This window comes from Micrococcus sp. EYE_212 (assembly GCF_023147585.1).
Taxonomy (GTDB): Bacteria; Actinomycetota; Actinomycetes; order Actinomycetales; family Micrococcaceae; genus Micrococcus.
The window spans coordinates 1-113,913 of sequence record NZ_JAHXOZ010000007.1 but is presented as its reverse complement, the minus strand read 5'-3'; the positions used below and the strand labels follow the sequence as shown (position 1 = coordinate 113,913).

At 73.2% G+C, this 113,913-nt stretch carries 96 protein-coding genes, 1 tRNA gene, 1 other RNA gene and 1 pseudogene (1 of these 99 only partly in view); 52 read left to right on the top strand and 47 right to left on the bottom strand.

Annotated elements, in window-relative coordinates:
- On the bottom strand, positions 1-1,012 hold the 5' portion of the coding sequence (locus tag KZX60_RS06380) for an acyl-CoA dehydrogenase family protein (RefSeq protein WP_248116584.1). Its footprint begins 170 nt before the window's first position; only the first 1,012 of its 1,182 coding nucleotides appear in the window; its start codon is at positions 1,010-1,012; the stop codon falls past the left edge of the window.
- A gap of 175 nt (positions 1,013-1,187) precedes the next feature.
- Here KZX60_RS06380 and KZX60_RS06375 point away from each other — a divergent pair, with 175 nt between their 5' ends.
- From KZX60_RS06375 to KZX60_RS06365, 3 genes are read left to right on the top strand one after another with little or no spacing between them, the layout of a single operon-like run.
- Positions 1,188-2,984, top strand: a complete 1,797-nt coding sequence (locus KZX60_RS06375; protein ID WP_248116582.1) for an AMP-binding protein — start codon at positions 1,188-1,190, stop codon at positions 2,982-2,984.
- Between the two features lie 14 nt (positions 2,985-2,998).
- Positions 2,999-3,550: a MarR family transcriptional regulator gene (locus tag KZX60_RS06370; RefSeq protein WP_248116581.1), complete on the top strand. Its 552-nt coding sequence runs from the start codon at positions 2,999-3,001 to the stop codon at positions 3,548-3,550.
- Positions 3,547-3,981 (top strand): GNAT family N-acetyltransferase, encoded by a 435-nt coding sequence (locus KZX60_RS06365; RefSeq protein ID WP_248116578.1) that lies wholly within the window; start codon positions 3,547-3,549, stop codon positions 3,979-3,981. Before KZX60_RS06370 ends, KZX60_RS06365 begins: the two co-directional genes overlap by 4 nt.
- A 49-nt stretch (positions 3,982-4,030) precedes the next feature.
- Here the strand turns inward: KZX60_RS06365 and KZX60_RS06360 are convergent, their stop codons facing one another.
- Positions 4,031-4,804 (bottom strand): SDR family NAD(P)-dependent oxidoreductase, encoded by a 774-nt coding sequence (locus KZX60_RS06360; RefSeq protein ID WP_248116576.1) that lies wholly within the window; start codon positions 4,802-4,804, stop codon positions 4,031-4,033.
- A gap of 182 nt (positions 4,805-4,986) precedes the next feature.
- Here KZX60_RS06360 and KZX60_RS06355 point away from each other — a divergent pair, with 182 nt between their 5' ends.
- Genes KZX60_RS06355 through KZX60_RS06340 form a run of 4 tightly spaced genes read left to right on the top strand, consistent with a single transcriptional unit; the run spans position 4,987 to position 9,436 of the window.
- On the top strand, positions 4,987-6,501 hold the full coding sequence (locus tag KZX60_RS06355; RefSeq protein ID WP_248116574.1) for a CoA-acylating methylmalonate-semialdehyde dehydrogenase: 1,515 nt from the start codon (positions 4,987-4,989) through the stop codon (positions 6,499-6,501).
- 39 nt (positions 6,502-6,540) lie between these two features.
- On the top strand, positions 6,541-7,458 hold the full coding sequence (mmsB, locus tag KZX60_RS06350) for a 3-hydroxyisobutyrate dehydrogenase (RefSeq protein ID WP_248116571.1): 918 nt from the start codon (positions 6,541-6,543) through the stop codon (positions 7,456-7,458).
- A complete protein-coding gene (locus KZX60_RS06345) occupies positions 7,455-8,252 on the top strand; it encodes an enoyl-CoA hydratase-related protein (protein ID WP_248116569.1) in 798 nt (265 codons plus the stop codon). Before mmsB ends, KZX60_RS06345 begins: the two co-directional genes overlap by 4 nt.
- On the top strand, positions 8,249-9,436 hold the full coding sequence (locus tag KZX60_RS06340) for an enoyl-CoA hydratase/isomerase family protein (RefSeq protein ID WP_248116568.1): 1,188 nt from the start codon (positions 8,249-8,251) through the stop codon (positions 9,434-9,436). Before KZX60_RS06345 ends, KZX60_RS06340 begins: the two co-directional genes overlap by 4 nt.
- Positions 9,437-9,538: 102 nt before the next feature.
- On the opposite strand, the gene KZX60_RS06335 is transcribed toward KZX60_RS06340, so the two are convergent.
- Positions 9,539-10,672: an acyl-CoA dehydrogenase family protein gene (locus KZX60_RS06335; protein ID WP_248116566.1), complete on the bottom strand. Its 1,134-nt coding sequence runs from the start codon at positions 10,670-10,672 to the stop codon at positions 9,539-9,541.
- Positions 10,673-10,835: 163 nt separating this feature from the next.
- Here KZX60_RS06335 and KZX60_RS06330 point away from each other — a divergent pair, with 163 nt between their 5' ends.
- On the top strand, positions 10,836-11,783 hold the full coding sequence (locus tag KZX60_RS06330; RefSeq protein WP_248116564.1) for an acyl-CoA thioesterase domain-containing protein: 948 nt from the start codon (positions 10,836-10,838) through the stop codon (positions 11,781-11,783).
- 61 nt (positions 11,784-11,844) lie between these two features.
- On the opposite strand, the gene KZX60_RS06325 is transcribed toward KZX60_RS06330, so the two are convergent.
- The 4 genes from KZX60_RS06325 to KZX60_RS06310 all read right to left on the bottom strand — a co-directional run bounded on the left by KZX60_RS06325 (position 11,845) and on the right by KZX60_RS06310 (position 17,054).
- Complete coding sequence (locus KZX60_RS06325; RefSeq protein ID WP_248116562.1) at positions 11,845-13,242, bottom strand: MFS transporter; 1,398 nt, start codon at positions 13,240-13,242, stop codon at positions 11,845-11,847.
- A gap of 176 nt (positions 13,243-13,418) precedes the next feature.
- Complete coding sequence (locus KZX60_RS06320; RefSeq protein ID WP_248116560.1) at positions 13,419-15,185, bottom strand: cytochrome b/b6 domain-containing protein; 1,767 nt, start codon at positions 15,183-15,185, stop codon at positions 13,419-13,421.
- 52 nt (positions 15,186-15,237) lie between these two features.
- On the bottom strand, positions 15,238-16,248 hold the full coding sequence (locus tag KZX60_RS06315; RefSeq protein ID WP_248116557.1) for an electron transfer flavoprotein subunit alpha/FixB family protein: 1,011 nt from the start codon (positions 16,246-16,248) through the stop codon (positions 15,238-15,240).
- A gap of 23 nt (positions 16,249-16,271) precedes the next feature.
- The gene (locus tag KZX60_RS06310; RefSeq protein ID WP_248116555.1) at positions 16,272-17,054 is read right to left on the bottom strand and encodes an electron transfer flavoprotein subunit beta/FixA family protein; all 783 of its coding nucleotides are present in this window, start codon (positions 17,052-17,054) and stop codon (positions 16,272-16,274) included.
- Positions 17,055-17,178: 124 nt separating this feature from the next.
- Here KZX60_RS06310 and KZX60_RS06305 point away from each other — a divergent pair, with 124 nt between their 5' ends.
- The 3 genes from KZX60_RS06305 to KZX60_RS06295 all read left to right on the top strand — a co-directional run bounded on the left by KZX60_RS06305 (position 17,179) and on the right by KZX60_RS06295 (position 20,886).
- On the top strand, positions 17,179-18,102 hold the full coding sequence (locus KZX60_RS06305) for an NUDIX hydrolase (protein ID WP_248116553.1): 924 nt from the start codon (positions 17,179-17,181) through the stop codon (positions 18,100-18,102).
- Between the two features lie 144 nt (positions 18,103-18,246).
- The gene (locus KZX60_RS06300) at positions 18,247-19,668 is read left to right on the top strand and encodes an L-serine ammonia-lyase (protein WP_248116551.1); all 1,422 of its coding nucleotides are present in this window, start codon (positions 18,247-18,249) and stop codon (positions 19,666-19,668) included.
- 81 nt (positions 19,669-19,749) lie between these two features.
- A complete protein-coding gene (locus tag KZX60_RS06295) occupies positions 19,750-20,886 on the top strand; it encodes a YihY/virulence factor BrkB family protein (protein WP_248116549.1) in 1,137 nt (378 codons plus the stop codon).
- 110 nt (positions 20,887-20,996) lie between these two features.
- Here KZX60_RS06295 and KZX60_RS06290 read toward each other — a convergent pair whose 3' ends face one another.
- Both KZX60_RS06290 and KZX60_RS06285 read right to left on the bottom strand, forming a co-directional pair.
- Entirely contained in the window at positions 20,997-22,448 is a 1,452-nt protein-coding gene (locus tag KZX60_RS06290; RefSeq protein WP_248116547.1) for a thermonuclease family protein, read from the bottom strand.
- A gap of 135 nt (positions 22,449-22,583) precedes the next feature.
- Positions 22,584-23,501, bottom strand: coding sequence for a tryptophan-rich sensory protein (locus KZX60_RS06285; protein WP_248116545.1), 918 nt, complete (start codon positions 23,499-23,501; stop codon positions 22,584-22,586).
- Between the two features lie 144 nt (positions 23,502-23,645).
- Here KZX60_RS06285 and KZX60_RS06280 point away from each other — a divergent pair, with 144 nt between their 5' ends.
- From KZX60_RS06280 to poxB, 3 genes are all read left to right on the top strand, one after another.
- Positions 23,646-24,542 (top strand): haloacid dehalogenase, encoded by an 897-nt coding sequence (locus KZX60_RS06280; protein ID WP_248116543.1) that lies wholly within the window; start codon positions 23,646-23,648, stop codon positions 24,540-24,542.
- Positions 24,543-24,628: 86 nt separating this feature from the next.
- Complete coding sequence (locus tag KZX60_RS06275; protein WP_248116541.1) at positions 24,629-25,699, top strand: 2-oxoglutarate and iron-dependent oxygenase domain-containing protein; 1,071 nt, start codon at positions 24,629-24,631, stop codon at positions 25,697-25,699.
- A 154-nt stretch (positions 25,700-25,853) separates the two neighbouring features.
- On the top strand, positions 25,854-27,569 hold the full coding sequence (gene poxB, locus KZX60_RS06270; protein WP_248116539.1) for a ubiquinone-dependent pyruvate dehydrogenase: 1,716 nt from the start codon (positions 25,854-25,856) through the stop codon (positions 27,567-27,569).
- A gap of 178 nt (positions 27,570-27,747) precedes the next feature.
- Here poxB and KZX60_RS06265 read toward each other — a convergent pair whose 3' ends face one another.
- Complete coding sequence (locus KZX60_RS06265) at positions 27,748-29,355, bottom strand: alanine/glycine:cation symporter family protein (RefSeq protein ID WP_248116537.1); 1,608 nt, start codon at positions 29,353-29,355, stop codon at positions 27,748-27,750.
- Positions 29,356-29,618: 263 nt separating this feature from the next.
- Positions 29,619-29,703, bottom strand: a tRNA-Ser gene (locus tag KZX60_RS06260).
- Positions 29,704-29,820: 117 nt separating this feature from the next.
- Between KZX60_RS06260 and ffs the strand changes: the two genes are divergently transcribed.
- Both ffs and gluQRS read left to right on the top strand, forming a co-directional pair.
- An RNA gene (gene ffs, locus KZX60_RS06255) (signal recognition particle sRNA small type) lies at positions 29,821-29,917 on the top strand.
- Between the two features lie 16 nt (positions 29,918-29,933).
- Entirely contained in the window at positions 29,934-30,956 is a 1,023-nt protein-coding gene (gluQRS, locus tag KZX60_RS06250; RefSeq protein ID WP_248116535.1) for a tRNA glutamyl-Q(34) synthetase GluQRS, read from the top strand.
- A gap of 53 nt (positions 30,957-31,009) precedes the next feature.
- Here gluQRS and KZX60_RS06245 read toward each other — a convergent pair whose 3' ends face one another.
- Positions 31,010-31,612 carry a malonic semialdehyde reductase gene (locus KZX60_RS06245; protein ID WP_248116533.1) on the bottom strand — a complete coding sequence of 201 codons (603 nt, stop codon included), beginning with the start codon at positions 31,610-31,612 and terminating at the stop codon, positions 31,010-31,012.
- A gap of 132 nt (positions 31,613-31,744) precedes the next feature.
- On the opposite strand from KZX60_RS06245, the gene KZX60_RS06240 reads away from it, so the two are divergent.
- Positions 31,745-35,368, top strand: coding sequence for a DNA polymerase III subunit gamma and tau (locus KZX60_RS06240; protein ID WP_248116531.1), 3,624 nt, complete (start codon positions 31,745-31,747; stop codon positions 35,366-35,368).
- A 123-nt stretch (positions 35,369-35,491) separates the two neighbouring features.
- On the top strand, positions 35,492-36,091 hold the full coding sequence (gene recR / locus KZX60_RS06235; protein ID WP_248116529.1) for a recombination mediator RecR: 600 nt from the start codon (positions 35,492-35,494) through the stop codon (positions 36,089-36,091).
- Positions 36,092-36,172: 81 nt separating this feature from the next.
- Here recR and KZX60_RS06230 read toward each other — a convergent pair whose 3' ends face one another.
- On the bottom strand, positions 36,173-37,399 hold the full coding sequence (locus KZX60_RS06230) for an ABC transporter permease (RefSeq protein ID WP_248116527.1): 1,227 nt from the start codon (positions 37,397-37,399) through the stop codon (positions 36,173-36,175).
- The gene (locus KZX60_RS06225) at positions 37,396-38,397 is read right to left on the bottom strand and encodes an ABC transporter ATP-binding protein (protein WP_248116525.1); all 1,002 of its coding nucleotides are present in this window, start codon (positions 38,395-38,397) and stop codon (positions 37,396-37,398) included. The genes KZX60_RS06230 and KZX60_RS06225 overlap by 4 nt, the downstream gene beginning before the upstream one ends.
- Positions 38,398-38,655: 258 nt before the next feature.
- On the opposite strand from KZX60_RS06225, the gene KZX60_RS06220 reads away from it, so the two are divergent.
- Positions 38,656-39,942 (top strand): aspartate kinase, encoded by a 1,287-nt coding sequence (locus KZX60_RS06220; protein WP_248116522.1) that lies wholly within the window; start codon positions 38,656-38,658, stop codon positions 39,940-39,942.
- A gap of 237 nt (positions 39,943-40,179) precedes the next feature.
- On the opposite strand, the gene KZX60_RS06215 is transcribed toward KZX60_RS06220, so the two are convergent.
- Positions 40,180-43,182 (bottom strand): S8 family serine peptidase, encoded by a 3,003-nt coding sequence (locus tag KZX60_RS06215; protein WP_248116520.1) that lies wholly within the window; start codon positions 43,180-43,182, stop codon positions 40,180-40,182.
- A gap of 272 nt (positions 43,183-43,454) precedes the next feature.
- Here KZX60_RS06215 and KZX60_RS06210 point away from each other — a divergent pair, with 272 nt between their 5' ends.
- Both KZX60_RS06210 and KZX60_RS06205 read left to right on the top strand, forming a co-directional pair.
- Positions 43,455-44,567: a 3-methyladenine DNA glycosylase gene (locus KZX60_RS06210; protein ID WP_248116518.1), complete on the top strand. Its 1,113-nt coding sequence runs from the start codon at positions 43,455-43,457 to the stop codon at positions 44,565-44,567.
- A 5-nt stretch (positions 44,568-44,572) separates the two neighbouring features.
- A complete protein-coding gene (locus KZX60_RS06205; protein WP_248116516.1) occupies positions 44,573-44,722 on the top strand; it encodes a hypothetical protein in 150 nt (49 codons plus the stop codon).
- Between the two features lie 100 nt (positions 44,723-44,822).
- Here the strand turns inward: KZX60_RS06205 and KZX60_RS06200 are convergent, their stop codons facing one another.
- Positions 44,823-45,515, bottom strand: a complete 693-nt coding sequence (locus KZX60_RS06200; protein ID WP_248116514.1) for a DsbA family oxidoreductase — start codon at positions 45,513-45,515, stop codon at positions 44,823-44,825.
- 132 nt (positions 45,516-45,647) lie between these two features.
- Between KZX60_RS06200 and KZX60_RS06195 the strand changes: the two genes are divergently transcribed.
- The 4 genes from KZX60_RS06195 (at position 45,648) to KZX60_RS06180 (ending at position 47,724) form a co-directional block, all read left to right on the top strand.
- The gene (locus tag KZX60_RS06195) at positions 45,648-46,619 is read left to right on the top strand and encodes a DUF952 domain-containing protein (RefSeq protein ID WP_248116512.1); all 972 of its coding nucleotides are present in this window, start codon (positions 45,648-45,650) and stop codon (positions 46,617-46,619) included.
- A gap of 159 nt (positions 46,620-46,778) precedes the next feature.
- Complete coding sequence (locus KZX60_RS06190; RefSeq protein ID WP_248116510.1) at positions 46,779-47,324, top strand: hypothetical protein; 546 nt, start codon at positions 46,779-46,781, stop codon at positions 47,322-47,324.
- A 3-nt stretch (positions 47,325-47,327) separates the two neighbouring features.
- Entirely contained in the window at positions 47,328-47,525 is a 198-nt protein-coding gene (locus tag KZX60_RS06185; RefSeq protein ID WP_248116508.1) for a helix-turn-helix transcriptional regulator, read from the top strand.
- Between the two features lie 49 nt (positions 47,526-47,574).
- Positions 47,575-47,724, top strand: coding sequence for a hypothetical protein (locus KZX60_RS06180; protein WP_248116506.1), 150 nt, complete (start codon positions 47,575-47,577; stop codon positions 47,722-47,724).
- 37 nt (positions 47,725-47,761) lie between these two features.
- On the opposite strand, the gene KZX60_RS06175 is transcribed toward KZX60_RS06180, so the two are convergent.
- A complete protein-coding gene (locus tag KZX60_RS06175) occupies positions 47,762-47,926 on the bottom strand; it encodes a YchJ family metal-binding protein (RefSeq protein ID WP_248116504.1) in 165 nt (54 codons plus the stop codon).
- A gap of 317 nt (positions 47,927-48,243) precedes the next feature.
- Positions 48,244-48,477: a hypothetical protein gene (locus KZX60_RS06170; protein WP_248116502.1), complete on the bottom strand. Its 234-nt coding sequence runs from the start codon at positions 48,475-48,477 to the stop codon at positions 48,244-48,246.
- A gap of 125 nt (positions 48,478-48,602) precedes the next feature.
- Between KZX60_RS06170 and KZX60_RS06165 the strand changes: the two genes are divergently transcribed.
- The 7 genes and pseudogenes from KZX60_RS06165 (at position 48,603) to KZX60_RS06140 (ending at position 56,532) form a co-directional block, all read left to right on the top strand.
- Positions 48,603-49,649, top strand: a complete 1,047-nt coding sequence (locus KZX60_RS06165; protein ID WP_248116500.1) for a hypothetical protein — start codon at positions 48,603-48,605, stop codon at positions 49,647-49,649.
- Between the two features lie 297 nt (positions 49,650-49,946).
- The gene (purS, locus tag KZX60_RS06160; protein ID WP_248116498.1) at positions 49,947-50,225 is read left to right on the top strand and encodes a phosphoribosylformylglycinamidine synthase subunit PurS; all 279 of its coding nucleotides are present in this window, start codon (positions 49,947-49,949) and stop codon (positions 50,223-50,225) included.
- Positions 50,225-51,022, top strand: a complete 798-nt coding sequence (gene purQ / locus KZX60_RS06155; RefSeq protein WP_248116496.1) for a phosphoribosylformylglycinamidine synthase subunit PurQ — start codon at positions 50,225-50,227, stop codon at positions 51,020-51,022. The genes purS and purQ overlap by 1 nt, the downstream gene beginning before the upstream one ends.
- The gene (gene purL / locus KZX60_RS06150; protein WP_248116494.1) at positions 51,019-53,325 is read left to right on the top strand and encodes a phosphoribosylformylglycinamidine synthase subunit PurL; all 2,307 of its coding nucleotides are present in this window, start codon (positions 51,019-51,021) and stop codon (positions 53,323-53,325) included. Before purQ ends, purL begins: the two co-directional genes overlap by 4 nt.
- Before the next feature lie 194 nt (positions 53,326-53,519).
- A pseudogene (locus KZX60_RS11985) lies at positions 53,520-54,461 on the top strand (cation-translocating P-type ATPase); the annotation flags it as partial.
- A 490-nt stretch (positions 54,462-54,951) separates the two neighbouring features.
- Positions 54,952-56,010, top strand: coding sequence for an HAD-IC family P-type ATPase (locus tag KZX60_RS11980; protein ID WP_348983741.1), 1,059 nt, complete (start codon positions 54,952-54,954; stop codon positions 56,008-56,010).
- Between the two features lie 117 nt (positions 56,011-56,127).
- Positions 56,128-56,532 carry a YtxH domain-containing protein gene (locus KZX60_RS06140; protein WP_248116492.1) on the top strand — a complete coding sequence of 135 codons (405 nt, stop codon included), beginning with the start codon at positions 56,128-56,130 and terminating at the stop codon, positions 56,530-56,532.
- A 74-nt stretch (positions 56,533-56,606) separates the two neighbouring features.
- Here the strand turns inward: KZX60_RS06140 and KZX60_RS06135 are convergent, their stop codons facing one another.
- The 6 genes from KZX60_RS06135 to KZX60_RS06110 all read right to left on the bottom strand — a co-directional run bounded on the left by KZX60_RS06135 (position 56,607) and on the right by KZX60_RS06110 (position 62,549).
- Positions 56,607-57,374 carry a hypothetical protein gene (locus KZX60_RS06135; protein WP_248116489.1) on the bottom strand — a complete coding sequence of 256 codons (768 nt, stop codon included), beginning with the start codon at positions 57,372-57,374 and terminating at the stop codon, positions 56,607-56,609.
- On the bottom strand, positions 57,374-58,099 hold the full coding sequence (locus KZX60_RS06130) for a Tat (twin-arginine translocation) pathway signal sequence (protein ID WP_248116487.1): 726 nt from the start codon (positions 58,097-58,099) through the stop codon (positions 57,374-57,376). The genes KZX60_RS06135 and KZX60_RS06130 overlap by 1 nt, the downstream gene beginning before the upstream one ends.
- Positions 58,100-58,152: 53 nt before the next feature.
- Positions 58,153-59,586 carry an LLM class flavin-dependent oxidoreductase gene (locus tag KZX60_RS06125; protein ID WP_282442644.1) on the bottom strand — a complete coding sequence of 478 codons (1,434 nt, stop codon included), beginning with the start codon at positions 59,584-59,586 and terminating at the stop codon, positions 58,153-58,155.
- Between the two features lie 181 nt (positions 59,587-59,767).
- Positions 59,768-60,697 (bottom strand): MetQ/NlpA family ABC transporter substrate-binding protein, encoded by a 930-nt coding sequence (locus KZX60_RS06120; RefSeq protein ID WP_248116485.1) that lies wholly within the window; start codon positions 60,695-60,697, stop codon positions 59,768-59,770.
- Positions 60,698-60,786: 89 nt separating this feature from the next.
- Positions 60,787-61,488 (bottom strand): methionine ABC transporter permease, encoded by a 702-nt coding sequence (locus tag KZX60_RS06115; protein WP_135030714.1) that lies wholly within the window; start codon positions 61,486-61,488, stop codon positions 60,787-60,789.
- Entirely contained in the window at positions 61,485-62,549 is a 1,065-nt protein-coding gene (locus tag KZX60_RS06110; protein ID WP_248116483.1) for a methionine ABC transporter ATP-binding protein, read from the bottom strand. The genes KZX60_RS06115 and KZX60_RS06110 overlap by 4 nt, the downstream gene beginning before the upstream one ends.
- Positions 62,550-63,025: 476 nt before the next feature.
- On the opposite strand from KZX60_RS06110, the gene KZX60_RS06105 reads away from it, so the two are divergent.
- From KZX60_RS06105 to KZX60_RS06095, 3 genes are all read left to right on the top strand, one after another.
- Positions 63,026-63,910, top strand: coding sequence for an ABC transporter ATP-binding protein (locus KZX60_RS06105; RefSeq protein ID WP_248116481.1), 885 nt, complete (start codon positions 63,026-63,028; stop codon positions 63,908-63,910).
- Between the two features lie 31 nt (positions 63,911-63,941).
- Positions 63,942-64,976, top strand: a complete 1,035-nt coding sequence (locus KZX60_RS06100; RefSeq protein WP_248116479.1) for an aliphatic sulfonate ABC transporter substrate-binding protein — start codon at positions 63,942-63,944, stop codon at positions 64,974-64,976.
- Between the two features lie 62 nt (positions 64,977-65,038).
- Positions 65,039-65,827, top strand: a complete 789-nt coding sequence (locus tag KZX60_RS06095) for an ABC transporter permease (protein WP_248116626.1) — start codon at positions 65,039-65,041, stop codon at positions 65,825-65,827.
- A gap of 7 nt (positions 65,828-65,834) precedes the next feature.
- On the opposite strand, the gene KZX60_RS06090 is transcribed toward KZX60_RS06095, so the two are convergent.
- The gene (locus KZX60_RS06090; protein WP_248116478.1) at positions 65,835-67,082 is read right to left on the bottom strand and encodes an acyl-CoA dehydrogenase; all 1,248 of its coding nucleotides are present in this window, start codon (positions 67,080-67,082) and stop codon (positions 65,835-65,837) included.
- 151 nt (positions 67,083-67,233) lie between these two features.
- Here KZX60_RS06090 and acs point away from each other — a divergent pair, with 151 nt between their 5' ends.
- Positions 67,234-69,384 carry an acetate--CoA ligase gene (gene acs / locus KZX60_RS06085; protein ID WP_248116476.1) on the top strand — a complete coding sequence of 717 codons (2,151 nt, stop codon included), beginning with the start codon at positions 67,234-67,236 and terminating at the stop codon, positions 69,382-69,384.
- 42 nt (positions 69,385-69,426) lie between these two features.
- Here the strand turns inward: acs and KZX60_RS06080 are convergent, their stop codons facing one another.
- Complete coding sequence (locus KZX60_RS06080) at positions 69,427-70,185, bottom strand: hypothetical protein (protein WP_248116475.1); 759 nt, start codon at positions 70,183-70,185, stop codon at positions 69,427-69,429.
- 165 nt (positions 70,186-70,350) lie between these two features.
- Between KZX60_RS06080 and KZX60_RS06075 the strand changes: the two genes are divergently transcribed.
- Positions 70,351-71,823: an MDR family MFS transporter gene (locus tag KZX60_RS06075; protein WP_248116473.1), complete on the top strand. Its 1,473-nt coding sequence runs from the start codon at positions 70,351-70,353 to the stop codon at positions 71,821-71,823.
- A gap of 93 nt (positions 71,824-71,916) precedes the next feature.
- Here the strand turns inward: KZX60_RS06075 and KZX60_RS06070 are convergent, their stop codons facing one another.
- The 4 genes from KZX60_RS06070 to KZX60_RS06055 form a co-directional block, all read right to left on the bottom strand.
- Positions 71,917-72,783 (bottom strand): siderophore-interacting protein, encoded by an 867-nt coding sequence (locus KZX60_RS06070; protein ID WP_248116471.1) that lies wholly within the window; start codon positions 72,781-72,783, stop codon positions 71,917-71,919.
- A 100-nt stretch (positions 72,784-72,883) separates the two neighbouring features.
- Positions 72,884-74,269 (bottom strand): LLM class flavin-dependent oxidoreductase, encoded by a 1,386-nt coding sequence (locus KZX60_RS06065; RefSeq protein WP_248116469.1) that lies wholly within the window; start codon positions 74,267-74,269, stop codon positions 72,884-72,886.
- On the bottom strand, positions 74,266-75,684 hold the full coding sequence (locus KZX60_RS06060) for an MFS transporter (protein WP_248116467.1): 1,419 nt from the start codon (positions 75,682-75,684) through the stop codon (positions 74,266-74,268). Before KZX60_RS06060 ends, KZX60_RS06065 begins: the two co-directional genes overlap by 4 nt.
- Positions 75,681-77,120 (bottom strand): acyl-CoA dehydrogenase family protein, encoded by a 1,440-nt coding sequence (locus tag KZX60_RS06055; RefSeq protein ID WP_248116466.1) that lies wholly within the window; start codon positions 77,118-77,120, stop codon positions 75,681-75,683. The genes KZX60_RS06060 and KZX60_RS06055 overlap by 4 nt, the downstream gene beginning before the upstream one ends.
- Positions 77,121-77,305: 185 nt before the next feature.
- On the opposite strand from KZX60_RS06055, the gene KZX60_RS06050 reads away from it, so the two are divergent.
- The 5 genes from KZX60_RS06050 to hutG all read left to right on the top strand — a co-directional run bounded on the left by KZX60_RS06050 (position 77,306) and on the right by hutG (position 82,310).
- Entirely contained in the window at positions 77,306-78,202 is an 897-nt protein-coding gene (locus KZX60_RS06050) for an EamA family transporter (protein ID WP_248116464.1), read from the top strand.
- A 46-nt stretch (positions 78,203-78,248) separates the two neighbouring features.
- The gene (locus tag KZX60_RS06045) at positions 78,249-79,067 is read left to right on the top strand and encodes a DUF1648 domain-containing protein (RefSeq protein WP_248116462.1); all 819 of its coding nucleotides are present in this window, start codon (positions 78,249-78,251) and stop codon (positions 79,065-79,067) included.
- Between the two features lie 245 nt (positions 79,068-79,312).
- Positions 79,313-80,644 (top strand): O-acetylhomoserine aminocarboxypropyltransferase/cysteine synthase family protein, encoded by a 1,332-nt coding sequence (locus KZX60_RS06040; protein ID WP_248116460.1) that lies wholly within the window; start codon positions 79,313-79,315, stop codon positions 80,642-80,644.
- 3 nt (positions 80,645-80,647) lie between these two features.
- On the top strand, positions 80,648-81,163 hold the full coding sequence (locus tag KZX60_RS06035) for a CoA-binding protein (protein WP_248116458.1): 516 nt from the start codon (positions 80,648-80,650) through the stop codon (positions 81,161-81,163).
- Positions 81,164-81,263: 100 nt separating this feature from the next.
- Positions 81,264-82,310, top strand: a complete 1,047-nt coding sequence (gene hutG / locus KZX60_RS06030; protein WP_248116456.1) for a formimidoylglutamase — start codon at positions 81,264-81,266, stop codon at positions 82,308-82,310.
- A gap of 36 nt (positions 82,311-82,346) precedes the next feature.
- Here hutG and KZX60_RS06025 read toward each other — a convergent pair whose 3' ends face one another.
- The gene (locus KZX60_RS06025; RefSeq protein WP_248116454.1) at positions 82,347-83,024 is read right to left on the bottom strand and encodes a GntR family transcriptional regulator; all 678 of its coding nucleotides are present in this window, start codon (positions 83,022-83,024) and stop codon (positions 82,347-82,349) included.
- 102 nt (positions 83,025-83,126) lie between these two features.
- Between KZX60_RS06025 and KZX60_RS06020 the strand changes: the two genes are divergently transcribed.
- Both KZX60_RS06020 and KZX60_RS06015 read left to right on the top strand, forming a co-directional pair.
- Positions 83,127-83,789: a flavin reductase family protein gene (locus KZX60_RS06020; protein ID WP_248116452.1), complete on the top strand. Its 663-nt coding sequence runs from the start codon at positions 83,127-83,129 to the stop codon at positions 83,787-83,789.
- Positions 83,786-85,096: an MFS transporter gene (locus KZX60_RS06015; protein ID WP_248116450.1), complete on the top strand. Its 1,311-nt coding sequence runs from the start codon at positions 83,786-83,788 to the stop codon at positions 85,094-85,096. Before KZX60_RS06020 ends, KZX60_RS06015 begins: the two co-directional genes overlap by 4 nt.
- A gap of 143 nt (positions 85,097-85,239) precedes the next feature.
- On the opposite strand, the gene hutH is transcribed toward KZX60_RS06015, so the two are convergent.
- The 4 genes from hutH to hutU all read right to left on the bottom strand — a co-directional run bounded on the left by hutH (position 85,240) and on the right by hutU (position 91,403).
- Positions 85,240-86,853, bottom strand: coding sequence for a histidine ammonia-lyase (gene hutH / locus KZX60_RS06010; RefSeq protein WP_248116448.1), 1,614 nt, complete (start codon positions 86,851-86,853; stop codon positions 85,240-85,242).
- Between the two features lie 116 nt (positions 86,854-86,969).
- Positions 86,970-88,175 carry an imidazolonepropionase gene (hutI, locus tag KZX60_RS06005; RefSeq protein ID WP_248116446.1) on the bottom strand — a complete coding sequence of 402 codons (1,206 nt, stop codon included), beginning with the start codon at positions 88,173-88,175 and terminating at the stop codon, positions 86,970-86,972.
- A gap of 56 nt (positions 88,176-88,231) precedes the next feature.
- Positions 88,232-89,608: a YjiH family protein gene (locus KZX60_RS06000; protein ID WP_248116444.1), complete on the bottom strand. Its 1,377-nt coding sequence runs from the start codon at positions 89,606-89,608 to the stop codon at positions 88,232-88,234.
- 97 nt (positions 89,609-89,705) lie between these two features.
- Positions 89,706-91,403 carry a urocanate hydratase gene (gene hutU / locus KZX60_RS05995; protein ID WP_248116624.1) on the bottom strand — a complete coding sequence of 566 codons (1,698 nt, stop codon included), beginning with the start codon at positions 91,401-91,403 and terminating at the stop codon, positions 89,706-89,708.
- Between the two features lie 149 nt (positions 91,404-91,552).
- On the opposite strand from hutU, the gene KZX60_RS05990 reads away from it, so the two are divergent.
- Positions 91,553-92,203, top strand: a complete 651-nt coding sequence (locus tag KZX60_RS05990) for a helix-turn-helix domain-containing protein (RefSeq protein WP_248116442.1) — start codon at positions 91,553-91,555, stop codon at positions 92,201-92,203.
- 216 nt (positions 92,204-92,419) lie between these two features.
- Here KZX60_RS05990 and KZX60_RS05985 read toward each other — a convergent pair whose 3' ends face one another.
- The gene (locus KZX60_RS05985; RefSeq protein ID WP_248116440.1) at positions 92,420-92,995 is read right to left on the bottom strand and encodes a hypothetical protein; all 576 of its coding nucleotides are present in this window, start codon (positions 92,993-92,995) and stop codon (positions 92,420-92,422) included.
- A 122-nt stretch (positions 92,996-93,117) separates the two neighbouring features.
- Entirely contained in the window at positions 93,118-93,924 is an 807-nt protein-coding gene (locus tag KZX60_RS05980) for a carbon-nitrogen hydrolase family protein (protein WP_248116438.1), read from the bottom strand.
- 110 nt (positions 93,925-94,034) lie between these two features.
- Here KZX60_RS05980 and KZX60_RS05975 point away from each other — a divergent pair, with 110 nt between their 5' ends.
- The gene (locus tag KZX60_RS05975) at positions 94,035-96,260 is read left to right on the top strand and encodes a catalase (protein WP_248116436.1); all 2,226 of its coding nucleotides are present in this window, start codon (positions 94,035-94,037) and stop codon (positions 96,258-96,260) included.
- 152 nt (positions 96,261-96,412) lie between these two features.
- The gene (locus tag KZX60_RS05970; protein ID WP_248116434.1) at positions 96,413-96,946 is read left to right on the top strand and encodes a hypothetical protein; all 534 of its coding nucleotides are present in this window, start codon (positions 96,413-96,415) and stop codon (positions 96,944-96,946) included.
- Between the two features lie 103 nt (positions 96,947-97,049).
- Here KZX60_RS05970 and KZX60_RS05965 read toward each other — a convergent pair whose 3' ends face one another.
- The 3 genes from KZX60_RS05965 to KZX60_RS05955 all read right to left on the bottom strand — a co-directional run bounded on the left by KZX60_RS05965 (position 97,050) and on the right by KZX60_RS05955 (position 100,159).
- The gene (locus tag KZX60_RS05965; RefSeq protein WP_248116432.1) at positions 97,050-98,339 is read right to left on the bottom strand and encodes an adenylosuccinate synthase; all 1,290 of its coding nucleotides are present in this window, start codon (positions 98,337-98,339) and stop codon (positions 97,050-97,052) included.
- Positions 98,340-98,476: 137 nt separating this feature from the next.
- Complete coding sequence (gene bioB / locus KZX60_RS05960) at positions 98,477-99,769, bottom strand: biotin synthase BioB (RefSeq protein ID WP_248116430.1); 1,293 nt, start codon at positions 99,767-99,769, stop codon at positions 98,477-98,479.
- Between the two features lie 186 nt (positions 99,770-99,955).
- On the bottom strand, positions 99,956-100,159 hold the full coding sequence (locus KZX60_RS05955) for a hypothetical protein (protein WP_248116428.1): 204 nt from the start codon (positions 100,157-100,159) through the stop codon (positions 99,956-99,958).
- A gap of 280 nt (positions 100,160-100,439) precedes the next feature.
- Between KZX60_RS05955 and KZX60_RS05950 the strand changes: the two genes are divergently transcribed.
- A complete protein-coding gene (locus KZX60_RS05950; protein ID WP_248116426.1) occupies positions 100,440-101,879 on the top strand; it encodes an alpha/beta-hydrolase family protein in 1,440 nt (479 codons plus the stop codon).
- A 30-nt stretch (positions 101,880-101,909) separates the two neighbouring features.
- On the opposite strand, the gene KZX60_RS05945 is transcribed toward KZX60_RS05950, so the two are convergent.
- Together KZX60_RS05945 and KZX60_RS05940 are read right to left on the bottom strand one after the other, a co-directional pair.
- Positions 101,910-102,551 (bottom strand): thymidine kinase, encoded by a 642-nt coding sequence (locus tag KZX60_RS05945; RefSeq protein ID WP_248116424.1) that lies wholly within the window; start codon positions 102,549-102,551, stop codon positions 101,910-101,912.
- Between the two features lie 37 nt (positions 102,552-102,588).
- Positions 102,589-103,038 (bottom strand): DUF3151 domain-containing protein, encoded by a 450-nt coding sequence (locus tag KZX60_RS05940; RefSeq protein WP_248116422.1) that lies wholly within the window; start codon positions 103,036-103,038, stop codon positions 102,589-102,591.
- Positions 103,039-103,205: 167 nt separating this feature from the next.
- Here KZX60_RS05940 and KZX60_RS05935 point away from each other — a divergent pair, with 167 nt between their 5' ends.
- Positions 103,206-104,426, top strand: coding sequence for a hypothetical protein (locus KZX60_RS05935; protein WP_248116420.1), 1,221 nt, complete (start codon positions 103,206-103,208; stop codon positions 104,424-104,426).
- 65 nt (positions 104,427-104,491) lie between these two features.
- On the opposite strand, the gene aceB is transcribed toward KZX60_RS05935, so the two are convergent.
- Positions 104,492-106,255 carry a malate synthase A gene (gene aceB / locus KZX60_RS05930; RefSeq protein ID WP_248116418.1) on the bottom strand — a complete coding sequence of 588 codons (1,764 nt, stop codon included), beginning with the start codon at positions 106,253-106,255 and terminating at the stop codon, positions 104,492-104,494.
- A gap of 33 nt (positions 106,256-106,288) precedes the next feature.
- Positions 106,289-107,596 (bottom strand): isocitrate lyase, encoded by a 1,308-nt coding sequence (aceA, locus tag KZX60_RS05925; RefSeq protein WP_248116417.1) that lies wholly within the window; start codon positions 107,594-107,596, stop codon positions 106,289-106,291.
- Positions 107,597-107,866: 270 nt separating this feature from the next.
- Here aceA and KZX60_RS05920 point away from each other — a divergent pair, with 270 nt between their 5' ends.
- Complete coding sequence (locus KZX60_RS05920) at positions 107,867-109,333, top strand: helix-turn-helix domain-containing protein (RefSeq protein ID WP_248116415.1); 1,467 nt, start codon at positions 107,867-107,869, stop codon at positions 109,331-109,333.
- 58 nt (positions 109,334-109,391) lie between these two features.
- On the opposite strand, the gene fbaA is transcribed toward KZX60_RS05920, so the two are convergent.
- A complete protein-coding gene (fbaA, locus tag KZX60_RS05915) occupies positions 109,392-110,414 on the bottom strand; it encodes a class II fructose-bisphosphate aldolase (RefSeq protein ID WP_248116413.1) in 1,023 nt (340 codons plus the stop codon).
- 157 nt (positions 110,415-110,571) lie between these two features.
- Between fbaA and KZX60_RS05910 the strand changes: the two genes are divergently transcribed.
- Positions 110,572-111,468 carry an SMP-30/gluconolactonase/LRE family protein gene (locus KZX60_RS05910; RefSeq protein ID WP_248116411.1) on the top strand — a complete coding sequence of 299 codons (897 nt, stop codon included), beginning with the start codon at positions 110,572-110,574 and terminating at the stop codon, positions 111,466-111,468.
- Positions 111,469-111,546: 78 nt separating this feature from the next.
- Here the strand turns inward: KZX60_RS05910 and KZX60_RS05905 are convergent, their stop codons facing one another.
- The gene (locus KZX60_RS05905) at positions 111,547-112,152 is read right to left on the bottom strand and encodes an RNA methyltransferase (protein ID WP_248116409.1); all 606 of its coding nucleotides are present in this window, start codon (positions 112,150-112,152) and stop codon (positions 111,547-111,549) included.
- Positions 112,153-112,280: 128 nt separating this feature from the next.
- A complete protein-coding gene (locus tag KZX60_RS05900) occupies positions 112,281-112,646 on the bottom strand; it encodes a hypothetical protein (RefSeq protein ID WP_248116408.1) in 366 nt (121 codons plus the stop codon).
- 49 nt (positions 112,647-112,695) lie between these two features.
- Between KZX60_RS05900 and KZX60_RS05895 the strand changes: the two genes are divergently transcribed.
- Positions 112,696-113,736 (top strand): magnesium and cobalt transport protein CorA, encoded by a 1,041-nt coding sequence (locus KZX60_RS05895; RefSeq protein ID WP_248116406.1) that lies wholly within the window; start codon positions 112,696-112,698, stop codon positions 113,734-113,736.
- Positions 113,737-113,913: the final 177 nt, after the last annotated feature.

The window sequence follows — 113,913 nt, the reverse complement described above, 5'->3', positions numbered from 1 at the left end:
AGCGCGCCAGGCGCGTGGACGTGGCCTTGCCCATGGCCGCGTGCATCATGTCCATCGTCCCGGCCTCGTTGAGCCGGTGCACCTGCATCATCATCCCGGAGGCCGCCGCCAGGTTGCCGGCCACCTCGGCGATCTGGGACTGGATCATCTGGAACTTGGCGAGCGGGCGGCCGAACTGCCGGCGCTCCAGCGCATACGCCCGCAGCACGTCGAGCAGGCCCATCTGCACGCCCACCCCCTGCCAGCCCACCCACATGCGCGAGTCCCGCAGGAGGTCGCGCGTGGCGTCGAAGGTGGCCGCGCCGGGCAGCTGAGCGTCCAGCGGCAGGCGCACGTCCAGCGTGATGTCCGCGTTCTGCATGATGCGCAGGCCCATCTTCCCGGCGATCTTCGTGGCCTCGTAGCCGGGGGTGTCCGTGGGGACCACGAAGCCCTTGATCTCGCCGTCGGCCGTGTCACGCGCCCACACGAGCGCCACCTGCGCGATGGTCCCCGCGCCGATCCAGCGCTTGGCGCCGCGGATGACCCACTCGTCCCCCTCCCGCGTCGCGGTCGTCTCCAGCCCGCCCGCGATGTCCGAGCCGTGCTCCGGCTCGGTCAGGCAGAAGGCGCCGATCGCCTCGAACCGCTGGAGCGGCCCCTGCCAGCGGGCCTTCTGCTCGTCCGAGCCCAGCTGCACGATCATCCCGAGGTTCAGCTCGTTGTGGATGCCCACGAGCGCGGAGAGGGAGAGGTCCACGCGCGCGATCTCCGCGTGCACGAGGTGCTGGAAGAGCGCCGACGAGCCGTCCGTGAGCAGCCGCCCCAGGCCGAGCCCGGCCAGCCCGGGCAGGAGGTCGAAGGGGAACTCCTCGGCATCCCAGTACGGGGCCAGGCGCGGGCGGACCTGCGTCTGCAGGTGCTCCTCGATCGCCTCGAGTCGCGCGCGCTCGGCCTCGTCGAGGCCGTCCCGCAGACGGAGCAGGTCCACGTGCGGCAGGGCGGAGGGCGAGGGGGTGGCGGGGCTGGTCAACGGTGTCTCCTTCGGGCGCGGCGGACGCACGAGCCGGCGGCCGCCGACGTCTTCGCGTCAGTCCGACTGTAGGACTTCCGACTATCCATGTCTGTGAGTAGTGTTGCAGATCACAACGGACATCGGCCACGGGCGGCCCGCGCCCCTGCCGCCCGCCCCGACGAGGAGGACTCCCTTGACCACCCCGGACACCACTCCCCAGGCCCCCGCCACCACAGACCAGAGCGAGGTCACCGCGGCGTTCCGCGCCGCCCGCGACCTCCTCGTCGAGTGCCAGACCGACTACGACCGGGCCCGCGCCGAGTTCGCGTGGCCCCGCTTCGAGCACTTCAACTTCGGATTCGACTGGTTCGACCAGCTGGCGAAGGACCCCGCCCGCGCGGACGTGCCCGCGCTGATCATCGCGGAGGACGACGGGCGCAGCACCGAGCGGACCTTCGCGGAGCTCTCCGCCGCCTCGAACCGCGTGGCCACCTGGCTCACCGAGCAGGGCCTGCGCCGTGGCGAGCGCCTGATCCTCATGCTGAACAACCAGGTGGAGCTGTGGGAGTTCATGCTCGCGTGCATCAAGCTGCGCGTCGTCATGATCCCCACCACCACGCAGATGACGTCGGCCGACCTCGAGGACCGCGTCGAGCGCGCCGAGGCCTCGTGGGCCGTGGCCGGCGCCGAGGACCTCGCCAAGTTCGCGGGGGTGGGCGAGGGCCTGCGCCTCGTGCACGTCCCCGGCGTCTTCGCCGAGGGTGCGGACCGCACGGCCCCTCGAGTCGCCGGCCACACGGTGCTCTCCTACGACGACGCCGCCGCCTCCTCCTCGGAGCTGACCCCGGACGAGCCGACACCGGCCGAGGAGACGCTGCTGTTCTACTTCACGTCCGGCACCACCTCGAAGCCCAAGCTCGTGGAGCACACCCACACCTCCTACCCCGTGGGCCACCTGACCACGGTGTACTGGATCGGCCTCGAGCCCGGCGACGTGCACCTGAACGTGGCCTCGCCAGGGTGGGCCAAGCACGCGTGGTCCACCTTCTTCGCCCCGTGGATCGCGGAGGCCACGATCTTCGTGCACAACGCCCGCAAGTTCGACCCCGCCTCCCTCATGGCGAACATGGCCCGCTACGGGGTCACGAGCTTCTGCGCCCCGCCCACCGTGTGGCGCATGCTGATCAAGGCGGACATGACCCAGCTGGCCACCCCGCCGACGAAGGCGATCTCCGCCGGCGAGCCCCTGAACGCCGAGGTCATCGACCAGGTCCAGAAGGCCTGGGGCGCCACGATCCGCGACGGGTTCGGGATGACCGAGACCACCCTCCAGGTGGCCAACACGCCGGGGCAGAAGGTCGTCATCGGTTCCATGGGCCGCCCCCTGCCCGGCATGGACGTGGTCCTCATCGACCCGCTGACCGGCGCGGAGGCCGCGGAGGGCGAGATCTGCCTCCGCCTGGACCCGCGCCCCGTGGGCCTGCTGAAGTCCTACTACGGCAACCAGGAGAAGACCGACGACGTCTTCCGCGACGGCGTCTTCCACACCGGCGACATCGCCTCCCGCGACGAGAACGGCGTGCTGACCTATGTGGGCCGCGCCGACGACGTGTTCAAGTCCTCCGACTACAAGGTCTCCCCGTTCGAGCTCGAGTCCGTGCTCGTGCAGCACGCGGCCGTCATGGAGGCGGCCATCGTGCCGACCCCGGACGAGGTGCGCCTGGCCGTGCCCAAGGCGTTCGTGACCCTCGCCCCCGGCCACGAGCCCACGGCGGAGACGGCCCGGGCGATCCTGCAGTACACGCTCACGCAGCTGCCCCCGTACAAGCGGATCCGCCGCATCGAGTTCCTCGAGCTGCCCAAGACCATCTCGGGCAAGATCCGCCGCGTGGAGCTGCGCAAGGCGGAGGTCTCCCGGTCCGAGACCGGCGAGGCCCCCGAGGGCTACGGCGCCGAGTACCGCGAGGAGGACCTGGACCTGCAGCGCTGACTAGGCTGGAATCCATGACCGCCAACAGCACGCCCCTGACCAAGGACCCCATCGCGGAGGCCGCCCTGAACTGGGAGCGCCACGGATGGGGCGAGGTCGCGGCCCCGATGGCGGCGGTCACCTCGATCATGCGCGCCCAGCAGATCCTCCTGGCGCGCACGCAGACGGTGCTCAAGCCGTTCGGCCTGACGTTCGCCCGCTACGAGCTGCTCGCCCTCCTGAACTTCTCCCGGGAGAAGCGGCTGCTCATGTCCAAGGCGAGCGCGCTCCTGCAGGTGCACCCCACGTCCGTGACCAACGCGGTGGACCGCCTCGAGGCCGCGGGCCTCGTGGAGCGCCGGCCGCACGAGTCCGACCGTCGGGCCCTCGTGCTGGTGCTCACGGACGAGGGCACGAGGGTGGCCGCGGAGGCCACGGAGGCGCTCAACGCGGAGGTGTTCGGGCAGACGGGCTTCGAGGACGGCGACGTCGCGCAGCTCAACGAGATCCTCGCCCGCTTCCGGGCCCAGGCGGGGGACTTCGAGGCCGGGGACGGCGCGGAGAGCCCGGCCGGGCGGGACCGATGAGCGGGACGCCCGCGGACATCCGCTGCTCCGCCGGCAGGATCCCCGGCGCGAAGGACGTGCGGGCGCTCTACGACTCCGTCGGCTGGTCCGCCTACACCGACGACCTCGACTCCCTGATGCGCGGGCTCGCCGGCTCGGCGCACGTGGTGACGGCGTGGAGGGACGAGCGCCTCGTGGGCCTGGCCCGCGTGATCTCGGACGGCCACACCATCGCGTACCTGCAGGACGTGCTGGTCGATCCGGAGCACCAGCGCCGCGGGATCGCCTCCGAGCTGGTCGGCAGGGCGTTCGCGCCGTTCGCGTCCGTCCGTCAGCACGTCCTCATGACGGACGCCGAGGAGAGGCAGCGCGCCTTCTACGAGTCCCTGGGGTTCCGGGAGATCCGAGACTTCCCGCACGGCGGCATGCGCGGCTTCGTCCGCTTCTCGTGAACGAGCCCGCCCCGTTGTCCGCCCGGGCAGCCAAGCCCCGCCGGACGGCTCAGCGGGGCTCGAGGCGCACGGCGCCGTCGAGGCGGATGACCTCGCCGTTGAGGAACGGGTTGGCCACGATCTGCTCCACGAGCAGGGCGTAGTCGTCCGGGCGGCCCAGGCGGGCGGGATGCGGGGTCTTCGTGGCGAGCGCCTCGCGCGCGGCCTCGGGCAGGCCGGCCATCATCGGAGTCTCCATCAGGCCCGGCGCGACCGTCACCACGCGGATCGCGCTCTGGGCGAGCTCGCGCGCGGCCGGGAGGGTCATCGCGACCACGGCGCCCTTCGACGCGGCGTAGGCGATCTGCCCGATCTGGCCGTCGTAGGCGGCCACGGAGGCGGTGTTGACGATCACGCCGCGGTCCTCGCCCCACAGCTCCTGCCCCTGCATCGCCTGCGCGGCACGGGCCATGAAGTTCACGGTGCCCACGGTGTTGATCGCGAGGACGCGCGCCAGCGTCTCGGCCGGCAGCGGGCCCCCGCGGCCCACGAGCTTGCCGGGGGTGGCCACGCCGGCGCAGTTGACCAGGACGCGCAGGGGCGCGAGCTCGGCGGCCGCGGCGACGGCGGCCTCCGCCGCCGCCTCCTGGGTGACGTCGCCGGGGACGAACCGCGCCCGCTCGCCCAGGGAGGCCACGGCGTCGGCGCGGAGGGTCTCCCCCTCACGGTCCGGCAGGTCCACCACCACGACGGCGGCGCCCGCCTTCGCGAGCCGGCGCGCCGTGGCGCGGCCGAGGCCGGAGGCGCCTCCCGTGACGATGGCGCTGGCGTTCTTCAGGTCCATGAGGGCTCCTCACCTCGGGGCGGGGATTACTCCCGGCGTTCGATAGTTGCATGTCCTACGTTCTCGCCATAGATTAGCGGCAACGTCATCCAGATCACACCGCACGGCCCCGCGGCAGCGCCAGCTCCGGGCTCCCGGGACCGACCTCCACCGCCTCGACCATCGCTTCAGGAGCCGCCACCATGTCCCTCGAGACCTCCACCCCCGTGATCCCCCACTTCGTGCACGGACGCCGCACCGACGGCGAGTCCGGCCGCTTCGGCGACGTGTACCACCCGGCCCTCGGGCAGGTGGCCGGACGCGTGCCGCTGGCCACGAAGGAGGAGGTGGAGGCCGCCGTCGCCTCCGCGGAGCAGGGGTTCCAGGCCTGGTCCCGCCTCAACCCGCAGCGCCGCGCCCGCATCCTGCTGCGCTGGGTGGACCTGATCAACGCGCACGCGGACGAGCTGGCCCGGACCCTGGCCCAGGAGCACGGCAAGACCGTCCCGGACGCTCGCGGCGACATCCAGCGCGGCGTCGAGGTGGTCGAGTTCGCCGCCGGCGCGCCGCACCTGCTCAAGGGCGAGTTCTCCTCCGAGGTCGGCCGCGGCGTGGACGTGCACTCCATCCGCCAGCCCCTCGGCGTGGTCGTGGGCATCACCCCCTTCAACTTCCCCGCGATGATCCCCCTGTGGAAGGCCGGCATCGCGCTGGCCGCGGGCAACGCGTTCATCCTCAAGCCCTCCGAGCGCGACCCCTCCGTGCCGGTGCGCCTGGCCGAGCTGGCCCTCGAGGCCGGCATGCCCGAGGGCACCCTCAACGTGGTGCACGGGGACAAGCTCGCGGTGGACACCCTCATCGAGGACCCGCGCGTGAAGGCCGTGGGCTTCGTGGGCTCCACCCCGATCGCCCAGTCCATCTACGAGCACGCCGCCCGCATGGGCAAGCGCGCCCAGTGCTTCGGCGGGGCCAAGAACCACGCCGTGATCATGCCGGACGCGGACCTCGAGATGGCCGCGGACGCCCTGATCGGCGCCGCGTTCGGCTCCGCCGGCGAGCGCTGCATGGCCCTGTCCGTGGCCGTCCCCGTCGGGGAGGAGACCGCCGACCGCCTCGTGGCCCTGCTCCGCGAGCGCATGGAGGGCCTGAGGGTCGGTCCGTCGCTGGAGGAGTCCTCGGACTTCGGGCCCGTCGTCTCGAAGGACGCGCAGCGCCGTATCGAGGAGTGCATCGCCTCGGGCGTCGAGGAGGGCGCCGAGCTGGTCGAGGACGGCCGCGGCGTCGTCGTCGAGGGCCACGAGGACGGCTTCTACGTGGGCGCCACCCTGTTCGACCGCGTGAGCCCGGACATGCGGATCTACCGCGAGGAGATCTTCGGCCCCGTGCTCTGCGTGGTCCGCGCGAAGGACTACGAGGACGCCCTCGCCCTGCCGAACGAGCACGAGTACGGCAACGGCGTGGCCATCTTCACCCGCGACGGAGACACGGCCCGCGACTTCACCACCCGCGTGGAGGTCGGCATGGTCGGCGTGAACGTGCCGATCCCCGTGCCGATCGCGTACTACACGTTCGGCGGCTGGAAGGCGTCCGGCTTCGGCGACCTCAACCAGCACGGCACGGACGGGCTGAAGTTCTACACCAAGACCAAGACGATCACCACGCGCTGGCCCTCGGGCAACCGCGAGGGCGCCAGCTTCGTGATGCCCGCCGGGTCCTGACCCGCCCCCCACGCACCCACCCCGACTCGGAGGATCCCCATGACCACCGTCCTGTTCCTCGGCCTCGGCCACATGGGCGGCCCCATGGCCGCCAACCTCGCCGCCGCGGGCCACCGCGTGCTCGGCTTCGACCTCGTCCCCGCAGCGCTCGAGAAGGCCCGTGCGGCCGGGATCGAGACCGTCTCGGACACGGCGGCGGCGGCCGCGGAGGCCGACGTCGTGCTGACCATGCTGCCCCACGGGCGCCTGGTGCTGGACGTCTACCGGGGTGCGGACGGCGACGGCGGCCTGCTCGGCGCCGCCCGCCCGGGCACCGTGTTCCTGGACTGCTCCACGATCGACGTGGCGGAGGCCCGCGAGGCCGCCGAGGCGGCCGTGGCCGCGGGCATGCGGGCCGCCGACGCGCCCGTCTCGGGCGGCCAGGTGGGCGCCGAGGCCGGGACGCTCGCGTTCATGGTGGGCGCCGACGACGACGTGTACGCCGAGGTGCTGCCGCTGCTCGAGGTGATGGGCGGGCGGATCGTGCACTGCGGCGGGTCCGGGCTGGGCCAGGCGGCGAAGATCTGCAACAACATGGTCCTGGGCGTCACGCAGATCGCCGTGGCCGAGGCCTTCGTGCTCGGCGAGCGCCTCGGCCTGGACCACCAGGCCCTCTACGACGTGATGAGCCAGGCCTCCGGGCAGTGCTGGGCGCTCACCACCAACTGCCCCGTGCCCGGCCCGGTGCCGGGCTCCCCCGCGAACCGCGACTACCGGCCGGGCTTTGCCGGCGCCCTCATGTCCAAGGACCTCGGCCTCGCCCTGCAGGCCCTGGACCAGCAGGGCGTGGCGGCGGACATGGGCCGCCTCGCGCAGGCCAAGTACGCCGAGTACGCGGCCGGGGATGGAGCCGGGCGGGACTTCTCCGGCATCATCGAGGACATCCGGGCAGCACACACCGAGGAGGATCAGGCATGACCGAGCAGACCACCCCCGACAGCGCCGCGTCGCCGATCGTCGTCGAGCGCGAGGGCCGCGTGGCGCATGTGCGCCTCAACCGGCCGAAGGCGCTCAACGCGTTGGACGAGGCCACCATGAAGGCCGTCGTCGCGGCCGTGCAGGAGGCCGACGTCGACCCCGCGGTGGGCGCGATCGTCCTCTCCGGATCGCCCAAGGCCTTCGCGGCCGGCGCGGACATCAAGGAGATGGCCGCCAAGGACTTCTCTGAGATGTACGCGGCCGACTGGTTCGCCGGGTGGGAGGGCCTGACCCGGGCGCGCACGCCGATCGTCGCGGCCGTGACCGGCTACGCGCTCGGCGGCGGCTGCGAGCTCGCGATGATGGCGGACGTGCTGATCGCCGGCGAGGGCGCGAAGTTCGGCCAGCCGGAGATCAACCTCGGCGTCATCCCCGGCATGGGCGGCTCGCAGCGCCTGACCCGCGCCGTCGGGAAGGCCAAGGCGATGGACATGATCCTCACCGGCCGCATGGTCGGGGCGGAGGAGGCGGAACGGATCGGCCTCGTCAGCCGCGTGGTGGCCGACGACGCGGTCGTCGCCGAGGCCCTCGAGGTCGCCGCGACCATCGCGTCCAAGTCCAAGCCCACCGCGCAGATGGCCAAGGAGGCCGTCAACGCGGCCTTCGAGACCACGCTCGCCCAGGGCATCGCGTTCGAGCGTCGCGTGTTCCACGCCGGCTTCTCCACCGCGGACCAGAAGGAGGGCATGGACGCGTTCGCGAGCAAGCGCGAGGCGGGGTGGCAGCACCGATGAGCGAGGCGCAGACCACCACGACGACGGCCCCCGCGGCCGGGCAGGACGGTGCGGCGGACGAGGTGCTCCTCGAGGTCCGCGACGGTCTCGGCCGCATCACGCTGAACCGTCCGCGCGCCCTGAACGCGCTGACGCAGGACATGGTCCGGGCGATCGACGCGGCCCTGACCGACTGGGCCGCGGACCCCGCCGTGCGCGGCGTGCTGATCCGCGGCGCCGGGGAGAAGGGGCTGTGCGCCGGCGGCGACGTCGTCTCCCTGCGCGCCTCCCTCCTGGCCGGGCGGTTCGCGGAGGCCGAGCAGTTCTTCCGCGACGAGTACGCGATGAACGAGCGCATCGCCACCTACCCCAAGCCGTACGTGGCCTTCATGGACGGCATCGTCCTGGGCGGCGGCATGGGCGTGTCCGTGCACGGCTCCCACCGCGTGGCCACCGAGCGCACCCGCGCCGGCATGCCCGAGACGGCGATCGGGTTCACCCCCGACGTCGGCGGCTCGTTCCACCTGGCCCGCGCCCCCTTCCAGGCCGGCCGGCACCTGGCCGCGACCTCGGCGCACGCCTCCGGGTCCGACGCGGTGGCCCTGGGCCTGGCGGACGTCTTCGTGGAGTCCGCCCGGCTGGACGAGCTCGAGCAGGCGCTCGCCGGGGCACTCGGTGCCCTCGCCCCGGCCGAGGGCGCGGGCACGCGCGATGAGGCCGCCTTCGCCGCCGCCCATGAGGTGCTCGCTCGCTTCGCCGTGGCCGAGGGCGAGCGGCCCGCCTCCGCCCTCGTGGCCGGCCGCGAGTGGATCGAGGACGCCTACGGCCGGGAGACGGCCGCCGAGGTCCTCGCCACCCTGGACGAGCGCGCCGCCGCGGGCGGGGAGCACGCCGGGGCCGCGGGGAAGGCCGCCGAGGCCATCCGCACCAAGTCGCCGACCGCCGTCGCCGTGGCCCATGAGGCCCAGCGCCGGTTGGCCGCGCGCGGGGCGGACCTGACCGTGGCCGACGCGCTGCGCCAGGAGTTCACGATCGGCACCCACCTGATGCGCGAGCCGGACATGGCCGAGGGCATCCGCGCGCTGCTCGTGGACAAGGACAAGGAACCGACGTGGAGTCCGGCCCGGCTCGAGGACGTCTCGGCCGAGGACGTGGCCAGGCACTTCGAGCCCGTGTCCGGGGTGGACCCGCTGCAGCTCGGCTGAGCCCGCCCCGACGGACGGCGCCCCGTGGTCACGTGTGGTGACCGCGGGGCGCCGTGCTGTGTGTGTGGGGGCCGGGCGGGGCGACCGGGCGGGCCCCCGGTCTCAGCCGATCAGGCCGCGGCCCACGATCATGCGCATGATCTCGTTCGAGCCCTCGAGGATCCGGTGCACGCGCAGGTCCCGGACGAGCTTCTCCACGCCGTACTCGTGCAGGTAGCCGTAGCCGCCGTGCAGCTGCAGGGCGGTGTCGGCGGCCTCGTAGCCGGACTCGGTGGCCACGAGCTTGGCCATGGCGCACAGGCGCACGGTGTCCGGATCGTTGCGATCCAGGGCGTCCGCGGCGCGCATGAGCATCGTGTGGGCGGTCTCCAGCTTCACGGACATGTCCGCAAGCTCGAAGACGAGGGCCTGCTTGGTGGCGAGCGGCTCGCCGAACGCGCTGCGCTCCTTGAGGTAGCGGGTGGCCTTGTCCAGCGCGGCCAGGCCGCCGCCGATCGAGCAGGCGCCGATGTTCAGGCGGCCGCCGTTGAGGCCCTTCATGGCGATGCGGAAGCCGTCGTCCTCCTCGCCGAGGCGGTCGGCCACGGGCACGCGGACGTCCTCGAAGATCACCTGGCGCGTGGGCTGGGTGTGCCAGCCCATCTTCGTCTCGTTGGGGCCGAAGGAGAGGCCGGGGGTGTCCCTGTGGACCACGACGGCGGAGATCCCCCGGGCGCCCGTGTCCGCGGTGCGGCACATCACCACGTAGCAGTCGGACGCGCCGGCGCCGGAGATGAACTGCTTGACGCCGTTGAGGACGTAGTGGTCGCCGTCGCGGACGGCGCGGGTCTTCAGCGCGGCCGCGTCCGAGCCGGCACCGGGTTCGGTGAGGCAGTAGCTGGCCAGGTGCTCCATGCTCGCGAGCTCGGGGATCCAGCGTGCGCGCTGTTCGTCGCTGCCGAAGGAGTCGATCATCCAGGCCACCATGTTGTGGATGGAGATGTAGGCGGCGAAGGCCGGGTCCGCCTTGGCGAGCTCCTCGAAGATCAGGATCGCGTCCGTGCGCTCCAGGCCGGTGCCGCCGTACTCCTCCCCCACGTAGATGCCGCCCAGGCCGAGCTCGCCGGCCTCGGCGAGCACGTCCACCGGGAAGTGCTTCTCGGTGTCCCAGTCGAGAGCGTGCGGGGTGACGCGCTGCTCGGCGAAGTCGCGGACGGCGTCGACCAGGGCCTTCTGGTCGTCGGTGAGGGGGAACATGGGTTCGTCCTCCTGGGGCTCGGTCCGGCCGCGCGGGCGGTCCACGACGGGGTGGGGCGGGTGACGGCGTGGGCGGCGCCATGGTGTGACTGTCGTCACCACGATAATAGGACATCCAACGATTCTCCGCCTCACCACCGGGCCGTGGGCTAGCGTTCTGCCCGTGCAGACCACCACCAGCCCCACCGCGGACTCGCCCACCGGCCCCCGCTCCCACGCCTCCGGACGAACGGAGCAGCTGTTCGGCATCCGTCGTCATGCCCTGATGAGCGCGCGGGACGGCGCCCTCAACCCGGCAGCGTTCGAGGTCGGCCCCTGGTGCCTCGACCTGGACGGACGGCCCACCGGCGCGGCCGCCACCGTGATCATGGACAACGCCACCGCAGTGGCCGTGCACCACGCGGCCCGGGACATCGAGGCCGTGGTCACCACCGAGCTGCAGGTCAACGTGCTCGGCCCGCTGCCCGCCTTCGACGCCGCGGCCGTCGCCGCCGGGGACGACGACGGCCCGCTGCTGGAGTGCTGGACCCGCCCGCTGAGCTGGGATGCGGGGGGTGGCGTGGCCCGGGCCTGGCTCGAGGACGCGGGCGGACGCCGCGTGGTCGAGGCGACCGGCTGGTTCCAGTCGGTGCCCGCCGGAGCACCGGAGCGGATGGCCGAGTTCGTCGCCGCCGGACGGCTGCCTCGCGGAGCCGAGACCCGCGTGCCCATGCCGGTGCTGCTGGCCGCCCGCCCGGCGTCGTTGGCTCCGGCCGAGCGGGACGTGCGCCCCGGGGTCGCCGCCGCGGCGACCCCGGGCGCCCGCTTCGCCCCCAAGCCCGAGCTGGCCAACCCCTCCGGTGCGGTGCATGGCGGGGCCATGACCCTGCGGGCGGTCACGGCCGCGCAGGCGGCCATGCCGGACCGCGAGCGCTACGACGTCCAGGGCGTGCGCGTGGTGTTCGTGCGCCCGGGCCACGGCGAGATGGTCGCCCTCACGCGGGTGCGGCACGCCGGCCGGTCGTTGCGCCTCGTGGACGTGGACCTCGTGCCGGTCGGCGCCGACGGCGACCCCGTGGCGGACAAGCCGATGGTCCAGGTGCAGGTCACCTTCCGCGCGGCCCGGGGCTGACGCCCCGCACGCCCGAGCGCTTTCGAACGTGAGATAGGGCCTATCTCACGTTCGAAAGCGCTCATTTCCCCGAAGTCACGTTCGAAAGTACCGGGAGTACGGGGGCGCCCACCGCGTCCGGCGAGCCGATCACCGGCACGTCCTCGTGGCCGAGCAGGTCGGCCGGGCGCAGCATCGCCACGCCGAGCAGGGACACGGCCGCAGTGGCGAGGAAGAAGTACATCGGGGAGGCGACGTCGCCGGTCTGGCTGATGAGCCAGGTCGCGATGAACGGGGCCGAGCCGCCGAACAGGGCCACCGGCACGTTGTAGCCCAGGGCGACGCCGGTGGAGCGGACGTGCGCCGGCATGAGCTCGGTCATGGTGGCGTACGGGACGCCGCAGTACAGGCCGGTGGTGACGCCGAGGGCCAGCAGCGAGGGGACGAGGGGCAGGGAGCCCTCTGTGCCGGGCGCGGTGAGGAAGAACCAGACCACGGCGCCGGAGACCAGCAGGGCGCCGATCGCGAGCATGGGGCGGCGGTCGCCCATGCGGTCCGAGATCGCACCGCCGACCGGCATGAACGCCGCGGCGGTGACGCCCGTCAGCAGGACCAGCCAGAAGATGGCGCCCGGCTCGACCTCCAGGATGGTCTTCATGTAGGTGGTCAGGTAGGTCAGCACGAGGTAGAACGTGGAGCCCAGCAGTGTGATGACCGCGCCCATGAGGAAGAGCTGCCGCTGGTGACGCAGGGTCTCGCGCAGCGGGGCCTTCGAGGTGCGGCCCTCGGTGTGCAGGCGCTGGAACTCAGGGCTGTCCTCGAGCTTCATGCGGATGAACACCGCCACCGCGCCCAGCACGCCGGCCAGCAGGAACGGCAGGCGCCAGCCCCACGCGGCCATGGCCTCGGTGCCGATGATCGCGCCCAGGCCGTTGGCGACGACGCCGCCCAGCAGCAGGCCCACGGCGGCGGTGACCATGAGGAAGGAGGTCGCGAAGCCGCGCCGGCCCTTGACGGCGTACTCGGCCACGAACGCGGAGATGGTGGACACCTCGCCGCCGGCGGAGAAGCCCTGGACCAGGCGCATGAGCACGAGCAGGGCCGGGGCCGCGACGCCGATGGTCGCGTAGGTGGGCAGCATGCCGATCACGGCCGTGGCGCTGCACATCAGCCCGAGCACGAGCATGAGGGTCTTGCGGCGGCCGATCCGGTCCGCGAGGGGCCCGAAGAACAGGCCGCCGAGCGGACGGACGAAGAAGCTGAGCGCGAAGACGGCGAAGGCGGCCAGGATGCCGACCATCGGGTCCTCACTCTTGAAGAAGTTGGCGGCCACGTAGACGGCGAGGAAGCCGTAGACGCCGTAGTCGTACCACTCGATGAGGTGGCCGGCGATGGCGCCGACGAACGCGCGCCGACGCTGCACGGGGGTGACGGGGGCTTCGGCGACGAAGGCCGCGGGCGGGGCGAGGGACTCGGCCATGGGGGACGCTCCTAGGGTGCGGGGGGCACCGCGACGGTCGACGTCGCTGTGTTCTGAATCACACTAGGGGGCGAAAGTCGGACGTGCAACGATTTTCATCGGCACGTCCACCTGACGGACCACACGACGACGGCGCGCCCTCCAACGGGAGGACGCGCCGTCATCGTGGGGCCGACTCAGCGGCCCACGGTGCCGAACCGGGAGGCCACGGGGGCCGTGAAGGCGGGCTTCAGGAAGAACCACGCGGCGGCGGTGACCGCCACGCTCACGAGGAACACCACCAGGCCCCACGCGTCTGTGGCCCCGCCCCGGGAGGTGTACATGTGGTTCAGATTCGTCAGCAGGCCCGTGAAGGCCACGAGGAACACGTGCACCAGGATGAACGCCACGAAGAAGACCATCACCGGGAAGTGCACCTTGCGGGCCGCCTCCATGGGGAATGCCTTGTTCAGCCCCTTGGCCTCCGTGGGGAACCACGAGGACATGCGCCAGCCCGTGAGGGCGGCGAGCGGGGCAGCCACGAACACCACCAGCGCGTAGGAGAGCATCTGCAGCGCGTTGTAGTGCACCCAGCCGTTCTCCGTGGGCCAGTCCAGGGACAGGTACTGAATGCCGGCGGACAGGGCGTGCTGGAACACGTGCGGGTCCGTGGGCACGATCCGCGCCCAGTGGCCGGTGACGATCAGCAGCACCACGAAGATCACGCCGTTGAGCAGCCACAGCGCGTCGAGTGCCTGGTGCATCCAGATGGTGAGCGAGAACTTCTTCGGGGTGTTGCCCCGTGCGGAGAACAGGCCGTCCTTCGTCGGCGTGAAGTTGGCCGGAGGCCGCGTCTCGTGGCGGATCTGCAGGCCCGTCCGGATGATCAGCACCATCAGGAACATGTTCAGGAAGTGCTGCCAGCCCATCCACCAGGGCATCCCCTCGGGGGTGCCCTCGGGCAGCACGGGGTGCCCGTCGTAGGCGGCGATGAAGTCCGCCACCGGGTCCAGGCTCCGCAGCCAGCGCCCGGCCAGGACCGCGAGCAGCGCCAGCACCACGACGCCGGCCACCGCCGGCAGCGCCTTGCGCAGACGGGACGGGGCGGCAGCGTCAGCGGCGCGGGCGGGCGTGCCGGTGGCGGCACCGGGGGCGGCCTGGGGCGGCTGCGCGGCGGAGGCCGGCGGGGCCGAACGGGTGTCCGGCGCGGTGGGGGTTGGCTCCGCGGCCGGCGCCGCGGCCACGGGGGCGGCGAGGGCCGGTTCCGCATCGGCCGGCTCGGCGACGACCGGCCGGGCCGGCGCCGCGGCGGCGGGCTCGGCGGTGGCCGGCTCCGGTGCGACGACCTCCTGCGCCACCGTCTCCGGCGCGGCGGGGGCGCCCACGGCGGCCAGCTCGGTGAACCACTCCCCCTCCCGGGCGAACGGCACGTACCCGGCCATGCGCCGCCGCTCCGCGAGTGGCACGAGGTCGGACTCCACGGGCGTGCCCGCCCCGGCGGCGGCCGACGCACCGGACGAGGAGGCGGCGACGGCGGCCGCCACGTCCGGCACGACGGGCTCGGTCACCACGGGTGCGGGGGCCTGCGTCGGAGACACCGAGGCGGCGTTCGGCTCGGGGGCGGCAGACCGCGCCGAAGCCGCGGCCGGGGTCGAGCCGGCGGCCGGGGCGGGGGCCCCGCCGAGCCACTCGGCCTCGCGGGCGAACGGGACGTATCCGGCCATGCGGCGTCGCGTGGACAGGGGGGTCAGAGCCGACGCCGGTGCGGTCGGCGCCACCGGGGCGGCGGCCGCGGCCACCGGTGCGGTCGGCGCCACCGGTGCGGTCGGCGCCACCGGTGCGGCGGGCGCCACCACCGGGGCCGGGGCCGCCGTCGTGGTGTCCTGCTCCAGGGCGGGGGCGGGCTCGGTCTCGGCCGGGGCGCCCTTCAGGGGGACGTATCCGGCCATTCGCTGCTTGGGCATGCTTCTCCTCGTCCGAGGGGCGCGGTCCGAGGCAGACCGCGCCCGCACCGGTTCAGCCGCGGCGGGTGCGCAGCTGCTCGATGACCTGCGGGACCACCTGGAAGATGTCCCCGACCACTCCGAAGTCGGCGTGCTCGAAGATCTCGGCGTCCTCGTTCTTGTCGATCGCCACGATGGTCTTGGCGGTCTTCATGCCGGCCAGGTGCTGGATGGCACCGGAGATGCCGAGGGCGATGTACAGGTTCGGGGACACGATCACGCCGGTCTGGCCCACCTGGCGGTCGGCCGCGGTGTAGCCCGAGTCGACGGCGGCACGCGAGGCGCCCACGGCGGCGCCGAGCTCGTCGGCGAGCTGCTCGACGATCGCGAAGCCCTCCTCGGAGCCCACGCCACGACCGCCGGAGACGACGGTCTTCGCGCCGCGCAGAGGCGGGCGGGCGGAGTTCTGCGTGCGGGCGTTCACCTCGAGCACCCGGGCGCCGGCGGTCACCGGGCCCAGCTCGGCGGCGGCCAGCTCCACGACCTCGGGCGCCTCGACGGCCGGGGCCCGGTCCGCGATGGCGCCGGGGCGCATGGTGATGATCCGGGGGCCGCCCTCGCCGGTGGACTCGCTGAGGTAGTCGCCGCCGAACACGGAGTGGCGGGCGATGACCTCGTTGTCGGCCCAGCGCAGCCCCACGGCATCCGCGCACACGGGGCCGCGGGCCCGAACGGACAGACGACCGGCCACCGCGCGGGACTCCGGACTGCCGGAGAGCAGCACAGCCACGGGAGCGGTGCGGGCTGTCACGGCCGTCAGGGCCTGCACGGCCGCGTCACCCAGGGTGGTGGCGGCGTCGTCGGCCACAAGGACGTGGACGCGCGTGGCGCCGTACTCCCCCAGACGGGCGACGGCGGCGCCCCTGCCCTCCGCGCCGGTCACGAGGACGGCCTCGGGCACGCCCACGGTGGCGGCGGCGCCGAGCAGCTCGGCCACGACCGGGCGGAGCGCGCCGTCCGCGCCGATCTCGGCGTGCACCAGCACGGTCTGACCGCTGTTCGCGGCATCGGTCTGCGTCGTCATCTCGGTCTCCTCCACGTTCGCGCTCACACGAGCCCCCGACCCGCGAGGAACTCCACCAGCCGCTCGGCCGCGGTGCCGTCGTCGGTGATCTTCTCGCCCGCGGCACGCTCGGGGCGCGTGTCCGCCGAGACCATCACGGAGCGGTAGGCGGCCTGGGCCGGGCCCGCGGCGATGCCGAGGTCGGCCAGGGACAGCACGGTGAGCGGCTTCTTCTTGGCCGCCATGATGTTCTTGAAGTTCGGGAACCGCGGCTCCGCGGTCTTCTCCGTCAGGCTCGCCACGGCGGGCAGGGCGACGGCGGCGCGCACGTCCGCGTCCGAGGTCGCCACGGTGCCGGTCAGCTCGCCGTCGACCAACTCGGGGGCCTCAGCATGCGGCAGGTAGGGCCGGTCCAGGAGCTCGGCGACCATGGCCGGCACCACGCCGGTGCCGCCGTCCGTGGACAGCGTGCCGGCGAGCACGAGGTCGGCGCCTTCCTTCTCGACGGCCGCGGCGATCACGCGGGCCGTCTCCACGGCGTCCGAGCCGACGAGGGCGTCGTCGGTGATCTGCACGGCGGAGTCCGCCCCCATGGCCAGCATCTTGCGCAGCGTCTTCGAGGAGTCCTCGGGGCCCACCGTCAAGGCCACGATCTCGACGTCAGCTCCGGCGTCCCGCCAGCCCAGGGCGACCTCCATGACGCGCTCGCTGATCTCGTCCGGCACGGGCTCGGCCGCGCCGTCGCGCACCACCCAACCGGTCTCCAGGCTCAGCTCACGCTCCTGCCACGTGTCCGGCACCTGCTTGACCAGCACCACGATCTTCACGGGTGACTCCTCCTCGAATCTCCGCTCGGGGCCGCGCGGCGCCGAGCGGGATGAGGCCCTGCTCGTGGCGCGCACGGCATGCAGGGCTCACGCTACACAACCCCGGTTGACTAGTGTGACGGTGGTGACAGCCTCCCACCCGCCCCGCGCCCCCCACGAGGGCACTCCGCCCCTCGATGCGCCCGCCCGCCCGGCGTCCTCCCTCCTCCTGGTGCGCCCGGGCGAGGAGGACGGCCTCGAGGTGTTCGCCCTCCAGCGCGCCGCCACCATGGCCTTCAGCGCGCACGCCACGGCCTTCCCCGGCGGACGGGTGGACCCGGCCGACGAGCTGCCGCCCGCCCTGTGGGACGGGGTCGACCTCGCGGGGTGGGCGGACAGGCTTGGCCTGCCCGGGGAGCCGGAGGGCGCGCGGAGCACCCTCGGGGACCTCGCCCCGGAGCGCGCCGCCGGGCGCCTGCTGGCCGCCGTCGTGCGGGAGACCTTCGAGGAGGTGGGCGTGCTCCTGGCCCGGGACGCGGCCACCGGCGTCCCGGTGGACGCGCAGCGCGTGGCCGCGCTCCCTGCTGAGCTGCCCGCGCAGGTGGAGCGCCACGAGGTGGACTTCGGCGCGTTCCTGGCGCACGAGGGCCTCGCCCCCGACGTCGGGGCGCTCGTCCCGTGGTCGCGCTGGATCACGCCGCCCGGCGGCGCGCGGCGCTACGACACCTTCTTCTTCGTGGTCCGCCTGCCCGCGGGCCAGTCCCCCGAGCGGGTCTCGACCGAGGCCGCCCAGCACGGCTGGGCCACCCCCGCGGCGCTGCTCGAGCGCTTCCGGGCGGGAGCGGTGAACCTCATGGCCCCGACGTGGTGGCAGCTGCGCGCCCTCGCCGACGCCGAGGGGTGCGAGGACGTGGTGCCCCTGAGCTGGAGCCTCGAGCCGCTGCAGGCCGTCATGCTGAGGGCGAACGCCCCCCGCCCCGACTTCACGGGCGCCGCCGACTACCTGCGCGACCTGGCCGCCTTCCGGGCTGCCGCCACCGTGGAGGAGAGCCCCGACAACGTGCTCTGAGGCCCGGTCTGCCCCTACGCTGGACAGCACGGGAGGGTCGACCACGGCGCCCGTCGTCCGGTGAGCCCGGACCGACGCGCCGGACGCCTCCCGCGGAGCGCCCCACATCCCGGGCCCCGTCCCGGCAACCAAGGAGTCCCCGGCATGTCGCTGAGCGTCCTCGACCTGTTCTCGATCGGCATCGGCCCGTCGTCGTCCCACACCGTGGGTCCCATGCGCGCCGCGCGCCGCTTCACCTCCAGCCTGCAGCAGAACGACGTGCTCGACTCCACCCACCGCGTGAAGGCGGAGCTGTACGGCTCCCTCGCCGCCACGGGCATCGGCCACGGCTCCGACACCGCCGTCCTCCTGGGCCTCGCGGGCCAGGACCCGGAGACCATCGACCCCGACGCCTGCGTGGGGCTCGTCAAGGACATCGTGGACAGCAGCCGCATGCCGCTCGACGGCCGCCGGGAGATCCACTTCGACCGCAGGAAGGACATGGTCCTGCACATGCGGCAGAACCTGCCCGGCCACCCCAACGGCATGCGCCTGACCGCCTTCGACGAGGCCGGCGAGGAGCTGCACACGCGCGACTACTACTCCGTGGGCGGCGGATTCGTGGTCACCTCGGACGAGCTCGAGGCCGAGCTGGACGAGGCCCGGGACGTGAACCGGAAGGACGAGGCCACCGAGGGCGCTGAGCCCTACCCGTTCTCCTCGGGCGCCGAGCTGGTGGCCCACTGCCGCGCCAACGGCATCTCGATCGCCGAGCTGATGCTGGCCAACGAGGCGCTCAAGCACGACCTCGGGGAGCTGCGCGGCAAGCTCCTGGCCATCTGGGCCGTCATGGAGGAGTGCGTCGAGAACGGCACCACCCGCACCGAGCCGATCCTGCCCGGCGGGCTGAAGGTCCGCCGTCGCGCCCCCGCCCTGCGTGCGCACCTCGAGGCCCAGACCGGGGAGAAGGACCCGATGTGGGCCATGGAGTGGGTGAACCTCTTCGCCCTGGCGGTGAACGAGGAGAACGCCTCCGGCGGACGCATCGTCACGGCCCCCACCAACGGCGCCGCCGGCATCATCCCCGCGGTGATGCACTACTTCAAGCGGTTCGAGATGCCGGAGGACGCCACGGACGCCGAGCGCGAGGACAAGGTGGTGGACTTCCTCCTCACCGCCGCGGCCATCGGCATCCTGTACAAGCGCAACGCGTCCATCTCCGGCGCCGAGGTCGGCTGTCAGGGCGAGGTCGGCTCGGCCTGCTCCATGGCGGCCGGCGCGCTGTGCGCGGTGCTCGGCGGCACCCCCGAGCAGGTGGAGAACGCGGCGGAGATCGGAATCGAGCACAACCTCGGCCTGACCTGCGACCCCGTGGGCGGCCTCGTCCAGGTGCCCTGCATCGAGCGCAACGCCATCGCGTCCGTGAAGGCCATCAACGCCGCCCGCCTCGCCCTCCTCGGCGACGGCACGCACCGCGTGAGCCTGGACCAGGCGATCAAGACGATGCGTGACACCGGTGCGGACATGAAGTCCAAGTACAAGGAGACCTCGCGCGGCGGGCTCGCCGTCAACGTCCCCGAGTGCTGACGGGTCCCCGGCCCGGGCCCTGACGGCCCGGGTCGGCTACTGTGGGCGCGACCCCCGACCTGTCATGCGGAAGGACCCACCGTGGCCATTCACCCCGTCGACGCGACCCTCGAGGGCGCGAGGATCGACCCGGAGGAGCGCACGGAGCGCCTGAAGGACGTCAAGCTGGACGGCAAGGGCTGGAAGTACGCCCTCACCCGTGCCCTCAAGGAGTTCGGCAACGACGGCGGCACAGACCTCGCCGCGAAGCTCACCTACTTCATGGTGCTCTCGCTGGCCCCGTCCCTGCTCGCGATCTTCTCCATCCTCAGCCTCGTCCTCTCCAACAACCGCCAGTCCGTGGACGACCTGATCAACCAGATCGCCGGCGCGGTGCCCGTCGAGTACGAGCCCATGGTGACGGACATGATCACCACCATGAGCAACCAGGCGACCGGCGGCATCATCGCCCTGGTGATCGGCATCCTGACCGCCCTGTGGTCCGCCTCCGCGTACGTGAAGGCGTTCAACCGCAGCATGAACCAGGTCTACAACTACGAGGAGGGGCGCGGCTTCGTCAAGCTGACCCTCACCAACCTCCTCACCACGCTCATCCTGATCGTGGGCATCGTGCTCGTGCTGATCTCCCTGGCCCTCAACAAGTCGCTCGTCGAGGGCTTCCTCGCCCCGATCGCCCAGCCGCTCGGCCTGGGCGGCGTGGTGGACTTCCTGCTCGACACCTTCCTGCCGATCTGGGCCTGGGTGAAGTGGCCCGTGGTCATCGTGCTGCTGCTCCTGCTCATCGCGACCCTGTACTACACCACCCCGAACGTGAAGAAGCCGAGCTTCCACATGTTCGGCCCGGGCAACGTCTTCGCGCTCGTCGGCCTGGCCCTCGCCGCCGTCGCGCTGTCCGTGTACCTCACGCAGTTCGCCGGCTACAGCGCCTACGGCGCGATCGGCGGCATCATGGCCCTGCTCTTCGCGCTGTGGATCTTCAACATCGTGCTGCTGCTCGGCGCGGAGATCGACACCGAGGTGGAGCGCGCCAAGCAGCTGACCGCCGGCATGCCCGCCGAGAAGGCCGTGCGCCTGCCCCCCAAGGACACCGACGCCCTGGTGAAGAAGGTGGAGAAGCAGGAGGAGCTGGAGGAGAAGGGCTACGAGCTGCGGGCCGCCCACGAGGACGCCCCGGACACCTCTGACGGCGGCTCCGGCCCCCGCCACGCCACGTCCTGAGCCTCACGTCCCCGGCACGACGAACGGGCGCCCACCTCATCGAGGTGGGCGCCCGTTCGTCTCCTCGCGGCCGAGGCCGGGGGGCCTCCTCTGCGAGGAGGCTCACGGCCTCAGCGCTGGGAGGCGATGAAGCCGGCCGCCGCTGCGGCCGAGGTCGACGCGTAGCAGTTCTTCGCGCTCGTCTGGTCGTAGTGCTCTCCGCCGGGCACGTGGTACTTGCCCGAGCTGCTCACCTTGACCGGGTAGCCGTCCGGGCAGACGCCGCCGTTGCCGGCCACCGGACCGCCGGCGCCCGCTGCGGAGCCCGACGACCCCGACCCCGATCCCGAGCCGCCTGAACCGCCTGAACCGCCTGAACCCGAGGACCCCTCCTCGTCGCAGTAGACGAAGGTCTCGCCGCCCGGGGCGTAGCAGCGGTTCGGCGCCTTGCTGGACGTCCCGCCGGAGGGCCGGCCGGAGGACGAGGACCCCGAGCCGGATCCGCCGGACGTGCCCGCGACGTTCCGGGGCGCGGTCTCGGCCGCCTTCTCCTCTGCGGCGCGACGCGCGGCAGCGGCCCTCTCCTCGGCCTCAGCAGCCCGGGCCGACGCTGCGGCCGCCTCGCGCTTCCGGGCAGCCTCCCGCTGCTCGGCCTCGCGCTCCTGTGCCGCCCGCTGCTCGGTTGCCCGCTCCTCCTCGGCCCGCTGCTCGGCGGCACGGCCCTCCGCGGCACGCTGACCCTCGGCCCGCTGCTCCGGTGCCGCGCTCGCCGTCGGCGCCTCGTCCCGGCCGGCGCCCTCCCCAGCGCTCGACGTGTCTGTGGAGACGAGGTGCTTCACACGGGAGAGCACGTCCGGGTAGAGGGCGCTCATCCAGGCCTGCTCACCGGACGCGGCGCCCGCGTACGCCAGTGCGAGCTCCTCGAGCACGCCCTCCGCGGGTTCCGCTCCCGCCGGTGCCTGCTCGGCCATGACCGGCAGGGAGCAGTCCAGGCCCGGCTGGTTCAGCCCGGCGCCGTCCTCCTCCGCCTCGTTCCAGGCGGCGAGCACCTCGTCGTAGAAGCGACGGTTCGGCTCGAACACCACGGGCACGCCCAGGCCGGCTCGCGCGATCTCCGCGTTCACGAGCGTGGCGCCCTCGAACACGCCGGCCAGCGTGCGGTGGAACCTGTCGTAGCGCTCCTCGTCGTACTGGAGGGTGACGTGGTCCCCCTCCTCCAGGAGGGACTCGAGGAGCGCGGCGGCCTCCGGGCCCCTGCACTGCACCGCCTTGCTCGGGTGCTTCGTCTCGGGGGTGTCGATGTTCAGGAGGCGGACCCGGGTGACGGCGGCCTCGCCGTCCTTGCGCACGTCGACGGTGTCGCCGTCGACCACCCGGACGACCACCGCCGCGTCGCCCTCCACGGCATCGGAGGGCGCGGTGGAGGGCGACACCTCCGCCGCAGGATGGACGGCGGCGCCGCTGGTGCCCGCGGCGGACGGCGGACCGCTCGCGGGCGACGGATCGGAGGCGGTGCAGCCGACGAGGGCGAGGGCTGCGGACGCGGCGGCGAGTCCGGTGCGCAGAGGACGGAGAGGGGTCACGGGGGCTCCTGACGGTGGTGGGGACGGGCGAGGGCCCCGCCGTGCGGCGGGGCCCTCCGTCGGAGTCATCCTCCCACGGTCAGTGCACCGGACTCTCGTGTGGCACGCCCCTGCCGTCTCCGGTCAGGTCCAGAGTCAGCGGCGGCCGTCGATCGGGTCGTCGCCGCCGTCGATGGCGTCGAGGACGAGGTCGCGCGCCTCACCCGTCGCGGACACGTGGGACAGCAGGAGGGAGGCGACCCACCCGAGCAGGACGATCACGGCCGCGCCCCACGCCGTCACCGCCACCGCGCCGGAGAACAGGCCGGCGCCGTCCGAGCGGCCCACGCCCACCCAGAGGAGCCCCCAGGCGAGGGCGAGCGCCGGGGCCAGCCGGCCGCCGTCGTACACGGCGGTGAAGAGGCCCACGATCGCGGCGACCACGATCAGGGTCTGCGCCCACGTGGTGGGCATGAGCTCCGCGGCCCAGCCGGCGGAGGTGAGCCACGCCGCGAGGCTCGCGACGAGGAGGAACGTGGCCCAGCCGAGGTGCAGCCCCTGCACGCCGTCCACGAGGACGCGCTCGGCCACGGTGCGAGGATGGCCCGACTCCAGGAGCGTGAGGATCCGGAACAGCACGGCCACGAGGAGCAGCGCGACGACGACGCTCACCAGGAGCCAGGCGGCGTGGATCGTCCAGATCCACGCGGCGCCGAGCACGGCGCTCGCCATGATCCACGGGCGCAGGCGGTCGTGGCGCACGGTCTGCGCGGCGGGCAGGAACTGCCACAGCGCAGAGGCGAGCAGCCCCAGTCCCACCAGGGCCCACAGCCACAGGGCGGGGCGGGACGGGGAGAGCCAGGAGCCGTCGTCGGTGAACCAGCCGCCGGTCGCGTCGCGGAGGAACGCCCCGGAGCCGAGGAAGGCGGCCACGAGGGAGGCGAGGACGACCAGCAGCATGACCGCATGACGGCCGCGGGAGGTCCGGCCCAGGTCGACGCTCCGGTCGGCGCGGGCGGTGGCCGCGTGGGCGGAGTGCGGGGCGGGGGGCTGGCCGGGGGCGGCGGTGCTCATGGTCTCTCCCAGGTCGGGGTCGGATGGCGCCCGCGCATGCGGATGCCGTTCGTGGTCAGCGTAGCCAACCCGGAGCGGCCTCCGTCAGGTGCCTCTCCCACACCGTCTGGCCTCCCACCCCCGCGCCCCGCCTAGGCTGGGGGCATGAGCGCCCCCTCCCCCCTTGGACTCCTGCTGGACGTGGACGGTCCCCTGGCCTCCACCGAGACCCGCACCGTGCCGGAGGGGATCATCACCACCCTCGCCCGGCTCGCCCAGCGGCGCGTGCCGATCGGCTTCAACACGGGCCGCTCCGCCGACTTCCTCCTGCACAGCGTGATCGCCCCGCTGCGGGCGGCGGGGCTTCCGGACGACGCGCCGTTCTACGCCGTCTGCGAGAAGGGCGCCGTGTGGTTCCCCTTCTCCGCCGTCCCCGAGGGCGAGCTGCCCGAGGTGAGCGTCGACGTCCCCGTCCCGAACTGGGTCCGCACCGATCCGGACATGGCGATCGACCCCGAGCTGCGCGAGGCGATGTGGGCCGTGAACGAGGAGCGGGACGAGGACGTCATGTTCGCCGACCGGACGAAGCTGGTCATGGTCTCCCTCGAGGAGGAGGTGGGCGCGGACGACGCCGAGTTCACCCGGGTGCGCGACGAGGTCGTCGCGGCGATCGAGGACCTGCTGGAGAGGCGGGGCCTCGCCGAGGAGTTCGATGTGGACCCCACCATCATCTCGATCGACGTGGAGCACGCCTCCTCCGGCAAGGACCTCGGCGTCGAGCGGTGCCTGGGCTTGATGGCCGACGACGGCGTCGCCGTCCCCGAGCGCTGGATCACCGCGGGCGACTCCCGCTCCGACTACGCCATGGCGGACGCCCTGCACGCCATGGGCGCGCGCGTGGAGCACATGGACGTCCGCCCGGAGGACGGGATCCCGGAGAAGGCGTACGGCGTCCTCACCGCCGCCGACCTCGCGGAGCGCGGCGTCGGCCAGGCGGAGGACGTGCACGAGCGCGCCGGCGAGTCCCTCCTGCGGTGGGCGGAGCGGGACCTCCTCGGCTGAGCGGGTCCGCGTCACGGGGCGTCACCGGCGTCAACACGGCGACACCGGAAGTGGCGGCCGGCCGGCATCGAGAGTGCACTGGGCCCATGACCGTGCACGCAACCGACACCCCCTCCCCCGCCGATGCGCGGGTCACCGCCCCGCTCGAAGTTCCCGTCCTCGACCTGTCGACCATGCGTCGGGCCGACGGCTCCTTCGACCCCGCGTTCCTGGAGCGCCTGCGCTTCGCGGCGCACAACGTGGGCTTCTTCCAGATCGTGGGCTACGGCGCGGAGCCCGGCCAGGTGGACGCGCTGTTCCGCGTGACCGCCGAGTTCTTCGCCCGCCCCGAGGCGGAGAAGCTGGCGCTGCACAACCAGGAGTCCCCGCACTACCGGGGCTACTCGGCGATCGCCGCCGAGCGGACGCAGGGCCGCCCCGACTCCCGCGAGCAGCTGGACTTCTCCGCCGACCGCGAGCCGATCCCGGCCGAGCGGATCGGCGAGGGGGAGGAGTTCTGGCACCTGCAGGGCCGCAACCAGTGGCCCGCCGGCATGCCGGAGCTCGAGCGCACCGCCATGGCGTGGACGGCGCTGATGGACCGCGTGGGCGAGGACCTCCTCAAGGCGCTCTGCGTGGCCATCGGCCTGGACGAGGACCACTTCTCCGCGGCGTTCGACGGCGACCGCGCGTGGATGGCCAAGCTGGCGCACTACGTCGGCGGCGTGGCCGAGGCCGGGACGCAGGGGGTGGGGCTGCACGCCGACTACGGGTTCATCACCCTTCTGCTGCAGGACGAGGTCGGCGGCCTCGAGGTGCGCCCCTACGGCCAGGACGCGTGGCTGCCGGTGGAGCCGATCCCGGGCGCGCTCGTGGTGAACCTCGGCGAGATGCTCGAGGTGGCCACGGACGGCTACCTCATGGCCACGATCCACCGCGTGCAGTCCCCGCCGCCGGGCGTGGACCGCTACTCCGTGCCGTTCTTCTACTCCCCCCGCCTGGACGCCGTGATCGAGAAGGTGGAGCTCCCGGCCGAGCTGGCCGCGGACGCCCGCGGGGTCTCCGACGACCCGACCAACCCGATGCTCGCCTCCTTCGGCTCCAACATGCTCAAGGGCTTCGCGCGCGCCCATCCGCGGGTGACCGAGCGGTTCCACCCGGGGCTGCTGAACCGCTGAGCCACCCCGCGGGAGCGGAGGTGTGAGCAGGAGGACAGGGCCCGAGTGGACCCCGGGCCCTGTCCTTCCGCACGGCTGCGTCCTAGCGTGGACCGGGAAGCGGCGCCTCCCCTCCCGAGCGGGGCGCCTCCCCCGACCCAGAGAGGTGCGCACCATGGCCACCGTCGCCCGCAACATTGTCGGGAGCCTCCACGCATCCGGGGTCCGCCGGATGTACGGCGTCTCCGGAGACTCCCTCAACGGCCTCACGGACGCGCTGCGCGACCACGGGGGCGTGGAGTGGGTGCCGGTCCGGCATGAGGAGTCGGCGGCGTTCGCGGCCTCGGCCGAGTCCCAGCTGACCGGCGAGCTCGCGGTGTGCGCCGGCTCGTGCGGCCCGGGCAACCTGCACCTCGTCAACGGCCTGTTCGACGCGCAGCGCACCCGCACGCCCGTCCTGGCGATCGCCGCGCACATCCCCTCCGAGGAGATCGGCTCCGGCTACTTCCAGGAGACCCACCCGCAGGAGCTCTTCCGCGAGTGCTCCGTGTACGTGGAGCACGTCTCCTCCGCGGACCAGATGCCCCGCCTGCTGCGCACGGCGATGCGCGCCGCCGTCGAGCAGCGCGGTGTGGCCGTGCTGGTGATCTCCGGCGACGTGGCGCTGACGGAGCTCGACGCCCCCGCCGAGGCCGTCCGGCACACGCCCTCCACCGTGGTCCCCGCGGACACGCTGCTCGCGGAGGCGGCCCAGGCGCTCAACGCCGCCCAGCGGATCACGATCCTCGCCGGCGCCGGCGCGGCGGGCGCCCACCGCGAGGTGGTGGCCCTCGCCGAGCGGCTCCAGGCGCCCATCGTCCACGCGATGCGCGGCAAGGAGCACCTGGAGTACGACAACCCGTACGACGTCGGCCTCACCGGGCTGCTCGGCTTCTCCTCCGGCTACAAGGCGCTCAAGGGAGCGGAGACGCTGCTCATCCTCGGCTCCTCGCTCCCCTACCGCCAGTTCTACCCCGAGGACGCGACGGTCATCCAGGTGGACATCCGGGGCGAGCAGATCGGCCGGCGCATCGCGGTGGACGTGCCCCTCGTGGGCGGGGTGAAGGAGACCGCGGAGGCCCTGCTGCTGCGGCTGCGCGGCAACGCGTCGTCGGCGTTCCTCGAGGAGATCCTGAAGGAGTACCGCACGACGCGGAAGGACCTGGACGAGCTGGCCACGCCGTCCCGCTCCACGATCCATCCGCAGTACCTGGCCCGTCTGATCGACGAGCGCGCCGCCGACGACGCCGTCTTCATCCCGGACGTGGGCTCGCCCGTGATCTGGGCAGCGCGCTACCTCACCATGAACGGGCGCCGCCGGCTCATCGGGTCCATGAACCACGGCTCCATGGCCAACGCCATCATGCAGTCGATCGGCGCACAGGCCGCGTACCCCGGGCGGCAGGTGATCGCGCTCGCCGGCGACGGCGGCCTCTCCATGATGCTCGGCGAGCTGCTCACCCTCGTGCAGAACGGCCTGCCCGTCAAGGTGGTGGTGTTCAACAACTCCTCGCTGAACTTCGTGGAGCTCGAGATGAAGGCGGCGGGCTTCGTCACGTTCGCCACGGACCTGAAGAGCCCGGACTTCTCCGTGGTGGGCGAGGCGGTGGGCCTGCGCGGCTTCCACGCGGAGACGTCGAAGGAGCTGCCGGACGCCGTGGACGCCTTCCTGGCCCACGAGGGCCCCGCGATCCTCGACGTCACGACCGAGCGCCAGGAGCTGACGATCCCGCCGAGCGTGGAGGCCGAGCAGGCCAAGGGCTTCGCCCTCTACGCGATCCGCACCGTGCTGGACGGCAAGGGCACCGAGCTCATCGACCTCGCCAAGGCGAACATCCGCCAGCTGTTCTGAGCGGACCCTGGCGGCCGACGGCGGCGGCCCGTCATCACCGGAGCCGGACAGCCCGCCCCCCCGGTCGGACCGTCCCTCCGGTCGGACCTGCGAAAAGGGACAGGATCTGCGTCGAGGACGCAGATCCTGCCCCTTTCTGCCGACCGGGCCGGCGCCCGTCGTGTCGGCGGACGACGCGTCAGGCGCGGTGCGAGCCGGCCTCGTCCACGCCGCCGTCGCGCACGGACGTGGCACCCGGGGTGCCGGCCGCGTGGCGCTCGAGCTCCTCGCCGGTCATGCCCTCGCGGACGAGCCCGTCCGAGCGCAGCTCCCAGAAGTCGGCGTTGCGGATGCCGAGCGGGCGCGGGTCGAACTGCGGGTCCAGGCCCTGCTTCTTCTGGGCGTGGTAGTCCTTGAGGGCCTTCAGGGCGGGGCCCTGCAGGAACAGGATGCCGATGATGTTCATCCACGCCATGGAACCCACGCCGATGTCGCCGAGGCCCCAGGCCGCACCGGTGGTGGTGACGGCGCCGTAGGCCACGGACACGAGGATCAGGCCCTGCAGCAGGCGGATGACCACGCGGCGGACGGTCGAGTTCTTGGCGCCGCGGAACAGGTACGCGACGTTGACCTCCGCCATGTAGTAGTACGCCACGATCGTGGTGAACGCGAAGAACGCGAGGGCCACCGCCACGAAGGAGGGGCCGAAGCCGGTGAAGACGGTGTCGAAGCCGTTCTGCACGAAGGCGGGGCCGACCTTGGAGTCGGCGGGGAGGTTCCCCTCGAAGAGGACCGGGGTGGTCACGGCCTCGCCCTGGTACACGCGGTACATGCCGGTGGACAGGATGATGAACGCCGTGGCCGTGCAGACGAACAGGGTGTCGATGTAGACGGCGAAGGCCTGCGCATAGCCCTGCTTGGCCGGGTGCGAGACCTCCGCAGCGGCGGCCGCGTGGGGGCCGGTGCCCTGACCGGCCTCGTTCGAGTAGACGCCGCGCTTGACGCCCCACTGCACGGCGAGGCCGAGGATGGAGCCGAAGATCGCGTGCGCGCCGAAGGCGCTGGAGAAGATCGCTCCGAACACGGCGGGGATCTGGGAGAAGTTCAGGAAGAAGACGATCAGCGCCAGGATGATGTACAGGACCGCCATCACCGGGACGACGTACACGGCGAACGTCGCGATGCGCTTCACGCCGCCCACCACGATGAACGCGAGGATGATGACGATGCCGATGGCCACGGCCCACGCGGGCGCACCCCAGGCCTCGTTGATGGACGACGCCATGCCGTTGGCCTGCACGCCCGGGAGGAAGAAGCTGGTGGCGAAGACCGTCACGATCGCGAAGATCACGGCGTAGACCTTCAGGACCGGGCCGAACGCCGTGTGCTTGTAGGCCTTGTCGAAGTAGTACGCCGGACCGCCGCGGTACTCGCCGGTGTCCTTGTCCTTCTCCTTGTAGATCTGGCCGAGCGTGCACTCGATGAAGGAGGTGGCGGCGCCCAGGAAGGCGACCGCCCACATCCAGAAGACAGCGCCCGGACCGCCGAAGGCGATGGCCGTGGCCACGCCGCCGATGTTGCCCATGCCGACACGGCCGGCGAGGGACATCATGAGGGACTGGAAGGACGAGGTGCCGTCCGCGGACTTCTCGCCGTTCCTGAGCTGGGCGAGCATGTCGGGGATGCCCCGGACCTGGAGGAAGGCCGTGCGGAGCGAGAAGTAGACGCCTGCGAGGAGGCAGAGACCGATCAGGGGCAACGACCAGATGTAGCCGTTGGCCTCATCGATGAACTCGGCGAAGGTCATGGTAAGTCTCCGAAGTCGGGGTGCGAGCACCGAGACGGAGCGGGATCAGGGAAGGCGCCCCGCGGCAGGAAGGGAATCTGCTGAGGGGTACAGTACGCCACTCTGTGATGCCCGTCTCATCAGTGTTCGACGCGTGACTCCCTGAGCCCGTGCGCCCGCCGCCGCACCCACACCCGCGGTCGCCCAGATCCTCCGGACGGGTCGCCCAGATCCTCCGGCCATGCGAAAAGCCCCGTCACCACTGGGGTGACGGGGCTTACCCGCGGAGGATGGGGGATTTGAACCCCCGAGGGCGTTAACCCAACACGCGTTCCAGGCGTGCGCCATAGGCCGCTAGGCGAATCCTCCTTGGCTGCCCCGATGCGGAAGACCGCACAAGGGCAGGCTCCATCATAACCAGGTGGCGCGCCGGGACGCCAATCGCCCGCCCGACTGGCCCTGCGTCCGAGCGCTGGTAGACTCGTGGACGGCCCCTCACGTGGTGTCATCTCGCTGAACTCCCCCAGGACCGGAAGGTAGCAAGGGTAGGTGGGCTCTGGCAGGTGCGTGAGGGGTCTTTCACGTCGTCAGGAGGTCCCATGTCCGCTGGCCGCTATGCACCCTCGCCCACGGGGACCCTGCACCTGGGCAACCTGCGCACCGCACTGGTCGCGTGGCTGGCGGCCCGCGCGTCGGGCCGGCCCTTCCTGCTGCGCGTCGAGGACCTGGACCGCGTCCGCTCCGGGGCCGAGGCCGAACAGCTCGCCGACCTCGCCGCCGTCGGGATCACGTGGGACGCCCCGCCCGTGCGCCAGTCCGAGCGCACCTCCCGCTACGACGCGTCCGTCGCCGCCTTGCGCGCCGCCCACGGCACGGACGTGGCGTACGAGTGCTTCTGCTCCCGCAAGGACATCGCGGAGGCCACGTCCGCACCGCACCCCACCGCGGAGCCCAGGGGCGACGACGGCGGCGCGGCACCCGACGCCTCCCTCGCCTCGGGCGCCGCACGGCGGCCTCCGGGCTTCTACCCGGGCACGTGCCGCGGCCTGACGGAGGACGAGCGGGCCGAGCGTCGTCGGACGCGGCCGGCGGCGCTGCGGATCGACGCGGCACGGGCGGCCGGCCTGCCGGCGGGCACCGTGCCGCGGGCCCACGCCCGCGACGTCCTCCACGGCGAGGTCACGGGCCTCGTGGACGACCTCGTCCTGCGCCGCAACGACGGTGCCTACGCGTACAACCTGTCCGTCGTCGTCGACGACCTGGCCCAGGGCGTGGACCAGGTGGTGCGCGGCGACGACCTGCTCGACTCCACGCCACGCCAGCGCTGGCTGGCTGAGCTGCTCAGCGCGGCGCGCGGCGAGACGGCGCCGCCCACCGAGTACCTGCACGTTCCCCTCGTGCTCAACGCTGGGGGGAGGCGACTGGCCAAGCGGGACGGCGCCGTCACCCTCGCCGACCTCGCGGCGCAGGACCCCCGCTGGACGCCGGAGCGCGTCCGGGACCGCCTCCTGGAGTCGCTCGGCCTGCCGGCCGGCCCCCTCGAGGGCGCGGTGGCGGCGTTCGACCCGCGGGGGCTGCCACGCGAGCCGTGGGTGTTCGACCCGGCGGGCTTCGTGGTCTGACCCGGCTGGCGGCGGCCGGCACCCGAGGCGCCGACCGCGACCGCGACCGCGGCTCAGAGGACCTGCGCGGCCTGGTCGAACTCGAGGCGGCCCTGGCGCGGGCTGACGGCCTTCTCGTGGTCGGAGGCCGCGTGGCCCACGTTGATCACCACGAGCGAGCGCCAGCCGCTCTCGGCATGGAAAGCGGCGTCGACGCCGTCGGTGCTGAAGCCGGCCATGGGGCCCACCTCGAGGCCGAGGGCGCGCAGGGCCACGGTGAGGTAGCCGATCTGGAGGAGCGCGTTGGTGCGGCCCATGCCGTCGCGCAGCTCGGCTTTGTTCTCCCACTGCTCCCGGAAGCCCTCGCGGAAGGGGGCGAGGTGGGGCATGTGCTCGTGCCAGCGCGGGTCGTAGGCGGCGATCAGGGTGAGCGGCGCCGCGAGGGTCTTGTCCGCGTTGAACCCGGCCATGTGCGGGGCCAGCCGCTCGCGGGACTCGCGCGACTCGACCACGGTCAGGCGCAGCGGCTGGCTGTTCATGGCGGTCGGCGCCCAGCGCACGTGCTCGTAGGCCTCGCGGACGAGGGCGGTGTCCACGGGCTGGTCCGTGAAGTGGTTCGTGGTGTGGCGGTCCTCGAAGAGGGCGGGCAGGACGGAGGCGTGGTCGATCCGGGTCATGACGGCCTCAACGCCCGCGCGGACGCACGCCATTCCCGCCGCTCCTGCACAGGCGTCGCAGCGGGCGGCAGGGGCCGACGACGGCGGCCGGCGGGCCGTACGGCGTCCGGGTGAGCCGCTAGGGTGAGCCAGGTGAGCACCGCCCTGTATCGACGCTATCGCCCGGACCGGTTCGAGGAGGTCATCGGGCAGGATCACGTCACGGTCCCGCTGCGCACCGCGCTGTCCAAGGACCGGGTGAGCCACGCCTACCTCTTCTCGGGCCCGCGCGGCTGCGGCAAGACCACCTCCGCCCGCATCCTCGCGCGCTGCCTGAACTGTGCGAAGGGCCCCACGCCCACGCCGTGCGGCGAGTGCGACTCGTGCCGCGACCTGGCCACGGGCGGGCCCGGCTCTCTGGACGTCATGGAGATCGACGCCGCCTCCCACGGCGGCGTGGAGGACGCCCGCGGCCTGCGGGAGCGGGCCACCTTCGCCCCGGTGCGGGACCGGTACAAGATCCTGATCATCGACGAGGCCCACATGGTCACGGCGGCAGGCTTCAACGCGCTGCTGAAGATTGTGGAGGAGCCGCCGGAGCACCTCAAGTTCATCTTCGCCACGACGGAGCCGGAGAAGGTCATCGGGACCATCCGCTCCCGCACCCACCACTACCCGTTCCGCCTCGTGCCGCCGGAGCCGCTCATCGCGTACCTCGAGCAGCTGTGCGCCGAGGAGCAGGTGCGCGTGGAGCCCGGCGTCCTTCCCCTCGTGGTGCGGGCCGGCACGGGCTCGGTGCGCGACACCCTCTCCGTGCTGGACCAGCTCATCGCCGGCGCCGAGCAGGGTGCGGTGTCCTACGACCTCGCGGTGAGCCTGCTCGGCTTCACGCCGGAGGCCCTGCTGGACGACGTGATCGACGCCGTGGCCGCGGACGACACCCCCACCGTGTTCCGCGTGGTGGACCGCGTGGTGCAGTCCGGCCAGGACCCACGCCGATTCGTGGAGGACCTGCTGGACCGGTTCCGCGACCTCGTGATCGCGCGCGCGCTGCCGGAGGAGGCCGGTGCCATCCTGCACGGCATGCCGGAGGACCAGGTGCGGCGCCTGTCCGCGCAGGCCGCCCAGCTCTCCCGTGCGGAGCTCTCCCGGCTGGCGGACGTCACCAACCTCGCGCTGACGGACATGGTGGGCGCCACGAGCCCCCGCCTGCACCTCGAGCTGCTGATGGCGCGCCTCGTGCTGCCCGCCACGGACGACACGCACCGCGGCCTCTCCGCCCGCCTCGAGGCGCTCGAGCGGCGGCTCGAGTACGGGGGCTCGCCCGCGGCCTCTGCACCGGCCCAGGCCGCCGAGGCCGCCGAGGGCACCCCGCACACGGGGGCCGTCGGGGAGGCGGCCGGCCTCTCCGGTGCCGCCCTGGCCCGCGCAGCCATGCGCCGACCCGAGACCGAGGAGACCACCCCCAGCGCCCGGCAGCAGGACGCGCCGGCCCGCCAGGAGCAGCGCCCGGCCGCCCCCACGCAGGCGCCCGCCGCGCCCGAGACCCCGCCGTCGTCGGCCGCCCTCGCAGCGCCGACCGCGCCGACGCCGCCGAGCGCCCCCGAGCAGTGGTCCCCGCCGCAGCAGGACGGATCCCCCACGCCGGACGAGGCCGCCGGCAGGGCGGACGCGGAGGGCAAGGGCCCGGAGAAGCCGGTCCCGGAGAACACGGGCGCGGGGCCGACCTCCGCGGCCCCGTCGTCCCAGCGCTCCGGCGAGGCCGAGGGCCGGGCCGCGGCCCCGAGCACCTCCGGCACGGGCCCCTCCTCCGCGAACCCCGTGGAGATGGTGCGCCGCGCCTGGCCGGACATCCTGGCCGCCCTCGAGGACTCCTCGCGGCTGGTGTGGATGCTGGTGAAGGACAACGCGTCGGTCACCGGATACGACGGCTCACTGCTCACGATCGGATTCCAGCAGGACGGCCCGCGGCAGTCGCTGCTGGGCCGCGGCGGTGACCGGGTGCTGGCCGAGGCCGTCCACCGTGTGCTCGGCATCCGCCCGGAGCTCGACCTCATCCTCGGCGGGGATGCTCCCCGCCCCGAGCACCGCGCGCCCGCCGACGCCCGCCAGGCCTCCGGTCGGCCCGCATCGGGGTCGCCGCGCCCCCAGCAGCAGCCCCCGCCGGACGCATCGGACACCCGCGGCCTCCCGCGCCCTCCGGCCCCGTCGGGCGGTCAGCCCCGGAACGATTCGCTGCGCGCCACGCAGAGCCAGACAGCCACGGAGACCCCGGCCGGCGCCGCCTCGGGTGGGCAGGAGCGCGCTCCGCACCGTCCGGCCCAGCCAGCGACCGCATGGCCCGCGCCCGCCGACACACGGACCTCTCCCGAGCCAGGGCGCCCCACGTCCGCCGCGTCCGCGCCACCTGCGGCCGCGCCCGCTCCTCCGTCCGCGCCCGCGTCTGCTTCCCCCGCTCCCTCGGCTCCGACCGCGGACAGCTGGGGCCATGCTGGCGAGGCGCCCCCCGCGTGGGAGGACGCCCCGCCGAGCGAGGAGGACCCGTGGGACTCCCTCCCCGAGTTCGACCCGGACTCGGACATGGAGGACTCCCCCGGTCCCGAGGGATGGGTGCCGCCGCACGGCGCCCAGGAGGGCGGCGGACCGCAGGAGAACGCCTCGAGCGGCACGCCCGGGTGGGACGGGCCGGTGCCCAGCCCGTCGGACTGGGGCACGCCGCCGCAGGCCGACCAGCCCGCACCGGCCCCCCGGCCGGACGAGGCGGCCTCGCCCGGGGCCGAGCCCTGGGCCCCCGCCGGGCCCGCCCCGACCGCGGACGCCGCGCAGCGGCTCCAGGACGTGACCCCTGACGCGGCGGAGCGTGCCTACGATCCCGGACCCCTCGTCCGCGAGCCCGCCCCCACCATTCCCGTGTTCGCCCGGCCCGAGGCGGAGCTGCGTGCCGAGTTCGAGGCCCGCTTCGGCACCACGCGGCCCGCCGGCTTCGACGGCGGCTCCCGCGGCGGCGCCTCCGACGCACGCGGGGCGGAGCACACGGCACCGCCGGCCGCCTCGGACCAGACGCGCACGGGACGGGCCGACGGCGACGGCGTCCCCCCGGGCCAGGGCGATGACCCCGCCGCCTCGGAACGAGAGGACCCCCACCCGGCCGCTTCGACGGCCGCGGTCTCGAGCGACGCCCACCCCGATGCCACCGGCGAGCCCTCCTCGGACGGGACGCCGGCCCCCGGCGTGCCCGCGCTCGACGGGGGTGGACCCCCTGCAGCGGGGACCGCGCCGCGCGGTTCGGGGCATCCCGCCAGCATGTTCCCGCGCCTCATGGAGCGTCTCGAGGCGGGCGGGCCCCTGGAGCCGCCCGTCAACGCCCGCGACGCCGGCGGAGACGGGACGGTCGGGCCCTCCTCGAACGGCCCCTCCGCCTCCTCCGGACCGTCGGGGAGCACCGCTCCGCCGTCGGGTCGGCCGAGCCCCACCGCCCTGGGCGCCCGCCCAACGGGAGACAGCCGTGCCGCCGCCGGTGGGGAGCCTCCCGCTCCTCCCGCGATGGACCCGCGTGCCGCCGCGATCCGGGCGGCCCGCGAGGCCGCACAGGGCCGCGCGCCGGCTCTGCCCGCCGCGCCGGCCACCGCGTCCTCCCCCGCCGTCGCGTGGACGGACGAGGTGGCCAGCGACGACGATGTGGCGCTGGAAGACTCCGGGCTCGTGGGCCGGGCCGTCGTCGAACGCGTGCTCGGCGGCCGGCTCCTCGAGGAGCGGCCGCACGAGCCCGTGCGCTGACCCACACGGCCGACCCGCGCCCTTGTCATGTCCGGTGGTCGTGGCAGACTCGCGTCAGCGCGGTGACCCCGCGCGGACGGACCGGACGGAGCCGGCCGGGCCCACGCGAGACGAAGGGACGACGTGTACGAGGGAGCGGTTCAGGACCTGATCGACGAGCTCGGGCGGCTGCCGGGCATCGGGCCGAAGTCCGCCCAGCGGATCGCGTTCCACGTCTTGGAGGCGGACGCGCAGGACATGACGCGCCTCGCGGACGCGATCCGCACCGTCAAGGACAAGGTGCGGCTCTGCTCGGTGTGCTTCAACGTCTCCGAGCAGGACGTGTGCGCGCTGTGCCGCGACGCTCGCCGGGACGCCGCCCAGATCTGCGTGGTGGAGGAGTCCCAGGACGTGATGGCCATGGAGCGCACCCGCGCGTTCCAGGGCAAGTACCACGTGCTCGGCGGCTCCATCAATCCGATCGCGGGCATCGGCCCGGAGCAGCTGCACGTGCGCGAGCTGCTCACCCGTCTGCAGGACGAGACCGTGCAGGAGGTCATCCTCGCCACGGATCCCAACCTCGAGGGGGAGGCCACGGCCACCTACCTCGGGCGTCTGCTCGGCGCCACCGGCATCCGCGTCACCCGCCTCGCCTCCGGCCTTCCCGTGGGCGGCGACCTCGAGTACGCGGACGAGGTCACCCTCGGCCGCGCCTTCGAGGGCCGCCGCCTCATCAGCGGCTGACCGGGCACCCACGGCGACGGCGGCACCGGAGGTCGGTGCCGCCGTCGCCGTCAGCGGGGGAGGGAGCCTCCGGGGGACCGCTCAGGCCACGCGCGTGCCCGCGGCCAGCTTCCCGGCCGGCGTGTCGAGGCGGCGGTGTCCCCACCACAGCAGGCCCGCCGTGAGCGCGCCCTGCATGGCGAGGCCGAGCGGCCACACGGGCCATGTGCCCTCGCGGTTCGGCTCACCCGCCTGGTCGATCCCGCGCAGCTCCCCGTTGAGGCACTCCACGGACTGCAGCGGGTCCCTCTGGGTCCACCGCACCCCGCCCGAGATGAGGTTCAGCGCGCCGATCTGGCCCATGTACGGCTCCGACTGGGGCACCGGCGACCACGGCGTGGCGTCCGCGAGCACCACGAACGGGTTCGGCGCGAGCATCCACCCCGTCCGACGCGGGTCCGGGACCACCTGGTCCGTCACAGGGCCCCCGCACTGGTCGGCGACGAGGTCCCAGGCTGCCGGGTCCTCGGCCGCCTGCGCGTCCATCTCCTCCGGCGTGGTGGCCTCGTCCATCGTGGCCGTCTCGTAGCCGTACCGGGGCTGGCTGGCCTGCACGGTGATGTTGATGACGGAGAGGGAGAGCAGGAAGCTGATCAGGGTGCCCAGCGTCAGCAGCGCCACGAGCAGATAGGTGACGACGACGGCGAACAGGGTGCGCCCCGTGATGGCCGAGACCGCCACGCCGATCCCCGTGATCACGGCGAACTCCACCAGGATCATCGCGAGGCCCACGAGGACGAACAGCGGAGAGACCCGTCCCACCAGCGCGGCCACCACGAGCCACGGCAGGGCCGCCACGAGGAAGGCCGCCGAGGCCACCCATGCCGCGAGCCACTTGCCCGCCATGAGGTGCCACGTCTTCAGCAGGGTCACCTGCGTGATGGCCAGCGTCCCGCCCGCCCGGTCGCCGGAGATCGCGTTGGCCGCGAGCGCCGGGGACACCAGCAGCGAGAGGGTCAGGACGAACATCAGGACGCCGTCGAACAGCCACTGGCCGGCCATGCGCAGGGAGGTCTCACGCTGAGCGTCGGACACCCCCTGCATCTCGCCGAGGGTGGAGGCGTGCAGGCCGAGAGCGCCGAGCGTCACGGCGCCGACCACGAGGAAGAACACGCCGAGCAGCGCGAACCAGCCGCGGGATCGCAGCCGCTGGCGCAGCTCCATCCCGACGACGGTGCGCACCGCCGCCCCCGCGCCCAGGCGCGGGGGGACGATGCCGGGAGTCGGCGCGTCCGGCGTCGCGCTCGAGGGGGCGAGGACGTGGCTCACGGGCGTTCTCCTTCGGTGTGACGGCGGTGGTCCAGGTCGAGGTCCAGGTAGGCGTTCTCCAGGCGGGAGCCCTCCGGAGCGAAGTGGCTCACGGGCACGCCGTCGCGCACGAGGTCCGCGAGCAGCTCGGCGGCGGCCTGCTCGCCGCGCACCTGCACCACGACGCCGCCCCGGCGGTTCCCGGCATCGGCGCCGGGGACCAGACCGTGCGCGGCCAGGGCGTGGACCAGCTCGTCCCGACGCGCGGGGTCCGGCCCTGCGATCCGGTAGGGACGGGTCTGCGCGCCGGCCGCGGCGAAGTCCTGCGTGGAGACGGTGGCGCCCTCGCGCACGAACACCGCGCGGTCGGACATCTCCTCGAGCTCGGCGAGCACGTGGGAGGACACGAGCACGGCGGTCCCCGCGGCGGCCATGGCGCGCAGGTCGTCCCGCAGGCGGATGCGGGAGGTGGGATCGAGCCCGTTGGCCGGCTCGTCCAGCAGGAGCACGGCGGGGCGGTGCACGGTGGCGCGGGCCAGGGAGAGGCGCTGCTGCTGGCCGCGGGAGAGGACGCGCGCGGGGCGGCGGGCGAACTCGGTGAGCTCCACCCACTCCAGCTGCTCGTCCGCCCTTGCGGCGGCGGCGACGCGGCCCATCCCGTAGAGCCGTCCCAGGCTCGTGAGGATGTCGTGGCAGGTCAGCGACTCCCACACGCCGAGGGTGTCCGGCATCCAGCCCAGATGCCGGCGGGCCTCCTGCGGGTCGGCCGTCGCGTCCACGCCGGCCACGGCGACGGAGCCGGCGTCGGGACGCAGGAGCGTGGCGAGCAGGAGCATGAGCGTGGTCTTGCCGGAGCCGTTGGGCCCCACGAGGGCGGTCACGGTCCCGGCGGGCGCGGTGAGGGAGACGTCCCGCACGGCGTGGACGGGACCGAAGGAGCGGGCCAGGCCGTGGGCCACGATCCCGCTGCCCGCGGCGGGCGGAGGTGGGGAGACGTCGAGCACCGAGGAGAGGGTCATGCCTCCATGCTGACCGGGGCGGGGCGACGACGTCGTCCGCCCAGAGGATGATCCCGCGCGGCGCGGGGTCATCCTCACGGGTGGTTCGGGCGGTTCCGGGCGGTTCCGGGTGGCCCGGACCGACCCCACGGTCCCCGCAGCCCCGGCAGCTCACGATGCGGACGTCCCGGATCATACTGCGGGACCGGAGGCGGTGCGCCCCTACACTGGAGCGGTCCGTGGGGACACCTCGTCTCGACCCCGCCCGAAGGGAGCTCCATGAGCCTGATCGTGCAGAAGTTCGGCGGCTCCTCGGTGGCCGACGCCGCCGGCATCCAGCGCGTCGCCCGCCGCGTCACCGCCACCGTCGCCGCGGGCCACCGTGTGTGCGTGGTCGTCTCGGCCATGGGCGACACGACGGACGAGCTGCTCGACCTCGCCGCCGAGCTCACCGACGCCGCCCCCGCCCGCGAGATGGACATCCTCCTCTCCGCGGGCGAGCGCATCTCCATGTCCCTGCTGGCCATGGCCATCCATGCCGAGGGCGTGCAGGCCCGCTCCTTCACGGGATCGCAGGCCGGCATGATGACGGACACGTCGTACGGCCGCGCCCGGATCGTGAAGGTCAGCCCGCACCGCGTGCAGGGCGCTCTCGACGACGGCGCCGTCGCCATCGTGGCCGGCTTCCAGGGCATGAGCCCCGAGTCCCAGGACATCACCACGATGGGCCGCGGCGGCTCGGACACCACCGCCGTCGCCCTCGCCGCGGCGCTCAAGGCGGACGTGTGCGAGATCTACACGGACGTGGACGGCGTGTACTCGGCCGACCCGCGCGTCGTGCCCACCGCCCGCAAGATCGGCGAGCTCTCCTCCGAGGAGACCCTCGAGCTGGCCGCCTCCGGCGCCAAGGTGCTCCACCTGCGCTCCGTCGAGTACGCGCGCCGCTTCGGCGTGTCGATCCACGTGCGCTCCTCCTTCTCCGACCACGAGGGCACGTGGATCATGCCCGACCCGAACGACACCATCACCCTGCAGGAAGGCGCTCCCATGGAACAGCCCATCGTCGCCGGCGTGGCGCACGACCGCTCCGAGGGCAAGGTCACGATCGTCGGCGTCCCGGACGTCCCCGGCAAGGCCGCCGAGATCTTCCGCGTGATCGCCGAGTCCAACGTGAACATCGACATGATCGTGCAGAACGTCTCGCGCGCGGGCTCCGGCCGCACGGACATCTCCTTCACCCTCCCGATCGTGGAGGGCAAGGACGCCCTGGCCGCCCTGCGCGCAGCGCAGGAGCGCATCGGCTTCGAGGACATCGAGTCGGACAAGGAGATCGGCAAGCTCTCTCTCGTGGGCGCGGGCATGCGCTCCAATCCGGGCGTCTCGGCCACCTTCTTCAAGGCCCTCTCGGACGCCGGCGTGAACGTGGACATGATCTCCACCTCGGAGATCCGCATCTCCGTGGTCACCGCGGAGGACAAGCTCGACGACGCCGTGCGCGCCATCCACACCGCGTTCGACCTGGACGCCGACGAGCAGGCCACCGTCTACGGGGGCACCGGGCGCTGAGCCCGGACGCCGACCCCGGGGGCCCGGGCGCCCTGCTCGAGCCCGACGCCGGATGGCCCGGCTTCGCAGCGCTGCTCTCCCCGCGCCTGGACCAGGAGGACTGAGCGGCGCACGCGCCGCCGTCGCCCTCCCTCGCGCACATGGACGACGCCGCCCCCGCACCGTCACGGAGAAGGTGCGGGGGCGGCGTCGTGAGCGCCCGTCTCGTCAACGAGGACGATGGGGGTCAGGCTCCGGTCACGGGACCGTGACGGTCACGTCGGTCGCAGCGCCGTCGGCCCAGATGACCTGTCCGCGCCACGTGCCGTCGGTGAGGCCGGACCAGGACAGCTCAGCCTCGGTGAGCTCACCGGTGGTGACGGGCACGGGGTTCGGGGTCACGGTGAGGTTGCCCGCGTCCTCGCGCAGCTCGAGCGTGTCCAGGGATGCGTCGTCCGCGCCGCCGTCGGCGGTGGCGTAGAGGTTGGCGATCACGAGGTACTCACCGGCCACCGGGTTGTCGAGGGTGATGGTCTCGCTCGTCGACTCGGTCGCCATCTGCACGACCTTGCCCTCGGGGGTGACCACGGCGAGATCCCAGTCGGCGTCCGAGGCGCCGGCGTTGATGCTGGCCACGAAGGACTTGGCACCCTCGCCCACGGTCACGGACTTCACCGCGGTGGAGGTGTTCTCGTCGACGGAGATGGACTCGCCCGGGGTCTTGGTCACGGGGGTGGCGTCCACCTTGCCGAGGCCCAGGATCTGCGGGGTCAGCTCACCGGTCATGCCGGGGCTGATCTCCACCGTGGCGGAGCCGGAGGCGCCGGAGCCGGTGACCGACGACGTCGCGGTGGCCGCCAGGGCCTTGAGGGTGACCGGGGAGGTGACCTCCGGGACGGCCTTGCCCTTGGCGGTGCTCCAGGTGAAGGAGCCGTGGGTCCACTCGTTCGTCGGGGCGTCCGTGCGGGTGAAGGTCAGGGTGACCTCGGCGGACTGGCCCTTCTTGAGGTCCAGGGACGACGGCGAGGCGGTCACCTCGAAGCCGGGCACCGAGCCGGAGAACTGCCAGCGGCCGTTCTCGAGGGCGGTCACGGTGCGCGTCACGGAGGTGGAGCCCACCACATCGGGGATGGCCACGGAGGGGATGTTGACCTCGCGCCCGGCGATGTCACCCATGATCAGGGCGTCCCACTGGGTGGCGTCGGACTCGTAGACCAGACCCGGGCGGTCGGCGGCCTTCGGGTCCGCGGAGCCGGCACCGGTGGCGAAGTTGTCCTCGTTGACGGAGCCGTCCGCGGTGAACACGTCGCCGGCGGTGGTCATGAGCGCCGACTTGACCGCCATGGGCGACCACTCCGGGTGCTTGCCGATCAGCAGGGACGCCATGCCGGCGAGGTTCGGGGCCGCCATGGACGTGCCGGACATGAGCCCGAACTCGTTGCCCTCGTAGGACGGGTCCAGGGGGGAGACGCCGGCGATCACGTTCACGCCGGGGGCGGCGACGTCGGGCTTGAGGAACTCCTGGTTCACGGCGTTGGACGGGCCGCGCGAGGAGAATCCGGCGATCTGGGGCAGCGGGTCCTCGGGCAGGCCCGTGGTGTCCTGCGGCACGAGCGTGGCGGTGAGGCCGCCGGCCTTGACCTTCTCGATGATCGAGGCGTCGTTCGTGTGCACGGTGGGGACCGAGTGGATGTCCGCGTCCAGGGAGCTGGGCGTGACGTTCACGAGGATCATGCCGACGCCGCCGGCCTCGGCGACCACCTGGGACTTCTCGACGCGGGCGTTCTGGCCGCGCTCGCAGAGCACGATCTTGCCGGCGGTCTTGGCCGGGTCCAGGGAGCCGGGCAGGCACAGGCGGGCCTGGTCGGCGGTGGCGCCGGCGGCGGCCACCTGGGACGCGTGCACGACCTCCGCCGGGCCGACGCCGGTGCGGGACGAGGAGGCGCCGCGGACCTTGGTGCCGTCCGAGAACTCCACGGTGCCGGTGAGCTCGTTGGAGAAGGTCTCCGCGGCCACGGTGGTGACCCACGGGGAGGAGTGGTTCACGGTGTTGGCGGTGGGGCCGGAGTTGCCGCCGGAGGCGGAGACGAAGATGCCGGCCTCGGCGGCGGAGCGGAAGGCCATGGCCACCGGGTCCACGACGGACGTGTTGTTGCCGGAGATCGAGTAGTTGAGCACGTCCACGTTGTTCTCGATGGCCTGCTCGACGGCGGCCACGGAGGCGGAGGTGTAGCAGCCGCCGGTGTCCGGATCGGTGTCCTCCCAGCAGATCTTGTAGGAGATCAGCTTCGCGGCGGGGGCCACGCCGGCGCCCTCGCCGAACGAGTCGCCGTTGATGTCCTGCGCCACGCCGGTGTTGCCCAGGATCGTGGTGGCCACGTGGGTGCCGTGGGAGGCGACACCGAGAGGGGAGATGCGCTCGTTGGGGTCGCGCTCGTCGATCGGGACGAAGCGCTCGAAGTCCTCGGAGAAGGCGTAGGCGCCCAGCAGCTTGCTGTCGCACGAGGAGGCCGGGAAGTCGGGGCCGGTCTCACACTCGGCGACGGCGGTGGTGCCGTCCGCCTTGAGCATGGCGATCTGGCCGTCCGCGGTGCGGTACGGCTCGCCCACCTTCGGCTTGCCCTTGAGCGGGCCGACCGGCTCGCCGTCGATGAACGGGTTGTCCGGGTGGATGCCGGAGTCGATGACGCCGACCACGACGCCCTTGCCGGCGTTCTTCTCGGAGCCGTACGTGGTCTTCCAGGTGCCGTTGCTGCCGGGAAGGCCGAGGAACTCGGTGGAGGTGTAGTCGGGGGCGACCTGCTCGTCCGGAGTCACAGCGAGGACGCTGCGGTCCTTGCTCAGCTGGAGCGCCTCCTCCGCGGTGAGCTCGGCGACGAACGCGTTCACGGCGCGCTGGAAGGTCATGGCCGGTGCGACGCCGTGGTCCTTCGCGACCTTCTCCTGCTGGCGCTTGAGCTTGGCCTCGTAGTTCTTCACGCGGGGGTGCGACGGATCGAACTTCTCCTTGGGCGCGGCGCCCGGGGCCGGGGCTCCGGCCTCCTCGGCGGTCACCGAGGGCTGATCCGCGAGGATCACGAAGTAGCGGCCGTCCTCGAACTGCTGGTCCACGCTGAGCTTGCCCTGGGGGCTGGAGGCGGCGGCGCCGGAAGGCGGCTGGACAGCCGAGGCCGGAGCGGCGAGCGCGGGAGCGCCGAGCAGGCTGGCGCCGAGGACGGCGGCGGCGAGACGACGCCGGGCAGGGGTGTGGGAACGGGGCATGGCCTCCGCCTTTCTCATCAAGGACAGGTCCGGGTGCCGCTTCGTCGCTGAGGCGGTGGGAGCGGGGGCGGTCGAGGCCGGAGGGCCTGTGTGACTCGCACCACAGTCGGATGGATGCAATGTAGCTCACAGCGTCCGGTTTGGCCAGACGATCGTCACCCCCCCAGGAGCGACACAGAGGGCCTGCCGGGCGCGGGGCACGGTCCGGCCGGCGGCCGCGTGGACGTCGTCGGGACCGGGAGGGAGGCGCGGCGCGGGAGAATGGATGCGCCATGCTCCAGATCCAGACCGACCCGCCCACTCCTGTCGCCGCGCCGTCCGGGGACGCGCGCCCCGCCGTCGTCGTGCTCCCCGCCGAGGAGTGGCGGGGGCGCGCCCGCGCGCACCGGGAGCGGATCTCCGCGCGGACCGCGCCGCTGGTGGCGCTGCACATGCGCGGCGAGAAGCATCCCGTGCAGGACTTCCTGTTCGGCTACTACGCCCACTCCCCCGCGGCGCTGGCGCGCTGGCATCCCGGGGCGGGCATGCTCCTCGCCGACGACGACGCCGGGTCGAACGCCGCCGCTGAGGCCGAGGAGTCCGGCGCCCCGGCCCGAGGGACGTGGAAGCACGTGCGCCGCGTGCGCGCGGGAGAGGCCCTCACGCCGGGCGGGCCGCCGTCGCCGGCCGCGGGCTGGACCGTGGACGAGACGGCCTTCGCGCGCGACCGGGCGACCGGCGTCGCCTTCACGCGCGACCTTCTCGCCCGGACCTCCGCTCGAGCGCCCCGGCTGGGGTGCTTCGGACTGCACGAGTGGGCCATGGCGTACCGCGCGGACGTGCACGGCGTGCGCCACTCCCAGCTGCCTCTGCGCCTGGGCGCGGCGGGGACGGACGCGGTGGTCGAGTCCCAGAGGATCCGGTGCACGCACTTCGACGCCTTCCGCTTCTTCGCGCCCGAGGCGCGAGGGCTCAACGAGGGCGACGACGGTGCGCTCCCCACGCGGGAGGGCATGCGGGACATGGAGCAGCCGGGATGCCTGCACGCGGGCATGGACCTCTACAAGTGGGCGTACAAGCTCGTGCCGTGGGTGAGCTCGGAGATCGTGGCGGACTGCTTCGACCTCGCGTGGGACATCCGGGCCCTGGACATGCGGGCCTCGCCGTACGACCTCACCGGCGTGACCGACCTGGCCGGCGGCGACTACCCGCCCGTGCGGATCGAGACGCCCGAGGGCCGGGCCGAGTACGCGCGGGCGCAGCGCGGGTTCGCGGAGCGGGGGCAGGCGCTGCGGAGGCGGCTGCTGGAGGCGCTGGAGGCGCTGGAGGGGCACGGTGGGTCGGAAGGCCTGGAGGCGTCAGCAGGCATCGGGGTGCCGCAGACGCGCCGTGGCCTGGGAGGATGAGCGGCATGAGTGAGCTGCCCCCGGAACTGCGCGGCGTGCGCTTCGACGACGACGACGCGCCCCGCCGCCCGCGCCCGATCGTGCTGATCGTGACGTGGCTGTGCATCATCGGCCTCGTGATGAGTGTGGCGGCGGGGATCTTCAGCTCGTTCTGAGGGCGCGCCGGAGGCCCGGGAGGGGCGCCTCGATTCCCCCTCACGCCCGCCGGCCGGCCCCGGGGCTGAGGGTCCGCGGACCCGCGGTGGCGGCGCCTCCTCAGGCCGAGGGGAACTCGCACACCCCGTCGTGGCAGACGGCGCCGCCGTCGGACGGCGGGGCCTGGACCCGGGCGGCCTCGTCGCGCAGGACTGCCGCGAAGTGCTCCACGCTCTGGGCCCCGGAGACCGTGGCGGAGTCGTTCACCACGAAGAACGGGACGCCGCGCACCCCGAGGTCCGCGGCACGCTGCTCGTCCGCGCGCACCTCGCGCGCATAGCGGTCGCCCGCGAGGACCTCGTCCACCTCGGCCGCCTCGAGGCCGACGTCCAGGGCGAGCCTCCGGACGACGTCGGCCGAGCCGATCTCCTCCCCCTCGGAGAAGTAGCCGCGGAAGAAGCGCTCCTCCGCCTCGGCGCCGAGCCCGCGGGACGCGGCGAGCTGCAGCACGCGGTGGGCGGTGAACGTGTTCCCCGGCTTCGCGGTGCGCCACTGGAAGTCCAGGCCCACGCTCCGGGCCTGCTCCTCCTCGTGGGAGAGGACCGCGAGCGCCTGGGGCCTGCTCGCGCCGTAGGCCGTGCTCATGACCTCGGGCAGCGTCATGCCGTACGACGCCGGCGCCTGCGGGTTGAGCTCGAAGCTGTGCCACACGATCTCGGCGTCCACGCCGGTCTGCTCGAGGGCGAGCTCGAGGCGGCGCTTGCCGATGTAGCAGAACGGGCAGATGACATCCGACCACACGTCGATCTTCATGGGGATCCGACCTCTCTGGGGACGCAGCCGTCGCGGGTCGGCGGCATGTCGTCTCCGGGGCCCAACGCCCCGCCGGGACGGAACATTCCAGGTCAGCGGGGACAGGGACGGTCGGGCCGATACGGTGACGCCATGATCCTGCACATCACCCTGCCCGAGGACTGGGCCGGGGCCCGCCGCACGGGCCGCTACACGGCGTCCACGCGGGGCGCCACCTTCTTCGAGGTCGGCTTCCTGCACGCCTCCGAGGACGCCCGACAGGCAGCCGCGGTGGCTGCGGCGTTCTACGCGGACCGGCCGGACGCGTTCCTCGTCGCCCTGGACGAGGAGGCGCTCGCCGGGTCCGGCTTCGCGGTGCGCCGCGAGCCCGACGACCCGGCCGACCCCGCCTCCGAGCGCTTTCCACACGTCTACCCGGGCACGCAGGCCCGGCACCACATCCCCGTGCCGCTGATGACGCCCGTCGCCATGCCCGGCGCTGAGGCCCGCGTCCTCCGGCAGGACACCGCCGAGGCCGCCGCACTGCAGGACGCCGGGTGGACGGTGCGCTCGCGGTCCTGGGGCGCACGCCTGCACCTGGCCGACGACGCCGACCTCGCCCCGTACCGAGACCTGGTGGCCGCGGCGGAGGCGCAGGGGGTGGAGGTGCGGGTGCTGGAGGCTGCGGACTCGCTCGCCCTGCGCGCACTCGACGCCGAGGCCGCCCCCCGCTTCCCGCGCACCGACGGCTCGTTCCACACGCCCCTGTCCGGCGATCTCGAGGCGCGGCTGGACGGCGAGGACGGGGTCGCCGTCGGGGCGTTCGCGGGCGCGGAGCTGATCGGTGTCACCCTGCTGTTCCGCACGCACGGAGCGGACGGGGACGTCCGGTGGGACGTCGACCGGACGGCGGTGCGGCAGGGGCACGAGGGGCGGGGCCTGGGGAAGGCGGTGAAGGCGGCGTCGGTGCTGGCCACGCACGCCCGGGGCGGGCGGATCTGGGGCACGGGCGGCGCCGAGGTGAACGCGGCGTCCCTGCGGATGAACGAGGCGCTCGGGTTCGCGCTCGAGCCGCTGTGGCTGGCCCTCGTGCCGCCGACCCCCGCCCCCACCAACGCCGGTTGAGTTCTCGGGCGTGTTCCCGCCCGGCACCCCCGAGAACTCAACCGATGTTCAAGCAGGGGGGCGAAAGGGTCAAGCTCCCTTGACGTCCAGCGTCCTTGACTGTCAAGCTTGCTTCACACCGCCGGGGACGGGCCCCGGCACCGCGCGAAGGAGCAGGCCATGACCTCCGACCACGGCACCGACGACGTCACCGCCCCCACCGCCGAGGCGCCCCGCGCCACCACCGACCCCCGCCGGGACACGCGATCGTTCTGGGGCCGGTCCGTCCGGCTGGGCGGTGGCACGGGCCGGCTCCTCGCGGTCTCCCTGGTGCTGGGCGCCCTCATGGCAGGACTGCTCGGCGTCATCGCCTATGGTCTGGCCGCCCTCGCCCCCGACGTCGACCCCCGACGCGCCCCGCTGATCGGCCTCGTCCTCGCCGTGATCGTCCTGCCCATGGCCGCCGCCGTCGGCTGGGTCCTCCTCGTGGACCGGGACACCGTGCGCGGCGCCGTCCGGAACACCGAGGACACCGTCGAGGGCCGCTGGTACGAGAAGGCCACGTCCGGCGCGTTCCACGACCTCCTGGTGGTGGTCGGCCTGGGCACCTTCGCGGTGAGCCTCGCCGGGTGGGACCCGGAGGTGGGTACCGTCGGCGCGGCGTTGATCCTCGCCATGGCGCTCTCCGCCGCCGTCCGGTACCTCCTGCTGAAGCGGCGGAGCTGAGCCGTGGAGAACTCCCTGCCGGCCGAGCGCGCACGCCTCGGGTGGTCGCAGCAGCGCCTCGCCGACGAGCTCGGCGTCTCGCGCCAGACGGTCATCTCCCTCGAGAAGGGCCGATACGACCCCTCCCTCCCCCTCGCCTTCCGCCTGGCCGCCGTGTTCGGCCGGCGCATCGAGGACCTGTTCACCCCAGACGCAGACTGAACGCCCGTAGACTGGCGCGACCCCCGACCGGCCCCACCCCAGGGGCACCATGACCGGCCTTCCCCCCGAGCTGCGCGACGCCGACCTCGCCCCGGACGACTCCCCGCGCCACACCCGGCCGGTGGTCACGATCGTGGCACTGCTGTGCAACGCGGGTCTGATCCTCAGCGTGGCCGCCGCGTTCCTCTCCGCCTTCTGACCCCTCCCTCCGGCCCCGACGGCGCCGCGCGGCCGGCTCAGCCGGCGACGTCCCCGTCCACGTAGCGCCAGATGCCGTCCTCGCGGCGGAACCGGCTGTGCTCGGTCAGGCGCACGCGCGCCCCGGAGGCGTCCCGGCCGAGCGCCGTGAACGTCACGGTCCCGACCGTGTCGAAGGGGCCGCCGCCGGTCGTGTCCGTCACCGCCAGGCGGGTGAACGCGGTGGGCGTCCCCCCCCGGCCCCGGGGTCAGGTCCGCCGCGGCGGGACGCGTCTCGGCCGCCCAGGTGGCGCGCAGGTAGGCGACCATCGCGGCCGCGGTGCGGGCGGCGTCGTCGTGATCCGTGGCGACCAGGAGGGCGAACGCCGTGTACCGCGAGCGCATGAGGTCCTCGGCCGTGGGCGCGGCGAGGGTCTCGTCCGCGGCGTGGCGCGCGTGCCAGCGGCCGCAGCAGTCGGGGTACGGCAGGCCCCGGCCGCACGGGCAGGGCTCGGCTCCCGGCTGGTCGGCTGTCACCGGCTCAGGCGCGATCGGTGCCGGCCGCGCGTCGTCGCCCGGCGCGGGCGCGCATGCGGCGGACGGCGGACAGCGCGACGCCGCCGAGGGCCAGCACCATGGCCGGGCCCAGCGGGCTGACGGGACGGACACGCCCGGAGTCGGGGGCGACGGCGGCGCGTCGGCCCGCGGCCAGGCGGACGGGACGAGGGGCGGCGGCGCGGTCGTCGCGACGGCGGGGGATGCGGGCCAGGATCATGCGCCCAGGCTAGTCGCCGACGCGCGGCCCCGCCGCTCCTGCACAGGCCTCCACAGAACCCTCGCCCTCCCCAGGCGGCCGCCCTCCCCGCGCCCAGCCTCTCCCGCGCGGCCGATCCTGAGCGCATGGACCCCGCACCCCTGCCCGAGGACCCCGGTCTCCGCACCGGCCGCGGCCCGTTGCTGCGAGTGACCGCCCGCACGGACGCGACCACGCGCCGCCGGGTGGCGCGGGCCTGGGATGCCGGGAAGCTGCTGCGCCTCGTGCGCGGCGTCTACTGCCCCGTGGCCGACTGGCTCGGGGCCGCACCCTGGGACCGGTTCACCCTGGCGGCGTCGGCGGTGGTGCTCGCCCGCCCGGACGCGGTGTTCACTGGCGCGACCGCCGCCCACCTCCACGGGCTGCCCCTGATCGAGACGCCCCGGACGCTGCACGTGCGCGCCACGACGCCGCACCACCACGGTCGGTCGACCCTCGTCCGCCAGGCTCTCGCCCCCGGCGCCGCCCCGCTCCCTCCGCTGCCGACCCTCTCCCCCGTGTGGAACCCGGTCTCCGCGCCCGGCCACGAGCCCGTGGAGATCCTGCTGCGGACGGCGGGCGGAGTCCTCCTCGGCACGGCCCGGGCGGAGTCGCTCTCCACCGTGCACCTGCAGCTGGCGGCCGGCCTGCCCCTGCGGGAGAGCGTGGCCCCGCTGGACCGTCTGCTGCGCGACCGGCCCCGGGAGTGCGCCGCATGGGCCGCCGCCCACGCCGAGCTCCCCGCCTCCCGGGCGGCCCGCGAGCGGTTCTCCCGGGCCTGCGCATTCGCCGACGGCGCGTCCGAGTCGCCCGGGGAGTCGCTGAGCCGCGTCCTCGTCCATGAGCTGGGGTTCGCCCCTCCCGTGCTGCAGCACCGCGTCCGCACCCCGGGCGCCGCGCACGAGGACCGGGTGGACTTCTGGTGGCCGCAGCTCCGTGTGGGCGGCGAGTTCGACGGGATCACCAAGTACGACGTCGGGCTGCACGCCTCCGAGGCGGACCGACGCCGGGCGATCCGGGCGGAGAAGGAGCGGGAGGTCCGCCTGCGCCGGCTGCTGTCCGGTCTCGCCCGCTGGACGTGGGAGGACCTGCGTTCCCCCGCCCGACTGGAGGCCGAGCTGGCGCGCCACGGCGTGCCCCGGCGTCGCGGGTGAGGGGTCGGGGCCGGCGGGTCGGTGCGTGCTCCGACTCAGGACCTCCGGCTGTGCTCAGGACCTCGTCATGAGGACGCGGTCCTGAGCACAGCCGGAGGTCGGGGCGGGCGGGGCGGGGCGGAGACGGAGCGGGGAGCAGGCAGGACGGCCCCGGACTGGGCCGCGCGCCCCCTCGGTAGACTGGCCGGGCAAGCTCGCGGAGCGTCCGGCGGCCCCGGCGTGAGACGGCACCACCGCTCTCCTCTGGCCGCCCCGGAGCGCCACCCGCACGGCCCCCTCAGACACCAGGAGCGTTGGATGCCCATCATCGTCGTCGACGTCATGCCCAAGCCCGAGATCCTCGACCCGCAGGGCAAGGCCATCAACGGGGCCCTGCCCCGCCTCGGGTTCACCCAGTTCAGCCAGGTCCGCCAGGGCAAGCGCTTCGAGCTCACCGTGGACGGCGAGGTCACGGACGAGATCCTGACCGCCGCCCGCAAGGCCGCCGAGGAGATGCTCTCCAACCCGGTGATCGAGGACGTCGTGAACGTCGAGCTCGTCGACGAGGCGGAGACCGACGACGAGGCCCACGCCTGATGGCCGCGGACCTCCCCCTCATCGGCGACTACTCGACGCCCGCCACTCCCCTGTCCGGCGCCCGCATCGGCGTCGTCACCTTCCCGGGCACCCTCGACGACGTCGACGCCGCCCGCGCGATCCGCCTCGCCGGCGCGGAGGCCGTGGCCCTGTGGCACGCCGACGCGGACCCGCAGGCCGCGCTGTCCGGCCTGGACGCCGTCGTCGTCCCCGGCGGCTTCTCCTACGGCGACTACCTGCGCGCCGGCGCGATCTCCCGCTTCGCCCCCATGATGGACGCCATCGCGGAGGCGGCCGGCGGCCCGCAGGGCGGCGCGGATGCGCTCCCGGTGCTCGGCATCTGCAACGGCTTCCAGATCCTCACGGAGTCCCACCTGCTGCCGGGCTCGATGATCAAGAACGACCACCTGCACTTCATCTGCCGCGACCAGGAGCTCACGGTCGAGTCCACGGACACCGCGTGGACCCGCGACTTCGCGCCGGGCCAGACCATCACCGTGCCCCTGAAGAACCAGGACGGCCAGTATGTGGCCGACGACGCCACCCTCGACGCCCTCGAGGCCGAGGGCCGCGTGGTGTTCCGCTACAAGGGCTGGAACCCCAACGGCTCGCGCCGCGACATCGCGGGCGTGGCCAACCCGGCGGGCAACGTGGTGGGCCTCATGCCGCACCCGGAGCACGCCGTCGAGGCCGGCTTCGGCCCGGACACCGCGGACGGCGTGCGCGCCGGCACCGACGGCCTGGGCTTCTTCACCTCCGTCCTGACCACCCTCGCGAGCCGGGGAGGCGCCGCATGAGCCAGCAGTTCACCATCGAGACCGTGGAGCACGCCGCGGCGAACCCGGACGTCGCCCAGCCGTGGGCGGAGCTCGGCCTCAAGGAGGACGAGTACGCGCGGATCCGCGAGATCCTGGGCCGCCGCCCCACCGCGGCGGAGCTCGCGATGTACTCCGTGATGTGGTCGGAGCACTGCTCCTACAAGTCCTCGAAGGTGCACCTGCGCCAGTTCGGGGACAAGCTCACCGAGGAGATGAAGAAGAACCTCATGGTGGGGATCGGCGAGAACGCCGGCGTCACCGACCTCGGCGACGGCTGGGCCGTGACCTTCAAGGTGGAGTCGCACAACCACCCCTCCTTCGTGGAGCCCTACCAGGGCGCGGCCACCGGCATCGGCGGCATCGTGCGCGACATCATCTCGATGGGCGCCCGCCCCGTGGCCGTCATGGACCCGCTGCGCTTCGGCGCGATCGACCACCCGGACACCGCCCGCGTGGTGCACGGCGTCGTCTCCGGCATCGGCGGCTACGGCAACTGCCTCGGCCTGCCGAACATCGGCGGCGAGGTCTCCTTCGACGCCTCCTACCAGGGCAACCCGCTCGTGAACGCGCTCGCCGTGGGCGTGCTCAAGCACGAGGACCTGCGCCTGGCGAACGCGTCCGGCGTCGGCAACAAGGTGGTGCTCTTCGGCGCCCGCACCGGCGGCGACGGCATCGGCGGCGCGTCCGTGCTGGCCTCGGAGTCCTTCGACGACGGCGGCAAGCCCGCCAAGCGCCCCTCCGTCCAGGTGGGCGATCCGTTCGTGGAGAAGGTGCTCATCGAGTGCTGTCTCGAGCTGTTCCACGGCTCCCTCGTGGAGGGCATCCAGGACCTCGGTGCCGCGGGCATCTCCTGCGCCACCTCCGAGCTCGCCTCCAACGGCGAAGGCGGCATGCGCGTCGAGCTGACCGACGTGCTGCTGCGCGACTCCACGCTGACCCCGGGCGAGATCCTCATGTCCGAGTCGCAGGAGCGCATGATGGCCGTCGTGACGCCGGAGAACGTCGCGGCGTTCGAGGCCGTCATGGCCAAGTGGGACGTGGAGTACTCGTGGCTCGGCGAGGTCACCGGCGACGGCCGCCTCGTCATCACGTGGGACGGCGAGGTCATCGTCGACGTCGACCCGCGCACCGTGGCCCATGACGGCCCCGTGTACGAGCGCCCGTACCACCGCCCCTCCTTCCAGGATGCGCTCCAGGCGGACACGTTCCGTGCCTCCGCGGCCGGCCAGGACCTGCCGCAGGACGGCGACGCGCTCAAGGCCGCCGTCGTCGAGCTGATGGCCTCCCCCAACATGGCGGACGTCTCCTGGATCACCCGGCAGTACGACCGGTACGTGCGCGGCAACACCGCGCTCGCCTCCCCCGACGACGCCGGCGTGGTCCGCGTGGACGAGGAGACGGGCATGGGCGTGGCCCTGGCCACGGACTGCAACGACCGCTACGCGTACCTCGACCCGTATGCGGGCGCGCAGCTGTCCCTCGCGGAGGCCTACCGCAACGTGGCCACCGTGGGCGCCGTGCCGCTCGCCGTCACCGACTGCCTCAACTTCGGCTCCCCCGAGGACCCCGAGGTGATGTGGCAGTTCGCCGAGGCCGTCCGCGGCCTCGCCGATGCGTGCCAGGTGCTCGGCGTGCCCGTCACCGGCGGCAACGTCTCGCTCTACAACCAGACCGGCGGCGTCGCCATCCATCCCACCCCCACCGTGGGCGTGCTGGGCCAGCTCGACGACGTCGCGCGCCGCACGCCCTCGGGCTTCGGCCGGGACGCGGACGGGCAGGCGGTCTACCTGCTCGGCGTCACCCGCGATGAGCTGGACGGCTCCGAGTTCGCGAACCTGCGCGGCCACCTGGGCGGCACGCCCCCGAAGGTGGACCTCGAGCAGGAGCGCCTGCTCGGCGAGCTGCTGGTCAACGCCTCGCGCGACGGCATGATCGACGCCGCGCACGACGTCTCCAAGGGCGGCCTCGCGGCGACCCTGGCGGACATGGTGCTGCGCTTCGGCGTCGGCGCGCGGATCGTGCTGGACGAGGTCCTCCGCCGCGACGGCGTGGACCTGTTCACCGCGCTGTTCTCCGAGACGCAGGGCCGCGCCGTCGTGTCCGTGCCGCGCACCGAGGAGGTCCGCTTCAATGACATGACCACCGCGCGCGGCTACACCGTGACCCGGATCGGCGTCGTGGACGTGGAGTCCGGCGCCCTCGAGGTGCAGGGCGGGTTCGAGCTGCCGATCGCCGAGCTGCGCGAGGCCTGGGAGGCCACCCTGCCGAAGCACTTCGGCTGAGCGGGCGCCCCACCCCTGTGACGAGCCCTGCGTCGTCGCCGTCATCCGCCCCGGATGGCAGCGACGACGCAGGGCTCGTCGCGTGGGGGGGCTGAGCGAGGCGGCGGCGCGGGGGACTCAGGGTGGGGTGGGCAGGGGCCGAGATCCACCCTGGGGCGGATGTGCCCCCCGGCCCGTCCCCCTAGTTTCATGGGGTGACCGATGCGAGCGTGCGCCTGCGGGCCGATCCGATCTGTGGGCTGACCCACGCCGAGGTGGCCGAGCGGGAGGCGGCCGGTCTCACGAACGCGCAGCCGCGGGACACCTCCCGCAGCCTCGCCACCATCCTGCGCGTGCACGTGCTCACGCTGTTCAACCTGGCCATCGGCCTGTGCGCGCTCGTGGTGGTCCTGCTGGGCCGCTGGTTCGACCTCCTCTTCAGCCTCGCGGCCGTGGCCAACGTGGTCATCGGCGTGGTGCAGGAGTACTCCGCCAAGCGCACCCTGGACCGGATCGCCCTGCTGAACCAGGACGACGCCCTCGTCGTCCGCGACGGGGAGCGCGTCCCCGTGCGGATCGTCCAGATCGTGCTCGACGACGTCGTGGTGCTGCGCCGCGGCGACCAGGTGCCCGTGGACGCCGAGGTGCTCGCCTCGGAGGGCCTGGACCTCGACGAGGCCCTCCTCACCGGGGAGAACGACCCCGTCCCCAAGCGCCCCGGCGACGCCGTGCTCTCCGGCTCCTCCGTGGTCGCGGGCACCGGGCTGGTCCGCGCGACCGCCGTGGGCCCCGACTCGCACGCCGCCCGCCTCGGCGCCGAGGCCAGGAAGTACCGGGCGATCCACTCGGAGCTGCGCGAGGGCCTCGAGAAGGTGGCCCGCTGGCTCACGATCGCCCTGGTGCCGATCATCGCCGTGATCGTGAACGGCCAGGTCACCGCGGCCGGCGGCTGGGGACGCGCGCTCTCCGCCCCGCGCGAGGAGACGCTCGAGCCCGCGCTGATCGCGTCCGTGGCCGCCGTGACCAGCATGATCCCGCAGGGCCTGGCGCTCATGACCACCATCTCGTTCGCCGTGGCCGCCCTGAAGCTGGCCCGGCGCGAGGTCCTCATCCAGGAGCAGCCCGCCGTGGAGGTCCTGGCCCGCGTGGACACCGTGTGCCTGGACAAGACCGGCACGCTCACGGAGGGCGGCGTGAGCTTCCACGGCGCCAGCCCGCCGCACGCCGGGGACGCCGGTGCCGCGCCTGGCATCAGGGCTGAGATCTCCCCGGCCACCCGGGCGGCGCTGGCCTGGTTCGGTGCGGACCCGGACGCCAACCCGACGGCGGCCGCCCTCCGAGAGCCGTTCGCCGCCGCGCCCGTGTCCATCCCGATCGCCGCGGTCCCGTTCTCCAGTGCCCGGCGCTGGTCCGCCGTCGTCTTCGGTCCAGACGCCGACGCCCACGCCCCAGGCCTCGCCGGGACGTGGCTGCTGGGCGCCCCCGAGGCGCTGCTGGACGCCGCGCACCTGGGCCCGGAGCGCACCGACGCCGTCGGGGCGGGCTGCGCTCACAGCGCGGACCGCGGGCTGCGCACCATGCTGCTGTGCCGCGCGGACGCCGCGCCCGTCGGCGAGGAGCTCCCCCGCGGGCCGGGATCCGGCCGCCGTGCTCACGTTCCAGGAGAACGTGCGCCCGGACGCCGCGCAGACCCTGGGGTACTTCCGGGATCAGGGGGTGCGGATCGCCGTGATCTCGGGGGACAGTCCGCGCACGGTGGCCGCCGTCGCCCGCACCGTGGGTGTGGACGTGCCCGGCGGCGCCGTGGACGGGCGCACCCTGCCCTCGGATCCGGAGGAGCTCGCGGAGGTCATGCAGGCCCACAGCGTGTTCGGCCGCGTCGCCCCGGAGCAGAAGCGGGCCATGGTCGCGGCCCTGCAGAGCCGCGGCCACGTGGTGGCCATGACGGGCGACGGCGTCAACGACGCCCTCGCGCTGAAGACCGCCGACCTCGGGATCGCGATGGGCAACGCCGCATCCGCCACCAAGGCCGTCTCCCGGATGGTGCTGCTCGACGGGCGCTTCGACCGCCTGCCGGCTGTGCTCGCGGAGGGGCGCCAGGTGATCGCCAACATGGAGCGCCTGGCGCACATCTACCTCACGAAGACCACGTATGCGCTGCTGCTCGGCGTGGTGTTCTCCCTCCTGGCCTGGCCGTTCCCGCTGCTGCCCCGGCAGGCCTCCACGGTGGACCTCATCATGATCGGCGCGCCCACGTTCTTCCTCGCGCTGCTGCCCAACGCCCGGCGCTACGTGCCGGGGTTCCTCGGGCGTGCGCTGCGGTTCGCCCTGCCCAGCGGCGCGGTGATCCTCGCGGCCATGCTGGCCCTGGGCTGGTACGTGCGGAACCGGGCCGCGGGCGAGGTGGGCACGGCGCAGCTGCAGACCGCCGCCATGATCACCCTGACGCTCGCGGGCCTCTGGGTCCTCAGCACCATGGCGCGGCCGCTCACCCGCGGCACGGCGGTGCTGATCGCCGCGATGTACGCGGTGCTCGCCCTCGTGGTGCTCGTGCCGGCCTCCCGCTGGTACCACGTCCTCGAGGTCCCTGCCCCGGACGTGCTCACCGCGTCCCTGGTGATCGCCGGGCTCGCGTGCGCAGGCATCGAGGCGATCCACCGGGTGCACCGGCGTCATGGGGAGCGCACGGTGCCCCTGAGACGTTGACGCTGTGCCCTCGGCGGGGCGAGAGTAGGGCGTGATTCCACTGTGGAACGGCGCCTCCTCCGGGTGGGCCCTCCGCAGCGGGGCAGATCTGACCGTCAGACACAGAAGGAGAACACCATGCGTTGGCTCACTCTCGGCCTCGGTGCCGCCCTCGGCTACTTCCTCGCCTCCGGCGAGGGCCGCCAGAACCTCGACAAGATGTCCCAGAACGCGCAGAAGCTCTGGAACGACCCCAAGACCCAGGAGAAGGTGGGACACGTGCAGGAGACCGCTCAGCAGAAGTTCGCCGAGGTGAAGAACTCGGACAAGGTCCAGGACCTCGCCGCCAAGGTCGGCGCGGGTGAGAAGGACGCGCTCAAGGGCGATGACCGCGCGAGCCGCTCGGAGGACTCCTTCGCCGACCAGCGCGTGACCGAGTCCAACAACGACAACGTGCAGGCGGCCAACGCGACCGGCGCCGATCCGGACTTCATCTCGGATCCCTCCACCCCGCTCGGCGACGAGGGCCCCACGGCCCGCTGACCCGCGCACCCCGGACCGACGACGCGGCCCGCCTCCCCCTCCGGGGCGGCGGGCCGCGTCGCGTCCGTCGAGGGTCAGGCCGCGGGTGCCGCGGCGGGCTCGGCGATCGCATCCTCGGCCGGCGCCTCGATGGGCGGCACGGCGTTCCACTCGGAGAACGTGGTGACGGCCCCGGTGCCCGCGGACTCGGTCTCCACGGTCAGCAGCTCGCCGTCGTCCTGGGCCACGGTGAAGGCCCGCAGCGCGACGCCGCCGCCCTCCCCGCTCGCCGGCACGTCGAGCACGTAGCGCATGGCGTCCTGGCCGCTGCGGCGCAGGGTGTCCGCGTCCGCCTCCTTGCCGTCCAGGCCGTCGCCGGCGGGCAGCGCCGCCAGCAGCGAGTCCACCATGGCCCCCATGCCCTGTGCGGACGGGTCGCCCGTGGCCTTGGCCGCGGTCCACTTCTCGGCGTACTCGGGGTCCTCCCCGGCCACGCCGCCGCGCTCCTCGAGCGTGAAGCGGGAGAAGGTGCGCCCGTCCACGGTGCGGCTCTCGTCGCGCGTGGTGTACGCGCCGTCGCGGAACTCGCTCACGTAGCGGAAGGCCTCTCCCGACGTCGGCCCGGAGATGTCCGTGGAGTCCGGCACGGTGGCGCCGGCGGACGTCTGCGCGCCGGCGCGCAGCTCGGTGACCATGCGGACCGAGTCGGCCTGCTCGAGCTGGGTGCGGGCCTTCGCCCACGCCTCGGGGGCGGCGCCGCCGTCAGCCCCGCACCCCGAGAGCACCAGGGCCGCCCCCGTCCCCAGGACGGCCAGCGGGAGGGCCCGGCGCGCGCCGCGCCGCTTCATCAGGTCGCCACGCATCACTCGGACACCTCCTCCGGCACCTCGGCCGGGTCGATCGCGTTCCAGTCGCTGAGCTCGTACTGCTGGAGGGCGTTCGCGGCCTCCACCTGCAGGCCCACGAGGGAGCCGTCCTCATCCACCGTGAAGGAGCGCACGCGGACGGGCTCGCCTTCGCCCGCGGCGGCCTGGGCCGCGCCCGCGACGTCGGCCGGCACCGCGTACCGCTGGGCGTGGCCGTCCTGGAGCTCGACCTCCTCCGGCTCCACGTCCGCACCCTCGAGGGCGTCCGCGGCGGGGAGGGCGATCCGGTCCAGCTCGGTGCGCAGCGGGTTCGCCTGGGCCTGCGCCTGGTCCGCGGGGAGGCGCTTCCACCCGTCGTCGCCGTACGCGGCGCGGACCTGCGCGGGGACGTCCTGGCCTTCCGTGCTGACGCGCGCGTAGACGTCCTCGCCCACGGTGCGGGTGTCCACGACCATGCGGGAGTCCTCCCCCACGCCCATGGTGGCGGTCGAGGTGGCGTTGCCGCCGTCGAGCGCGCCGGCGATGTCCCACGTGACCACGCTGGGGCCCTGGCGTCCCGTGGTGTACGCGGTGGAGAGGCGGACCGAGTCCGCCTCGTCGAGCTGGGTGCGGGCCTGCTTCCAGGCCTCACCCGCGGGCTGGGGATCCGACGCGCACCCGGCGAGGGCCAGGGCGCCGATGAGCCCCAGTCCCGCCGCGTGGACGGCACGTCTGCGCTGCATGTTCTCCTCCTCGGTGCGGCCGCGGGGTGGGCCCGCGGTCCTCGCGCCTCACCTTACCGACGACGGCGCAGCGCGAAGGACGCCCCGTGGTGGCCCTCCGGGAGGTGGTCGCCACGGCCGAAGAGCTTGTGGCGCAGCGTGCCGTCCGTGTACGCGGTCTTGTAGCGGCCCAGACGCTGGAGCTCGGGCACCACGTGCTCCACGACGTCCTCGAACGTCCCGGGGGTGATGTGGTAGGCCAGGTTGAAGCCGTCCACGTCCGTCTCGTCGGCCCAGTCGGCCAGCTGCCGCGCCGCCGATGCGCCGCCGCCCACGATCACCGGGCCGAAGCCGCCGATGCCCACCCACTCGGCCAGCTTGCGGACCGTCCACTCCTCGTCCGTGCCAGAGGCCTTCTGGAAGGTCTCCACCGCGGACTGGATGGCGTTGGACTGCACGTCGCCGATCGGCTCGTCCAGCTCGTACTGCGAGAGGTCGATGCCCATCCAGCCGGACATCAGCACGAGACCGCCGAGCGGGTCCACGTACTGGGCGAGGTCGTCGTACTTGGCGCGGGCGTCGTCGTCGGTGGCGCCGGTGACCACGGTCTGCATGGCGAAGACCTTGACGTCGTAGGGGTCGCGGCCGGCCTCGACGAGGGCCTGGCGGATCTTCGCGGTGGTGGCCTTGGCCAGCTCCTTCGTGGGGGAGTTGATGAAGACCGCCTCGGCGTGCTTGCCCGCGAAGGCGCGGCCGCGCGTCGAGGCGCCGGCCTGGTAGATCACGGGGGTGCGCTGCGCGGAGGGCTCGGTCACGGCATGGCCGGGCACCTTGAACCACGTCCCCTCGTGGGCGATGTCGTGGACCTTGGCCGGGTCCGCGAACACGCCGGTCTCCTTGTCGTAGACCACCGCGTCGTCCTCCCACGAGCCCTCGAGGAGCTTGTAGACGACGTCGAGGTACTCGTCCGCGTGCTCGTAGCGCTCGTCGTGCTCCATCTGGTCGTCCTGGCCCATGTTCTGGGCCGCCGAGGGCAGGTAGCCGGTGACGACGTTCCAGCCCACGCGGCCGCCCGTGAGGTGGTCCAGCGTGGCCAGGCGGCGGGCGAACGGGTACGGGTGCTCGTAGGCGGTGCCGGCGGTGACCCCGAAGCCGAGGTGCTCGGTGACGGCGGCCATCGCCGAGACCAGCAGGAACGGGTCGTTGACCGGGGTCTGCGCACCAGTGCGGATGGCGGCCTCGGAGGTGCCCCCGTAGACGGAGTAGGGGCCGAGCACGTCCGCGATGAACAGGCCGTCGAAGAGACCCTGCTCAAGGGTCTTGGCCAGGTGCGTCCAGTAGCCCAGCGTGTTGTAGTCGCGGGCGTGGTCGTCCGGATGGCGCCACAGGCCCGGCGACTGGTGGGCCACGCAGTTCATGTCGAAGGCGTTGAAGAGCAGCTCGCGGCCGCGGCCCGGGGCCGGGGGGGCGGCGGGGACGGCGGGCTGGGCGGTGTTCTCGGTGGTCATGGCAGGAGGTCCTTCGGGAGTGGAGGGCAGAAGAGGTCGGACGCTCAGTCCAGCCCCGGCCGATGCGGGGGGCAATTCGGGGTGGCGGCGAGGCGCGCGCAACGTCACCTTCGCCGCGCCCTGCACGGGAGGGCTGCGCGGCCGCCGGCGTGTGACCCGGGGTTGCGGGGTGCCCGACGGGTCAGTCCTCGGAGACGGGGGTGAGCACGCCGGCGACCAGGGGATCGTCGGTGGTCTCGAGGTACTCCTTGAACTTCGGGTCGCTGAAGACCTCCTGCAGCTTCTTGGTCTCCGGCGACTCCACGGCGTCGGTGGCGACGATCAGGCGGGAGGCGAAGCTCCGGGGCGGGTCCGGGAAGAGGATCCCCTTGTCCCGGCTCACCTTGCCGGCGTCGAACAGGTTCGTGTATCCGACGGCGACGTCCACCGAGTCCAGGGTCCGCGGCATGGACAGCAGGTCGATCTCCTGGAAGTCGAAGCCGCGGGGGTTCGCGGTGACGTCCTTGAGGCGGGCAGTGCGCGGCTCGATCGACGGGTCCAGCTCGATCAGGCCCTCACGCTGGAGCAGCCACAACGCCTGCCCCTGGTTCGCGAGGTCCGTGGGCACGGCCACCACGGCCCCGGCGGGGACGCCGTCCAGGGAGTCGTAGCGGGAGGAGTACAGGCCGAACGCCCACTGGTACAGCTCCGTGGTGGGCGTCAGGTCGAACCCATTCCCGTCCGCCACCTGTTTCATGTACCACTGGTGCTCGAAGATGGTGGCGTCCACCTCACCCGTGGCCACCGCGCGGTTCGCCTGGACCGAGTCCGCGATCCCGACCGGCTCGATGGTGACACCGTGCTGCGGCGCGATCTCCGCCGCCACGTACTCGAGGATGCGCTCCTCGCCTGCCATGGCGGGCTCGTAGTGGACCCGCAGGGGCCGGTCGACGGCCGCCGCCGATCCGCCGGCGGCCACCGCCGGATGGGCCGCACCCCGCATCAGGATGACCCCCAGAGCCAGGGCGATGATCGCGGCGACGGCGGCCACGGTCCAGGGGAGGCGGTCGGTGCGCCGCCGCAGGGTGAACCCGTGGTCGTGGCCGGTGGTGGACGGAGTGGAACGCGGCAAGGGGTGCCTCCTGATGAGGTCGAGCGGGCGAGGGGAAGGGCGAGGATGAGAACGTGGGCGTCCCGGCGAGGACGCCCGGCCGTGATCGGTCACGGGCGTTCCAGGGACCGGGCGAGGCGGTCGCCGGCGAACTGAACCAGCTGCACGCTGACGATCAGCACGACGATGGTCGCCGCCATGACGGTCATGTCGAACCGCTGGTAGCCGTAGGTGACGGCCAGATAGCCGATGCCGCCGGCACCGATGGTCCCCGCGATGGCCGAGTACTCGAGCATCGAGATCGTGTTGAGGGTGAGGGCCGAGACGAGGCCCGGCACCGCCTCCCGCAGCTGGGTCTGCAGGATGATCTGGACCGGCGAGCTGCCGGTGACGAGGCCGACGGCGAGGTTCTCCCGAGGGAGGTCGTTCAGAGTGTTCTGGACGAGCCGGGCGAAGAAGGGGACGCCGGCGATGACCATGGGCACCACGGCGGCACGGATGCCCAGGGTGGTCCCCGTGATCCATGCGGTGAAGGGGATGATCGCGGCCATCAGGACGAGGAAGGGGAGCGAGCGCCCCATGTTGGCGACCCAGCTGAGGACGCCGTGCCAGCGGGGATGGGGGAAGAGCCCACGGGAGGACGTGTTGTACAGCAGCACGCCTCCGATCCCGCCGAAGGCCACGACGAAGACCATGACGATCCCGACCATCGCCCAGGTCTCGCCGTAGGCCGGGAGCAGGAGCGCAGGGATCTCGCTCCACGGGGTGTCGAAGGTGAGCGGCTCGGAGGCGGCGGCGGCGAGCGCGATCATGCCGCGACCCCTGCGACCTCACGCGTCAGGTCGGCGTCGGCCGGACGCCCGCGCACGGGCACGTCGGCACCGCCCTCCACGATCACCCGGAGCCCGGCGGCGTCCAGAACCGCGACGGCGGCGGCGACCTGCCGCTGATCGTCGGTGCCGAACCCGATCACCAGCCGGCCGAGCGGACGGGTGCCGTGGTCCTCGAGGGTGCCGCCCAGCAGGCTCACCCCCGCGGACACGGCGCGGGCGAGGTCGCCGAACCAAGCGGGGTCGACGGGGACGGAGCCCAGGGAGACGCGCAGGACGGTGCGCACACCGGGCACCCGCTCCACCGGGTGGACGGGCAGGAGCTGGCCGGCCGCCGGAGAGTCCCCGCGTCCGATCAGGTCGGCGACCCGTCCGTGCTCCGCGATCCGCCCGTGGTCCAGGAAGGCCACCTCGTCGGCCGCGGCCCGGACGGCCTCCATCTCGTGGGTGATGAGGACGATCGAGACTCCGAGGTCGGCGCGCAGCTCGGTGAGGAGGCGGAGGATCTGATGGGTCGAGCGCGGATCGAGACCTGAGGTGGACTCGTCCGAGAGGAGGATGCGAGGTCGAAGAGCGAGCGCCCGGGCGATGCCGACCCGCTGCGCCTGACCACCCGAGAGCTGGCCGGGGTAGGCGTCCGCCTTGTGCAGCAGATCCACCCGTTCCAGGAGCTCCGCCACCCGCGCCTCCATCTCCCCGTGCTCCACTCCGAGGTTGCGCAGCGGCAGTGCGACGTTCTCAGCGACGGTGATCCGGCGCAGCAGCGCCGAGTGCTGGAAGATCGTCCCGATCGAGCGGCGGCTGTCCCGCAGCGCACGCCCGGAGAGCTCGGACAGGTTGCGCCCGTCCACGAGAATCTGCCCGGAGGAGGGCGTCTCCAGGAGGGAGATGCAGCGGGACAGGGTGGACTTGCCGGCCCCCGACGGACCGACCACGGCGGTGATGGATCCGTCCGGCACCGTCAGGTCGATGCCCTTCAGCACCTCGACCGGTCGCCCGGTCTTCAACTCGTATCTCTTGTGCAGATCGACGATCTCCAGCACGGCGTCTCCTTCATCGGGTCGCGACCGGCGCACGGGTTCTCGCGTCGGGCCGCCGCACGGCGGGGCCCGGGAAGCGTGGACGCGTCCATCGGTCCTGGCGGGAGCACCCTGGCCCTCACCCTGCCTGCGGGAGGCGGGTGAGGCGGGCTGCTGCGGCGTCGTCGAGCCAGATCTCTCGGCCGCTCTGGATGGGTGACCCCAGCTGACCACAGGCCGCGTCGTCAGCGGATCCACCTCGGTGTGAGAGGACCCGCGACACTCGCCGGACGGGGCGCGGCCCCATGGCGGGCCGTAGATGACGTGCGAGGTCACGGGCGTTGGAGAGCCGCGCCGTCGTCGTGGTGGGGTCGGTGCACCCCTTCCCCACGGGCCGGCACCGATGCCCGGCTCGACGACGCCGGGGCGACTCACCCCGCTCCTGCCCGGAGCGGACGGGGGTCGCCACGCCAGCACCCCGATGGGACGACACACGTTCGATGCCTGCACACACCCTCAGCCCCGCTGACCGATCCCTCCTGGCCGCTGACCGTCCACCGGCCGCCGCCACGCCAGCCCCCACCGCGCGACGGGACAGCCTCGGCGTCACCTTCCACCGTGTCGGGCGCACCTTCAGCACGGCGGATGGACCGCGCGTCGTGCTGCGGGACGTGGACCTCACGGTCGCACCCGGCGAGGTGCTGGCCATCCTGGGGGCGTCCGGCTGTGGCAAGTCCACGCTCCTGCGCGCCATCGGCGGCCTGGACATGGGCTTCGACGGCCTCGTCGCCATCGACGGGGACCCCGTGCGTCCCTACGACGAACGCACTGCCGTGGGTTTCCAGGAGCCCCGCCTGATGCCGTGGCGAACCATCCGGCAGAACGTGGAGATGGGCCTCCCCCGAACGCTGGACCGCGCAGAGGGGCAGGCCCGGGTGGACGACCTGCTCGCGCTCGTGGGCCTGGCGCCGTTCGCCCACCACCGGCCCCGCGAGGTCTCCGGCGGCATGGCCCAGCGTGCCTCCCTGGCGCGGGCGCTGACCCGGCGCCCCGGCGTCCTCCTCCTGGACGAGCCGTTCGGGGCGCTCGACGCACTCACTCGCCTGAAGATGCAGGACCTCCTCCTGGACGTCCATGCGGCCACGGGGACCACGGTCATTCTGGTGACGCACGACGTCGAGGAGGCGCTGCACCTGGCCGACCGGGTGCTGCTGTTGGCCGACCCGACCCGTGCCGACGGCGAGCGCCCTCCAGCCCCAGGGGCCACCGTGAGCCAGATCGTCACCGTTCCCGGCGCGCGGCCGCACGACCGCAGCAACCCCGAGCTCGTCCGACTCCGCACTCGCCTCCTGGCGGGACTCGGCGTCGCGACCCCCAGCCTCTGACATCCCCCGCCGCCGAAGGAAAGGCCTCCCCATGTCCCGTGACCGCACCCTCACCCTCCGCCTCGCCGGCCTCCTCACCGCCGGCCTCCTCGGGCTGACCGCCTGCGCCGGTGAGAACGCCGCCCCCTCCGCAGGCTCCACCTCCGCGGCGGGCCAGGCGGCGGGAGACTCCGACCGCCTCACCATCGACTTCGCCACCTACAACCCGCTGTCCCTGGTCATCAAGGAGAAGGGCTGGCTCGAGGAGGAGCTGAAGGACGACGGCGTGACGGTGGAGTGGGTCCAGTCCGCCGGCTCCAACAAGGCGAACGAGGGCCTGCGCTCCGGGTCCCTGGACGTCGGCTCCACAGCCGGCTCCGCGGCGCTGCTGAACCGCGCCAACGGGGCTCCGATCAAGACCATCGTGGTGGCCAACCAGCCGGAATGGGCGGCGCTCGTGACCACGGCGGACTCCGGCATCACCTCGGTGGACGATCTGGCCGGGCATGCGGTGGCCGCCACCAAGGGGACCGACCCGTACTTCTTCCTCGTCCAGTCACTCGACGAGGCGGGGGTGGACCCGTCGTCCGTGACGATCCAGAACCTCCAGCACGCGGATGGGCGCGCAGCCCTGGAGAACGGCTCCGTGGACGCGTGGGCCGGGCTCGACCCCATCATGGCGGGCGCCGAGGCCAAGGGGGCGGTGCTGTTCCAGCGGGATCCGGAGCTCAACAGCTACGGCTTCGTCAACGCCACCGAAGACTTCGTCAAGGAGAGCCCGGACACCGCGCAGGCGGTGGCCGACGCCTACGAAAAGGCGCGCGCCTGGGCCGACGAGAACCCCGAGGAGACGGCGGCGATCCTGGCGGACGTCGCCGGGATCGACGAGGCCGTGGCCTCCACGGTCATCAACGAGCGGACCAACCTGGACGTCTCCCCCGTGCCCGGCGCCGACCAGCGCACCGTGCTGGAGCGCATCGGAAAGATCTTCGTCGAGACGGGCGACGTCGCGGGCCAGGACCAGGTGGACGACGCCCTGGAGAGCCTCTTCGAGCCGTCCTTCGCGGAGAAGGCGGAGAGCCGGTGAGCACGGAGACGGCCCTTCTGCAGCCCGCATCCGTCCCTGAGGTGCACGACAGCGCCACCCCGGTGCGTGCGGTCCGCGCCCCGCGGCAGGACCCGCTCTCCCGTCGGGGGGTGCGCGCGGCCGTCGGGCTCCTCGTCCCCGCCACGCTCGTGGCCCTGTGGTGGGCCGCGACGGCGGCGGGCGTGTTCTCTGCCGTGCAGCTGCCCGCACCGGGCGCGGTGTTCGCCGCAGGCGCGGACCTCCTGCGGCGCGGCACCCTGGCCACGCACATCGGCATCTCGGTGCAGCGCGTATTACTGGGGTTCGCGATCGGAGCGGCGGCGGGACTCGTCGTCGGATCCGTGCTGGGCCTCTCACGCTGGGCGGACGCCCTGCTGGCACCCCTGATCGGCGCACTGCGCGCCGTGCCGTCCCTGGCCTGGGTCCCCCTCCTGATCCTCTGGATGCAGATCGGGGAGGACTCCAAGGTCACCCTGATCGCGATCGGCGCCTTCTTCCCGGTGTTCACCACGGTGCACGCCGCGCTGCGCCACGTGGACCCCCACCTCGTGGAGGCCGGACGGGCGTTCGGGTATCACGGCGTGGCCCTGCTGCGCACTGTGCAGCTCCCCGCCGTGATGCCCTCCGTGTTCTCCGGACTGCGGCTTGCCCTGGCACAGGCCTGGCTCTTCCTGGTGGCCGCCGAGCTCATCGCGTCCTCGATGGGCCTGGGCTTCCTCCTCACCGACTCCCAGAACAACGGGCGCACCGACCGCCTGATCCTCGCGATCATCCTGCTGGCCGTGCTGGGCAAGCTCACCGACTGGATCCTGGGCCTCGTCGAACGGTGGGCGCTGCGCCGCTGGAGCTGAGACCCCCTCACTCGTCGTCCGGCACGTCCCCCGCAGAGGTGTAGGCCACGGGCGCGGTGCCGTTGACGAGCCAGTCGCCCGCCATGCGCACCTTGAACGCAGCCGGGTCATGGGCCGCGAGGGTGCGGGCGTTGCGCCAGTGGCGGTCCAGCTGCAGCGCCGTCGACGTCGCGGAGGCGCCGAGCGTGTCGAAGATGCGCGTGCACACGTCCAGCACGGCGGTGGGGACCACGGCCTGCGCGCGGTACGCGGCCACCATCGCCTCGCGGGTCAGGGTGCGGCGGGCATCGTCGTCGCCCTCCTCTCCGGCCGCCTGCGCCGCGTCCATCAGCCGCCCGACGGCGCGCACCATCTCCTCCGCCGCGGCCTGCTGACCCGCGAGCTGGCCCATGATCTCCAGCAGCTGCGGGTCCTGGGCAGGCACCGCGGCGGTGCCGGTGTTGAAGGTCCGCCGGCGGTCTCGCAGCAGCTGTGTCCCCTCCGCGAGCGCGGCGCGGCCCACACCGGCCTGCAGCGCGAGCAGGGTGGCCTCCTGGAGCACGGGCACGGGGCCGTCCCCGTGCGGCACCTCGAGCAGCTCCTCGGCGGCCGCCCCGTCGAGCACCACGGAGCCCGTGGCGGTGAGGCGCTGGCCGAATCCGTCCCAGTCGTCCCTCACGCGCACGCGCGGCTGGCGTACGCGCACCACGGCGACGGCGCGGTCCGGCTCCCGCACGAGACCGCCGGCCCGCTTGGAGTTGCGCCGCGAGACGAGGCCCGCGCCCTCGATGCCCACCGTCGCGATGGTCCACGTGGCGAAGGCGGAGCCGGTGGCGTAGTACTTCTGCCCCGTCACGACCCAGGTGCCGCCCTCGTCCCGCTCCGCCAGGGTGGCCGCCTTCCCCGGCGCGGCGCCGGAGCGCTCCGCGAGTGCGGACCCGGCCCAGTCCCCCTCCACCACGCGCCGCAGCCAGGTCCTCGCCGTCGCGGGCGCCTGGTCGAGCACCGTGGACACAAAGACGAGGTGGGAGCGCCACAGGTGGGCCGTGTTCACGTCGCGGGAGGCGAGGTCCATGAGCAGCCGCAGCAGCGTCTCGGCGCCGCCGCCCTCCCCGCCGAACTCCTCCGGCACACCCACGCGGCCGAACCCGGACTCGCGCAGCGCCTGCTGCGCCGCGAACGGCAGGTGGCGCCCCACCTCCCGGGCCCGTTCGCCCCGCCCCACGGCGTCGAAGGATGCGGCATAGCGAGCGGCGAGGGTGGCGTAGTCCGTCATGGGTTCCACTGTGGCACCGAAGTCGCCCCGGATCGGGTCATCGCACGTCACATAGGGGCGGCCGGGCCGGGTCGACGGCGGCGGGCGCCGGATGAAGACGCTCTCCGCGCCCGGATTCGGGCCGCGCGGTCGGCCCCCTTTCACTGGAGTGATGCGTGCCCAGTCCCCCGACGTCGTCCCCTCCGCCGATCCGGTGCGCCGCCCGAACGACGGCGTCCCCGCCGCCGCGCTCGCCACGCTGCCCGGCCCGCTGCCGCGGGAGGTCGTGGACGCCGCCGACCCGGACGTGCACCCGGGCCGTCCCGCCGGCCTCGCGCACGGGGGCCGCGGCGATGGCGAGCGCGTGCGCGAGGAGGAGCGGCTCGCCTTCTGGGAGGCCGTCGGACGGCGCCTCACGTGGGACCGTGACTTCACCCGCGTGCAGGACCTCGCCCCGTCCGATCCGGCGACCGAGCGCGGCCCGGACATCCGCTGGTACGCGGACGGCGCCCTGAATGTGACCGTCAACTGCGTGGACCGGCACGTGGACGCCGGCCGCGGGGAGAAGGTGGCCCTGTACTTCGAGGGCGAGCCGGGCGACCGCGAGGCCGTGACCTACGCGGACCTGCAGCGCCGTGTGGCCCGCGCGGCGAATGCGCTCGAGGAGCTGGGCATCACCGCCGGCGACCGCGTGGTCGTGTACCTGCCCGTGATCGTGGAGACAATCGTCATCGCCCTGGCGTGCGCGCGCATCGGCGCGGTGCACTCCCTCGTGTTCGGGGGCTTCTCCGCCGAGGCGCTGCGCTTCCGCGTGGAGGACACCGGCGCCAAGCTGCTCGTCACCACGGACGGCCAGCACCGCCGTGGGAAGGTGGTGCCCGTCAAGGAGAACGCAGACGCCGCCGTCGCCGGTCAGAACCAGGTCGAGCACGTGCTCGTGGTGGACCGCTGCGGCCTCACCGGACCGGGCGAGATCGCGTGGACGGACGGCCGGGACCTGTGGTGGCACGACGTCGTGGACCGCCAGCCGGCCACCCACGCCGCGCGCGCCTTCGAGGCCGAGCACCCGCTGTTCATCATGTACACCTCGGGCACCACGGGGCAGCCCAAGGGTCTCGTGCACACCTCGGCGGGCTACCTCGCCGCGGCCTCGTGGACGCACGACTTCCTGTTCTCCCACCCGGACCCGGCACGGCGCGACGACGACGTCCACTGGTGCACCGCTGACCTCGCGTGGGTCACCGCGCACACCTACGAGATCTACGGTCCGCTCTCGAACGGGGTCACGCAGGTGATCTACGAGGGCGTGCCCAATGCACCACATCCGGGCCGTCACTTCGAGGTGATCGACCGCTACCGTGTGACCAGCTACTACACCGCGCCCACGCTCATCCGCTCGCTCATGGGCTGGCACCCGGACGGGATCCCGGCGGAGGATGCCGGCGGCCCCTCGCTCGCGTCCATCCGCCTGATCGGCACCGTGGGCGAGGCCGTGAATCCCGAGGCGTGGGCGTGGGCCCGCACCCAGATCGGCCGGGCCGGGCTCGAGCGAACCGGCACCCCGGTGCCCATGGTGGACACGTGGTGGCAGTCCGAGACGGGCTCCACCGTCATCTCCCCCCGCCCCACGGACACCACGTTCAAGCCGGGCTGCGGTTCCCGCCCGCTGCCCGGCGTCGACGTGGCCGTGGTCGACGCCGACGGCGCGCCCGTGTCCGCGCACCTGCAGGGCAAGATCGTGGTCACCCGGACCTCACCGTCCATGGCGCGCACGGTGTGGGGCAACCCGGCACGGTACTTCCGCTCCTACTGGGCGGACTACGCGGAGCAGGGCTGGTTCCTCGCCGGGGACGGCGCCAAGACCGACGACGACGGCGACGTCTGGATCCTCGGGCGCGTCGACGACGTCATCAACATCTCCGGGCACCGGCTGAGCACGATCGAGATCGAGTCGGCGCTCGTGGCGCACCCCCATGTGGTGGAGGCGGGCGTGTGCCCCGTGCCCGACGAGCGCACCGGTCACGCGGCGGTGGCCTTCGTCGTGCCGAGCCGGGAGTGGGCGACGGCGTTCGCGGACGGGGGCGAGGACGTCGCGACGAAGCGCGCCGAGGAGCTCCGCCGGCACGTCGGCCGGGTGATCGGCCCGGTGGCCAAGCCGGGCGAGGTGGTGTTCGTCCCGGATGTGCCGAAGACGCGCTCGGGCAAGATCATGCGGCGCCTCCTCTCGCAGCTGCACACCGGGGACCGCCTCGGGGACACCACGAGCCTGCAGAACGAGTGGTGCGTCGGGCAGATCGCGGAAGTGCTGGCCGCCCGCGCCTGACCGCCCCGCTCTCGCCGGCGCCGCATCAGGAGCGGGCCCGCGTCAGCCGGCCAGACCCTGGAGCTGCTTCATGTCGAAGATCTGGTCGTCGGCGGGCCGCTCGGGGGGCTGCACGGCGTCCCACTCCGTGAAGGTGACCGTCGCGTCCGCGGCGGCGTCGTCCGGGTTCGTCCCCTCGAGGCGGTACAGGACGTCGTCCTCCGGGTCCACGTACATCACGCGGGCGAAGTCCTTCGCCTCCTCGGGCAGGGTGTACTTGAGGTACTCCTGGCCGTCGAGCTCCACCTTCTCGGGCTTGAGGTCCTTGCCGTCGAAGGCGTCCTCGGCAGGCAGGTCCTTCTCCATCTCGTCCATCATGTCCTTGAGGGAGAGGTCCTCGGCGTTCTCCTCCGGCATGAGCATCCACCGGTCGCCCACGATCTCGGAGAACATCGCCATCTCCGGAGGAGCGTCCTCCCCTTCGGCCTGCATCTTCATGAAGGACTCGTCCTGGAGGCGGAGGACCTCCATGTCCATGGTGGTCGCGCCCATGTCCATCGCCATGGTGCCCTTGAGGTGAGATCCGTCGGTGGCGCCGGCGAGGTCCGCGTTCGCGGACTGGATCTCGGAGGAGGGCGAGCCCGCGGCCCCGTCCTCCGCGTTCGCCACGCCCTCCATCTGCAGCCGCAGGCTCTGCGCATCCACGATCTTCTTCCGGACGTCGGGCCAGGACTCCTCGAGGGTGGGGGCGGAGGCGCAGCCGGTCAGGAGCAGGCCGCTCGCGAGGAGGAGCCCGGCAGCGGAGGGCAGGGAGGACTTCATGGCGGTCTCCTTCACGGATGCGCCCGCGGGCCTGGCCGACTCGCGGATCGAGGATGACGACGTCAGCCTCTCACCCCCGTCCGGAACCGTCACGGGGCGGGGTCCCGCCCGCCCCCATAGACTGGCGGCCGTTCCCCGCTCGGTCCCGCCCCCTGAAAGGCCCCCGTGACCTCATCCCCCGACGCCGGCTCCCCGGGCCCCGCGCACGACGACGGCGAGCGCGCCCTCGTCGCCGACACCCTCGCCCCCGGCACCGGCCGACTCATCGGCCTGCTCGTCTCCGCCGCCTTCGTGGTGATCCTCAACGAGACGATCATGTCCGTGGCGCTGCCGCGCCTGATGGAGGAGTTCTCGGTCTCGGCCGCCTCGGCGCAGTGGCTCTCCACCGGCTTCATGCTGACGATGGCCGTGGTCATCCCCTTCACCGGGTGGCTGCTGAACCGGTTCACCCTCCGCACCGTGTTCATCATCGCCATGAGCGCGTTCACGCTCGGCACCGCTCTGGCGGGACTGGCGCCGACCTTCGGGATCCTGCTCGCCGGACGCGTGGTGCAGGCCGTCGGCACGGCCATCATGATGCCGCTGCTGATGACCACGGTGCTCAACGTGGTGCCGCTGGCCCGCCGCGGGCGCATCATGGGCGTCATCTCGATCGTCATCGCCGTGGCCCCGGCCACCGGCCCCACCGTGGGCGGAGTGATCCTCGAGCACTTCACGTGGCGCTGGCTGTTCTTCACCGTGCTGCCCATCGCCCTGTTCGCTCTGGCCGCCGGCGCCGCGTGGGTCCGCAACGTCACCGAGCCGCATCCTGTCCGCCTGGACGTGCCCTCCGGAGCGCTCTCCGCCGTCGGCTTCGCGGGCCTGGTCTTCGGCCTCTCCAGCATCGGCGAGGCCGCGGGCGGGCACGCGGCCGTCGCGCCGTGGATCCCGATCCTGGTGGGTGTGCTCGCCCTGGCGGCGTTCGCGGCCCGCCAGCTGCGGCTCAAGGACCGCGCGCTCCTGGACCTGCGCACGCTCGCCCGGCCCACGTTCACGGTGGCGCTGGGCGTGATGCTCGTGTCCATGATGGCCCTGTTCGGCACCATCATCCTGTTGCCCATCTACCTGCAGGAGGTGCTCGGCTGGAGCACCCAGCAGTCCGGCCTGGCTCTGCTGCCCGGCGGCGTCGTGATGGCGGTGCTCGGCTACGTGGTGGGAACCCTCTACGACCGCGTCGGCCCGCGCCCGCTCGTCGTGCCGGGCTCGGTTCTCGGCGCCGCGGGACTGTGGGGCTACACCACGCTGAGCGAGGACTCGAGCGCCCTCATGGTGGTGGGCCTGCACGTGGCCATCTCGATCGGTCTCTCCCTGCTGTTCTCCCCGCTCATGACGACGGCGCTCAGCGCCCTGCCCCGGCCGCTGTACGCGCACGGCTCCGCCCTGATGTCCACGCTGCAGCAGGTGGCCGGCGCGGCGGGCACGGCGCTGTTCATCACGCTGCTCACGGTGGGCACGGCGTCGTCGGCCGCGGCAGGCCTGCCGGCGCGGGCCGCCATGATGGACGGCGTGCACCTGGCGTTCCTCTCTGGCGCGGCGGTGTTCACGCTCAACGTGGTGGCGGTGTGGTTCGTGAAGCGCCCGGCGGCCGACGCGGCGTGAGCCCTGCCCCGGGTGACGAGCCCTGCGCTGTCGCCCTGGAGACCGCGCGACAGGCACAACGACGCAGGGTTCGTCGCATGGGCACGTCACCCCTCAGGGGAAGATCTGCCCCACCGGCGTCTGCTTCTCCGCCTGGAACGCGTCCTCGGCGCGGCCGAACGCCCAGTAGGCGCTGACGGACATGGACCGCCGGTCCACCCCGCGCTCGTCCGTGAGGTACGCCCGCGCGGCCTTCACCTGCTCGCGCTCCCCGTGCACGAACGCGTGCACCCGGCCCTCGCGCCACGGGAGCGCGCGCAGCTCGGCAGCCCAGCGCGTCGCCTCCGGGGTGAAGTCCCCGCCGCGGTGCAGCCAGCGCACCTCGACGCCGAGCGGTGCCTCGAGCGGCAGCTCGTCCTCCGCGCCGCCCACCTCGATCAGCGCGGTCCCGACGGCGTCCGGGGCCGTGCGCGCGAGGTCCTCCAGGGCGGCGGCGATCGCGGGCAGGGCGGAGTCGTCACCGACCAACAGGTGCCAGTCCGCCCCGGGATCGGGGCTGTAGCTGCCGCCGGGTCCCATGAACGCCACCGTGTCCCCCGGCTGTGCCGAGGCGGCCCACGGACCGGCGAGGCCGTCGTCGGGACCGGTGCCGTGCACCACGAAGTCCACGTCCACCGTGCCGGCCGCCGCGTCCACGGCGCGCACCGTGTAGGTGCGGCGGACGGGCATCTGCTCGGGTGTGAGGCGCTCGCGGAGGGCGTCCAGGTCGTAGGGCGGGGTGAGGCCGAGCACGGGGTCGGTGAAGAGCAGCTTGATGTACTGATCCGCCGCACCCTTGGCGGCCCAGCGGGCGTGGAAGTCCGCGAACTGCTCGCCGCCGAGCGTCAGGCGGACCAGGTGCGGGCTGAGGCGCTCGGTGCGCTGGACCGTCAGCACGGTCTGGGGGCGGGCGGGGCGGCCGGGCTCGTCGGGGCGGGTCATGCCCTCACTCTCCCACGCCGCGGCGCGACGAGCCCTGCGTTGTGGTGCCTGTTCCCGCGGGATCGGCAGCACGACGCAGGGCTCGTCGAGGACGGGGAGGTCAGCCGCGGAACCCCGCGCCCCGGTGATCCTCCGGCAAGCGCGGCCCCGCGCCGGTGACGTTCTCGCGCAGCGTCCTCCCGGCCTCGGGCTCGCGCAGCGCGCCGCGGCGGCGCAGCTCCGGGCTCACGAGCGTGGTGAACCGCTCGAGGTCGGCCGGGCGCACGGCCGCGGAGATGTTGAAGCCGTCCACACCGGTCTCGGCCTGCCAGCGCTCGAGCTCGTCCGCCACGGTCGCCGGGGAACCCACGATCACGGGGCCGCGCCCGCCGATCGCCACGAACTCGGCCACGTCCCGCAGCGTCCACAGCTTCCCCGAGGGGTCCGCGGTGAAGGCCGCGAGCGCGGAGCGGTTCGCGTCCGTCACCACGTGCTCCAGCGGCGCGTCCGGGTCCAGGCCCGCGAAGTCCACGCCGGTCCAGCCGCCGAACAGGGCGAGGGCACCCGCAACGTCCACGAAGTCCGCGTAGCCACGCAGCCGCTCCTCCGCCGCCTCGTCCGTCTCGGCGACGACGACGGTCACCATCGCGAGCACACGGATCGCGTCCTCGGCGCGGCCGGCGTCGACGAGCCCCGCCCGCGTCTGCTCGACGAAGCGGCGGACGTGCGCCGTCGTCGGGCCGATGGCGAAGACGGCCTCGGCGTGCTCCTGCGCGAACCGCAGCCCCCGCGCGGAGGCGCCGGCCTGGAAGAGGAACGGGGTGCCCTGCGGACCGGGGTGGGTGAGCGCGGTGTCGGGGACGCGGAAGTGCGTGCCCGCCACGCCGGCCGGGTGCACGCGCTCCGGGTCCGCGAAGACGCCGGCGGCGGCGTCCTTGACCACGGCGCCCGGCTCCACCGATCCCTCGAAGAGGCGGTAGACGGCGTCGAGGTGCTCGTCGGCGCGGTCGTAGCGCTCGTCGTGCGGCAGCTGCCGGTCCAGCCCGAGGTTGCGGGCCGCGGAGTCCTGGTAGCTGGTCACGACGTTCCAGGCCACGCGGCCCTGCGTGAAGTGGTCGAGCGTCGCGAAGGTGCGGGCCAACTGGTACGGCTGCTCGTATGTGACGGACGCGGTGACGCCGAAGCCGAGGCGGTCGGTCACGGCGGCCATGGCGGGCACGGCCACGGTCGGCTCGAGCAGCGGCCACTGGACGCCGCCGCGCACGGTGGCCTCGACCCCGCCGCCGTACACGTCGTACAGGCCCAGGACGTCCGCGAGGAACAGCGCGGTGAACCCGCCCTCCTCCACGGTGCGGGCGAGGTCGGTCCAGTAGGAGAGGCGGTCGAACTCGGCGATCCGCGACTCCGGGTGCCGCCACAGCCCCGGGGACTGGTGCACGGGCGTCATCATCTCGAACGCGCTGAGCAGGAAGGGCTGGGCGCTCTGCGCCTCGGGCTGCGTGGTCATCGGGTCTCCTGGACGGTCGGGACGGCGGGCGCTGATCCGGACGCCTCGCCGCGGCGCGCGGTCGGATCGGCGGCCTGGCTGGACGCCCACAGGGAGAGCCCGGCCAGGACGGTGAGGTACGCGGCGATCAGCCACGGGGTGCGCCCTCCGGCTTCGAAGAGCAGGGCCGCGACGAACGGGGCGATGCCGCCGCCGAGCACCGTGCCGATCTGGTAGCTGAGGTTCACGCCGGAGTAGCGCACCTGCACGGGGAACTGCTCGGCGAACCACGCCGCCTGCGGGCCGTACACGGAGTCGTGGGCCACGTTGATCACGAGCACGACGACGATCGGCAGCCACGCGATCAGCCCGGCCTCGGTCACGGCGAACACGGCCCACCCGGCGACGGCGATGAGGGCGTAGCCGAGCTGGGACACCCGGCGTCGGCCCCACCGGTCGGAGAGCGCGGCCCACAGCGGGGTGCTCACGAGTCCGATCGCGGAGGCGACCATGATCGAGGTGAGGAGGATCCCGCTGTCATGCCCGCGCAGCACGAGGAAGCTCACGAGGTACACGGTGATCAGGTAGTACACCCCGTTCTGTCCCAGGCGCAGGCCGGCCGTGACGAGCACGGCCCGGCCGTGGTCCCGCAGCAGCTCGCGGACCGGGGAGGCGCTGAGCTCGCCGGCCGCGCGCCGCTCCTGGAACTCCGGCGCGTCCTGCACGCCGAGGCGGATCACCAGGGCGATCGCCACGAGCACGGCGGAGGCGAGGAAGGGGATGCGCCAGCCGTAGGCGGCGAACTGCTCCTCCGTGGTGAACAGGTGGACGATGCTGAACGCGGCCGTGGCCAGCAGCATGCCCGCCGAGGAGCCGATCTGCGTGAAGGAGCCGAAGAAGCCGCGGCGGTGCGCGGGGGCGTGCTCCACGGACATCAGCGCGGCCCCGCCCCACTCCATCCCGGCAGAGACGCCCTGCACGAGGCGCAGGAGGACGAGACCGGCGACGGCCCACCAGCCGGCCTGCGCGAAGGTGGGCAGCAGGCCGATGAGGAAGGAGGAGACGCCCATGAGCAGGAGGGAGACCACGAGGAGGGCCTTGCGCCCCACGCGGTCACCGAAGTGCCCGGCCACGATCCCGCCGAGCGGGCGCATCACCACGCCCACCGCGAGGGTGGCGAAGGAGGCGAGCGTGGCTCCGAGCTGCGTGGCGCCCGGGAAGAACTGCACGTTGAACACGAGGGCGGCGGCCAGGCCGTAGAGGTAGAAGTCGTACCACTCGATGGTGGTGCCCAGCAGCGAGGAGACGACGGCGCGCGTGCGGTGGCGCCGGCCGGCGGGGGTCTCGGCAGGGGCGGCCGGGGTGGCGGGCGCGTTCCCGGTGCCGGGCCCCGACGACGGCGGGGTCGCCTCCGGAGCGTCCAGGACGGTGCTCATCGGGCGTCCCCCTCGGTGATGACGACGGTGGACGCCGCGGCGTCGGTCGGCTTTGAACCCGTCGCCGGCGCATCGCCGATCGCGGAGAGCCCCTCGGGCAGGGTGCCGTTGATCCAGTAGTCGCCCACGGCCCGGGCGCGGAAGGCGATGGGGTTGTGCGTGGCCACGGTCTGCGCGTTGCGCCAGTGGCGGTCCAGGCCCTTGGCGGTGGACGTGTCCGAGGCGCCGCCGGTGAGGAAGAGCTCCTGTGCGGCGCCGATCGCGAGCTCGGGCACGGTGATCTGCGCGTGCTCCACCGCGATCTCGGCGTTCGCGAACGCGAGCGGCGTCTCCCCGTCGTAGCCCCAGCGGTCGGCGCCGGTGGCCGCCCCGGCCGCGAGCGCGGCGTCGAGCGCGTCCGCCGCCGCCAGCACCGTGGCCTCCGCGGTGAACGCCTTCGCGGCGATCCGGCCCACGGCCTCCTGGATCAGCGGATCCTCGCGGAACGGCAGGCCCAGGCCCGTGTTGAAGGTGCGCACGCGCGCGGCCACGCGGGCGCCGGCGTCGCGGCGTGCGGCCCGGGCGATGCCGGCCAGCACCGCGAGCAGGATCAGCTGGAAGTACGCGGCCTCGAACACGGCCTCCGGGGTGCCGGGGATGCGCCGCAGCACGTCGCCTGCGGGGATCCTCACGTCCTCGAACACCGCGGTGCCCGTGCCGGTGAGGCGCTGCCCGAAGCCGTCCCAGTCGTCCTCGAGGGTGACGCCGGGGGCGTCCACGGGCACGACGGCGAAGCCGCGCCCGGCGTCCACGCTCCCGTCGGCGCGGCGCACGGAGGCGGAGACGCGGGTGTGCGAGGAGAAGATCGAGCCCGTGGCGTAGTACTTCGTGCCGGAGAGCGTCCACGCGGGCGCGGAGCCGGCCGCGCCGTCGTCGCCCGCCTCCGCCGCGTCCTCCGTGAGCACCGTGTTGAGCGTGCCGAGCGCGTTGCCGCCCTTCTCCGTGGAGGCGTTGCCCACCGTGGCGCCGGCGAAGACGCGCTCGTACCAGCGCGTGCGCACGTCCTCGGGCTGGAACCGCAGCGCGTCGAGGAAGCCCAGGTGTGAGCGGTAGAGGTGGGCCACGTTGGAGTCGGCCTCGGCGAGGTCCACCAGCAGGGCGATCGTGGTGCGCACGTCGACGCCGGGCCCGCCCGCCTCGGCGGGCACGCGCAGCACCGCGAAGCCGGCGGCGTTGAGCGCGCGGACCTCCTCGAAGGGCAGGATCCGCTCGTGATCGCGCTCTCGGGAGCCCTCCGCGATCCGCGCGAAGAGCGGCGCGAAGTGGGCGCGCAGCCCGGCGAGGTCGCGGGGCAGGTCACCCACGTCGACCTCGGGCGGGGTGAGGAGGGAGGTCTCCGCGCGGGGCGACTCGGGGCGGACGTCCTCCGCGCGGGCGGCGGTGAGGGTCTCGGTCATGGGGGTCCTTGTCAGTGGGGCGGTCAGCGGTGGTGTCCAGCACCGACGGCCGGGTGCGTGGTCTGCCGCCACGCTAGGAGCGCGCCCGCCCCCGGGCTGAACCGGGCCCCGGGCCGGAGTCACGACGGCGCTGCCGCACCGCCGAACGCGTCCGGCCGCCCCTGGATGACCCGTACGCTGGCCGCGTGCCTCCCGTGCTGCTGGTCCTGCTCTCCGTGCTGTGCCAGCAGCTCGGCGCCTCCATCGCCGGCCTGCTGTTCGGTCAGGTCGGCGCCTCGGGGATGGTCGCCCTGCGCCTCGTGTTCTCCGCCCTCCTGCTGCTGGCCTTCGCCCGCCCCGGGCGCCGCGCCCTGGCGAGCCTGACCGCGAAGGGGTGGGCCGCCGTCGTGGGGCTGGGGCTGACCATGGCCGGGATGAACCTGCTCATCTACGAGGCGTTCGACCGGATCCCCCAGGGCGTGGCCGTCACGTTCGAGGTGCTCGGACCGCTCGCACTGTCCGTCGTGGCGCGGCGGCGCTGGGACGCGTGGGCCTGCGCCGGCGTCGCCCTTGCGGGCATCGTGCTGCTCGGCCGGGACGGGTTCAGCGCGGGCGCCGGGCTGGATCCCGTGGGCGTGGCGTGCGCCGTGGGCGCCGCCGCCTGCTGGGCGGGCTACATCCTGATGAGTCGGGCCGCGGGCGGGCACCTGCCCGGGGTGCAGGGGCTCGCGCTGGCCATGGTCGCGGGCTCCTTCCTCGCCCTGCCCATCGGCGCGACGACAGCGGGGCCCGCCCTGCTCGACCCCGTCGTGCTGGGCGTGGGGCTGGTGGTGGCGGTGCTGAGCTCCTCGCTGCCATACGGGATCGAGATGCACGTGCTGCGCCGCATGCCCACTGCGCTGTTCTCCCTCCTCACGTGCCTGTCCCCCGTGGCCGCCGCGCTCACCGCGTGGGCCGTGCGCGGGCAGGTGCTGGACGTGCCGGACGTGGCCGGGATGCTGCTCGTGGTCGCGGCGTGTGCGGCGGCGGTGTGGCTGGGGCGGGCGCCGGAGCGTCGCATGCGCCGGGCGACGGACCGCGGGGACCGGGCGGCGCGGGCCTGACGCCCGCCGCCCTCAGCGCGTCCACAGGATTCTGTAGCCTGAACGCATGACCCCCGCCACACCCCCCGGCCCGGGCCGGCCCGACGACGACGTCCCCGCCGCCGAGCGGGAGGCCCTGCGCCGCGGGGCGTGGCGGCCCTGGCTGCCGTTCCTGCTGACCGCGGCGGTGTGCATCGGCATGCTCGGGTGGGTCACGGTCGCCCTGCCCGACCTCCCGGACCGGGTCCCGGTGCACTGGGGCATCGACGGCCGTCCCGACGACTGGGACGAGAAGTCCCTGGGCACCGTCGGCATGGGGCCGATCGTCGCCCTCGGCATGACCGTGCTCATGGCGCTCATGGCCGCCATCGTGCCGATGATGACGCCCCTGCCTCCGGACGCCTCCCCGTGGCGGCGCGTGCGGCAGGCCGGGGTGGACCGCGGCATGCGCACGGCCCTCGGGTGGATCGCCGCGTTGACCCTGCTCCCGATGCTCCCGTCGACGGTGGAGGTCCTCACCGCGGGCGCGTGGCGGATGCCCTGGTGGCTCATGCCGCTCAGCCTCACCCTCCTCATGGTCGGGGTGATGGTCGCGCTGAGCGCGGCGATCCGCGGCGGCACCCGCTGGTCGGACCGCGTCGCCCAGGACCTCGGCCACCGCCCCACCGCCGAGGAGGCCGCCGAGGAGGAGAAGTGGACCGCGGCGGGCCTGAAGCGCGACCCCGACGACCCCTCTGCCTTCCCGCCCAAGCGCGAGGGCTACGGCGTGGGCGCCACGGTGAACCTCGCCTCGCGCACGGGCCGCCTTCTCACCTACGGGTTCGTGGGCGTCTTCATCGTCGGTCTGCCCGCGGCCGTCTGGATCGCGGCGGCCCTGAACCGATGACCACGCGCCTGCTGCTCCTCGCCACGCTCCCCCTCCTCTCGGAACGAGGTGTCACGAAATGTGGGAATGCGGGCGCCATTCCAACGTTTCGTGACACCTCGTTCGCCGGGGAGGCCGGGGTCGGGGGCCGGCGGCCGGGGGCCGCGAGCGCCCCGGCGGCGCGTATGTGACGCGGTGTCCGACGTCGTCGCCCGGGCCTGGCAGGGTGGGGCGCGCATTCTCGCCCCCTGCCAGAGAGGACTGCCGTGGCCGACCACGAGTTCGGATTCCGCACCAAGGCCCTGCACGCCGGCGCCGTCCCGGACGCCGTCCACGGCTCCCGCGCGGTGCCGATCCACCAGACGAGCTCCTTCGTGTTCGAGTCCGCCGAAGACGCCGCCAACCTCTTCGCGCTGCAGAAGTACGGCAACATCTACTCGCGGATCGGCAACCCCACGGTCGCCGCGTTCGAGGAGCGGATCGCCACGCTGGAGGGCGGCATCGGCGCGGTGGCGACGGCGTCCGGCATGGCCGCCGAGTTCGTCACCTTCGCGGCGCTCGCCGGGGCCGGGGACCACATCGTGGCCTCCTCGAAGCTCTACGGCGGAACCATCACCCAGCTCGACGTGTCCCTGCGCCGGTTCGGCGTCGAGACCACGTTCGTGGACTCCGCCGAGGCCGCGGACTTCGAGGCCGCCCTCCAGCCCAACACGAAGGCCGTCTACACGGAGATCGTGGCCAACCCCTCGGGCGACATCGTCGACCTGCCGGGCCTGGCCGACGTCGCGCACCGCCACGGCGTCCCGCTCGTGGTGGACGCGACGCTCACGCCGCCGTACCTGATCCGCCCGATCGAGCACGGCGCGGACATCGTGATCCACTCGGCCACCAAGTTCCTGGGCGGGCACGGCACCACGCTGGGCGGCGTCGTGGTGGAGTCCGGCCGCTTCCCGTGGGACAACGGGAAGTTCCCCCTGATGACCGAGCCGGTCCCCTCTTACGGGGACGTGTCCTGGTGGGGCAACTTCGGCGAGTACGGGTTCCTCACCAAGCTGCGTTCCGAGCAGCTGCGCGACTTCGGCCCGTCCTTGGCCCCGCAGTCGGCGTTCCAGTTGATGATCGGCGTCGAGACTCTGGCCCAGCGCATGGACGCCCACCTGGCGAATGCGCAGGCCGTGGCGCAGTGGCTGGACGAGGATCCGCGCGTCTCCTGGGTGCGCTACGCCGGCCTGCCCGGCCACCCGCACCACGAACGCGGCCGCCAGCTGCTGCCCCGGGGCGTCGGCTCGGTGTTCAGCTTCGGTGTGGTCGGCGGCCGCGAGACCGGCGCCGCGTTCATCTCCGCGCTGCAGCTGGCCTCCCACCTGGCGAACATCGGCGACGCCAAGACGCTCGTGCTGCACCCGGCCACGACGACCCATCAGCAGCTCACCGCCGAGCAGCTCGTGGCCGGCGGCATCCCGGAGGACCTGATCCGCATCTCGGTGGGCATCGAGGACGTCGAGGACATCCTGTGGGACCTGGACCAGGCCCTCACCGCGGCCACCGGCCGCACCCGCGACGACGACGGTGCCCCGGCCGCGCCGAAGGAGGCCTGAGCCATGAGCACCACCCACCCCGAGCGGACCTGGACCGGCCCCAGCGCCCCCGAACGCCTGGCGATCCTGCGGCGCACCCGCTCGATCGCGATCGTCGGCGTCTCGGACAAGCCGGCCCGCGCGTCCTACTTCGTGGCCACGTACCTGCTGAGCTCCACCACGTACGACGTCTACTTCGTGAATCCCGTGCTCGCCGCGGCCGGCAAGGAGATCCTCGGCCACCGCGTGTACGCCTCGCTCGAGGACCTGCCCGTCACCCCGGACCTCGTGGAGGTGTTCCGCAAGTCCTCCGACGCCCCCGAGGTGGTGGCGGACGCCGCCCGCGTGGGCGCCCGGACCGTGTGGCTGCAGCTGGGCATCTGGAACGAGGACGCCGCGCGTCAGGCCGAGGCCGCGGGCCTGGAGATCGTGATGGACCGCTGCGTGAAGATCGAGCACGCCCGCTTCCACGGCGGGCTCAACCTCGCCGGCTTCGTCACCGGCGTGATCAGCTCGCGGCGCCAGGAGCTGGACCGCTGAGCGCGGCGCGGCCGGGGCGGCGCGGCCACGCCGCCGAGGATCCCCGCCTCGAGTGCCGGCCCGACTTGCCTCGCGGGGCCGGCTCGCGTGGGATGGACCCATGACCGCCGAGCTCCCCACCGTCCCCCTCTCCTCCGCCTGGACCGGCCGCACCGACGGGGACGCCCCCGAGCATCTGCGCTGGCACCAGGTCGTGCGCCCCGCCGACGGCCGCGGTGAGCCCACGACGACGCAGCGCCACCCCGGCGCCGGCGCGCCGACGTCGGGCGCGCGGTCCACGGCGCTCGTCGGCTTCGCCTCGGACGAGGGCGTGCGCCGGAACTACGGCCGCGTGGGCGCCGAGGACGGCCCGGAGGCGCTGCGCGGTGCGCTCGCCTCGCTCGCGTACCTCGAGGGCACGGGCGCGCTCGTGGACGCGGGCGACGTGTCCGTGGACCGCGGCGACGACGACGCCCCGGGCGAGCTCGAGGCGGGCCAGGCCGAGCTGGGCACAGTGGTCAGCGGGCTGCTGAACGCCCACGACCTGGCCGTGGTGCTCGGCGGCGGACACGAGACCGCCTACGCCTCGATCACGGGCCTGACCGGCTCCACGCGCGTGGGTGCGGGCACCCGCGTGGGCATCCTCAACCTGGACGCGCACTTCGACCTGCGCGAGGCGCCGCGGCCCAGCTCCGGCACCCCGTTCCTGCAGGCGCTGCGCGACGCCGAGGGGGCGGAGCATCAGCTCTCCTACGCGGTGGTGGGGATCAGCGAGGCCAACAACACCCGCGTCCTGTTCGACACCGCGCGCGAACGGGGGGTCACGTGGGTGACCGACGAGCAGGCTCAGACCGCCGACGTCACCGGTGTGCGCCGCTGGGTGCGCTCCTTCATCAACGCCGTGGACGTGCTCTACCTGACGATCGACCTGGATGTGCTGCCGGCCGCCGTCGCCCCGGGGGTGAGCGCACCGGCCGGCTTCGGCGTGCCGTACGAGGTGATCCACGCGTGCACGCTGGAGGCCACCCAGTCCGGGAAGCTGGCCCTGGCCGACGTCGTGGAGCTCAACCCCGCCCTGGACGTGGACGGCCGCACGGCGAAGGCCGCGGCCCGGCTGATCCACGCGATCGTCAGCCGTCACCGGACGGACGCGTCGCTGCTGGCCTGAGCGGGCCGGGACTCGTTCAGGCGCGGGGGCCGCGCGTCAGCGCCCCTCCGCCCACGGGGCCGGGGGCTCGGCGCTGCCGTGGGCCGCGCGTCGGGCGGCGTAGTCCAGCGCCGAGCGTGCCAGGAAGTCATGCAGGGCCAGCACCCCGGCCCGGGCTCCGGCCGAGTCCCTCCGGGTCACCGCCTCCAGCGCCGGGACGTAGAACGCCCGGCCGCGTTCGACCTCGTCGGGCAGACCCTTCGTGGTGGCGAGCCAGAACCGGCGGCAGAGCCCCTGGAGCGGGACCAGGGAATCGGCGAGATAGCGGTTGTTCGCGATCGTGCGCAGGAGTTCGTGCGAGCGCCCGACGGCGGCGACGTACGCCGGCAGGTCCTCCACCGTGCGCAGGTGCCGCACGTGGGCCGCGACGCTGGCCAGCTGCTCCTCGTCCGCCCGCGCGCAGGCCAGTCCCACGGCCAGCGCCTCGAGCGACCGCCGCACCTCCAGCCTCTCCAGCTGGTCGTCCACGGAGATCGCGGGGACCTGCAGGCCACGACCCCCACCGACCAGGAGCCAGTGGTCTCGGATGAGGCGCTGCACCGCCTCGCGCAGGGGCGTGCGCCCCGTCTCGGCGGCGTCGATGAGGGCCGCCTCGCTGAGGATGGCGCCCGGTGGCAGCTCCCCGGTCTCGATCTTCTGCGTCAGGCGGGCGTAGGCCTCCTCCGACTTGTTCATGGGCCCAGCCTAGGCAGTCATCTGCGCACATCCGCTTGATATATCCGAAATATGCGGCGTAGCGTGGCCCACATCCTGTTACCGCCATCACATGGAGGACTCATGAAGTACCGCCCGCAGCACGACGCCAACCCCCTGCCCTTCTCCCCCTTCAAGAGCTCCACCGTGCCGCGGCCCATCGGCTGGCTGTCCTCCGTGAGCCCGGACGGCATGGAGAACATCGCCCCCTACAGCCAGTGGCAGAACCTCACCTTCGACCCGCCCATGGTGATGTTCTCCGCCAACCAGTACCCGGACGGACGCCGCAAGGACACCGTCCTCAACGCGGAGCAGACCGGCTGGTTCGTGTGGAACATGGCCACCTACGACCTGCGCGAGGCCGTCAACGTCTCCGCCATGGCCCTGGAGCCGGGCGAGAGCGAGTGGGACCGCATCGCGGAGCACGGCGTCACCAAGGTCTACGCGGACAACCGCCCCATCCCGATGGTCGCCGAGTCCCCCGTGCGCTTCGAGTGCCGCTACCACTCGACGCACCGCATCAAGGGCGACTCGAACGTCGGCACCATCGACGTGGTCTTCGCCCACGTGGACACCATCCACATCGACGACGACGTCATCACCGCCGACGGCCGCATCGACATCCCGCGCATCCAGCCGATCGCGCGTCTGGGCTACTTCGACTACACCGTGGTGCGGGAGACCTTCGAGATGCGGGTGCCCGGCGCCGACGGCGACGCCCAGGCCGGCCTCGAGGGACGGGCATGAGCACCGCGGCCACCGGCCCGGCCCGGCCCGCTCCCGTGGCCGGGGCCCGCCCCCGGAGCCTGAAGGACATGCTGGCCGTGAACTTCGGCAACGCGCTGGAGTGGTACGACTGGAACGTCTACACGATCTTCGCCCCGGTCTTCGCGGCACAGATCTTCCACACGGACAACCCCACCTCCGGGCTGCTCGCGACCCTGGCCGTCTTCGCGGTGGGCTTCGTCGCCCGCCCCATCGGCGGCTACGTGTTCGGCGCCTACGCGGACCGGGTGGGCCGCAAGCGCAGCCTCTTCGCGGCGATGATGATCACCGCGCTCGGCAGCCTGATCATCGCCGTCACCCCCACCTACGGCACGGTGGGCGTCTTCGCCTCGGTCATCCTCGTCATCGCCCGCCTGCTGCAGGGCCTGGCGCACGGAGGCGAGATGGGCACCTCCGTGACCTACCTCGTGGAGCGCGCGCCGCAGGGTCGGCGCGGGCTGTTCGGAGCGACGTCGTGGGTGTCCGTGGTGGTGGGCACGATCCTGGCGACCCTCGTGGGTCTGGCCATCAACACGCTGCTCTCCCACGAGCAGGTGGCGTCCTGGGGCTGGCGCGTGGCGTTCGGCATCGGCGGCGTCCTCGGCCTCTACGCGCTGTACCTGCGACGGAGCCTGACGGAGTCGGAGCACTTCACGGCGGCGCAGCAGGTGGTGCCCACCGCGGACGAGGCCCCACGTCGGGAGCCGGGCGCGGTGTGGCGCGGCCTGCTGACGATCTTCCTGGTCTCCGCGGGCGGCTCCCTGATGTTCTACACGTGGCTGATCTACCTGCCCACGCACGCGCAGGTGGCCCATCACATGGACAAGTCCACCACGCTCTCGGCCTCACTCGTGGCCCAGGTGATCTTCCTGGCCGCCATCCTCGGGGCGGGCCTGCTGGGTGACCGGGTCGGGCGCCGTCCGCTGGTCATCGCCTTCGGCCTGCTCTTCGTGCTGCTGCCGTTCCCGCTGTTCGGCATGCTGGACGGCACCTTCGCCTCGTTCGTGCTCGTGCAGAGCATCGCCCTGCTGGCCGTGGCGCTGCTGTTCGGCGTCAACGGCGCCGTCTGGTCCGAGGTGCTGCCCACGGCGGTGCGCGCCAGGGGCGTGGCCACCATGCTCTCGCTGGCCACCGCGATCTTCGGCGGCACGGCGCCGTACCTGATCACGTGGCTGACGGCGCAGGGCTGGACCAGCGCGTTCCCGATCTACCTCATGGTGGTCGGCGGCCTCACCGGGTTGACCGGCCTGTTCATGAAGGAGACGAAGGACGTGGACCTGGCGGCCTGAGCCGGGGTGACCGGGCCCGACCCGCAGGCCGCCCCCTCCACACACAGACCCCCTCCACACACAGAGTGGTCACGGCACGCCGCCTCGTGCAGACGGACGCGGCATGTCGTGACCACTCTGTGGCGTCTGACCGCTCCGCGGCGTCAGTGCCCCTCGGCCTCCGCGCCCTCGGACTCCTCGGCCAGGTCCTGCGGCTCGGCGTCGACGGACGCGCCCGCGAGCGCCTCGGCCACGGCGGCCAGCACGGACCCGTCGCGCAGGGCCTGCTCGGCGGCGGCCAGCTGCGGGGCCATGTACTGGTCGGGGCCCGGGCCGGGGACGCCGGCCTCCCGGATCACGCGGACGGCGGCGCCGGTCGCGGCGGAGGGCTGCAGCGGGGCGCGCAGCTCGATCGCGCGGGCGGCGGCCACGAGCTCGACGGCGAGCACACGGCGGAAGTTCTCCACGGCCGAGCGCAGCTTGCGGGCGGCGTGCCAGCCCATGGAGACGTGGTCCTCCTGCATCGCGGAGGACGGGATGGAGTCCACGGACGCGGGCACGGCCAGGCGCTTCATGTCCGAGACGAGCCCGGCCTGCGTGTACTGGGCGATCATCATGCCGGAGTCCACGCCCGGGTCGTCCACGAGGAACGCGGGCAGCCCGTGGGAGCGGGCCGGGTCCAGCATGCGGTCCGTGCGGCGCTCGGACATGCTGGCGACGTCGGCCACCGGGATGGCCAGGAAGTCCAGCACGTAGGCGATCGGGGCGCCGTGGAAGTTGCCGTTCGAGCTCACCCGGCCGTCGTCGAGCACCACGGGGTTGTCCACGGTCGCGGCGAGCTCGCGCTCGGCCACGGTGCGCACGTACGCGAGGGTGTCGCGCAGGCCGCCGGCCACCTGCGGGGCGCAGCGCAGCGAGTAGGCGTCCTGCACGCGGGAGTCGCCCTCCCGGTGGCTGGCCACGATCGGCGAGCCCGCCAGGATCTTCAGCATCCGCTCCGCGGAGGCCGCCTGGCCCGGGTGGGGGCGCAGCGGGAAATGCAGCTCCGGCACGAACACGCGGTCGGTGCCGAGCAGTGCCTCCACGGACATCGCGGCGGTGAGGTCCACGGTGTCGGCGAGCTCGTCGAGGTCCGCCAGGGCCATGATCAGCATGCCGAGCATGCCCTCGGTGCCGTTGACGAGGGCCAGGCCCTCCTTCTCCCGCAGCTCGACCGGCTCGATCCCGGCCTCGGCGAGCGCCTCGCCGGCCGGACGCAGCGCGCCGTCCTCCCCGACGACGTCGCCCTCGCCCATGAGCGCGAGCGCCACGTGGGACAGCGGGGCCAGATCGCCCGAGCAGCCGAGCGAGCCGAACTCGCGCACGCCCGGGGTGATGCCCGCGTTGAGCATGGCCACGAAGGTCTCCACGACCACGGGGCGCACACCCGTGCGGCCGGAGGCCAGCGTGGTGGCGCGCAGGAACATCAGCGCGCGGATGACCTCACGCTCCACCACGGGGCCCATGCCGGCGGCGTGGGAGCGGATCAGCGACTTCTGCAGCTGCGCGCGGGACTCGAGCGGGATGTGCTTGTCCGCGAGTGCGCCGAAGCCGGTGGAGACACCGTAGGTGGGGGTCTCGGCCTCGGCGAGCGCCTCGACGTGGCGGCGCACCGCGCCGACGGTCTCGAGGACGTCGTCGGCGAGCACCACGCGGGCGTCGTGGCGGGCCACGGCGACGACGTCGTCCAGGGTGGCCCCGGACGTGCCGAGCGTGACGGTGGCGGGAGGGGTGGTCATGGGCGGTGCGCTCCTCGGGTCGGGGGTGGGGCGGGTGCCGCCGCCGGACGGGTGTGTCCGACGTCGGGCGTCACCGGGCGGGTGGTCCCGGCGGTGATCGTACGGGGTGGGCGACCTCAGACGACGCGCCGGCCGGCCCGCCACACCGCGTGGGTGAGCGGCATGCCGGGGCGGTAGGCGAGGTGGATGGCGGCGGGGGCGTCGAGCACGTGGAGGTCCGCGCGCTTGCCGACCTCGAGGCTGCCCACGCGGTCCTGCGCGCGCAGGCCGATCGCGCCGCCGAGCGTCGCGGCCCGCAGCGCCTCGGCCAGCGTGAGGCCCATCTGCAGCACCGCGGTGGCCACGTTGAAGTTCATGGACGTGGTGTAGCTCGTGCCGGGGTTGCAGTTGGAGGCCAGCGCGATCTCGATCCCGGCGTCCAGCAGGCGGCGGGCCGGGGCCAGGGGGGCGCGGGTGGAGAGGTCGCACGCGGGCAGGCAGCCGGCCACGGTGCCGGGGGTGCCGGCGGCCGACGCGCGGTCCCAGTCGCCCCACGTGCCGGCCAGCGCCTCGACGTCCGCGTCGGCGAGGAAGTTCACGTGGTCCACGGAGGCGGCGCCGAACTCGACGGCCAGGCCGACGCCGGGGCCCTCCTCGATCTGGTTGCCGTGCAGGCGCACGCGCAGGCCCGCGGCGGTGCCCGCCTCGAGCACGCGGCGGGTCTGCGCGGCGTCGAAGGCGCCCTTGTCGCAGAAGACGTCGATCCAGCCCACGTGCTCGCGCACGGCGTCCAGCATGGGGCCGACGACGTCGTCGAGGTAGTCCTCCGCCTCGCGGCCCTTCGGCACCAGGTGGGCGCCGAGGAACGTCACCTCGTCGATCTGCCCCTCGGCCTTCAGCTCCGAGAGCAGGCGCGCGTGACGGGCCTCCTCCTCGACGGAGAGGCCGTAGCCGGTCTTCGTCTCGAGGTAGGTGGTGCCGCCGGCGACGGCGTCCGCCACACGCCCGGCGACCAGCGCGCGCAGACGCTCGTCGGAGGCCTCCCGCGTGGCCGACGTGGTCACGCCGATGCCGCCGGCGGCGTAGGACTCCCCGGCCATGCGGGCCTCGAACTCGGCCGAGCGGTCGCCGTCGAACACGAGGTGGGTGTGCGAGTCCACCCAGCCGGGCAGCACGGCACGCCCGCCCACGGACACGCGCTCGTCGGCCCCGGGGGCCTCGGCGGCGGCGCCGATCCACGCGATCCGCTCGTCCTCCACCACGACGGCGGCGTCCGCCAGGACCCGGCCCTCGGGGTCGACGGTGGTCAGCTCGGCGATGTCGGTGATGAGCGTGGAGCGCATGGGGGCCTTTCGGAGCGGGCGGGCGAGGGAGACGGAGGAGCGACGTTCCCAGGATGTCAGGTCAGGGCGGCGACGAGATGGGCCACCGGGGTGGCGAGCAGGATCGTGAGGATCACACGCTCCGCCCAGACGACCACGAGGTGCCAGAGCTTCACGGGGATGTCCGTGGCGAGGATGGCCGGGACCACCGCCGAGAAGAAGATGATCGCGGACACGCAGATCACACCGATCACGAAGCGCGCCACGAAGTCCTCGTGGCCCGCCGCCATGGTGGCCGGGATGAACATCTCGGCGATGGAGGTGGCGGACGCCGTGGCCAACAGGCCCGGGTCCGAGAAGCCGAGGAGGGCGAAGAGCGGGAAGAAGAGGTAGCCCACCCACGTGAAGACCGGGGTATGGGTGGCCAGCAGCAGCGCGATCAGGCCCACGGACATGATGGACGGCAGGATCTGCATGACCATCACGAGACCGTCGCGGAAGTTGAGCCACACATTGCGCCCCAGCGACGGAGCCTCGGCGAGCGTCTGCTCCGCGGCCCGGCGCGCGACGCTGAAGCGGTCGGCCGTGACGGGCTGCTCCGGATGGTGCTCGACGCCGGGGTGGACCTCGTCCGGGATGCGGCTCAGCGGGGGGATGCGCACGGTGATGGCGGTGACGAGGAATGTCACCACGAGGGTGCCGAAGAAGTACCAGAGCCACACGTCCATGAGACCGAGCGTGCGGGCCACGATCACCATGAAGGTCGCGGACACCGTGGAGAAGCCGACGGCGATGATGGCCGCCTCCTTCGCCGTGTACCGGCCGCCGCGGTACATGCGGTTCGTCAGAAGCAGTCCGAGGGCGTAGCTGCCCACGAACGAGGCCACGGCGTCCACGGCCGCACGGCCGGGCACCTTCCAGATCGGCCGCATGGCCGGGCGCAGGTACACGCCCACGAACTCCATGAGTCCGTATCCGATGACCAGGGCGAGGAAGACGGAGCCGATGGGCACGATCAGCCCGACCGGGACCACGAGCTTGTCCAGCAGGAACGGGCCGATGGCCTTGTCCAGGATCCAGCTCGGGCCGAAGCCGAACACCACCATGCTCGCGGTGACGAAGCCCAGCACCGCGAGGAAGGCGAAGGTCATCCGCATGGGGCCCTGGCGCCACCGGCCGGTCGCGAACGGGTACACCGCGCCGGCCGCGATGATGGCCAGGCCCACGAAGCGCTCGGCCGGTCCCAGGATCCCGCGGACCCAGGTCACGATGTGGTCGAGGGGGATGGTGCTGACCCCGTCGATGGTGATCGGCACGAAGAACATGAAGACGCCGATCGCCGAGTACACCAGCATGCGCCACCGCGCGGGAGGGCGGGGATCGTCGTTGCGGATGGCGGCCATCGCCGTCGTGTTCGTATGCAGCTCTGCGTCTCCGGGATGGGCCTGCGCCATCGTGGTGTCCTTTCACCGAGCGGCCCGAGCGGTCATGCCCGCCCGGGCCGCTTCTTCAGGTGCGCGGGCGGCGGCTGCCGCCCGCGCCGAGACCCGCTCAGTCGCGGATCTTCGCCTCCATGGGCACGCGCACGCCGCGCTCGGCGGCGACTTCGGCGGCCCGGGAGTAGCCGGAGTCCACGTGGCGGAAGACGCCCATGGCCGGGTCGTTGGTCAGCAGGGCCTCGAGCTTGGCCGCGGCCAGCTCGGTGCCGTCTGCCACGCCCACCTGGCCGGCGTGGATGGAGCGGCCGATGCCCACGCCGCCGCCGTGGTGGATGGAGACCCACGTGGCACCGGAGGAGGTGGCGGTCAGGGCGTTGAGCAGCGGCCAGTCGGCGATCGCGTCGGAGCCGTCCAGCATGGACTCGGTCTCGCGGTACGGGGACGCCACGGAGCCGGAGTCCAGGTGGTCACGGCCGATCACGATCGGGGCCTTCACCTTGCCCTCGGCCACGAGCTGGTTGAAGAGCAGGCCGGCCCTGTGGCGCTCGCCGTAGCCGAGCCAGCAGATGCGCGCCGGCAGGCCCTCGAACTCCACGAACTCGGCGGCGCCGTCCAGCCAGCGGTGCAGGTGCTCGTTCTCGGGGAAGAGCTCCTTCAGTGCCTCGTCGGTGACGCGGATGTCCTCCGGGTCGCCGGAGAGCGCCACCCAGCGGAACGGGCCGAGGCCCTCGCAGAAGAGCGGGCGGATGTAGGCCGGGACGAAGCCCGGGAACTCGAACGCGCGGGAGTAGCCGGCCTTGCGGGCCTCGTCGCGGATGGAGTTGCCGTAGTCGAAGACCTCGGCGCCGATGTCCTGGAAGCCGACCATGGCCTCGACCTGGCGGGCCATGGACTCCTGGGCCTTCTTGGTGAACGTGTCCGCGTCGGCCTCGGCCTCGGCCTGCCACTCCTCCACGGTGTACTCCAGCGGGAGGTAGGAGAGCGGGTCGTGGGCGGAGGTCTGGTCCGTCACGATGTCGATCTCGACCTCGCCGGCCTTCTGGCGCTCGAGCAGCTCGGGGAAGACCTCGGCGGCGTTGCCCACGAGGCCCACGGAGACGGCCTCGCCGTCGCGCTTGGCCTGCATGACGCGCTCGATCGCCTTGTCGATGTCGGTCTCCACCTCGTCGAGGTAGCGCTTGCCCATGCGGCGGCGCAGGCGCTCCTCGGAGACGTCCACGATCAGGCAGACGCCGCCGTTGAGGGTCACGGCCAGGGGCTGGGCGCCGCCCATGCCGCCGCAGCCGCCGGTGAGGGTCAGGGTGTTCTTGAGCGTGCCGTCGTACTTCTTGCGGCCGATCGCGGCGAAGGTCTCGTAGGTGCCCTGCAGGATGCCCTGGGTGGCGATGTAGATCCACGAGCCGGCGGTCATCTGGCCGTACATCATGAGGCCCTCGGCCTCGAGCTTGCGGAACTCCTTCCAGTTGGCCCAGTCGCCCACGAGGTTGGAGTTGGCGATCAGCACGCGCGGCGCCCACGTGTTGGTGCGGATGACGCCCACGGGCTTGCCGGACTGCACGAGCAGCGTCTCGTCGTCCTCGAGGTCCTTGAGGGTCTCGACGATCGCGTCGAACGCCTCCCACGAGCGGGCGGCGCGGCCGGTGCCGCCGTAGACGACCAGGTCCTCGGGGCGCTCGGCGACCTCCGGGTCCAGGTTGTTCATCAGCATGCGCAGGGGAGCCTCGGTCTGCCAGGACTTGGCGGAGAGCTCGGTGCCGCGGTCGGCGCGGATGGTGCGGGACGGATCGTGCTGGGTGAAGCCCTCGGCCATGGTGGTTCCTCTCGAGAAGGCGGTGCGCGGCGTCGCCGAGGGGGACTCCCCAGGCTTGCCGTTGCGCGGCAACGTGTTGCCATCTATTGAAACAGTGAGCATCGACACATGCAAGCCCCCTCGGCGTGCCGGGCAGTACTCTCCCCTTCATGGCCACCGCATCGACTCGCACCGTGGACCGCGCGCTCGAGCTGCTCGCGGCCGTCACCGAGGAGGCGCCCCTGAGCCTCTCGGAGGCGGCGCGGACCGCCGACCTCCCCCCCTCCACGGCGCTGCGCCTCCTGCGCAGCCTCGAGAGCGCGGGGCTCGTGGCCCGCGACGACGACGCCCAGTACCGCCCCGGACCGCGTCTCCTCCAGATCGGCGCCCGGGCCTTCACGCGGGAACCGCTCGTGGCCCTCTCGCGTGACGCGATGGAGGAGGTGGTCGCCGGGACCGGCGAGTCCGTGTACCTGGCGATCCACGGTCCGGGCGAGACCGCGCTCTACATCGCGATCGTGGAGGGCACCCACTCGGTCCGGCACACCAACTGGGTGGGCCGCACGGTGCCGCTCGCGGAGAGCGCCGTGGGCCGCGCCTTCCGGGGAGAGGTGCCCGCCGGGGAGTACACGCAGCGCACCCACTCCGTGGAGCCGGACGTCACCGCCCTGACCTCCCCCGTCGTGGTGCGAGGCGCCGTCGTCGGGGCGCTCAGCACCCTGGTGCCCGACTACCGGTGCACGGACGAGCTGGCCGAGCGCTGCGGCCGGGCCCTGGTGGCCGCCACGGCGCGCATCGCGCGCGCGCTCTCCGGCGACTGAACCATTCCCAGCCAAACCACAGGCGGCTCCCCTGGATTACCCAACCTCGGCTCCTACGCTGAAGGCACCTCATCAAGGTGCGAGTGATGACGGTGCGAGTGATGACGGACCAAGGCCCCGAGGGCCGGCGCGATGCCGGGCCTCGGGGCCTTGATTCCGTCCGGCGGTCCCCCGACCGCCCGTGCCGGGCGTGCACGGGAGGACCGCCGTCGTGGGTCAGCGACGCGCGGAGGTGAGCCCCGCCCAGAGGCCGCCGATCAGGCCGCCCAGCGGAAGCAGCCAGAAGACGTGGAAGCCGATGGACTCGACCGCCGTGTTCGAGAAGACCATCAGGAGGAGCGCGGCGGCGATCAGGCCGCCGATCACGCCGCCGATCACGTAGCGGGCCGCGGAGCGGGCCGCGCCGCCCATCATGAGGACGATCCCGTAGCCGAACGCGGCGGTGAGGGCGCCGCCCACGAGGCCGAACATGACGGACTGCAGGGTGACGACCCACCCGCGGCCGGTCTCGCCGGTGGACGGGAGGAAGCCGTTCTGCTCCAGGTTCAGGTCCCGCACCGCGGCGGTGCCGGCCTCGGGGAAGAGCACCACGCGGGCGATCATGAAGGCGATGGTCAGCACCGCCGCGGCGATCATCACGCGGTTGGCGAAGCCCCAGCCGTCCACGGGACGGGTCGGCTCGATCATGGTCTCGTCCACGGTGGCGTGGCGGACCGGGCGCACGGGCTCCGTGCGGCCGGCGCGGGCTTCGACGGCGGTGGCGCCGTGGGCGGGGTTCTGGGCGGTGTTCATGTGGATACTCCCGTTCCTCCCCGTCGCACGGGGCGCGTTCCGAGCGCCGGGGAGGCGCCCGCGTGGATGCACGTCTGAGCTGATTTTAGGCGTGCTCCCAGGCAAAGGGGTAACGCGGACCGTCAGAGGACGTCCGCGCGTCGATTGGCGAGCACGGGGAGGAACTCCCGCACCTGGTCGATCCGTTCGCGGGTCACATCGGCGGTGGCCACGGCCTCGGGCTCGTCGGTCAAGGCCGCCACGGTGAGCGCGAGCGGATCGATCACCGCCGAGTGGCCCACGGTGCCCCCGCTCGCGGACGAGTCCGGGGCGCACGTGTCCGCCGCCGCCACCCACACCGTGTTCTCCACGGCACGCGCCTTCAGGAGCGTCTGCCAGTGGTCCACCTTGTGCTCGCCGGAGAACCACGCGGCGGGGGTGGCGATCACGTCCGCTCCCGCGAGCGCGAGGGCCCGTGACACCTCGGGGAAGCGCAGGTCGTAGCAGGTCTGCAGGCCCACCCGCAGGCCGGCCAGCTGGACGACGGCGGTTCCGCCGTCACCCGGGGTGATGCGGTCCGACTCGCGGTGCGCGAAGGCGTCGTAGAGGTGCAGCTTGCGGTAGGAGCCGGCCACGGCACCCGCCGCGTCCACGGCGAGGAGGGTGTTGTACGGGCGGTCGGATCCACTCGGCTCGTAGCCGCCCGCGATGACCGCCAGGCCGTGCTCGCGGGCGAGCCCCGCCAGCCCCTCGGCGAAGGGCCCCCACGCAGCCGCGACGGCGCCGGGGAAGTCCGCCTCCGACGTCGCCCGGGCGGCGAGCATGGCCTCCTCCGGGAGCACGAGCAGCCCCGCGCCCTCCGCGGCGGCGCGCTCGGCGAGCCGTCCGGCGGCGGCCAGGTTCTGCTCGACCCGGGCCCCCGGCCCGAACTGTCCCACGCTGATCCTCATGCACCCAGCCTGCCACGACTGGTCAGCACCCACAGGGGGGGTCCACGCTGGGAGGGCAGACCTCGCCCGCGCGCAGCCGCGCGGGACCGTCGACACGGAAGGCAACGATCATGACCTCGAAGCAGCCCCCCATTCCCGGCACCCCCGGGCCCCTCACGCCCGAGCTGATGGAGCCGACGGCGCAGACCTCGCCGGACGCCCCCGTCGCGGTCCCCGCCCCGGACCAGAAGGGCCCCGCCACGGTGTCCCCCACCGGCCAGGCCACCGGCGCCGATCCGGCCGCCGTCGCCCAGGGCGGCCAGTTCCTGACCACCGCGCACGGCGTGCGCCTGGCGGACTCGGACCACTCCCTCAAGGCCGGCCGCCGCGGCCCGACCCTCCTGCAGGACCACCACCTGCGCGAGAAGATCAGCCACTTCGACCACGAGCGCATTCCGGAGCGCGTGGTCCACGCCCGCGGCGCGGGCGCCCACGGCGTGTTCCGCGGCTACGGCACCGCCGCCAAGATCACCCAGGCCGGCGTGTTCGCCAAGGACAAGGAGACCCCGGTCTTCGTGCGCTTCTCCACCGTGGCCGGCTCGCGCGGCTCGATGGACCTGGCCCGCGACACCCGCGGCTTCGCCACGAAGTTCTACACCGACGAGGGCACCTGGGACCTCGTGGGCAACAACATGCCGGTGTTCTTCGTGCAGGACGCGATCAAGTTCCCGGACGTCGTGCACTCCGTGAAGCCGCACCCGGACCGGGAGATCCCCCAGGCCCAGTCCGCGCACGACACGTTCTGGGACTTCGTCTCCCTGCACACCGAGGCGCAGCACCACACCATCTGGAACATGTCCGACCGCGGCATCCCGCGCTCGTACCGCACCATGGAGGGCTTCGGCATCCACACCTTCCGCCTCATCGCGGCGGACGGCTCCACCGTGCTGGTCAAGTTCCACTGGAAGCCCGTCCTCGGCGTGCACTCGGTGACCTGGGAGGAGGCGCTGATCGCCAACGGCGCGGACCCGGACTTCCACCGCCGCGACCTCGCCGACGCCATCGAGGCCGGCGCTTTCCCCGAGTGGGAGCTCGGCGTGCAGGTGTTCGAGGACAACGAGGAGCAGATGTTCGAGGGCATCGACCTGCTCGACCCCACCAAGCTGGTCCCCGAGGAGCTCGCCCCCGTGCAGCCGATCGGCCGCATGACCCTGAACGCGAACCCCTCGAACTACTTCGCGGAGACCGAGCAGGTGGCCTTCAACCCGGCCAACCTGGTCCCGGGCATCGACGTCACCAACGACCCGCTGCTGCAGGGCCGCCTGTTCTCCTACCTGGACACCCAGCTCTCCCGCCTCGGCGGGCCGAACTGGACCCAGCTGCCCATCAACCGCCCGCACGCCGCGGTCAACGACATGCTGCGCGACGGCATGCACCAGACCGCCGTGCACCGCGGCGTGGCCCCGTACCGCCCGAACTCCCTGGACGGCGGCGTGCCGTTCGAAACCCCGGCGGACGGACGCCCGTTCATCGACCACCCGCAGCCGATCGAGGCCTCGGCGGAGAAGGTGCGCGGCCACGCCGCCTCCTTCGACGACCACTTCTCCCAGGCCCGCCTCTTCTTCCTCTCCCTCTCCGAGGTGGAGCGCGAGCACGTGGCCCAGGCATACACGTTCGAGCTGGCCAAGTGCTACGAGGAGACCATCCGCGTGCGTCAGCTGCGCGCCCTCGCCGCGATCGACGCCCGCCTGGCGAAGACCGTGGCGGACGGCCTGGGCCTCGAGGTCCCGGAGCCGGCCGAGGCCCCCGCGGACGTGCAGCCCTCTCCGGCGCTGTCCCAGATCGGTCAGACCTGGCCGCTGGACGGCCGCCAGGTGGGCCTCGTGGTGGGCCCGCAGGTGGACGAGAAGGTGCTCGGCGACGCTGTGCAGGGCGTCCACGACGCCGGCATGGTGCCGCTCGTGATCGCCCCCAAGGGCGGCCCTGTGGCCGGCGAGGTCGTGGCGCAGCGCGCCTACCTCACCGCCGCCTCGGTCGAGCTGGACGCCGTGGTGGTGATCGGCGCCACCCCGCCCGCGGTGGACGCCCAGCACGGCCTGGACGCGAAGGCCGCCGCCGACGCCCCGGACGCCGTGGACCCGCGCGTCGCCAAGCTGGTGCAGGAGGCCTGGCGCCACGCCAAGGCCGTCGTGGCCGTCGGCGAGGGCGCGACCGTGCTGGACGAGCTCGGCCTGACCGGCACCCCGGGCGTGCTCGCGGTGGACGGCGGCGACGATGCCGTCGCCCAGCTGAAGGAGCTCATGCCCGCGCACCGCGTGTGGGAGCGCTTCCCCACCACGGGTCGCCTGGCCGACTGATCGGCTGGATGTGTGCTGACCGGCTGAGCCGGTGAGCGGGAAGGGGCGGGGACCGCATGGTCCCCGCCCCTTCCCATATCCGCACTTTCATGCGAGTTTGGGCCGGAATGGGCGTTCTCGTTCGAGGTGTAGCGGCTACAACTCGAACGAAAGTGCCCCCCATCCACATGGAGACCGCCATGGACCGCACCGCCCCATGCCCCACTCTCCGAGTCCGCGGATCGCGCGGGTTCACGACGGCGGCCCTCGCCGCCGCCGGCGCCCTCGCGCTGAGCGGGTGCGGCCTGTTCGGCGCCGGGGTGCCGCGCATCGCCGTGCAGGAGGACGCGGGAACGCGCTGGCTGACGGTCGAGGAGCTGTGGGAGCAGCCGGAGGGCCAGTCCAGCGGGCTGCTCATGGGGCCGCTGGAGGTCACGCCCGAGGGATGCGTCGCGGTCGGGGAGGACACCGGCTCCGAGGCGGGGACGCCGGGGTCGACGCTCGTCGCGATCCCGGAGGGCGCCCTCATGCGCGAGGGCGACAGGGTCTTCGGGGTCCGGTCGGGGGACCGCGTCTTCGAGGTCGGTGACACCGTGAGCATCACGGGCGGGTTCTTCCCCGCCGACCGGCTCAGCCGGGAGGTGCGGGACGCCGTCGCCGCGTGCGGGGTGCGCGACGAGGTCGTGGTGCCGGGCACCCTCGAGTGACCTACCCCCCCCCGCACTTTCATGCGAGTTTGGGCCGGAATGGGCGTTTTCGTTCGAGGTGCAGCGGCTACGACTCGAACGACAGTGCGCTCCTGCCCCCGGCTCAGTCCTCGATGAGGTCCCGGACCTGGATGACCTGGTCGCGGCCAGGGCCGACGCCGATCGCGGAGATGCGGCAGCCGGAGAGGCGCTCGAGGGCCTCCACGTACACGCGGGCGTTCTCCGGGAGGTCCTCCAGGGTCTTGGCCTGGGAGATGTCCTCGGTCCAGCCCTCGAAGTACTCGAAGATCGGCTTCGCGTGGTGGAACTCGGTCTGCGTCATGGGCATGCGGTCGTGACGCACGCCGTCGACGTCGTAGGCCACGCACACGGGGATCTTCTCGATGCCGGTGAGCACGTCCAGCTTGGTCACGAAGTAGTCCGTGAACCCGTTCACGCGCGCGGCGTAGTGGGCCAGCACGGCGTCGTACCAGCCGGTGCGGCGCGGGCGCCCGGTGTTCACGCCGAACTCGCCGCCGGTCATGCGCAGCTGCTCGCCCATCTCGTCGAAGAGCTCCGTGGGGAACGGGCCCGCGCCGACGCGCGTGGTGTACGCCTTGACGATGCCGATGGTGCGGGAGAACCGCGTGGGGCCGATGCCCGCGCCCACCGAGGCGCCGCCCGCCGTCGGGTTGGAGGAGGTCACGAACGGGTAGGTGCCGTGGTCCACGTCCAGGTAGGTGGCCTGGCCACCCTCCATGAGGACGACCTTGCCCTCGTCCAGGGCGTCGTTGAGCATGTTCACGGAGTCCACGACCATGGGGCGCAGGCGGTCCGCGTAGCTGAGGAAGTACTCGGCGGTCTCGTCCACGGTGACCGCGCGGCGGTTGTAGAGCTTCACGAGGAGCTCGTTCTTCTGCCGCAGGGCGCCCTCGATCTTCTGGCGCAGGATCGACTCGTCGAAGATGTCCTGCACGCGGATGCCCAAGCGGGCCACCTTGTCCATGTAGGTGGGGCCGATGCCGCGGCCGGTGGTGCCGATGGCGCGCTTGCCGAGGAAGCGCTCCGTCACCTTGTCCATGGTCTGGTGGTACGGCGCCACGAGGTGGGCGTTGGCCGAGATCTTCAGGTTGGCGCAGGAGTGGCCGCGGGCCTCGAGCCCGTCGATCTCCTCGAACAGCGCCTCCAGGCTGATCACCACGCCGTTGCCGATCACCGGCACGGCGTTGGGGGAGAGGATGCCGGCGGGAAGGAGCTTGAGCTCGAACTTCTCACCGTTCACCACCACGGTGTGGCCGGCGTTGTTGCCGCCGTTCGGCTTGACGACGTAGTCCACGCGCCCGCCCAGCAGGTCGGTGGCCTTGCCCTTGCCCTCGTCGCCCCACTGGGCGCCGACGATCGCGATCGCTGGCATTTCTCACTCACTTCTGGCTCGCGGGCAGATACCCCCGAAGTCTAACAGTGGGCCAGGACACGGCCCCGGGGGCGACCGCGCCTCAGCGGCACCTCCGCCGAACGGCACCGCTGTCATGTCGCTGGAGCGCGGACGGCTCAGGCGTTCGCCGGGGCGTCCGTGCCTGCACCGCGGCGGCGCAGCTCGGGCTTGGACGCGGCAGGGCCGCCCGCCGCCGGGTCCGCGATGTCCGGCATCGGCTCGTCCGGGATCACGACGTCGGCGCCCGCCTCCGCGGTCGGCTCGCCCTCTCCTCCGCACCCGCCGGAGCCGCAGCAGCCGCCGGAGGAGGAGGCGGCGGCGTCGTCCGCCCCCGGGGCCGCGGCCGTGTCTGCGCCGAGCACGGTGTAGCCGGCGTCGGCGATCATGGCGAGGTCCGCCTCGGCGTCCTGGCCCTCCGAGGTGAGGTAGTCGCCGAGGAAGATCGAGTTGGCCACCTGCAGGCCGATGGGCTGGAGGGAGCGCAGGTGCATCTCGCGTCCGCCGGCGATCCGCAGCTCCTTGTCCGGGCAGGCCAGGCGCACCATGGCCAGGATCCGGAGGCACTCGAGCGGCGTGAGCTGCTGGTGGCCCTGCAGCGGGGTCCCGTCGAAGGGCATGAGGAAGTTGACGGGGATGGAGTCGGAGTCCAGGTCGCGGAGCGCGAGGACGGCCTCGACGAGCTGCTCGTGCGTCTCCCCCATGCCCGCGATCAGGCCGCTGCAGGAGGACAGGCCGGCGGCGCCGGCACGCTGCACGGTGTCCACGCGCTGCTCGTAGGTGTGGGAGGTGCAGATGGACTCGTAGTGGGACTCGGCCGTGTTGAGGTTGTGGTTGTAGGCGTCGACGCCGGCGTCCTTGAGCTTCTCGGCCTGGCCGTCCTTGAGGAAGCCGAGGCACGCGCACACCTCGACGTCCGGGTGCTGGGCCTTGAGGTCGCCGACCATGCCGGCCACGCGGTCGACGTCGCGGTCTGTGGGGCCGGTGCCGGAGGCCACCATGCACACGCGCGAGGCGCCGCCGGCGATGCCCAGGCCCGCCTGGCGGACGGCCTCCTCCGGCTTGAGCCACGTGTAGCGCAGGATCTCGGCCTCGGTGCCGAGCCGCTGGGAGCAGTAGGTGCAGTTCTCCGGGCAGAGGCCGGTCTTGAGGCTGACCAGGTAGTTGACCTTGACCGTGCGGCCGAAGTGCTTCTCGCGCAGGCGCGAGGCCGCCGCGACGATGCGGAACGTGTCCGCGTCCGGGGCGTCCAGCACAGCGACGGCCTCTTCAGCGGTGAGGCGGTGGCCGGCGTCGACGCGGGCGACGAGCGCGTCGTAGTCGAGCGGGGCGGCGGGAGCGGCGCCAGACGGGGAGCCGTGGATGGCCCCGGCGACGTCGGCGGCGGTGGGGGCGTCCTGCGTGGCGGTCATGCGGGCCTCATTCGATGGGCGGGGCGGGGCCCCGTCGGTGGGAGTGACGGCCAGCACTATAACAGTGTTCAGTGAACGGTGTTCAGGACCCACACCTGCCCGCCCGAAACGGGCGCCGCCCGCGCGCCTTCCGGCGCGAGACGGGAGGGCGCTGAGAACGACGTCGCGACCAGGACGGGGCGATCGTCACCGCGCGCGGGCGTCGCGCACGGCCGCAGCCCGCTCGATCCTCGCCTGCTCCACCGCGTCCAGGGCGGCACGATAGGCCGCGCCCTTCTCGCAGCAGCCCCCGAGGCAGCAGTCCTCATCGAGGTCGAAGTCCGCCGGGTCCGGGAGCGCGGGCTCCGGAGGCAGGCCGTTGACGTCGGTGGGGTCCGGTGCGGCGGTCATGGGGCGGTCCTCACGGGGTTCGGTCGGGTCGGGCGCACCCGAGCAACGGCGGGTGCCACCGGAGGCGGCGACGCCGCCGAGCTCAGCCTGCCATCAAGGTGGCGGGTGCGGGGGCGGCGCCCGCCCTCCCGCTCCTCGGCCACCCTGGTGGAGGTGGCCCGAGCGCGCGGGCGAGCGTGTCTCGTACCCACCCGCGCCGCCGTCGTCCCCCACCGGCGCGCCCCGCCGCGGCCAGCTCCTCTCCCGCCCCTCCCAGCCCGGCCTGACCCTCGCGCTCGTCATGCTGTGGGTGGCCCTGAGCCCCAGCCTGCTGCCGAACGCGTGGTGGATGACCGCGGTGGCCGTGGGCCTCAGCGTGGTGCTGGGCTCCATCGTGGGTGGACTGGCGGGACGGCTGATCGCGTGGATCGTGCGGCGCATGGACCTGCGCGCCACCGTCGACCCGCGCGCCGACTGGCTGCTGCGCCTCGGCTGGGACCTGCTGCTCGTGGGGATCAGCGCCCGGGCCTGGGTCTGGAGCCTGCGCGAGCAGGAGCGCACCGCCGAGCTCGTGGGCCTGGAGAGCAGCGGGATGGCCGGGCAGGCGGTCGGGTGCTCCCCGGCCTGCTCCTGGCCGCCCTCGGCTCCGCCGCCCAGTTCAACTCCCAGACCGCCCCGGGCCGCACGCCGCCGCAGGAGCCCGAGCGCTCCGGCCCCCGGACTCCACGCAGAGCTGGGAGAGCCTGGGCCGCGACGGCCAGGTCTTCGTCGCCGACGGCCTGCGCCGCGCCCGGATCGCCTCCCTCACCGGCGCGCCCGCCATCGAGCCGATCCGCCTCTACGCCGGGCGCCAGGCCGGGGCACCGTCGAGGACGCCGTCGCCGCCGTCCTGGCGGAGATGGACCGCACCCACGCATGGGGCCGAGACGTCCTGCACGTGACGACCTCGACGGGCACCGGCTTCGTCCAGGGCTGGTCGGTCGGCGCGGTGGAGTACCTGACCGGGGGCGACGTCGCCACGGTCTCCCTCCAGGACTCGTCCTTCCCCTCCGCGCTCGCCTACGTCTCGGACCGGACGACGCCGCCCCGCGCCGGCCGCGCGCTCTTCGACGCGGTGCGCGAGCGGTGGTCGGGTCTCCCGGAGGACAGCCGACCCCGCCTCGTGGTGAGCGGCGAGTCCCTGGGCTCCTACGGCGGCCAGGGCGCCTTCGAGTCCCCTGAGGACCTGCTCGCCGAGGTCGACGGCGCGGTGTGGACCGGCACCCCCCGCTTCACCCCCCTCTGGTCCACGCTGACGGACGGTCGGCGGCCGGGGAGCCCGGAGATCGCCCCGGTGGTGGACAACGGGCGGCACATCCGGTTCGTCACCCGGCCCGAGGAGCTCGAGCACGACTACGACGGCGGACCCTACGTCGACTGGGAGGAGCCGCGCGTCGCCTGTGCCCAGCACGCCTCCGATCCGATCGTGTGGTGGGGCCCGGCCATGCTGCTCCACGAGCCGGACTGGATGCGCGAGCACGTCGGCCGCGACGTCTCCCCGGACCTCGGCTGGGCGCCCTGGGTCTCCTTCTGGCAGGTGGGCATGGACATGCCCATGTCCGTCACCACCGACGGCGGGCACGGTCACCAGTACTTCGAGGAGGTCGTGCCCTACTGGGCGGCCGTGCTCGGGCAGGAGTGGACGGGCGAGCGGATCGAGGCCATCCAGCGGGCGGTGCGCGAGGACTACCGGCCGCGGTGACGGGGTCGCCCGTCCCGCCAGGCTCCAACGTCAGCCCAGCCGGCCGCCCGACTCGTCCAGGTAGCACGCCGCGCACAGCGACTCGTAGGTGACCTCGACGCCGTCGATGGCCACCTGGTCCCCCTCGAACACGAAGCGCCCGGCGCCCGTGGCGGCGTCCACCACCTTGCGGGTGTTGAAGACGGCCTTGCGCCCGCAGCGGCAGATGGTCTTGAGCTCCTCGAGGGAGTGCGCCACCTCCAGCAGGCGGGCGGAGCCGGGGAACGAGTGCGTGCGGAAGTCCGTGCGGATGCCGTAGGCCATCACCGGCACGCCCTCCAGCACCGCGATGCGCAGGAGGTCGTCCACCTGGCGCGGCTCGAGGAACTGCGCCTCGTCCACGAGCAGGCACGCCACGGGCGCCGCGTCCACGTGGTCCAGGAGCGCGTCCGGGTCGTCGCCGGCGGCGTGCCGGCGGAACAGCTCCACGACGTCGGCGCCCGACGGGATCACGAAGTCCACCGGGCTCGAGACGCCCAGGCGGGAGAGGATCCGCGCGTCGCCCTTCGTGTCGACCGCCGGCTTCGCCAGCAGCACGCGCTGGCCGCGCTCCTGGTAGTTGAAGGCCGCCTGCAGCAGTCCCGTGGACTTGCCGGAGTTCATCGCCCCGTAGCGGAAGTAGAGCTTGGCCACGTCGTCGTCGGCGTCCCTGGAGTGCCTCGCGCCGGCCTCAGGCCCGCGCGGCCCCGCCCTGCTGGGAGGCCTCGATCTGCTCGGCGGCCGTGGGGTCCGAGTCGCGCAGGAAGGTGCGGATGCGCTCGACCTCCTCGGACTCGCCGATGCCGGCGGCCGCGCGGCCGAGGGAGTACAGGCTCAGGAGGAAGCCGCGGTTCGGCTCATGGCTCCACGGCACGGGGCCCGCACCGCGCCAGCCGGCCTTGCGCAGAGCGTCCAGGCCGCGGTGGTAGCCCACGCGGGCATACGCGTAGGAGTCCACGGCACGGCCCTCGCTCCAGGCGTCCTCGGCCATGAGCGCCCACACGAGGGAGGAGGTGGGGGCCACGGGCACGATGTCCTCCGGGAGGTCGCCCGCCTCGAGCCGGGCGAGCACCTCCGGCTCCTCCGGCAGCCGCGTGGCCGCGGGCTCCATCAGGTTGCGGCCGATCAGGGACTCGGACATGCGGTGCTCCTCTTCCTCGGGTGCCTCGGGCGTTCCGCGTGGGGTCACCGCGCGGAGCGGTCTCGCCCGCGAGTCTATCCAGCGGTCCGGTACCGTAGGGCGAGCATCCGGCCGGGAGGCATCTCTCCGCGCGCCCGGCCCGCGATGCCGTCGAAGGAGCCCACGCCATGTCCTACCCCGAGTCCCCGCGTCGCCGCGCCGCCGCGGCCGCCGGCACCGCCGCCCTCGCGCTCGTCCTGGCCGGCTGTGCCGCGGGCGGAGAGTCGGGCGGCACCACCCCGTCGCCCAGCCCCACGGCGTCCGCGTCCGCCACCGGCGCCGCCTCCACCGCGGACCCCACCCCCACGGACCCGGCCGCCGCCGCCGCGTCCCGCGTGGCCGCCGCCAGGGCTTCGGCCGCCGCGGAGGGGACGCGCCGCCCCGAGCCCCGCGAGGCCCTGCAGACCGTGGGCCCCGGCATCAAGGACGGCGCCGCCTCCGGCGGCTGGCAGTCTGTGGCCGCCGCGAAGAACAACACCGTCTCCGTCATGAACTGCACGCGGGACGTGCTGGACCAGCGGACCATGGACGCCGTCGCCACCCACATCCCGAATCCGTCGGCCATCGGCTTCGTGGACCAGTACGCCTCGCGCGACGCCACCCACGAGTTCCTGTCCTGCGTCTACCAGGGCGACTCGAAGCGCAGCACCGGCATGCCCGTGGTCACCGTGAGCTACCAGCACAACCTCGACGGCGAGCGCCTCGACTGGTGCCGGCCCGAGCCCGCCGCCGTGGCGGACGAGTACTCCTTCGACGAGGCCTCAGGCAAGGGCCTGCTCGCGCTGCTGCGTCCGGGCATGGTGGGCGGCCAGGACGGCGCACCCCTGCTTCCCCAGCGCACCGGGTGGGCCTGCACCGAGGACGGCACCGAGATGGTCTCCGTCATCTTCGGCGCCATGGAGGGCTACGGCGACGCCAACGACGGCCTCACCCAGGTGGAGGACTCCCCCGTCGCCCAGAGCACGACCGTGGTCACCCAGGCCCGCGACCACCTCGCGGACACCGTGCTGAAGGACCCCTCGCACTACCGCGAGATCATCCAGAAGAGCTCCCCGTTCTTCCTGGACGCGCAGATGGACGAGGAGTCCCTCCAGGCGGCCCGCGCGCTGCCCACCGGGCGGATCCCCGAGGACCAGCTCACGGACCAGTCCACGATCGACCGCCCCGAGGGCGCCCCGGGCCCCGTGGCCCCGGGCCAGCCGCCCCGCCCGTTCCAGGGTGCGGCGGCCGCCGCCGCGGCCTCCTCGAGTGCGGCCGCCGCCGCGGAGAGCGCCGCCTCGCCCTCGGCCAGCCCGTCACCGACGAAGTCGGCCTCGGCCTCGCCGTCCCCCTCCACGTCCGGGGACTGACACCCGGCACGACGACGGCCGGTCACCCCGTGAGGTGACCGGCCGTCGTCGTGGGGACCGGCGGATCAGGCCTTCGCCGTGGCGTCGTCCTGGCCGGCGAAGTGCCGGCGGTACGCACCCAGGGTGAGGAACGCCGGGTACTCCGGCGGCAGGGCCGACTCGCAGAACACGCGCACCGCGTCCTCGAACCGGTGACCCTCGGGCAGCGGGCCGGCGAGGATCCGAGCGTGCTCCTCGCGGATCAGCTGCTCCATCCAGCCGCGGTTGGCGGTCCGCACGCCGCCCTCGGTCAGCTGCACACCGGTGCCGTTGTGGGCCCACTGCCAGATCTGGGACCGGGAGATCTCCGCCGTGGCGGCGTCCTCCATGAGTCCGTGGATCGCGGCAGCGCCGTTCCCCCGCAGCCAGGACTCGATGTAGCGGATCCCGACCTCGATGTTCATGCGCACGCCGGCCTCGGTCACCGATCCCGTGGTCGCGGCGACGTCGAGCAGGGCGGCCTCGTCCGGCTCCACGTCCTCGCGGCGGCGGGTGCGGATCTGGTTCGGGGCCTCGCCGAGCACGGCGTCGAACTCCTCCCGGGCGACCGGCACGAGGTCCGGGTGCGCCACCCACGAGCCGTCGAAGCCGTCGCCGGCCTCGCGGGCCTTGTCCGCGCGCACCTTCTCCAGCGCGGCGGCGTTGGCCTCCTCGTTCCGGCGGTCCGGGATCACGGCGGACATGCCGCCGATCGCCGAGGCGCCGCGCCGGTGGCAGGCCCGGACCAGCTGCTCCGTGTAGGCCCGCATCATCGGCTGGGTCATGGTCACCTCCGAGCGGTCCGGGAGGACGAACTCGGCCCCGCGGTCCCGGAAGTTCTTGATGATGGAGAAGATGTAGTCCCAGCGGCCGGCGTTGAGGCCCGCGGCGTGGTTGCGCAGCTGGTACAGGATCTCCTCCATCTGGAACGCCGCGGTGATCGTCTCGATCAGCACGGTGGCCCGGATGGTGCCCTGGGGGATGCCCAGCTCGTCCTGCGCCGCCACGAACACGCAGTTCCACAGCCGCGCCTCGAGATGGGACTCGAGCTTGGGCAGGTAGAAGTACGGGCCGTGGCCGCGGCGGATCAGCTCGTCGGCGTTGTGGAAGAAGTACAGGCCGAAGTCCACGAGGGCGCCGGCCATCGGCTCGCCGTCCACGCGGATGTGGTCCTCGACGAGGTGCCAGCCGCGCGGGCGGACGATGATGGTCGGCCGGTCCGTGAGCTCGCGCTCGCGCAGCCGGTACTCCTTGCCCTCGGGGGAGGTGAAGTCGATCTGGTCGCGGATCGCGTCGAACAGGTTGACCTGCCCGTCCAGCATCCGGTCCCAGGACGGCGTCGAGGAGTCCTCGAAGTCGGCGAGCCAGCCCGAGGCGCCCGAGTTGAGGGCGTTGATGGTCATCTTCCGATCCACGGGGCCGGTGATCTCCACGCGGCGGTCGTGCAGGCCGGGGGCCAGCGGCGCCACCCGCCAGGAGTCGTCCTCGCGGACCCGGCGGGTGGACCGCAGGTAGTGCGGGTTCCAGCCGTCGGTGATGCGGCGCCGGGTGTACTCCCGCTCCTCGAGCAGCCGCCGGCGGCGGTCCTCGGCCAGCCGGTGCAGGCGGCCGAGGAACGCCAGCGCCTCGTCCGTGAGGATCTCAGCCTGCCGCCCGTCGACCGGCCCGTGGACGGTCACCACGGGGGCGGCGCCCTCGGGGATGACGACGGGGATGGCCTGGGTGCTCACGTCATGCGGCAGGGGCGTGTGCTCCCGAGCGTCGTCGGCATGGATCTCGTGCAGGGTGGGGGTCATGGTCTGCGGGCTCATGGGACTGCCTCCTCGCGGTCTCGGCTGAGCGGTTCAGTGGAACTGGCCGGACTCCGTGGAGCCCGCCAGGGCCACCGTGGAGCTGTCCGGGTTGATGGCGGTGGACACGGCGTCGAAGTAGCCGGTGCCGACCTCGCGCTGGTGCTTGGTCGCGGTGTAGCCGCGGGCCTCGTCGGCGAACTCGCGCTCCTGCAGCTCGACGTACGCGGACATCTGGCGCTCGTGGTAGCCCTTGGCCAGGTCGAACATCGAGTGGTTCAGGGCGTGGAAGCCGGCCAGCGTGATGAACTGGAAGGTGTAGCCCATGGCGCCCAGCTCGCGCTGGAACTTGGCGATGGTGTCGTCGTCGAGGTTCTTCTTCCAGTTGAAGGACGGCGAGCAGTTGTAGGCCAGCATCTGGTCCGGGAACTCGGCCTTGACGGCCTCGGCGAACTTCCGGGCCAGCTCGAGGTCCGGGGTGCCGGTCTCCATCCAGATCAGGTCCGCGTGCGGGGCGTAGGCCTTGGCGCGGGCGATGCAGGGCTCGACGCCGTTGCGGACCTTGTAGAAGCCCTCCGCGGTGCGCTCACCGGTGATGAACTCGGCGTCGCGCTCGTCCACGTCCGAGGTGATCAGGGTGGCCGCCTCGGCGTCGGTGCGGGCGATGATCACGCTGGGCACGTCGGCGACGTCGGCGGCCAGGCGGGCGGCGTTGAGCGTGCGGATGTGCTGACCGGTGGGGATGAGCACCTTGCCGCCGAGGTGGCCGCACTTCTTCTCGGAGGCCAGCTGGTCCTCCCAGTGCACGCCGGAGGCGCCGGCGGTGATCATCGACTTCATGAGCTCGTAGGCGTTGAGCGGGCCGCCGAAGCCGGCCTCGGCGTCGGCCACGATCGGCACGAGCCAGTCCTCGACGGTGCTGACGCCCTCGGCGTGCTCGATCTGGTCCGCGCGCAGCAGGGCGTTGTTGATGCGGCGCACCACCTGCGGCACGGAGTTGGCCGGGTACAGGGACTGGTCCGGGTACGTGTGGCCGGAGAGGTTGGCGTCCGCGGCCACCTGCCAGCCGGAGAGGTAGATGGCGCGCAGCCCGGCCTTGACCTGCTGGACGGCCTGGTTGCCGGTGAGGGCGCCGAGGGCGTTGGTGAAGTCACCGCGGGCGTTCTCGTCCTTCAGCTGGGTCCACAGCTTCTCGGCGCCGCGGCGGGCCAGCGTGTGCTCCTCCTGGATCCGGCCGCGGAGACGGACGACGTCCTCGGCGGTGAAGCCGCGCTCGACGCCGGCCCAGCGGGGGTTGTGGTCCCAGTCGTGCTGGAGCTGCTCGGCGGAGGCGGGAGTGGAGTGGTGGGGCTGGGTGGTCATGACGTCCTCCTGGGGATCGGTCCGGTTCGGTGAGGGGTTCGGTGCGACGTGTCCGTCGCTGCCGTTGACCTCCACTCTGGTCCCGGGCAAGGCCCTCGGGAGCACAAAATCGGTGGAAACTCCGGCCGTTCCTGCCGCCGGGTCAGAACGTGACGGTCCTTGCGCCCTGGTGTGGCACGGATCACGACGGTGGCCCCCTGCTTGTCAAGAATGTGACTTTCTTTCCGTCACACGTGTTCTGCGGCCCCGGATCCGTCTACAGTTCCGCGCATGATGACTCGCCCGCTTCCCGAGGACAGCGCGACCGTGGACGCCGTCGCGCTGGGCCGCCGCGTCCGGCACCTGCGCAAGCAGGCCGGCCTCACCCTGGACCAGCTCGCGGAGCGCACGGGCGTGAGCGGTTCGCACCTGTCCCTCGTGGAGAACGCCCGCCGCGAGCCGCGGCTCTCGCTGGTCCAGCGGATCGCGGAGGTCCTGGGCGTGCCGGTCGAGGACCTGCTCACCGGCCGGGCCCCCACCCGTCGGGCCGAACTGGAGATCGAGGTCGAACGGTTCGCGCGCTCGGAGCACTACGCCTCCCTCGGCCTGCCCCCGCTGCGCATCGGGCCCCGCACCCCCACCGAGGTCCTCGAGGTGATCGCGGGGCTGGAGGCCGAGCTGCGCCGTCGCCTGGAGGAGCAGGCCGCCACCCCCGAGGAGGCGCGCCGCGCCAACGCCCAGCTGCGCGCCCGGATGCGCGCGGTGGACAACCACTACCCCGACCTCGAGGCCGAGGCGCATCGGCTGCTCGACGCGATCGGCCACACGGGCGGGCCGCTGGGCCTGCACGCGGTCTCGGAGCTGGCCGAGCACCTCGGCTTCACCCTGCGCTTCGTCCCGGACCTGCCGCACTCCACGCGCTCCGTCACGGACCTCAAGCACGGGCGCATCCACATCAGCGGCTCCCGCTCCTCGGACCACGACCGCCGCACCGTGGTGCTCCAGGCCCTCGCCGCCGCCGTCCTGGGTCACGGCGAGCCGCGGGACTACGAGGACTTCCTCGCCCAGCGTGTGGCGGTGAACTACCTGGCGGGCGCGCTGCTCATGCCGCAGCGGGCGGCGTCGTCGCTGCTGCGGGCCGCCCAGAAGCGCCGGGACCTGTCCGTGGACGACCTGAAGGACGCGTTCGGCGTCTCCTACGAGGCCGCAGCGCACCGGTTCACCAACCTGGCCACCGTGGACCTGGGCATCCGCTGCCACTTCCAGAAGGTCCACGAGACCGGGGTGATCCACAAGGCCTACGAGAACGACGGGATCGTGTTCCCCGCCGACCACACCGGTGCGATCGAGGGCCAGCAGGCGTGCCGGAAGTGGGGCGCGCGGCAGGCCTTCTCCCGCAACGACCGGTTCCGCGCCCACACGCAGTACACGGACTCGCCCAACGGGACGTTCTGGTGCACCTCGATGATCGAGAACGGCCCCGACGGGCAGTTCGCCCTCTCCGTGGGCACCCCGTTCGAGCATGCCCGGCACTTCCGCGGCGCGGACACCCGCCACCGGGTCACCTCCACCTGCCCCGATCCGCGCTGCTGCCGCCGCCCCGACCCCGAGCTCGAGGCCGCGTGGGGCGGGCACGTGTGGCCCGCGGCCCGCATGCACGCGCACCTGCTGGCGGCCATGCCCACGCAGACCTTCCCCGGTGTGGACGAGCGCGAGGTCTTCGAGTTCCTCCAGTCCCAGGAGGAGCGGGAGGGCTGAAACGCCGCCGGCCCGCACCCTCACGCGAGGGTGCGGGCCGGTGCGGCGGACGGCGGGGTCAGCCGATGCTCTTGCCGGCCGAGTTCAGCTCGGTGCAGGCCTGGACCACGCGGGCGGCCATGGCCTCCTCGGCCTTGGCGCCCCACACGCGGGGGTCGTACTGCTTCTTGTCGCCGACCTCGCCGTCGACCTTCAGGACGCCGTCGTAGTTCGCGAACATGTGCCCGGCCACGGGGCGGGTGAACGCGTACTGGGTGTCCGTGTCCACGTTCATCTTCACCACGCCGAAGGAGACGGCGTCCGCGATCTCCTGCTCGGAGGAGCCGGAGCCGCCGTGGAACACGAGGTCGAACGGGCGCTGCTTCCCGAACTTCTCGCCCACCGCGGTCTGGATCTCCTCGAGGATCTCCGGGCGCAGCTTCACGCCGCCCGGCTTGTACACGCCGTGCACGTTGCCGAAGGTCAGCGCGGTGAGGTAGCGGCCGTGCTCGCCGAGGCCGAGGGCCTCCACGGTGGCGATGCCGTCCTGGACGGTGGTGTAGAGCTTCTCGTTGATCTCGTGGGCCACGCCGTCCTCCTCGCCGCCCACGACGCCGATCTCCACCTCGAGGATCTGCTTGTTGGCGCGGGTGCGGGCCAGGAGCTCCTTCGCGATGCGCAGGTTCTCCTCGAGGGTCTCGGCGGAGCCGTCCCACATGTGGGAGTTGAAGAGCGGGTCCCGGCCGGCCTTGACCTCGGCCTCGGAGGCGTCCAGGAGCGGGCGGACGAAGCTGTCCAGCTTGTCCTTGGGGCAGTGGTCCGTGTGCAACGCGATGTTCACGCTGTACTTCTTGGCGACCTCGCGGGCGAACGCGGCCATGGCGAGCGAGCCGGTGACCATGTCCTTCACGGAGGAGCCGGAGAAGTAGGCGGCGCCGCCGGTGGAGACCTGGATGATGCCGTCCGACTCGGCCTCGGCGAAGCCGCGGATGGCGGCGTTGAGGGTCTGGGAGCTGGTGACGTTGATGGCCGGGTAGGCGAAGGGGCCGTTCTTGGCGGCGTCGATCATCTCGGCGTACTTGTCCGGGGAGGCGATGGGCATGCTTCTCAAGCTCCTCATGTCGCGGGGCGGCGGATCGTTCTGCTCGTCATCGTAACGGGGCGGGTGCAGGCGCGGTCAGGGCTGGACGACGATGCCCTGCGCCCCGGTAGCGTCGGCGGCGGACCACCCGTCACCCCGCCGCCACGAAGGAGCCGCCATGCGCGCCGAACAGGTCACCGATCCCCTCTGCTACCACGGCGAGGGCCCCGTGTGGGCCGAGAGCTGGGGCACCGCCTCCGAGGGCCTGGCCGCCGGCGGTGGGCTGCGCTGGGTGGACATGCTCGCGGGGGACGTGCTGTCCCTGCGCGCGGACGGCGGCGTGGAGCGCACCCACGTGGGCGACGTCGCCGCGGCCCTGCGCCCGCGCGTCGGGGGCGGCGCCGTGATCGGCGTGGAGCGGGGCTTCGCCCTCATGTCTCCGGACGGGGAGCTGACCACGCTGCCCGAGCTGTGGCCCGAGGCCGACGGGATCCGCATGAACGAGGGCGGCTGCGATCCGGACGGCCGCTTCCACTGCGGCACCATGGCCTACGCCAAGACCCCCGGTGCCGCGACCCTCTACCGACTCTCCCCCGCCCCCGAGGGCGGCGCGGGCGACGTGGACGCGGTGCTCACCGGCGCGACGACGTCGAACGGCCTGGAGTGGAGCCCGGACGGCTCGCTCGCCTACTACGACGACACGCCCACCCGGCAGGTGACCGTCTTCGACTACTCCCGCGAGGAAGGCCTGACGAACCGCCGCGTGCTCACGGACGTGCTGGACGGCGAGGGCAAGCCGGACGGGCTCACCGTGGACGCCGAGGGCGGGATCTGGGTGGCCGTCATCAGCCACGGGCAGATCCACCGCTACACGCCCGAGGGGAGGCTCGACGAGGTGGTGGAGGTGCCCGTGCAGAAGACCACGGCGTGCACCTTCGGCGGCGAGGACCTGGGCACCCTCTACATCACCACGTCGTGGGAGAACATGGAGCCGGGCGAGGACCCGCTCGCCGGTGCAGTGTTCGCGGTGCGCCCGGGCGTGAGCGGGCTGCCGGTCCGCCCCTTCGCCGGCTGACTCCACGCACCCCGCCGTCGTGCACGAGACGGGAGCCATTCGCCCCGCCGTCGTGCACGAGACGGGACGCGACCCCCATCACGGCGACGGCGCCGGGCCCCCGTGCTGGCGGATCCAGCCGTGCATCGCGATGCCGGCGGCCACGCCCGCGTTGATCGAGCGGGTGGAGCCGTACTGGGCGATCGAGAGGACCGCCTCGCTCGCCGCCCGCACCTCCTCCGAGAGCCCGGGGCCCTCCTGGCCGAACACGAGCACGCACGATCGCGGGAAGTCGAACGTCTCGAGCGGCACGGACTCCGGGAAGAGGTCCACCCCGATCACGGGCAGCCCCTGACCCGCGGCCCACCCCGTGAACTCCTCCACGGACGCGTGGTGGTGCACGTGGAGGTACCGGTCCGTCACCATGGCCCCGCGCCGGTTCCAGCGGCGCCGGCCGATGACGTGCACGCCCGCGGCGTTGAACGCGTTCGCGGTGCGCACCACCGTGCCGATGTTCAGGTCGTGCTGCCAGTTCTCGATGGCCACGTGGAACGGATGCCGCCGGGCATCCAGCTCGGCCACGATCGCCTCGAGCCGCCAGTACCGGTAGCGGTCCAGGACGTTGCGGCGGTCGCCGCCGGCCAGCAGCTCCGGGTCGAGGCGCGCGTCGTCGGGCCACGGCCCCTCCCACGGGGGCACGCCCACGGCGCGCTCGGCATCCGGTCCCTCTCCGTCCCGGCCCCCGTCCCCGGGAACGGCGGAGGAGACCGGCGCACCCGGGGAGACGGGCGCGCCGGGGCGAGCGCCGCCGTCGTCATGCTGCCGGGGCGCGCTCAGCGGCGGCCGGCCTTGCGGTCCACGAGGGCCCACGAGCCGAGCGCGGACGCTCCGGCCACGGAGAGCACCGCGGGCCACGCGCCGATCCTCTTCGCGAGCGGGTGGGAGGCGCCGAAGCCGCCGAGGTACAGCGCGGAGAGGGCGCCGGCGACGCCGGGGCCGCCCTTGGCCAGCCAGGTGCGGCCCGCGTAGCCGCCGGCCGCGGCGAGCACCACGCCGCCGAGCGGTCGGATGCCGGTCTCGCGGGCGGTCAGGTAGCCGCCGACCAGCCCGAGGGCGGCGATCGGGGCGGTGGTGACGGCGTCGGCGGGGAGGAGGGTCTTGCCGTCGCGGACGCCGGGACGGCTCTGCTGCTTGCTCATGGCTCCACCGTACGCCGCCGCGCCCCGCGCGCCGGGGCAGAATGTCCCGGTGACCACCATCGACAACGCCGTCTACGTGGACGGCAAGCGCGTCCACACGCCGACCAGCCTCGACGACACCTGGGAGTCCTGCGAGCGGGAGGGGGGCATGGCGTGGCTCGGGCTCTACCGGCCGAGCGAGGCCGAGCTGCAGGAGGTGGCGACCGAGCTGCACCTCCATGAGCTGGCGGTCGAGGACGCCGTCAACGGCGGCGAGCGGGCGAAGCTCGACCACTACGGGGACGGCTGGTTCATGGTCCTGCACCCCGCGCGCTACGACGACCAGAAGGAGCTCGTGGTCATCGGCGAGCTCTCGGTCTTCACCGGGGAGAACTTCGTGGTGACCGTCCGCCACTCGGACGAGCCCGACCTGGCGGGCATCCGCGCGGCCCTGGAGGAGCACCCGGATCGGCTGGCCCTCGGGCCCTGGCAGGTCTCCTTCGAGATCCTGGACCGCGTGGTGGACGACTACTTCCCGGTGATGGACGGCCTCGAGACGGACGTGGACCAGATCGAGGACCAGCTCTTCCGCCGGAACAGGGGCGTGTCCCGGCGCATCTACAAGCTCTCGCGCCAGGTGATCCACGTGCAGCGCGCCATCAAGGAGCTGCCCGCCATGGTGCAGCAGATGCAGCGGTCCGTGGAGAGCGCCACGGGCGCGAAGCTGGACGGCTCCCACGCCGCCCACGTGGACGACGACGCGGCCGTGGAGACCCTGCGCCGCCTGCGCGACGTGCACGACCACGTGGTCCACCTCAACGACAAGGCCGCGTCCCTGCGCACCGTCCTGGAGAACGCGCTCGCCCTGGACTCGACCCTCGCGAGCAAACGGCTGGCGGAGCAGTCGATCGCGCAGAACGAGCAGACGAAGAAGATCTCCTCGTGGGCGGCCATCATCTTCGCCCCGCAGCTCATCGGGTCCATCTACGGCATGAACTTCGACCACATGCCGGAGCTGCACTGGTTCTGGGGCTACCCCTTCGCCCTCGCGCTCATGCTGGCGGTGGCGGTCACGCTCTACGTGCTGTTCAAGCGCAACGACTGGCTCTGACCCCGTTACCTTTCTCGTGGCTCCTCCATCGATCAGGATGAGCAGGTGCCGGCCAGCCGGTCCTCGGCATGATCGTTGCCCCCAGTCGACTGCATGATCCGGGGGGTGTTGTCACCGAGGACCGGTCTGGTGACCACGGATCGCTAATAGAGGCGCGAGCCCCTCACCGGGGCCCTT

Bases quoted from the DNA above. Each gene is read 5' to 3' on its own strand.
- KZX60_RS06015 (WP_248116450.1), top strand. From the start codon at position 83,786: ATGAGCACCGCGGCCACCGGCCCGGCCCGGCCCGCTCCCGTGGCCGGG.
- KZX60_RS05935 (WP_248116420.1), top strand. From the start codon at position 103,206: ATGTCCTACCCCGAGTCCCCGCGTCGCCGCGCCGCCGCGGCCGCCGGC.
- purQ (WP_248116496.1), top strand. From the start codon at position 50,225: ATGGCCGCGGACCTCCCCCTCATCGGCGACTACTCGACGCCCGCCACT.
- KZX60_RS05990 (WP_248116442.1), top strand. From the start codon at position 91,553: ATGGCCACCGCATCGACTCGCACCGTGGACCGCGCGCTCGAGCTGCTC.
- KZX60_RS06180 (WP_248116506.1), top strand. From the start codon at position 47,575: ATGACCGGCCTTCCCCCCGAGCTGCGCGACGCCGACCTCGCCCCGGAC.
- KZX60_RS06055 (WP_248116466.1), bottom strand. From the start codon at position 77,120: ATGACCGAGACCCTCACCGCCGCCCGCGCGGAGGACGTCCGCCCCGAG.
- KZX60_RS06025 (WP_248116454.1), bottom strand. From the start codon at position 83,024: ATGAACAAGTCGGAGGAGGCCTACGCCCGCCTGACGCAGAAGATCGAG.
- KZX60_RS06225 (WP_248116525.1), bottom strand. From the start codon at position 38,397: ATGACCCTCTCCTCGGTGCTCGACGTCTCCCCACCTCCGCCCGCCGCG.
- KZX60_RS06165 (WP_248116500.1), top strand. From the start codon at position 48,603: ATGGACCCCGCACCCCTGCCCGAGGACCCCGGTCTCCGCACCGGCCGC.
- mmsB (WP_248116571.1), top strand. From the start codon at position 6,541: ATGACCACCGTCCTGTTCCTCGGCCTCGGCCACATGGGCGGCCCCATG.
- KZX60_RS05955 (WP_248116428.1), bottom strand. From the start codon at position 100,159: ATGACCGCCGCACCGGACCCCACCGACGTCAACGGCCTGCCTCCGGAG.
- KZX60_RS05975 (WP_248116436.1), top strand. From the start codon at position 94,035: ATGACCTCGAAGCAGCCCCCCATTCCCGGCACCCCCGGGCCCCTCACG.
- KZX60_RS06285 (WP_248116545.1), bottom strand. From the start codon at position 23,501: ATGAGCACCGCCGCCCCCGGCCAGCCCCCCGCCCCGCACTCCGCCCAC.
- KZX60_RS05965 (WP_248116432.1), bottom strand. From the start codon at position 98,339: ATGCCAGCGATCGCGATCGTCGGCGCCCAGTGGGGCGACGAGGGCAAG.
- KZX60_RS05950 (WP_248116426.1), top strand. From the start codon at position 100,440: ATGCTGTGGGTGGCCCTGAGCCCCAGCCTGCTGCCGAACGCGTGGTGG.
- hutU (WP_248116624.1), bottom strand. From the start codon at position 91,403: ATGGCCGAGGGCTTCACCCAGCACGATCCGTCCCGCACCATCCGCGCC.
- KZX60_RS06325 (WP_248116562.1), bottom strand. From the start codon at position 13,242: ATGGCCGAGTCCCTCGCCCCGCCCGCGGCCTTCGTCGCCGAAGCCCCC.
- aceB (WP_248116418.1), bottom strand. From the start codon at position 106,255: ATGAGCCCGCAGACCATGACCCCCACCCTGCACGAGATCCATGCCGAC.
- fbaA (WP_248116413.1), bottom strand. From the start codon at position 110,414: ATGCCCATCGCCTCCCCGGACAAGTACGCCGAGATGATCGACGCCGCC.
- gluQRS (WP_248116535.1), top strand. From the start codon at position 29,934: ATGTCCGCTGGCCGCTATGCACCCTCGCCCACGGGGACCCTGCACCTG.
- KZX60_RS06100 (WP_248116479.1), top strand. From the start codon at position 63,942: ATGTCCCGTGACCGCACCCTCACCCTCCGCCTCGCCGGCCTCCTCACC.
- KZX60_RS05980 (WP_248116438.1), bottom strand. From the start codon at position 93,924: ATGAGGATCAGCGTGGGACAGTTCGGGCCGGGGGCCCGGGTCGAGCAG.
- KZX60_RS06365 (WP_248116578.1), top strand. From the start codon at position 3,547: ATGAGCGGGACGCCCGCGGACATCCGCTGCTCCGCCGGCAGGATCCCC.
- KZX60_RS06060 (WP_248116467.1), bottom strand. From the start codon at position 75,684: ATGAGCACCGTCCTGGACGCTCCGGAGGCGACCCCGCCGTCGTCGGGG.
- KZX60_RS06045 (WP_248116462.1), top strand. From the start codon at position 78,249: ATGACCCCCGCCACACCCCCCGGCCCGGGCCGGCCCGACGACGACGTC.
- bioB (WP_248116430.1), bottom strand. From the start codon at position 99,769: ATGACCGCCACGCAGGACGCCCCCACCGCCGCCGACGTCGCCGGGGCC.
- KZX60_RS06195 (WP_248116512.1), top strand. From the start codon at position 45,648: ATGATCCTGCACATCACCCTGCCCGAGGACTGGGCCGGGGCCCGCCGC.
- KZX60_RS05940 (WP_248116422.1), bottom strand. From the start codon at position 103,038: ATGTCCGAGTCCCTGATCGGCCGCAACCTGATGGAGCCCGCGGCCACG.
- KZX60_RS06280 (WP_248116543.1), top strand. From the start codon at position 23,646: ATGAGCGCCCCCTCCCCCCTTGGACTCCTGCTGGACGTGGACGGTCCC.
- KZX60_RS06125 (WP_282442644.1), bottom strand. From the start codon at position 59,586: ATGACCACCGAGAACACCGCCCAGCCCGCCGTCCCCGCCGCCCCCCCG.
- hutG (WP_248116456.1), top strand. From the start codon at position 81,264: ATGACCGCCGAGCTCCCCACCGTCCCCCTCTCCTCCGCCTGGACCGGC.
- KZX60_RS06355 (WP_248116574.1), top strand. From the start codon at position 4,987: ATGTCCCTCGAGACCTCCACCCCCGTGATCCCCCACTTCGTGCACGGA.
- KZX60_RS06105 (WP_248116481.1), top strand. From the start codon at position 63,026: ATGCCTGCACACACCCTCAGCCCCGCTGACCGATCCCTCCTGGCCGCT.
- KZX60_RS06315 (WP_248116557.1), bottom strand. From the start codon at position 16,248: ATGACGACGCAGACCGATGCCGCGAACAGCGGTCAGACCGTGCTGGTG.
- KZX60_RS05920 (WP_248116415.1), top strand. From the start codon at position 107,867: ATGATGACTCGCCCGCTTCCCGAGGACAGCGCGACCGTGGACGCCGTC.
- purL (WP_248116494.1), top strand. From the start codon at position 51,019: ATGAGCCAGCAGTTCACCATCGAGACCGTGGAGCACGCCGCGGCGAAC.
- KZX60_RS06000 (WP_248116444.1), bottom strand. From the start codon at position 89,608: ATGGCGCAGGCCCATCCCGGAGACGCAGAGCTGCATACGAACACGACG.
- KZX60_RS05900 (WP_248116408.1), bottom strand. From the start codon at position 112,646: ATGAGCAAGCAGCAGAGCCGTCCCGGCGTCCGCGACGGCAAGACCCTC.
- poxB (WP_248116539.1), top strand. From the start codon at position 25,854: ATGGCCACCGTCGCCCGCAACATTGTCGGGAGCCTCCACGCATCCGGG.
- KZX60_RS06130 (WP_248116487.1), bottom strand. From the start codon at position 58,099: ATGCAGCGCAGACGTGCCGTCCACGCGGCGGGACTGGGGCTCATCGGC.
- hutH (WP_248116448.1), bottom strand. From the start codon at position 86,853: ATGACCACCCCTCCCGCCACCGTCACGCTCGGCACGTCCGGGGCCACC.
- KZX60_RS06265 (WP_248116537.1), bottom strand. From the start codon at position 29,355: ATGACCTTCGCCGAGTTCATCGATGAGGCCAACGGCTACATCTGGTCG.
- KZX60_RS06275 (WP_248116541.1), top strand. From the start codon at position 24,629: ATGACCGTGCACGCAACCGACACCCCCTCCCCCGCCGATGCGCGGGTC.
- KZX60_RS06070 (WP_248116471.1), bottom strand. From the start codon at position 72,783: ATGACCCGCCCCGACGAGCCCGGCCGCCCCGCCCGCCCCCAGACCGTG.
- KZX60_RS06200 (WP_248116514.1), bottom strand. From the start codon at position 45,515: ATGAAGATCGACGTGTGGTCGGATGTCATCTGCCCGTTCTGCTACATC.
- KZX60_RS06370 (WP_248116581.1), top strand. From the start codon at position 2,999: ATGACCGCCAACAGCACGCCCCTGACCAAGGACCCCATCGCGGAGGCC.
- KZX60_RS06205 (WP_248116516.1), top strand. From the start codon at position 44,573: ATGAGTGAGCTGCCCCCGGAACTGCGCGGCGTGCGCTTCGACGACGAC.
- KZX60_RS06215 (WP_248116520.1), bottom strand. From the start codon at position 43,182: ATGCCCCGTTCCCACACCCCTGCCCGGCGTCGTCTCGCCGCCGCCGTC.
- KZX60_RS06170 (WP_248116502.1), bottom strand. From the start codon at position 48,477: ATGATCCTGGCCCGCATCCCCCGCCGTCGCGACGACCGCGCCGCCGCC.
- KZX60_RS06190 (WP_248116510.1), top strand. From the start codon at position 46,779: ATGACCTCCGACCACGGCACCGACGACGTCACCGCCCCCACCGCCGAG.
- hutI (WP_248116446.1), bottom strand. From the start codon at position 88,175: ATGCGCTCCACGCTCATCACCGACATCGCCGAGCTGACCACCGTCGAC.
- acs (WP_248116476.1), top strand. From the start codon at position 67,234: ATGCGTGCCCAGTCCCCCGACGTCGTCCCCTCCGCCGATCCGGTGCGC.
- KZX60_RS06320 (WP_248116560.1), bottom strand. From the start codon at position 15,185: ATGCCCAAGCAGCGAATGGCCGGATACGTCCCCCTGAAGGGCGCCCCG.
- KZX60_RS05910 (WP_248116411.1), top strand. From the start codon at position 110,572: ATGCGCGCCGAACAGGTCACCGATCCCCTCTGCTACCACGGCGAGGGC.
- KZX60_RS06080 (WP_248116475.1), bottom strand. From the start codon at position 70,185: ATGAAGTCCTCCCTGCCCTCCGCTGCCGGGCTCCTCCTCGCGAGCGGC.
- KZX60_RS06135 (WP_248116489.1), bottom strand. From the start codon at position 57,374: ATGCGTGGCGACCTGATGAAGCGGCGCGGCGCGCGCCGGGCCCTCCCG.
- KZX60_RS06090 (WP_248116478.1), bottom strand. From the start codon at position 67,082: ATGACGGACTACGCCACCCTCGCCGCTCGCTATGCCGCATCCTTCGAC.
- purS (WP_248116498.1), top strand. From the start codon at position 49,947: ATGCCCATCATCGTCGTCGACGTCATGCCCAAGCCCGAGATCCTCGAC.
- KZX60_RS06035 (WP_248116458.1), top strand. From the start codon at position 80,648: ATGAGCACCACCCACCCCGAGCGGACCTGGACCGGCCCCAGCGCCCCC.
- KZX60_RS06300 (WP_248116551.1), top strand. From the start codon at position 18,247: ATGTCGCTGAGCGTCCTCGACCTGTTCTCGATCGGCATCGGCCCGTCG.
- KZX60_RS06345 (WP_248116569.1), top strand. From the start codon at position 7,455: ATGACCGAGCAGACCACCCCCGACAGCGCCGCGTCGCCGATCGTCGTC.
- aceA (WP_248116417.1), bottom strand. From the start codon at position 107,596: ATGACCACCCAGCCCCACCACTCCACTCCCGCCTCCGCCGAGCAGCTC.
- KZX60_RS06360 (WP_248116576.1), bottom strand. From the start codon at position 4,804: ATGGACCTGAAGAACGCCAGCGCCATCGTCACGGGAGGCGCCTCCGGC.
- KZX60_RS06340 (WP_248116568.1), top strand. From the start codon at position 8,249: ATGAGCGAGGCGCAGACCACCACGACGACGGCCCCCGCGGCCGGGCAG.
- KZX60_RS06020 (WP_248116452.1), top strand. From the start codon at position 83,127: ATGAAGTACCGCCCGCAGCACGACGCCAACCCCCTGCCCTTCTCCCCC.
- KZX60_RS06220 (WP_248116522.1), top strand. From the start codon at position 38,656: ATGAGCCTGATCGTGCAGAAGTTCGGCGGCTCCTCGGTGGCCGACGCC.
- KZX60_RS06245 (WP_248116533.1), bottom strand. From the start codon at position 31,612: ATGACCCGGATCGACCACGCCTCCGTCCTGCCCGCCCTCTTCGAGGAC.
- KZX60_RS06335 (WP_248116566.1), bottom strand. From the start codon at position 10,672: ATGTTCCCCCTCACCGACGACCAGAAGGCCCTGGTCGACGCCGTCCGC.
- KZX60_RS06210 (WP_248116518.1), top strand. From the start codon at position 43,455: ATGCTCCAGATCCAGACCGACCCGCCCACTCCTGTCGCCGCGCCGTCC.
- KZX60_RS05985 (WP_248116440.1), bottom strand. From the start codon at position 92,995: ATGAACACCGCCCAGAACCCCGCCCACGGCGCCACCGCCGTCGAAGCC.
- KZX60_RS06140 (WP_248116492.1), top strand. From the start codon at position 56,128: ATGCGTTGGCTCACTCTCGGCCTCGGTGCCGCCCTCGGCTACTTCCTC.
- KZX60_RS06065 (WP_248116469.1), bottom strand. From the start codon at position 74,269: ATGACCACGCAGCCCGAGGCGCAGAGCGCCCAGCCCTTCCTGCTCAGC.
- KZX60_RS06115 (WP_135030714.1), bottom strand. From the start codon at position 61,488: ATGATCGCGCTCGCCGCCGCCGCCTCCGAGCCGCTCACCTTCGACACC.